Origin of the sequence: Natrinema halophilum (genome assembly GCF_013402815.2) — an archaeon.
GTDB lineage: Archaea > Halobacteriota > Halobacteria > Halobacteriales > Natrialbaceae > Natrinema > Natrinema halophilum.
In genome coordinates this window covers 230,373-344,078 of record NZ_CP058601.1, presented here as the reverse complement: position 1 = coordinate 344,078, position 113,706 = coordinate 230,373, and the positions used below count along the sequence as shown (strand labels likewise).

Sequence of the window (113,706 nt, the reverse complement as noted above, 5' to 3'; positions counted from 1 at the left end):
ATTCGCAGGCTTCCGATCCTCGTATTGACGCGATCGGCAACCGGCGAAGATGTTCGGAAATGCTACGAACTGCCGGCAAATGCCTATATAACGAAACCAACTGATCCGCTCGAATACGCCAACCTGGTGGAGGCCATCGCGGACTTCTGGTTTCGACACGTCGCACTTCCGACGAGCGCATTGTAGCCACCACAGCGCAACGAGGGCGCGCAATCTCGACGCCCCCACCTTTGATGCGAACGGACCGCGCACGTACGGTATGGCAGTGACCTCCGAGTTCGACATCGACTTCGACGGAACCGTTGCGGTGATAACCGGTGCGAGCGGCGCGCTCGGCAGCGCTGCTGTCGAACGGTTCCTCGAGACCGGTGCAACGGTCTGTGCCGTCGACGTGATCGCGCCGACCGACGAAGACAGCCTGCTCGAGTCCGAGCCGAGCGACGAGTCGGCGCTTACGTTTTACGAGGCGGATCTAACCGACGAGGACGATGTCGCGGAACTGATCGCAAGCGTCGTCGACGATCACGGCCGGATCGATCACCTGTTGAACATCGCGGGGACGTGGCGAGGCGGCGATCACATCGAGGAGACCACCCTGAAGGAGTTCGAGGCGCTCATCGACGTCAACTTGAAGACGGCCTTCCTCGCGTCGAAACACGCGCTTCCCCATCTCCAGGATGCGGGCGGTGCGATCGTTAGCATTAGCGCGCGTTCCTCGCTCGAGGGCGGCGAGGGCGACGGCCCCTACCGGATCACGAAGGCGGGAATCCGGCTGCTGACGGAGACCCTCGCCGAAGAAAACCGCGGGACCGTGCGGGCGAACTGCGTGATGCCGAGCGTAATCGACACGCCGATGAACCGCGATATGATGCCCGACGCGGATCACGATTCGTGGGTCGACCCGCTCGAAATCGCGGACGTTATGGCCTTTCTCTGTAGCGACGGTGCGGCGGTGACGAGCGGGGCCGCGGTGCCAGTCTACGGCGAAGCGTGAATCGCCTCGGGGTCAAGCCTCGGGGTATTCGCCTTGACTGCCGATAAAAGACGCTCTCACGTCCGACTAGAAATTGTCTCCGAACCAGGTTGCGAAGTCTCCGACGAGGAAGTCGTAGTATTCGATGATCCCGAGCAGGACGACGACTGCCAGGCCGATAACCGCTGGAACGCGCAGCAGCCACAGCCAGGTGGTCCCCCACGGCCCGAGGTCGCCGATACCCTTGCTGAGTTCGTCGAGCGCAAAGTCGTAAATCACCCAGCCGACGAAAACCGCGAGAATGAATCCGCCGAAGACGAGCAGGATGTTGTTGACCAGGAGGTCGTAGAGATTGAGAACCTGGATATCGTACGTCGTCGGAAGACCCACGACGAAGATGATGGCGCTGATGATCGCGGTCGCGCTCAGACGATTCATTCCGTGTTCGTCGATCAAGTACGAGACGACCACCTCGAGGATACTGATCGCACTCGAGAGAGCGGCGATGGCGACGGTGAAAAAGAACACCGCACCAAGGATTCCTCCCAGCGATAACTTGCCGAATGCAGCGGCGAGCGTCACGAAAACCGCACCAGCACCGGGTGCCCCGGGACTGACGCCCGCGCTGAAGAAAATCGGGAAGACGACGAGACCGGCGAGTAGCGCGATAGCGGTGTCGAACCCGATGATAATCAATCCGTCTTCGGCGAGGTTCCGATCCTCGCCGAGATACGAGGCGTAGGTAATCATCACGCCCATCCCCAGCGAGAGGGTAAAGAAGGCCTGACCGGCGGCTGCGGGCAGTATACTCTGCCACTCACTCGCGATATAGCCGAAATCCGGCGACAGATAGTACGCGTACGCCTCGCCTGCCCCCTCGAGGGTGAACACGTAGACTGCCATTCCGACCATGATAACGATGATGGCGGGGACCATCACTTTCACGGCGAGTTCGATACCACGCTGGATACCGAGCCCGACGATAGCGATGATAGCGAGCATAAAGAGGGCGTGGAAGAACACCGCATCCAGACCGCTGGCCACGGAGAGGAACTGCCCTTCGGCGCCCGCCACGTCGCCGACGTACTCGTTTTGCAGTCCGAGGAGAACGTATCGGACCGTCCACCCGGCGACGACGCTATAGTACGAGAGGATGAGAAAGCCAGTCGTAAAGAAGAGCCATCCGGCATATCGGAGCTTCCCCGACCCGAGCTGTTTCAACGCACCGACCGGATTCCGATCAGTACGGCGACCGATGACGAACTCCGCGAGCATCACCGGAAAACCGATGCTTGCGATAAACAGGAGGTAAATGAGTACGAATCCTGCACCTCCCTCCTGTCCGACCTGAAACGGGAACCGCCAGATGTTTCCTAACCCCACTGCACTCCCGACCGCGGCGAAAATGAATCCGGTTCGCGTCGCCCATGATTCGCGCTGTGACATACCACCGACTCAAAACGGATCGACCCATATAATTCTCCGTGTCGGTCGCGCTACATGAAAGCGGGATCAGTTATAAATCGTGATGGAGTTACGGAATCCTTTTCCAGTTGGTCCTCGCACAACGGCGTATGAATCGAGAAGGGGTGTTCCCAACATGACGATGGAAGACCGTATCGACGAACTCGAGGAACTCCGCGAAGAAGCACGAAAAGGAGGTGGTGAAACCCGAATCGAAAAGCAACACGACAAGGGGAAGATGACCGCCCGCGAGCGGATCGATTACTTCCTCGACGAGGGCACCTTCACGGAATTCGACCAGCTCCGGACGCATCAGACGAGCCAGTTCGGGATGGAGGAGAAGAAGATTCCCGGCGACGGTGTCGTTACTGGGTACGGCGAAGTCAACGGGCGGACGACCTTCGTCTTCGCCCACGACTTCACCGTCTTCGGCGGATCTCTCGGCGAGGTTTTCGCGGAGAAGGTCTGCAAGGTCATGGACATGGCCATGGAGGTTGGTGCGCCCGTTATCGGGCTCAACGACTCCGCAGGAGCCCGCATTCAGGAAGGTGTCAAGAGCCTCGCCGGCTACACCGAGATCTTCCGCCGGAACCAGGAGGCAAGCGGCGTCGTCCCGCAGATCTCCGCGACGATGGGGCCCTGTGCTGGCGGTGCCGTCTACTCACCGGCGATTACCGATTTCATCTTCATGGTCAAAGACACCAGCCACATGTACATCACCGGGCCCGGTGTCACCAAGACCGTTACCGGTGAAGAGGTCTCTCACGAGGAACTCGGCGGCGCGATGACTCACGCCGACAAAACCGGCGTCGCTCAGTTCGCCTGCGAGAGCGAAGAACAGGCGCTCGACGACATCAAGCGACTGCTCTCGTACCTCCCGCAGAACAACGTCGAGGACCCGCCCCGCGTCGATCCCTGGGACGACCCCGATCGCCGCGACGACGCGCTCACCGATATCGTCCCGCCGAGCCCACAGAAACCCTACGACATGATCAATGTCATCGACAGCGTCGTCGACGAGGGTTCGTTCTTCGAGGTCGCGGACAACTTCGCACAGAACATCGTCGTCGGCTTCGGACGACTCGACGGCCGCTCGGTCGGTCTCGTCGCTAACCAGCCGCGTGTCAACGCCGGAACCCTGACAGTCGATGCCTCGATGAAAGCGTCGCGCTTCGTCCGCTTTTGTGATTCCTTTAACATCCCGATCGTCACGTTCGTCGACGTCCCCGGATACATGCCCGGGACCGATCAGGAACATCGCGGGATCATCCGTCACGGCGCGAAATTACTCTACGCCTACGCCGAAGCGACCGTTCCGCTGCTGACCGTCATCACGCGCAAAGCGTACGGCGGAGCGTACTGCGTCATGGCCTCGAAGAACCTCGGCGCGGACGTCAACTACGCCTGGCCGACTGCCGAAATTGCCGTCATGGGACCGCAGGGTGCAGTCAACATCCTCTATCGCGAGGAACTCGAGCAATCGGACAATCCGGACGAACTCCGCGACGAACTCATCGAGGAGTATCGCGAGGAGTTCGCAAACCCCTACACGGCAACCGATAAAGGGTTCCTCGACGACGTCATCGTGCCCACCGAAACCCGCCCGCGACTGATCGACGATCTGGAAATGCTAGAGACGAAACGCGCATCGAACCCGGACAAGAAACACGGCAACATTCCGCTGTAATCAGATGAGTCAACAGCAACAGACAACCGGAGACGCAACCACCGCATCGTCGCCGTCGAAGGAGATGGCCGCGGACGGTGACCCGGCCGGGTACGGGGCGATGCTGCCCGGCGACGTCTCCCTCGAGTTGCCTGCCGACGCCGACGACGAGGAGGCCGCGGCGATCATGGCCGCGATCGGGGCTCATCTCCACGACCACGCGCTCGCGGCCGCCGCAGCGGCGGCCAGCGGCGAGGAGACGTGGGACGAAAAGCGGTGGGCCTTCGCCGGACGGGTTCGCGAACAGCAACATCGAACCGTCCGCGTTCCGCGGGAGGCGCCGACCAACGCCTGGTCGGCTGCGGGGCGGACGGACCGCTTCTGACGGTCACGACTTCGTTTTTGAGCGCTCGCGCGGTCGGTTCCGGGGCTGACCGAGTAACGCCTCGGCACGAGAAATCCCCGCCCGCGTGCATCTGATCGAAAGTAGTCTTGACAGCCATTGCACATCCCGATCGCGGATTCGCGGCCAGCGAGCGCTCGCTGGCCGCACCAGCGCAAGCAGTGGATGAATCGTTTCAACGACGACTACAGGAGACTAGCTCGATTCGGAGTCGTGTTCCATTTCGGTTCTGTCTTCAGGCTCCGACAGGCCCGACAAGTCGTCGGACCCCGCGCCTGGAGTCGACGCGACGTCCTCGCCTTCTTTGATCGCCTGCGCTTCCTGTTCCATCGCCTCGACGTCCATCTCCGCTTGTTCGTCAATCTCGCCGATGATATCGGCGATATCGTCCAGGCCAATCAACTCGCGAGTCTCCTCGTCGAACTCGAGGCTCTCGAGTTCCGCTCCGTCCGCTTTCACGTCACTGCCCGAGAGGTGTTTCCCGTAACGGCCAACCAGTGAGGACAGTTCCTGTGGGAGGAGGAACGTCGACGACTCGCCTTGCCCGATCTCGGCGAGCGTTTCCATCCCTTTGTCGATGACTGCGCGTTCGCCCATCGATTCGGCGGATCGTGCACGCAGCACGGTCGAAATCGCATCTCCCTGGGACTCGAGAATCTGGCTTTGTTTCTCACCTTGAGCGCGGATGATATTCGACTGTTTGTCACCCTCTGCCTTCTCGACGGCGCTGCGGCGTTCACCCTGGGCCTCGAGGATCATGGCTCGGCGCCGACGCTCCGCTGAGGTCTGTTCCTCCATCGCGCCTTTGACGCCCTGGGACGGAGTCACCTCGCGGACTTCGACGGACTCGACTCGAATGCCCCACTCGTCGGTCGGTTCGTCGAGTTCCTGGCGAATCCGCTCGTTTATCATCTCGCGCCGACTGAGGGTATCGTCGAGTTCCATGTCGCCGATGACAGCCCGCAGCGTCGTCTGAGCCAAGTTCGAGACCGCCCGCTGATAGTCGTCGACTTCGAGAAACGCCCGTTTGGCGTTCATGACCCGGATGTAGACGACGGCGTCGGCCGTCACCGGCGAGTTATCGCGCGTGATCGCTTCCTGAGACGGGACGTCCAACGTTTGCGTTCGCATGTCGAACGTGTATATCCGCGAGACGAACGGTGGAACGATGTTGAGCCCCGGCTCGAGGAGCTTGCGGTATTCGCCGAAGACGGTCAGTGCACCCCTGTTGTAGGCGTCGACGATCTCGACCATCTGCCAGACAGTGACGAGGGCGAGCACGAGAATGACTAGCCCGACAGCCAAGAGCGGGTCCTCGAGAACCGATTGAAGTTGAATGGGAGCGATTGTCAGTGGATACATCGTGTGGATCAGGGGATCGAGCCGGATAACGATTGTGCATGAATACCAATCATCATGGAACTGAGTAGCTCACAGGGGCGTCCACCGACACGCATTAATTGGGCCGCTCCGATGGGGTAGACCCCATTGCGCATCGGTCGGGTACTGTATCGATAGGTCGATCACTGCGCTGAGGATGAGAGTCTCGAGCGAGCAGTACGGGGTCGATTTCGAGAGAGCGCACGGTGGAGAGAGCGCACGGTGAAGAGAGCGCCCTGATGCGCTCGCGTTTTGGCCATCACTCCTATTATACAATCGTGTATATTCCGTTTATAGTTCAAAGCAAGAGATGCTACAAGCAGGTGTCATTTCATGATTCCCTGGAGTGGATTGCTATCGCTACTCGTACTCGCCACACTGTCGACGGCCCTCGCCGTTCGATTCGACTATCGGCCAGACGAAAAGCGCGTCCATCTGTACGAAACCGACGGTGAGCGGAGAAATCCCTTCCAAACGGATACTTTCAGCTCAGCGGACGCGCCCACCACGTGTCGGAGTTGCGGACGCGGACTCGAATCGTCGTCGTATCGCTACTGTGGTCGCTGTGCTACGACCGATGCCGACGATGACTGATCTGCGACCGACGCGATACTGATATCGTTCCAACGTGTTCGCTGGGGCACGTCGCCGAACCCGTTGCGAAAAAGTAAGGTAGGCCCCTCTCAACAGTTTTCACAAGAATGTTCAGGAAGGTTCTCGTGGCGAACCGCGGGGAAATAGCCGTTCGAGTCATGCGAGCATGTGAAGAGTTGAACATCGGAACCGTCGCCGTCTACTCCGAGGCCGACAAGGACTCGGGACACGTCCGATACGCCGACGAGGCGTACAACGTGGGGCCGGCACGAGCGGCCGACTCGTATCTGGATCACGAAGCCGTCATCGAGGCTGCACGCAAGGCCGACGCCGACGCCATCCACCCGGGCTATGGCTTCCTCGCCGAAAACGCCGAGTTCGCGGGTAAGGTCGAGGACGCCGACGGAATCACGTGGATCGGGCCGTCCAGCGACGCGATGGAATCGCTGGGCGAGAAAACCAAGGCCCGAACGATCATGAACGACGCCGACGTCCCAATCGTTCCCGGGACGACCGACCCCGTTACCGACCCGGCGGAAGTCAAGGAATTCGGCGAGAAACACGGCTACCCGATCGCCATCAAGGCCGAAGGTGGCGGTGGCGGCCGCGGAATGAAGGTCGTCTGGGACGAAAGCGAGGTCGAAGACCAACTCGAGAGCGCACAGCGGGAGGGCGAGGCCTACTTCGATAACGATTCGGTCTACCTCGAGCGCTACCTCGAACAGCCCCGTCACATCGAGGTTCAGATCGTCGCCGACCAGCACGGTAACGTACGCCACCTCGGCGAACGCGACTGTTCGCTCCAGCGCCGCCACCAGAAGGTCATCGAGGAAGGCCCGTCGGCGGCCCTGACCGACGAACTCCGTGAGCAGATCGGCGAGGCCGCCCGTCGGGGCGTCGCCGCCGCTGACTACACCAACGCGGGTACCGTCGAATTCCTCGTCGAAGAAGAGCCAGGCCGCGATGGACCGCTGGGCCCTGACGCGAACTTCTACTTCCTCGAGGTGAACACGCGAATCCAGGTCGAGCATACGGTCACCGAAGCGATCACCGGCATCGATATCGTCAAACGCCAGATCCGGATCGCTGCCGGCGAGGAGATTGACATCGACCAGGACGACGTCGAAATCGACGGCCACGCAATTGAGTTTCGGATCAACGCCGAGAACGCGGCGGACGACTTCGCCCCCGCGACCGGCGGAACGCTCGAGACCTACGACCCGCCGGGCGGAATCGGCGTCCGCATGGACGACGCGCTGCGACAAGGCGACGAACTCGTCACCGACTACGATTCGATGATCGCGAAGCTGGTCGTCTGGGGCGAAGACCGTGACGAATGCATCGAGCGGTCGCTGCGAGCCCTCCGCGAATACGACATCGAGGGAATCCCGACGATCATTCCGTTCCATCGCCTGATGCTCACCGACGAGGAGTTCGTCCAGAGTACCCACACCACGAAATATCTCGACGAGGAACTCGACGAAACCCGCATCGAGGAAGCACAGGAACAGTGGGGTGGTGATACCGGCGACGGCGCGAGCGAAGACGACGAGGAGACCGTCGAACGCGAGTTCACCGTCGAGGTCAACGGCAAGCGCTTCGAGGTCGAACTCGAAGAACACGGTGCACCGGCGATCCCGACAGGCGACGTCGAGGCCGCGGGTGGGCAGGCGACTCGACCGGAACCCGCCGGCGGGGAAAGCGGCGGTGACGCCGACATTCAGGGCGAAGGTGAAACGGTCGACGCGGAAATGCAGGGAACGATTCTCGACGTCGCTGTCGAGGAAGGCGACGAGGTCGCCGCCGGCGACGTGCTGGTCGTTCTCGAGGCGATGAAGATGGAAAACGACATCGTCGCCTCCCGCGGCGGCACCGTCAACCAGATCGCCGTCGAAGAAGGCGAGAGCGTCGATATGGGCGACACGTTGGTCGTCCTCGAGTGATGGACGCGGTCGGTCGGAGTTTGTAGCCAACGCAACTGCGGCCGAAACCAGAATCGGAGAACGTCCTCGGTCGTATCGCGATCGGCGCGCGGCGATCGTTTTCGATCGCTAGACTCGTGTTCCAAGAAGCGCGGATCGTTTGGCAGATAAGTGATAATATTGCCTGCCGAGCGGTCAGCTACTCTGAGGAATCAACTCGCCCGCATGGAACGCACGTCGAGCAGATTCTACCATCCTTATTCTCAACGCGAATACTGTTGCATGGATAGAACGCATTTCAATTAATACTATCTACAGAAAAATATAAGTAAGCCATGAGACAATATGGGGTGCGACCGAACACGAGACCAACGGGGCCAGAGTACATATCGGACTATGAACGAAGAATTTGTACACCGGGAGGAAGACGGGCAATTCGAGCCAAAGGACGAAACGTACGAACGAATAAGTGAGTTCACCGAGTCAGTGTTAGGAAACCAGGATCGGGTCAGAGAATACGCACTCACGAAAACGCTCTCGAAGCTTTCGATCCAGGCGTTTGCCTTGTTCTTCGCACTGGCGTTCTACGGCATGCTTCTCGAGTACGACATCGCAACGATTCCAGCGGTCATTCCAGACGTTCCGGAAACGGTCATCCTTCCGGCGGCGGCCGCCTGTGGAGCGATTGCGATCGTACTGACGCTCGTTGTTCTCGCGCTGAGCAAGAAGGCGATAGACCTCGATTTCTCGGAACGGATGCTCGCCGAGTATCACCTCGCGAAGGCAATCAACGCGTACGAAGAGGACAATCACTCGACGTCGATCACCCACCTTCGAAAGCTGGATCGATCGCTCGATAGTTCCTTTTCGCCGTATCCGTTTTCGAATCAGGCGATCATTTCTCCACACGTCACACCGGCTGTCAGTACGTACGTCGCGAATATCAGCCAATCCGAAACACCGGAGGAAAGTCTGGACCGGACCCTCATTCCGTTCGCGGTCACACTCATCGATCACCTCTCCGACCAGACGCATCAGCGGATCAATTCGCTCTCGGATGACGTCGCACAAACGACGAGTAATACCACCATCGCGAGCGTTCTCGTTTCTTCGTTCTCGTACGTCGCGTTTATCAAACCGATCGCGGTTCTCGTCACCTGGGTCACAATCGTCCTCGTCATCGGGATTCACTTCGCCCAGCGCATTGGGCCGATTCAGGGTATCGCCACCGTCGTCACTCTTCTCGGGGCGCCCCAGCTCGCAGATTATCTGTTTACGAAAGTGTTCAAACAGGTCATGCCCTACTCCCATCGTGTCGATACGGGCGAGTGATTTTGCCTCGAAAATCGCTTCCGCGGTGCTCGTATGCGATCCGATACAACGGTGACAGCGCGAACTCGTTGAATCCAGCCGTGGCAGCCAATGACCACTGAACATATGTGGGCAAACGGTGAAGAGTTCCCGTTCGAAACGGCCGGTGTACGCGGCACCGGGCGACTCGAATTTGCGATCACCGCTCGTATTACGTGCCGCGTGCACGGATCGCGATCGGACGACCTGCTCGTCCGATCGATCGGAATCCGAGCGATCGAGTCGGTCACGGATGGTGCCACATCAGTGCGGGCGTCCCGAACTGGTGGAGCCTGGTCAGCCACTCGCGTCCCGTCCGTGTCCGTCTCGTGATCGGACGCTTCTCGAGCGGATCAGCAATGTGCATGGGCCCCTCCGAGTTCGGATTGCAGTCGAACGCCGACAGAGTGCTCTCGAATGGGTTCGGAGTCTGGCTATGCATCGCTGTGTCCGGGATCAGATCGAAGAACCCCTACGGCCGGCGAACGGTTCGCACGTCGGAATTCAGCGGTCGGCGGAGAGTCGCTCACGCTCATCGCCTTCCCACGGCAGCGGCCCATCGTACCCCGCTGGAACGAACGGACAGAGCGGATCGCTCGCGAGCGGGTTGCCAGTGTGGGCGAACGCCCGCGAGCGACTTCCGCCACAGACGTGGCGGTACGGACAGGCGCCACACTTACCGGTGAGTTGATCGCGATCGCGTAGCGACCGGAACAGCGGCGATTCGCGGTAGATTTCCGTCACCGGCCGCTCGCGAACGTTGCCGGCGGCTTCGGGAAGGAAGCCGGACGGGAACACCTCGCCCGTGTGGCTGACGAACGCGAAGCCGTCGCCCGCGACGATTCCGGTGCGGCGCTCGATACCTGATCCCGGCCCGGCCGCACCGTCGTCCTCACCGTCCGCGTCTGCCCGGCGTTGCATCGCGACCCGCCGGTACTGAGGGGCTTCGGTCGTCTTGACGCCGAACGGTTCCGACTCGCTGACATCGGCCAGCCACTCCATTACCGCATCGGCCCGCTGCGGATCGACCGGTTCGAGGATCCGTCCGCGACCGACGGGAACGAGAAAGAAGACGCTCCACATGACGGCCCCGATCTCGGTCAGCAGGTCCCGGATGGCGGGCAATTCGCCGACGGTTCGACGACAGACCGTGGTGTTGACCTGGACGGGGAGCCCAACCGCTCGAGCGTCCTCGACGGCCCGAATCGTCTCTTCGAAACTGCCGTCCTCGCCACGGAAGGAATCGTGGGCGTCGGCCGACGCACCGTCGAGGCTGACGGCCATCCGTTTGAGTCCCGCATCCGCCATCGCTTCGATGCGCTCGGCGGTTAGCGACCCCGTGCCGCTCGGTGTGATCGTCATTCGCAATCCGAGGTCGTCGCCGTGATCGATTAGCTCCGGAACGTCGTCTCTAACGAGCGGATCGCCGCCGGAGAGGACGACCAGTTGGCCGTCGCCGAATTCGGCTGCCTCCTCGAGCAGCGCCTTCCCTTCAGCCGTCGAAAGTTCGTCGGGGTGGCGGCGAGGCTGGGCGTCGGCCCGACAGTGGTCACAGGCGAGCCCGCAGGCCTGGGTGAGCTCCCATATCAGGACGAACGGTCGCTCGGCCGTGTCGAGAGGTCCGGTGTGCATCGTCTAGGAGAGTGGCTCGTTCGACGGAAAACGCCACTATCGTTCCCGACGGGTGAGAAGACGGGAAGATGTTCGACGGCTCGAGCGGGTGTTCCCACGCGCTGGGAGGTGACGGAACGGTTTTCGAGTTCGTCTCGAAGAAATGGGTATGGAAGAGACGCCACGCCGATCGACGGTCCCGGGCGACGAGCGCGGGAATCCCGCACCACAGTGGGAAGTGTTCGTCCGCACCGAAGCCGGCGAACCGATGCGACACGTCGGCAGTGTCGCCGCCGCGAATGGGACGGAGGCGCACGAACACGCGTCCCGACTGTTCGGCTGGTACGCCGCAGACGTGTGGCTCTGTCCGGCTCGCGCGGTCGAACGGTATTCGACACGAGGGCTCGCGGACGCGACCGAGGAACGGACAGATGAGATCGCGGTGGCCGAACGAGGCGAACGAGGACCCGACGCGAACGGCGAGGGAGCGCCCGTCTCCGAGGAAACCGAGTGTCCGAGCGGGGCGAACGACACATGATTTCGATCAGCAAACTCCTGTGCGAACTCGACGCCGAGGGAGACGGGCTGCGCTACGACGCGGCCGCCGACTCCGACAAACCGCAGATCACCGAGGAGAAACAGCAACGGCCCGTGGTTGTCTGGAACACGACTCGCCGGTGTAACCTGTATTGCTCGCACTGCTATGCGGGTGCCGAAACCGAACCCGGCTCCGGCGAGTTCACGACGGCCGAGAGCAAGACCTTTCTCGATCAACTCGCAGAATACGGCGTTCCGGTCGTGCTGTTCTCGGGCGGCGAACCGCTCGTGCGCGACGATCTGACCGAACTCGTCGCCTATGCCGCCGAGCGAGGACTCCGTCCGGTGTTGTCCTCGAACGGGACCCTCCTGACGCAGGAGAACGCCGTCGCGCTGCGCGACGCCGGCCTCCAGTACGCCGGCATCTCGGTCGACGGGCTCCCCGAGCGGAATGATCGCTTCCGGGGAACGGACGGTGCGTTCGACGCCGCCGTCCGCGGCATCGAAAACTGTCTCGAGGCCGGACTCAAGACGGGACTTCGGTATACGATCACCGAGGCGAACGCGCCGGATCTCGAGGGAGTCGTCGACCTGCTCGTCGACAGGGGGCTCGATCGGTTCTGTTTCTACCACCTGGATTACGGCGGTCGCGGGGCTGAGATCATCGATGCCGACCTCACCCCCAGCGAGAAGCGGGCGGCGGTCGAACGCGTGGCAGATCTCACACTCGACTACCACTCGCGCGGCGAAGAGATCGAGACGCTACTCGTCGGCAACTACGCCGACGCCGCCTTCCTCGTGGAGTACGCTCGCGACGAGTTCGGCGAGGCGAAGGCGAAGGCGGTCTACGATTATCTCGAACGAAATGGCGGGGATCCGACGGGCGAACGAATCGCCGACGTCGATTATCAGGGGAACGTCCATCCGACGCAGTTCTGGCAGGGCTACAGCCTGGGTAATGTGCGGGATCGGCCGTTCGGCGAGATCTGGAACGACGAGTCGAACCCGTTGCTCGCGGCGCTTCGGACCCGGGAAGACCGGTTGACTGGAAAATGTGCGGACTGCCAGTACCGTTCGATTTGCCGGGGCGGATCGCGGCTGCGGGCGCTTGCGACGACCGGCGACCTGTTTGCACCCGACCCACAGTGCTATCTCGCTAACGAGGAAAGACGCGCCGAGGGATCGGCCGTCGGCGGCGTCGCTGATTGAGCGCTCCGCCTCGATGAAGGGACGGCGGTACTGCGGTTATCGACCGGAATCCGAGCGCTGATGGGGAACGAGTCTCGCGGGAAGTGGCTCAGTCGTGGGGAACGAGTCTCGCGGGAAGTGGCTCAGTCGTGGGGAACGAGGCCCGTGGGGAGATGGCCGAGACACCGCAGACAATACGTAAAGGCAGTCCCGTTTTCCGTCCCACAGTGGCGACACGTTACCCGGTTGTCTCCCGCAGGAGTGTCCGAACTCATCGACGGTCGTACCGGACGGGGGCAAATATCATCCGTGCTGACGCATGCAAGGAAGCCCTCGATTACGGCCGGCAGAGCCGATCAGACATCGAGGAGGTGAACGCGGGTTACGTGGCCACCACAACCGCACCGGTCGACGTACTCGAGTCGGAGGCCGTCGAAGGCGGCCTCGAGTTCGTCCCAGAGGTAGGTCTCTGGGTGGCCATGATCGCCGTGCGTGACGAGGTTGACGTGGCAGCCGGGCTCGGTAGCGTCGATGGCATCTTTCGATTGTTCGACGACTAACGCCGGATCAGCCGCGTGTTCGGGTCCCTCGAGATTCGCCGACCACGAGGTGTCGTGGTCGCGGCGCGTGACGGGTTCGACCTCGGAGACGTCTTCGGTCATCGTCGGTTCTCGGCACCCGGCGGACGTAAGACCTGAGACGAACGCATTCGGCTTCGTGGGTCGGGACTCGCTGCGATCAGTGCCGCGTCGATCGATGGCGGATCGACGTCAGCGTACAGAGGTGAGGCACGGAACCCAGCAGATCTGTGTGGGCCGATGCGCGATCAGCAACAGAACATGAACGGGTAGATGAGTGCGACGCGATCGCCATCCACGAGTTCCGTCTCGAACCCGCCGAGGTGTTCGTTGAACCGACCGTTGACGCAGACCCGAGCGTACGGTCTGGTCTGCTCGCCCGCCGGATTCTTGCGCCAGGTACCGGGCAGGTCGTCGGGCGCCGGAGCCCAGCCGCTGTGAGTCGCATCCGCTTCGGTCTCGGCGATGAGCATGGCTTCGAGGTCGTACACCTGGAAAAACGACTCGAGAAAATCTCGAAGTCGGTCGCCCTCGAACGTGAACTCGAGTTCGTGCGCACCGACGGCGGTCCGAACGTGACCGGTGCATCGGACGGTCACGGTGGTCGTCTCTCTATCCGCGTCGATCTGTGCCTCCCTGTTCGCGTCGGCCGACGTCGCGGCAGTCTCATCGGTAGTGGCTCGGTTCGGTTCCATCGGTCCATCGGTGGTACGGAACGAGCGATGAAACACTCCGTTCCGAACGTGTTCGGGACGAATCGGACGGCCGTCCGGACCGAACCACGAGTCATGAATCAGGTGCCGGGTGGACTTCGGACGGACCGACAACCACCCATGGCGATCCCGCTGGGACACTTCGTCCTCGCGCTTGGGTTCCTCGTCGTCGGAGTCGGCGGTGGGACGGTGATGGCCGTCACGACGCTCCCCGGACTGTCGGGACTGGCGCACCTGCACGTCCTGTTAGTGGGCTGGATCGCGGTCACGATACTGGGGGCCATGACCCAGTTCGTGCCCGTCTGGTCAGGCGTGACGATCCACTCGAGACGGCTGGCGCTCGCACAACTGTGGCTCGTCACCGGCGGGCTGGCCGGGTTCGCAGCGGCGTTGCTCGCCGGCGCGCTCGCGTGGCTTCCGGTCGGCGGTGTGCTCATGCTGGCGGGCATCTGGACGTTCGTCTACAACGTCGGGCGAACGATCGCACGGGCGCGACCGTACGATTTCACCGAGCGCCACTTCGTGTTTGCCCTCGCGTGTTTCGGGCTCGTTGCACCGTTAGGATTGCTCCTCGCACTCGATTTCACGACGCCCGTGTTCGGCTCGCTGGGTATCTCACGGTTCGAGGTGCACCTCTCTCACGCGACGATAGCGCTGTACGGAGCGTTACTCGCGACGGTCGTCGGTGCGCTCTTCCAGTTGACACAGATGTTCACCCAGTCGGAGCCCGATCGATTCGACGAAGCGCTGCTTCGTCTCGAGCAACTGTGTTTCCCGGGCGGAATCGCGTTGCTCGCGCTCGGACGGGGTCTGACCCTCGAGACGCTCGCCAGGGTCGGTGCGGTCGGATTGCTGCTCGGCCTCGCCGCGTTCGCGCTCGTCATCGCGCGGCTGTTGGCACGTGCGACCGTCGACCGATCTCCGATGCTCGCCAGATACCGGGTCGTCGCGGCGTCGATGCTCGCATGGGTGGCGCTCGCGGGGCCGACGTGGTGGGCGAACTCGATCGGCTACGGCTCGCTCTTCGGTCATCCCGACGGACGTGGACTGCTTCTGTTCGGCGTTTTCGGGTTCGTCGTCATCGGTTCGCTGTACCACATCGTCCCGTTTATCATCTGGATCGAGCGATACAGCGACCGGCTCGGCTTCGAGCGAGTCCCGATGATCGACGACCTCTACGACGATCGACTGGAACGGGCTGACTTCTGGGCGACGGTCGTCGGCTTCGGCGGTCTCTCGGCGGGGCCGCTGATCGGCCTTCCGACCGTCGCGATGACTGCGAGCAGCGTCGTCGCGGCGGTCGGCGTCGGCCTGTTCGTCGCGAACGTGCTCGTGACGATCCACCGCCACGGCCCGGGCGGAATCGCCGGCGTTCTCGCGACCGCACTCGAGTCGACCGATGACTCTCACGCCGCAGGTGCAAGCGACCCCGACGTCGCCCCTGATCGGTAGTGGAACCGTCGATCCGCTACTCGGCGGTCGAGACGTTGATCTGCGGTTCGGACCGCTGCGATTTGATCGTCGTCACGACCAGTTCGCCGTACTCGGCGGCGGTTAGCTCACCCGCGTTGTACGCCGCCGCCCACGGCGTCTCGACCGTGGCCGAGCCGTACGACGCCGGCGCGTCGTCGAGGATCGTGGCCTCGAGCGCAGCGGCTTCGTAGCCGCCTTCGACCAGCGCCGCGTACCCGCCCGCGAGCAGGGCCAGGTCGTGGACGGTTCCCTCCTCGCGTCGATCCGTGTTGACGTACTCGATCGTCAGGACGTCTCGTTTGCGTTCGATGGACTCGACTGCGAGTTCGTACTCCGAAAGCTTCGACGCGAGGGCGTCGGGGTCGGCTATCCTGTCGGTCGAAAGCACCGCAATTCGTTCTTCGAGAACGGCCGTTCGCTGTGCCACCGGCAGGTCGGGAACGTACTCCGAAATCGGCCACTGCTCGTTTTTCGGAAACTCCGTCCCTATCTCCTCGATACACCCTGCGGATGCGACGGCCGTCGCAACCGTGACCGTCTGCAGGAACCGCCGTCGTGTCGTTGCGCTGGTCGGGTCCGACGCCGTTCGCTTCATACTCGCGAATTGCCGTCTCCGGACAAATGGATTCGTTCTGCAAGCGCCGGCACCGAGCTAAAGGCCCAATTTCTCGTAGGAGAGACAGCCGCAGATGGCACTCGAGTTGTATACCGTTGGCCTGGTCGTGATCGGTGTCGCACTGTTTGGCGTCGCCGTGCTCCCTCGGTTCGTTTCCGACCGCGCGATTTCGATGCCGATCTTCTTCGTCCTCTACGGCATGCTCGTCTTCGGGCTGCCGATCGGTCTTCCGGCGCCGGACCCGCTCGAGCAGGGGGCGACGACGGAGCACCTCACGGAACTGGGCGTCATCGTTGCGCTCATGGGTGTGGGACTGAAGATCGATCGGGTTCCGGGATGGCGTGCGTGGGCATCGACCTGGCGGTTGCTCGCGATCACGATGCCGCTGTCGATCGGCGGAGCTGCGCTGCTCGGCCGATGGATCGGCCTCGTGGTTCCGACCGCGATCCTGCTTGGCGCGTCTATCGCACCGACCGACCCGGTACTGGCGTCCGAAGTCCAGGTCCGCGGCCCGGGGATGGGAAGCGAGGAGGAATCGCTCGACACAGCGGAAGGAAAACAAGACGAAGTTCGGTTCGCACTCACTTCCGAGGCAGGATTGAACGACGGGCTCGCATTTCCGTTTACGAATCTGGCCATCGCGATCGCTCTGGTCGGCCTCGAGCCGACAAACTGGCTCGGGGAGTGGCTCCTCGTCGACGTCGGCTATCGAATCGCCGTCGGAGTGATCGGCGGCGTCGGCCTCGGCTACCTGACCGCTCGCGCCGTCTTCGCTACGAGCCCCGAGACGCCCGTTGCCGAATCTGTCCGCGGACTCGAGGCGATAGCCGGGACCGTACTCGTTTACGGTGCGACCGAACTCGTCGGCGGCTACGGCTTCATCGCGGTGTTCGTCGCGGCGCTGATGCTCCGCGATTACGAACGGTCACACGAGTACAACCGCTCGCTACACGAAGTGAGCGAACTCGCGGAACAGGTGATGATGGGACTCATCATGATCTTCTTCGGAGGCGCGATCGTCGGGGGACTCCTCGCGCCGTTGACCCCCGAGGCCATCGTCGCGACGGTCCTTATCGTGTTCGTCGTCAGACCGCTCGCCGGCCTCGTCGGATTCGCCGGGTTCGAACGCGACGTCGCCGAGCGGGCGACGATCGCCTTCTTCGGCGTCCGCGGCATCGGTTCGTTCTACTACCTCGCTTACGGGCTGAACGGTGCTGCGTTCCAGGATGCCGATCAGCTATGGGCGATTGTCGGCGCGGTCGTCCTCGTCTCGATCGTCGTCCACGGGATTACTGCGACGCCCGCGATCCGCTGGCTCGAGGCGCGGGCGGAACGCCGCTTTGCCACCGGTGCGGAATGACTCCTCGATCCGTCTCATCCCGCTCGCTCGAGAAAGATCGTCCAGAGGACGGCGGCGTAAATTCCGGCCCCGAGAACGGAGAGCCAGCGCCCGATCCCGACCAGCGATGGTATCGACGCGAGCAGTCCGGCGACCTCGATGCCCAGCCCGGAGACGAGTACCGCGATCGATGCTCGAGCGGTCCGATCGTCGATGCCGGTTCGTGACGCAACGGCCGGCGGATAGAAGTGGTAGGTGACGCCGATGATCGTCAGGCCGACGAAGCCGCCGACGGCGAGGCGGTAGTGGGCGTCGAACGCAGTTAGCGGGACGCTCTGGGACGGTGCGAACGCGAAGATGAGGCCCAGTAGGGCGAGCGAGACGGCACAGCAGACGGCAGCGAGTATTGCGTAACGGCCGATACGGCGGCGCTCGCTTTGCCGGGCAAGATCGGCGTACGCGACTGCGAAGCCGATGAGAGCGGTGGCCTGGAGCCCCGCTCCGATACGGAACGCCGTCCCGCCGCGAAAGTCGAGCGCGAGTAGTGCGGGGCCAGCGCTGCCCGCGATCAAGACGATCGCAGCGAGTTCCGGCCGAGGCGTCGCGACCAGTAGTCGCGGTAACAGACGGAATCCGATCGCGAATACCAGCAACGCGGCCGTCCCGGCCGCGAGCATGTGCGTCGTTGCCGGTCCCGGCGCAGGGGCCGGGAAATCGAGGCCGAGTTCGGCGGCCAGCGGTAGCGATGAGGCCACGAGGAGATAGACGAGTACGACTGGAACGGCCGCGTTGGCGATCCGATCTACCCGCTCGCGGTGGGCGTCGGTCGGGCCGGTGCCGGTCGCTCGTCCCGTCGGATTATCGCGGACGGTCCAGCCGATCGCGGCGACGAAAACGAGACAGCCGACGAACCAGCTCGTCGCACCGGCGAGCGCGACGATGGGCGGTCCGATCCCGGCACCGTCTGCGAACGCTCCAGCCGTGCCGATTACCGCGAACGGGAGGTGAATCGCCGGGGCACGCGGGACTGCCAGTTGACGGGCAAAGTACGACGGCACCAGCGTGTATGCCTTTCCGAAGACGACGTGGAGAACGAACCCGGAGACGCCGAGCGGGACGGTTGCCGCTCTCGGCATGCCCGCCGCAACGGTAACTTGCCAGGCGACGAAGAAGCCGACGCCGATTGCCACGAACGCACGCGACCAGCGGGTGACGGTCGCGGTCGCGTTCCCGGCTCGTGCCATGTTGTCTCAGAACGGTGTTCGACGGGACGATTCATCACTCTCACGGCTCTCTTCGGCGCCGCTTCCCGTCCGCGATCCGATCGAGTCCTCCGGAACTGCCCCGGACCGGCGATACTGCCTTTCGAGACGCTCGAGTTCGTCGTTGAGGGCCTCGGCCTGATGATGGGTCGGTCGGACCCGAATGCACACGAGATTGTACTCGTGGCGATCGCTGAGGCCGTTCCAGGCTCGAAAGGACCCCTTTACGAGCGCGTCTGCCTGTGGACAGAACTCCGTCGTCGGGCTGAACTCCGCCCGGAGAATGGCAGGATCGTCGGCATCGATGGCGTACCGGTATCCCGCATCCGGGTGGCGTCGGTCGAGGTTGAGTCGCGTCAGATTGTACCCGAAGGTCGCGTCGTAGACGCCTCGCTCTTCGAACAGTTCCCGCGTGAGGCGATGAAACGCGGCGTGGTCCATTCCGTCGAGGACGTCATGACCGTCGAGGAACGCTCCGGGTTCCGGGACGTATTCCGGTACGAATGCACTTATATCATCGAAACTACCGTCATCCGAAAGCCCGGTCGCTCGCCCGCTCGAGAAGGGGTTCATTCTATGCATCGTTGCGCGCCGAAAGACCCAGTAAATCGCGCCGAACATGTACCGCCTGTCGACACCGAACGAAATATCCGGACTTTCGCCTTTATCCGCCGACCGTCGTTGGGTGCCACCTACACCGTTGTGGATCGTTCAACATATTTTAAGTATACTAATATCACTAATGAAAGCGCCATAAAGAAATACAACAGTGTTCGAATATGTTGCCTGATGACCAAAATTGGCATTCAAGGAAGAGCTGAGGCCAGAGGATTTATATCTGATCGAAGAAAGAATCCGGCCAATGCTACTCTCAGTCGATCGGTCGGATTCCACGGTTTCGCAATCTATCAGCTTCGAAGTAATCGCTACCGTCGCTGAACGGGAAGGAATCGACCCGACAGCTCTCGAGCCACCTGAATATCAGGCTCTCTACGAAGTTATCAATCCCGAGGCCCTCGACGCGCTCTTTGCACCCCGCGAAAATGGACGAGAGCGACCGACCGGCCGCGTCGAATTTCCGTTCTGTGGATATCACGTCGTCGTCTCGAGCGATGGAGAGGTCACCGTCTCCGAGTCCGTCGAGTAAGGCTATCTTTAAACAGCGAGAGAATTCCGCCGTTTACGGCGTTGACGTGACGCGAAGCGTCTCGTTCGCACACCAGAACGCATAGCGTTCTGGGGACGGGCGTGAATCGCGTACTCTCATTACGTTTTTATCGAATTGGAACGAAAGATACGCCACGAGGCGGTACATCCGCCCCCATGTCGGGACAATCGGACAATATCGGGATTCCGTCCGCACTCATTGGGAGTATCCTGCCAAGAGAACGAGTCGGATACCGACGGAAAACAAGCAAGATACTCCCGAATCCCGTGTGGGATAGGGATAACGGGGGCGTGGCACTCCCAGTACATCGTCGATGTACGAACCCGAGGTTCCCAAATCAACCGCGTGCGGTGCGGTGGGAAGCCCCGCCGTCGTCGGGCGACGCCCGACTGCCTGAGGGATCGACGGTCCCTCTCCGTTTACCAGTAGTTGAAAACACGCCGATTCTATTCAGCAACGCACCTCAGTAATCAGTCAGTGTCTGAGGCACTCAAACTACCCTTGAGAACATCGGAGAATAAATATCTGATTTGTGTTAATTGGGTTGAGGGCTGGACGTCGCATGGGTGTCTCAGTTGATATTGTCGGGCAGACGGTACACTCTGCTCTATCGGTTCTCAGCTAAATTTCGGAGGAGGGACTTGTCATTAAACCGTTCGCTTGTGTATATGGTCACGATATCCTTCTCCACGGCCGTTTCGAGTGCCTCTTCCCATTCTCCGTTATCACGATAATTGTCAAAGTAGAAGGCCCAGTATTCCCGTTCACTGTAACCCCATATCGGGAAACTCTTGTCGTATCCCGTCCGCCAAAGTAAGAACTCGTCAGTATTTTCTATCTCTTCCTCCTGGAGGAGTTGATACAGGTCGTAGAGTGTAATGATGACAACACGGTCATCATTAGCGAGATGCTGGTGTACTTGACCGACACCTAACTCTTGGTCCACCCGCTCGTTTCCAGAAAACAGTGTGGGTATGAACCCATCAAGGACGATTATTCCGCCGGCTTCCATACTGGGCCAGTTCTTGTTGCCAGTGAGATTATACATTAGACCAAATTCGTCGTCTAAACTCTCAAGATAGTCTTGGGCTGTATCTATCTGCTCTATCGCCTGTACGGCTTTGTCCGTAAACCGGTTTTTGACGAGCTCGATTTGATTTGGAATCTTTCGGAAAATGGGGTGCGACTTGATTTCAATTACCCAGTAAGAACTGTCGAAAAACAGGATTCCATCGGCTTCGCCGGGATTGGGATCGTGGATGAACTCGAATTCCTTGACAAAATTCCGGTTGGGCACCTGTGTTAAAAGATTCTGTGCTAATTCCTCGACAACGCCTCCCTTTCGGTGGTTTTCGATCCCTTGTACACTTTCGAACCGACTAACATATTCCTCAATTCGATACTGAGCGGTCGTCAGTAGCACTTCAGGAAACGGAACAACTATTTCTGAACTATCTCCGCCTAATTGGAACAGAGGATTTGAGAGAAAATCCATTGTAGTGGTGCTGTCTCCCGAATGAGAGAGGAATTCCAGAATCTCTCTTCCGGTCTCAATTCGCTCTTCATGTAGGTTAGGATCGAATGTCGGGTCATCTGGAAGGGTCCCCTCTACGAATTCGCGCAGAACTGCCTGTACGTCAAGTACAACCGTCTTCCGCCATTGCTGTTGGAACTGATTGCTTGGTTCGTGAATGTCCGAAAAGTCAGCGTACTCCTCCCTAGATTCGAAGCAATGCAAGTCCGACAGAAGCAGTCCAGTATCTTCCAAGACTGCGTCACGAAGCAGCGCTTCAAATGACAACAGGTCATAGATAGTGAAGTAACCTAATTCCTCCAGAGGATCATTTAAATGGCTGTATCGGAAAAGTAGATACCCCTGGAAATCTTGGGGATTAATGTCTTCTGGGAGTGTGAGTAGTATTTCCTGAAAAATCACATTAAAATCCGCATCGCTTTCCTCCGAAAGCGCTTTCTTTTGATCGCCAAACTCCCTCACATCGCTGACATCGACTTCCTTTTGACCGAGTTCCTCGCTACGTAGTTGCTGATCAAAATACTGGCGAATGACAGGACGCCGTTCAGTGTTATAGCGTCCAAGAGACGAGAGGAAGATGAGATTTTCTCGTAAACGTTCCGAAACCATTCTGTTCATACAGAATAGCAGATTCGTCATAAAAGTGGCCGGTCAAGAACTTCTATGAATTCAGTCGGTAGTAGATTTATTCAATAAGAAGAGGACGGCTAGAAGCATGTTCTGAGAATCACGTTTCGACTGCCAGAAACTTCTATAGAAGTCTCAATCAGCCAAAGTTCTTGTTCCATGCTACAGAATCCTCCGGATATGCCTGATCCACTCACCGCGTTTGCCGCTTCAACTCTCGCATCCGAGGTCGCATCCTACGCTACGTCGAAGGTGACTACCGCTGCTCGCACCAAGTACTCGGAACTTACATTCTTAGATGAGAAAATCGAAGAAGCAGCACAGGAGACTGCTGAACGCTACCCAGAGTTAGACCCTGAGACCCTGCCTGCTCTTTTTGACTCTGAAGAGATTGCAGAACGAGTTAATGATTTTCAGGATGGTGGGGATTTCCTAGAATCGGATGACGTACTTGCATCGATTGATAGTGATTTGCTGGATCCGGACCTCGACATCTCTGAGGAGGAGCTGGCCGACCAGTTTCTGAGTATACTCCAGCAGAAAATAGCCGAAGATGATGATTTGGCATTCAAACTTCTCATTGCATACAATCAGAGGATATTCGATTACGCCCTTCGACTTGGGGAAACCCAAGAAGAAATCCTATTTTCTCTTGAGAAAGTAGCGGGTAGAAATCAAAATGAGAGGTCGTATACTGCTTTCACGCCGATCGAAAAAAGATTCGGCCGTGGTACTACTGGAGGGCGGAAACATACTAGTTCATTTTATAATAGAGAGGATGAATTTGAGAAGATAACTGACTTCGTAAACTCAGAATATCAAGCACTGATTGTGGGTGGCTCATCTGGAATTGGAAAAACACGGTTAGCCTTTGAGGCGGCGTTGCGGGTACAATCCTCAAATCCGAGTTGGACTGCTTATGCGGTAAACCCATTAGCTGATATCGAACGCGGCCTATCTGAGATTGATTTTGACGAGGAAGAGAATCTTTTATTCTTACTGGATGATGCCCGGGATTCGGGAAAGATAGAGCTTCTTTGCCGTATTGTGGAGGAAAAAGAGAATGAGATCAAGCTACTCTTTACAGAACAGCCTTGGTTCGTGGCAACCAGACAGAAGGAGACTACGCGCTCCGGCTTAGCAACAGAACAGATGAACTTGGGGCCACTGAATGCGAATGCCATTCAAGATCTCCTACAAAACGAATACGGAGTTCGAAATCCCAATACTTGGCGCTGGGTCACTAGTAACAGTGAGGGAAACGTTCTACTTGTACATCAATTAGCCAAATGGCTGCTCTCTGAGGAGTCGGATAGTTCCGGTCCCTCATCGCAAGAGGATATATTTTCACTAGCCTTTGACCAAAACTTCGACGACCTAGAGCGATACGCATCGCACACCAGTCTTGATCGATCTACTCTGGAGCAGTATATCGGCTACCTTGCCGCTGTTGGACAACTCAACACAAATAATGACGACCTCATGGAAGAATTCGTTGAAGTACTGCCACTAGATGAATCCGAAGAGAAACGATATCGCCGAATTGTGAGCTCTGCCGGTATCGTTGAAGACGAGAATGGCCGCCTACAAATTCAGCCGCTTGCCCTTAGAACACATATATCCTATAAGACATTCTTTAGTGAATCCGCATTTGATTTCAAAGAGGACATCTATAATCCGTTCTCTAATTACTTTGAAAAACCGTTAGTCGATACTCTAATTCGAATAGCGGGAAGGTATGACTGTCGAGAAGCCGAACAAATTCTAGATGGAATTGTAGGGGAGTACATTGAATCTACAGATGAAATTCCAATCACGGAGAGAGCACAGATCTTAACCTACTTTGAAAATTTAGGTCACAATCAGCCCGATCTCGCTCTAGAGCTTGTCACTGCATTTTTAGAGGAAGAAGTCTCTGACGACGCAGACCAGGCAGATGGAATTTGGATGCCAGGTCTGCTCGATGACCCAACTCCTGCGGGGAATTTCCTACTTCGATGCACGAAAATACTCTGGCATACCTTATTGAGAAGGCCAGACGATAGCGTCTCGCTCCTAATGGTGATTGCCCGAGATTATCCTGGCTCAGCGGTTAGAAACAAAGTCTTCCAATATATACGACAGGAAATTGAACCAAGTAGAGAGAAACATCCTGAAGCCCAGCTTGAACTGCTCTCTGTGCTTGAAGATCATCTACAATCAGATTTGGAAATTGAACTCAAGAACGAGCTGGTTGATGTTATCGGTAACCTTTCTCGTGAGCAAACGGAGGACCATTTCCAAGATCCAGCAGAGAGAGACAAATTCTGGTTCCAGAGAGGTCCAGTACCTCTTTCCGAACAACGGAAGCAGATTCGAGTTGGAGCAGTCAAGATTTTGTTCGAACTTGTCTGGAATTCGGATTCGCAGCATCTCAGGAAGAATGCAGCTGGAAAGGTATCTCGTTTCTGCACCTCTCAAGCCCGATACAAGGGGAGAACAGGAGAGCTGATTAACCGTGACGAGTTGGTTCTTATTTACCGCTTTGCCACGGCCTATGCTTCGTTCAGTAGAGATTTAGACAGTCTCCAGCAACTCGACTCGCTAATTACTCGAAACATAGAAGACTTGGAGATCGAAGGAGGCGCGGTTGCGCTCAAAGATGCATATTTGAAAAACGAACTTTACCAGCAAATGCGACGGATGAACCCGCCAGTTCGTGGGTTAGAGGAACAAGAAGCTCGGATAACGGGTTATATTGAAACGATTGATTCGCCGTGGGATGCCGAAATTGAGCGGCTTGAGGAAGTGTTAGCCCATTCGAGTTCAACATTTAATCAGTTTTTCCGGCTGCTCGGCAAGCTGAAACCCCAAATGGGTGAGCAAATTCTTGAGAAGGATTCTGACACACTAGAGCCATGTAGAGCATCCATCATTACCGGTATGAGTATCTCTTCTCCGGATGAGGCAAAGAGAATTGCCGAAGAAGCAGCTGACAAGAGAAGTGTAGTTGAAGCGTGCGCTGCCATTCGGCAATTGTTGGTTTCTGACCGGCCATTTGCCGTTAATACATATGAAGAATTGTTGAATGATGCGGCACCGTACACAGAGGAGGAGGCCATTCAGCTCGTAAGGTGTATCCATGGTGAATGGGAAGATAATCCGGACTGGACAGAGAAGCAATTAGTGGAGGTTCTAACTGATTCAGCAGAGGTCACTCCAAAACTGCTTGAGTTTGTTCTGCGTGTACTTCCATCGCATGATGATGAAGAACTCCAGACCGTATCGGAATCCTTGTTGACTGAAATCTTGTCTGCAGCAGAGACCTTCCAAAGTTTGAATGAACCGTATGAACTGAGAATGCTTCTGTCGGAGGCATCGGAACGCAATCCAAAGGCCTTCGTTGATTTCTGCCGCGAAAGAGTTGATCGTCGAGAAAGGAGGATAGGGTTGTTCCCCCGTGATTTTTCAATCAATGCAGAACGGATGCGTGACGGCACGCAATACTCAGAGGCTGTAGACACGGTAGTTGAGCTGATTGTTGACCCAGATGAGTGGAGTGCCTATGGTGGCCTCTTCGCTGTCTTCCCGACTACAGAGGTCGTGGAACGAATCATTGAAGATATGGAGGATTTCTCTGAGGAAGAAGTAATCAGAGTTCTGCACTACTGCGATTCTGCTCCGCTTAATGATGATATTGACCGACTTCTAAGAGCGTGTATGGATAGAGGAATAGACAATATTCGGCGAAATGACCGTGCCCAGTCAGCAATACACGCCGTAATTATCAATTCGACGGGTGTTCAGGTTGGCACGACTACTGAGGAGTCATACTCACGCCAGTTTGAACTCGTTCGAGGGTGGAAAAACGACGAAAATCTTAGTCCGGGAGTCCGTCGGTTTGCCCGTAATCTAGAGGCCGATCTTTATGATATGGTCGAAGAGGACATAGATTCAATCTAAAATTCCTATCAATCGGCATCTGAGGGGGCCCAGTCAGCATCAAATATATCTCCGAATACCTGCCGAGTTTCTGGCGGTTCGGTCGGAATCTGAAGGTCGTGCGGGTCGTCCTCGATGGCCTGCATTAATTCACCAGCGGTGACTTGCTTTCCTTCGCTCAGGTCTTCGCCAGTTTCCTCAGCGCGGAGGATGTTCGCCACTGTCCAGATGTTGAAGAGATGGGCCGCGAAGTTGAAGTAGAACGACCTAAGCGCGGGATTCTTCGACCCAGACTTGGCCAAGAAGTCGTGTTTGATCTTCCGGAAGTCCGTCTCGATGCCCCACCGACGGCGGTAGGCCTCCCCCAACTCTTCTGGTGGGACTTCCTCCGGGTGGAGGTTCGTATAGAAGTACGTGTAGTCGTCCATCGGCTCATCAGCCTCTGACTTCCGTAGTCTCACCGTCTTGTCCGACTCCAGCCCAACCGCGTAGTAGCTATCCTCGTCGAGGTCGCCTACGCCGTAGGAGTAGTACGACGAACGCAGATTGGCACGCGCCATCCCGTTCAGGAAGTGTTTGACCGTCTTCCCCGACTTGCGGCCCTGCATTACCAGTTCCAAGCCCTGCTCGGTGATGGCCGAAATCGTATCCGAGTTGTAGAACTCCGTCCCGGCGTCGAGGTAGACGCGGCCAATGTTCACGTGTTGCCGGCTTAGACGGAGCATCCGGCGGATGTACTTTGGAGTCTTCGACTTGTCCTTGACCGGGAGCACGACCAGAATCAGCGGCGTGTCGCTTCCGACGAGAGCGAGCGTGATGTACTTCCAGGCCCACGAGTAGTTCCGTCCCGGCTTCGTTCCGCGAATGAACTTGTCGCTGTCTACATCGCCGTAGAACGGCCAGTCCGTGATGTCGATGGCGACCTCAGCCTCCTCGGGGAAGTAGTCGTGCCTAGAGGCGATCTCGAACAGTACCTCGTTCGCTTCCCGGAACATCCGCATGACGGACTCCCGCGAAGACTTCCGCAGGTGGTAGGTGAGGTTCTGGCCCGTCGGAATGTCGCCGTCGTCGTAGAATGGCTTGTACTTGAGGTTCTTCGCGGCGTCGTTGACGAACCCGTTCCCGTTCGCGGTGGCGATGAGCACCCGGAGCGCGGCGTCCTTCGTCACTTCCGTGCTGTCGTCGCGCTTCAGCCGGATGTACTTGAACGTCTTCGAGCGCAGCTCCCGAGCGATCACCTGGACCGGCGGAAACCCCTCTCCGTCAATGACTATCGTGTCTGGCGTGGGCGGGCGCACCCAATTCTCAAAGTAGCCACCTTCCCACTGCCGAACCAGTGTCTCAGTCTGACTCGCGTAGTAGTGCCGGCGTTCAGAGTCCATTCGCCCCGGCATTCGGTTGAGAGTCGGCTGGCTGACTGAATCGCTGATGTCGAGCGCCTCGCGGTAGCTCTTCTTTTTGACTTTCCGCGCGACCTCGGACTGATTGAGGGGAGAGAGGTCGAAAAACAGGTAGAGACGTGTCGCCTCTTTCCCATCCAGATTTTGCGTGAGGTCCTCGTTGATGCCGGGATGCCAGTAGTGGGGGTAGAGTTGAACTCGCCCAAGAGCTTCTGCGAGCAGTATTTCCGGAGGAGAATCCGACTTGCCTCTGCGATTGCGTGAGTGGCTGAGGTTGAGTGCGTTCGCTCGGATGCGTTCCCACAGCGGCGGGACGATATTATCTGCGGGGTTTCGGGCCGGGATTTCCGTGTACGCCCACGGGTCCATTCGCGGGTCGGCTGGCAACTCCTCACGGGCTTCCTTGTAGTTTCGACTGATTTCGGCCCTCTCACTCCGACGTTTGTCGATGCTCCCTTTGCCCTCAGGATCGCGCTCAGCGTCTTCGTCCTTCTCCCTCGCCATGGAGCTCCCGGTCAATCCTCTTCAACTGACCAGACCAGCGAATTCCCGACTTTCTTCTTCGAGACTCGTCCCTCATCCAGAAGACGTCGAAGGCGATAGTCAGCACTCTGTCGGGCGATGTCGAGCTCGTCAGCTACCTCTTTTGTTCCCGCGGGCTCGTGCTTGCGCACCGCTTCCAGCACCTCCTCATCGGTGTGTTCGGGCTCGAATCGCCCGCCTTCGTTCCTTTCCCGGTCTTCTCCCATTGCTCTTCAAGTCGCAAGTATCGCCCTTCAACCTTCTGTCTCTGAGCAGAAGGCTAACGTTTATTTCCATCTGCTCCATAGCAGAAGGTGCGGAGGAAGCCCGGCCCCATGGGGCGTGACCATCGTAGGAAACGCCCGGGTGTTGGAGCCACCCGGGCCGGGCTTCTGAGGCCAGAAACCCATGTCAATGAAGACATCCGCCGGACTTCAGGATTCCGGCACGGAAGCCGAATCGGACGACGAAAACATCGAAGCCGATCTTGCCCTCTCGGAGCTGATCGGCCAGCACGAGAGCACCGACTGGAGCGAGGTTCCGGGCATCAGTGCCGCTGAAGCTGGCGCGTGGACAGCTCGACTGATCGAGGCGCGGGACCGTGTCCAGGAGGGTCTGTGATGCAGCGCCGTCAGTTCCTCGCTGCCGCGGCCGCTCTCGCCGCCCTCCCGCAAACAGCCAGCGCCGACTCGCCCGCGCCGCAGGAGATCGTCGAAGACCGGAGCGTGACCGACGACGAAACGTACTCGGTCACAGACTGCGGTTCCGTCCCCGGCGGCCTCAACAACGTCCTCGTCACGGCGGACATGAACGACGGCCCGCTCGAAGTCGAAGGCGTCCACGAAGAGGGCGGCTGGAGCGGCGTCGGACTCCGGTGGACGTCCGGCCCCATCGAGGTCGGCACCGGCCTCGACCCCGACGACGCCCGCGACCTCGCTGCTCGGCTGGTGGTCGCCGCGGACGCCGCGGAGGGGAAGTTCGATGACTGACGACCAGAAGGAGGACGAGGAATCCGAGCTGGGGATGAACGAGCGCCAGCGCCAGGTCCTCGAACGTGGTGGTGACATCGAGATCAGCGAAGACACCGGGAAACGGGTAGCTGACGCTCTCGATGAGGCTGAAGAGGACGGTGATGCCGATGACTGACGACGTCGCAGTCACAATCTCCGGGACCGGCCAGGTCGCCAGCGCCGTCGGCTACGAGGTCGAACACGTCGAACTCGACGACGGCGAGACGCAACTCATTCGACTCACGTTCGACCTGTGGGAGCTGTCGGCGTCCGTGGACTTCCACATCGACCAGGCAGAGGACTTCATCGTCCGCTTCCGCGACGAGATTGTCCGCGCGAAGCAGGCCAAACTGGAGTGGGAGACCGACACCGACCCAGAGACGGGCATCGCGGAGGAGTGCGACTGATGTACGACGACGTCCGCGTGACGGCCCGCATCGTCCGCACGGAGGATGGCGAGACGTTCCACGAGTACGAAGTCGGCGACGTTTCGCACCCCTCGGCAGAGGCTCTCGAAGCGGCGCTTGAAGCACTCTAACGCCCACAAAATCATGATTGAAGACATCGAGAGGGACGTTTTCGTACGAATCCAAACCGACCTACTGGTGGTCGGCGACAGCATCATGACCGACCGGCATCACGCCAGCAACGGGAACTACGAGGACGACGACCCGCAGAACCAGATCGGCGGCATCATCCCCGCCTTCCCGCTCTCCGGGTGGCTCCGCCACGGGATGGAGGAAGTCGTCCACGAGTACGACGGCACCGCCTGCCACCCCGGAGAGGCCAACGCGAACTTCATGAAAGAGGACGTCTACGAGCGCGACCTCGACGACGGCTACCACGAGAAGGGCGCGTGCACCGAGGACCCGAAGGAAGACGACGGTTGCGTGGTCTTCGACCTCTTCGGCGGCTTCGGTGGCGTCCCCGGGAAGGTGATGCGTCGCCCGATCAAGTTCAACCCCGTCCGGTCCAGCGTGGACTACACACGTGGGCAGGCTGAGGGGCACTACCGCCGACTCAACCGGAACGTCGTCTCCCGGAATCGAGAGGACAACCGGGAACCGCTCCGGAACGCAGAGGTGGATGCCGTGGCGAATCTGGACGGCTGTTGGCACCTCTCCTTCCGGGAGACGAAGCCCGAGTTCGTCGGCTTCCTGGCCGAGGGCATCGACTTCCTCGATGCGCACAAGACCGACTTCATGCACCAGCTCGGTGGCGCGCGGAACTTCGGCGCGGGGATCGTCGATTGCCACCTCATCAACCCGCTCTACAACGAGCGCGAACTGAAGCGCGTCTTCGACCGCGGAAAAGGCAACACGAACAAGATGGACGAAAAGGACGACCAGTGGACCGAGGAGTGCCGCCCGGCGTTCGTGGAGGCGCTGGAAGAGCGCATCGCGGAGGGACCGTAGATGGCCGAGAACGCCACCCTCAGCGACTTCCAAGGCGATGGCGGCCAGGACGTGATGGTCGCCGCGTACCGCCACGACGCCCACAAAATGAACGGCCAGCCGCACGACTACGCCCCGGAAACGTTCGCGGGCGTTCCCGTGAACCAGACGGTTCCCCACGGCGCAGACGGCGATGCGTCGGCACTCAGCCGGCCCAACGGCCAGCCTGAGCAGACGATGGAGAACCACGAGACACTCTACCGGCTGTCGCTCATCGAGGGCGAGAGTCGGTACGACCCCGAGGAGTTCACGCTCAACGGCATCGAGAGCGCAGTTCGTGACCTCCTGACCGAAGACGACCCGGCGGCCATGCATCGGGCGTGGCTGGAGAGCGACGTCGTCTCGGCGTTCAACGAGAGCGTCTACTACCCGTACACGAGCCTGAAGTACCACACCCTGCTCGTGGCGGCCCTACTCGACAACTACCGCGACGGCCACGACTTCTCCGATCTCCGGCTGGTCGTGGACCGCGCCGGGGAGATCGTGCTCCACCGGACGGTCTACGCGGGTGAAGACTTCGCGCTCCGAATCGATGAGAGCGCAGGCGGGCGACCGTCGTCCCGTCTCGGGAGTTGCCCGTGGCGGTCGTGGGCTTCGACGTGGAACCGGCTGACCGCGCACCCGCTTGATGCAGCTCACGACAAGTACGACATGGTGCTCGACGCGAACCTCCGCCGGATCGACGCGTGGTCCACCGCGCTCCAGTACATCGAGGACTTCCAAGAGGCGTTCGACCGATGACGCGCATCCAGCAAGTCCAGTGGGAACTTGAGATGGACTACATCGGCCACCCGTACTACGTCTCGGGGAACGCTATCATGCACGCACTCGGTCAGCAACTCCCGCACGACGTCCACCGCCACCTGAACGCGAGTCACGGCGTCTTCGTGCCCGGTCAGTTCGGGACGTTTCCCGAGGAGCACTCGCAGAGCGGTATCCGGCCGTACCTCGGGAGCGGCCTCCCGGACGTGGAGTGCTACGATGACCTGTTCCTGATGCGGGAGGCGTCGCACTCGTGGCTCCTCGATTCCCGGCCGCGAGACGCGCTGAACACCCACGACATCCGCGTCCAGAGCGGCCACCCGGCGCTGTCCCACGAGACCATCATGGGGAAGCCCGACGACGCGCGGAAGCAACAGCAGACGACGAAGTGGTACATCAACGCGTACCTCCACGCTGACCGGGACGACGTCCTCCCGCTCGATGAGAGCGCTCTGGACGCCCTCCAGTTCGGCGGGAAGCGCAACTACGGCTACGGCATTACGGGGCTGAAAGACACGCAGGTCGTAGACCTGGAGGCACTGGACTACTCCCGTCTCGAAGACGGTGAGGCGTTCATTCTCGAACTCGTGACGCCGTTCGTGCTGGAGTCGGAGTACCCGAACGCTCACGACCAGGACGTCCCGTGGTGGTGGAAGGAAGACCGCTGCGATCTCCGTGAACGCGAGGAGAAGGTGCTGGAGCAACGCGAGGTGTACAAGCTCCAGACCGTGGACCACGGGCAGGTGGTCGCCTACGAGGGCGACCGCCCGGTGGAGACCGCGAAGAGCGGCATCCTCCGGGTCGGCAGTCACTCGAAGTACGGCTTCGGAGAGCTCCGAGTGAAGCCCGTCGAAACCCGCTCGAATCAGTGTCAGAACTCAGAGGAAAAGACGAAGGTCACCAGGTGAGATAACTCATGTGTGACGGGAGAATCGGCACGAAAAAATCACGCCGCAGACTGAATAAAGAAATCGTATTTGCAACAACTGTTACGGCGAGGAGGATGTCACCCCTGTCGATGTTCGATTCGTAAGCGCCACGACGACGGAATCGGTCGTGAACCGCCGTTTTCGGGATCGGTGTGCACCTGAACGGTTCGTGCCGTCGCCGCTTGCTCTCCGTTTGCGCGAATCTCGTACGCCATCGATAGACTCGCGGAACCGATTTCGGTGATGGTGATCGAGACGGTGACGTCGTCTTTTGCCTCGATCGAGCGTGCGTAATCGAGTTCGAGGCTCGCGAGAACGGAATCCATCTCAGACAGTGAGACACCGAGGACCTCTCTGAAGTAGTCGTTTCGTGCTTGCTCGAGATACGTCGCATACACGGCATTGTTGACGTGTCCCATGGAATCGAGGTCGCGAATTCGAACGGTAACGGATGTTTCAAACCCATCGTCAATCATGTATGAGTGATTCTGGGACGCCTCTCGTACAGATGAGTGGACATCGTCGGATTCTAGTGAGACAGAGTTCGCGGCCACGGAAACAGCGCATCCGATTCGACGTCAGTGACCGAGATCAGTCGCCGGCCCTTGCCGCTTCGAAGACGTCCTCGTGGAGGCGATTCGCAACGATTTCCATCAACGGTTCGAGATTCGCTGTGTCTGCCCGGTTGTATTCGACGAGTGTTTCGAGGGCACCGTCGTCGCCGCGTTCGTACTCGTGCCAGAGTCGGACTGCGTCGCGGCCGCTGATGTCGGGCATATCTCGATCGATCCCGAGGTCGCGTTCGATCGCCTTCAGCCCCCCGTCGAGGCCAAGTTTCTTGCAGGGGTACATGAGGTCGACGTGTGGCACGTCGATGTCGACCTCGAAACAGGTCTCGAGGAAGGGGACGTCGAACCGCTGGCCGTTAAACGTCACCAGCAGGGCTGAGTCGTCGAGTTCCCGCTCGAGGCGTCTGCTCGTCAGATCGCAGCCTTTGACGAACGTTTTCGTCTCGCCACCGCGGTGGAGGCTGACGGTCGTTACGTCGTTCGTGGCGGCACTGAGCCCTGTCGTTTCGATGTCCAGAAAGCAGGTCTCGTCGCTGACGTTCTCGTAGCACCGCCAGCGACTCGACGCGGGCAGTGCGTCGGCGAAAACGGAGACGTCTCCTCGTTCGAGGTGGGTCCATCCTTCTTCGATGAACGTCTCGATTCGGTCGGAAAGCGTCGACCCGACCACGCTACCATCGAACTCGTCCCAGTGGGTGATGCCGTTCTCCCAGAGGCGACGTTCGGTCGTTTCCCCAACGCCGCGTACTGGAATGAAACTGTTCTCGATTCGCACACCAGTGGAGGGGTGCGGCGCGGGTAAAAACGCTTGGATCGTCCGCGATCGATCGACGGTCTCAGGTGTCCGACGCTGCTAGAATCATCGTGGTGCTATCGGGACGACCGAAAAGAGGTCGTCGTCTGCGAGGACGGCACGTACTCGATCGTGCCACGCGTCAGCAAACGCATTCCGTTGGTCGTCTGTCGCGGTTCCCTCGAGTATGGCCCGCAAATTCCCGATGGCCGGACCGCCATCGGGCACGTCACCGACGTGGTACGTGACCTCGACACCGCGCTCCGTGTCCGTTCGACGGAACCGAAACGTCGGACCGATCGCATCGGTCTCGAAGGCGTCGAAGGATAGCAGGCCTTGCCGATCGCCCAGGCCACCCGCCAATCCGCCGAACCCGTCGACACCTGCGGTGCCGGTGACGACCGAGATGAGTCGCCCGGTGATACCGTAGCCGGGATCGTCACGGGGTCCGGCGGCCAGCACTTCGATCTCGCTTCGAACGGGAAGCGAATCGGGGTACAGCGCCTCGAGCCCTTTCTCCGCGATGCGGTACGCGCCGGCCGCGGTCGGGCACGAGTGACCCGCGACCGTGACGATATCCTCGTAGTCGACGAGGAACGGCTCTCCTTCCTCGAGGACGGCCAGCGCTTCGGCAACCGGATCGCGAATTCGAATCGGTTCGATGTCGTAGTGGACTGCCCAGTGCGATTCGTTCGTTCGTGCGACGTTCGAGTTCGAGTCTGATGACATGGTTCTGAATCACATGTGGCGTTGACTGTCAGTTGTTTCGTCCCGTCACGGTTCAGTGCCGGAGAAGGCGCATCCCGTTGAGGATAACCAGGAGAACGCTGCCCTCGTGGACGAGCATTCCGCCGGCGAGGTGGACGACGTTCCCGAGGACGGCCGCGAGCAGGAGTCCGACGGTCAGGACCGCAATGGCGACGTTCTCGGTGATGTTCCAGCGCGTCGCCTTGCTTAGACTGATCGCGTCGGGGATCCGCGAGAGGTCGTCGGCCATCAGCGCCATATCGGCCGTCTCTATGGCCGTGTCGGTGCCCGCCGCACCCATCGCGATGCCGACGTCCGCCGTCGCCAGCGACGGTGCATCGTTGATACCGTCGCCGACCATCGCCACCACGTGTCCCGACTTTCCGGCCGTCTCTCCGTCACGAAACGCTTCGATCGCTGCCTGCTTCTCTTCGGGAAGTAACTCGGCGCGATAGTCGTCGATACCGACGGCTCGAGCGACGGCCTCGGCCGTCCGTTCGTTGTCGCCGGTGAGCATCACCGTCCGGATGCCCGCGTCTTTTACCGACCGTACGACGTCCGGAGCGGCATCGCGCAATTCGTCCCGAAGGGCGATGATGCCGACGACGGTCCCGTTACGTACGACGTGGACTGCAGTTTCGCCGTCAGATTCGCGCTCGCGGACGTAGTCACCTACGTCGTCGGGCACTGCAATCGCCTCGGCCGCGAGGAGCGCCCGGTTTCCGACGACGATCTCGTTTCCGTCGTGGGAGGCGACGACGCCCTTGCCCGGGATGACGTCGAACTCGTCGGGATCCGGAACGGACCCGCTGCCGGCGGGCATCGGATTCGTCGCAACTGCTCCACCGTCGGACCGCATATCCGACGAGGGTCGCCTCGAACCACTCGGCTCACCGCCGTCGGCAGCGATTGAAGTCGTATCGTCGCGATCGGTTGCCGCCTCGAGAATGGCATCCCCGAGATGGTGTTCGCTCTTTTTTTCGGCGACGGCTGCGAGACGGAGCACCTGATCCGCGTCGCAATCGAACCCTGTGACGTCGACGACAGCCGTTTCGTCTTTTGTCAGCGTGCCAGTCTTGTCGAAGGCGACGAGATCGATCTTGCCGGCGGTCTCGAGATGCGCGCCGCCTTTCAACAGCACTCCATTGCGCGCGGCGTTGCCGATCGCCGAGACGATGCTGACGGGCGGACCGATGACCAACGCACCGGGGCAGCCGATCACCAGCAGGGTCAACGCCAGCATGGCGTCTCGCGTCGCCGCGAACGCACCGATCGAGAGCACGAGTATCGCCGGCGTGTAATACGATGCAAAGCGGTCGATGAGGCTTTCCGCCGGCGACTGCGCCTCCTGGGCTTCCTCGACTCGACGGATAATCCGCTGAAGGGTCGTGTCTGACCCCGTCCCGGTCGTCCGGACCTCGAGTGCGCCGTCCGTATTGATCGTCCCGGCGAAAACGTCGTCACCGGCGGTCTTGTGAACGGGGGCACTCTCACCCGTCACGGGCGCTTGATCGACCGCACTTTCGCCGTCGACCACCTCACCGTCGACGGGGATCTTCCCTCCCGGTTTGACGACCACGATCTCGCCGTCCCGAACCTCTCGAGCTGGGACTTCGACCTGCGACCCGTCCCGACGGACGATAGCCGTGTCCGGCGACAGCTCGAGCAATTCCTCGAGGGCCGATCGTGTCTTGCGCATCGTCCGCCCCTCGAGGTAACTGCCGAGGCTGAACAGGAAGACGACGGCCGCGGCTTCCCAGTAGGCGCCGATTCCGATGGCACCGACGGCGGCCACCGTCACGAGCGTCTTGATCCCGAGCGTTCGGTTCCGGAGTTCGTAGTAGCCGTGCTTCGCGATGTCGTACCCGCCGATAACGGTCGCGACGACGAGGACGCCAGCGCCCGCCAGATCGGCATCGGTGACGGCGCCGAGAGTCCAGCCACCCGCGTACAGCAATCCGGTGACGACCGTGACGATGGCCGTGCGATGTTGCGCATAGTATCGTTGCCAGTCGGACGGCAGTCGGTTCGGTAACATGGGTGAAGAGGCCGTTACGCGGGTTGTGGCGTATAACCCTGATTCTCGATCATTCGCTCGAACGCGGCCGGTTCGATCGCGTCTTCGTCGTACGTGATCTCGACGCGGCCCGTCGTGTAGTGGACAGAGATGGATTCGACGCCGTCGGTCGACTCGATCGCCCGTTCGACGTTGCTCGCACACGTCGGGCAATCGAAGTCCATGACGCGAAACTGCGTAGTTTGGGTCATCGTTCACGTCGAGAAAGGGGTCCTCCCGACAAAAGCATTTTTTATATGATATGTTTGGGTAGTTGGACCGGTCGTTTCACCGGTGAGACGGATCGTCTAGGACTTCGGCTCCGAAGTTCCCGCCGACTGAGGACGGGCCGATACCTTTGGGGTTGGCGTCCCCAGTACCTCGTATGTATCAGTCCGACCCGGATATTCAGCTTCGAGACATCGCGATTCAGGACGCCGACCTCTCGACCGCCGTCGACGAGCCCGTTCGAGCGATGATTCTCGACATGCTCGCCGACGAGCCGATGACGGCCGGCGACGTCGACGCGGAACTCACGAGTCGAGGGATCGACCGGACGGAAAATACGGTTCGCCACCACATCAATACCCTTCGAGATGCGGGGCTCGTCGAAGTCGTCCGGTACGAGGAAGGCCGCGGCGGGACGTCGAAGTACTACGGCGCAACCACGATGCTCCTCTCGTATACGCTCCCGGAAGACGCCGACGACGAAATCGACGAGTTGGTCGAAGCGGCTCGCCCCGAAGTCGAAGCGCTCCTCGAGACGCTCACGGACGAATACGCGGATACGATCGACGATATCGTCGCAGCGATGGAGCCCTGCGCTCACTGTCGGACGCAAAAATACGAGTCGTACGTCTTGCTGACGGTTCTGCGGCGAGCGTTCGCTCGAGCGCGATAACCGGGTGTACCGCCTCGCGGTCAGTAGTCCGGGGCGGCCGGGTCGGTCAGAAGGCGAAATCGATGGTTCGGTCGACACCGCGGGTGCGGAGATAGCTCGAGCAGTCGGCATCCGTGCGGACAACGTAACGACCGACGGGACCGGTATCCCGCCGCTCTCGTGAGAGCATCGCTACAGTACCGGTCGTCTTCACCGGTCACGGACGCCCGACGATTATCCGAACTATCCCGAGTACGGGCCCCGTTCGTCCGTAACGGTCTGCGATGTGGTGGCGAACGCCTACGGCGGGTTGCGGTCTGCGATGTAGTGGCGAACGCCTACGGCGGGTTGCAGTCTGCGATGTAGTGGCGAACGCCTACGGCGGAGAGAAGAACGTCGAGTCCGTCTTAACTACTGTTGTCTGAGAGATACAGCGTGCGATCGATAATGCTGACGGCCGCTTCACCCCACTGCTGGATCGCGGCCCCGTCCGAGTCGGGAATCTCGATAACGATTCGATCTCGACCGATGGATACGTCACCGTCCGGCGTCGATTCACGGTCCGCGAAGCTCCGCATCTGATACTGGAGCAACCGCTCCGTCGATCCGGTAATATCGACCGATTCGGTGTCGAATTCGACGGTCAACACCGCAGCTCCTTCGTCGGTTTCCGCCGCCGTTACGTCGAACCGGTGGCTCGAGAGTTCCGGAGCAGGTGCATCCTCGTTCATCGTATCGACGGCTTCTTCGACAGTTACGTCGTCGCCGTCGTCATCGAGCTCGCCGATGTCGTCGAACTCGAATTCGGCGAGTGCATCTTCGGACGGTGCGTCATCTTCGTCCGTTGTGTCGCTCCCATCGTCAGCAACTCGGCCGTCCTCCGTGGACCGGGTATCGGACTCGTTGGGCTGTTGGCCGGCCGCCGGATCTGGGTCGGTCGACTCCTCGGCGACGTCAGGGACGTCGGAGACGTCCGCCCTTCCATCGGCATCGCTACCGTCGTCTCGAGCGGCTTCGTCAGCGGCGACGTCGTCATCGTCGATTTCGCCACCGGCGGCCGTATCGTTCGACCGATCGACCGCCCTGTCGGATTCGGTGTTGCTCTCGGCCGGGCCGTTCGTTTCGTCGGGTACCGTCGAACCGTCCGCTGATTCGACGTCTCTCTCTTCGTCGAACGACAGCACGTCAATATCCTCGAGAGAGTCCGGTATATCGGCGTCGTCGGCCCCGCGTTCGCGATCGGCGGCCCCTTCGTCAGCCGATACCGACACGTTCGTTTCGTCAGACGATTCGGGGGAGCCTTCGGCCGGGTTCGCTCGTTCGTTCGATTCGTCGGAACGACCTTCCGATGTCTCTTCCGAGTCAACCGTCGTATCGACGTCCGAATCGGCCTCGTCTGATTCGTCTGGGGTGTCGGCTGCGACGGCGGCTTCGGGTGTGTCGACTGGCGTCGACTGATCCGAGTCGACTGGGCCGACTGCGATCACGTCAGACTCGTCGATTTCGTCGTCCGATCCCGACGGTAGTTCGCCGGCGATCGACGGCCGAGCAGCCGCGATCGCCTCACGATCCAGCGGCGTAGCGTACCACGCGGTTCGATCGGGGGATGTGATGAATCGGCCGCGGTTGCGTTCGGCGTGTGGATGCGGTGGGTCATCCGGTTCATCGTCGGGTTCCGACGCATCGGCCGGGTTCTCCGCTACGGCTTCCACCGCGTCATGACCGGAATCGGTCTCGTCCGGGTCGACCGCTTCGTGGTCGGTCTCGGCGGTTTGCCCCTCCGGGCGTGTAGCTTCGTTCGGTTCGGGGTCGGTTTCCCGGCCCTCTTCGGGCGACTCCGCCTCCTGCTCGGCCGCCCGTGTCTCCTGTTCGCGGTGATTCGGCTGTGGGCCGGGCTGCGGACCGGTGGCTCCCTGCGGACCGTCGGCCCCCTGTGGACCGGCGGCTCCCTGCGGCCCTGGCTGGTTGGCAGCGGCTTGCTGACCGGCAGCGGCCTGCTGACCGGCAGCGGCCTGCTGACCGGCAGCGGCCTGCTGACCGGGAGCGGCCTGCTGGGTTGCACCTCCTGCCTGGTTGGCTGACTGTGGCGCTTGCTGGGGCTGGGTTGCACCCTGACCAGAACTGATCGTTCCACCGCTCAAATGCAGTTGCGTTCCTCCGCCACCGCGACCGGCCGACATCCCATCTAAACTGTGTGAGATGTCCGTTAGATCGTCGTCGATGTTGTCCTCGAGCTTATCGATTTTGTCGCCGACGCTTCGCAGGGCAAGCGCCACGTCCCACAGGACGACAACGCCGAAAAACAAGAGTGCGATGAAAACGGTAACAGCCATTCCAGCGAGAAGCTCAGTAGTGGCTTCGACCATATATGCTACTCTGTGAACGGATAGGTCGTTCGATATATAGACCTTGTGCCGTAACACCGATATCACTGGAGCAACATCGCCCATAGACCGGAGAATGCTCGGTTCTGTTCGCAATCCTCGAACGGAGATTACCGTCAGGATCGCGTATCTGTTTGCGTTCGATCAGGTTGTGCACCGAGTGACGGTCTAGAGTTCGAGCCAGTCGGTGGTCGTCTCCGTCTCTCGAAGGAACCATTGATGCTCGCTACGGTCGTCGCGAGAACGGACCGTCACGATCGCGTCGAACATCGGTTCGAACAGATTCACCGCGTCGTGGTCCACCGGGATCGGTAAGTGATAGTGGCCCATTCCTCGAGCCTTGTCGGTACGTGAAGTTGTCACGTGGAGCAAGCGAAACATGGTCTCCGCGTCGTGTTCTTGCAAAAGCGGCACCAGTGAGTCGACGCAAACGCGTAGTTCCGCAGGGTCGAATCCTTCGGCCGTCTCTGCGAGTTCGTCTATCGCCTCGATGATCGCGACGCCGATCGTTCCCGGCGACGGTAGGCCGCCGTCGGCTGCTGACTCTTCCTCCCCCGTTCCATCAGGATCGAGTCTCGTATTCGAATAATCGATCGTGCGGACCCGTTCGTCAGACGCACCGTCCGTTCTCCCGCAGGAAACGCGGGTTTCACCGCCGGTTACGAACAGTCGGTACCGAGAGTCTCGGTCCGTCGCCCCGAGCAAACGCTGACAGGCCATTTGGTGTGCTTCGGGCGCATCGGCACCGACGAGCAGTATGTTGCTCCCCTCTTGCTTGAGCGTGTCGAGCGTCCGTGCGAACGTCGCATTATCCGATACGAGCCCCCCTCGCTCGTCTTCCATTCTGTTCATAAGAACACACGATAGCGCATAAAAATTGTGGCCTACTCGGCGATCCGAAACAACTCTCGCCGACGTCATCCCGCTTCTGCGGGCGGATTCTCTGACCGTCCGGCTTTTCATATGGGCGGCCGTATGTCGCGTATGGCCGACCACGACGACGAACTCGTCGACGCAGTTCGAGAACTCACGCGAACGATCGACGCGCTTCGGACGGAACTCGAGGAGTCGAGCGCTCGCCGACGGCCACCGCTTCGACCACCGACGCCCGGCGAGGTGCTTCGATTTACCGACGAAATCGCGCTTCCCGCAGTCATTGCGGTCCTCGAAACCAGCGTTCGTGCGCTCGAGGCGTTCCAGCGAAGCCTGAAACTCGTCCAGGGAGGACGAGAAGCGCGAAATCGAACGTCGGCGGCCGCCGAGGCGACGAGCGATCGGACGAGCGAACTCCGCCGCACCACGCTCTCGCAACTCGACACCGTGCTGTCTGAGCTACAACGGGCCGCCTCGACCGGTGGGCTGCCGGCTGACGAACAGGCTCGCGACCTGCTCGCGGAGGCGCGGGAACTCCGCGACGACGTCGATCGTCGCCTTCGGGACGTCGCCGAAGGCGAGACGGAAGCGGTTGATAGCACACCCTCAGCGTCCGATCGCGGCGTCGAAATCGACATCGAGAACGGACCGCTTGCCGACGTCGGGACGAACGCGGATTCGGAGAACGCGGAGACGGAACGCACGTCAGACGATCGCGACTCGGCCGTCGACGTCGATGCGGAACTCGAGACCCTGCGGGATCGGTACGGCTCCGACGAAGATGCGACGGCGGACTCGAACGAGAGCGACGAAGACGAACGCAATGTCGATGACAGCGATCCGAAAGTTGATCGTACCGAATCCGAGGGAGCCGACACTGACGACGAAGCTTACGGGGGCGAAAATAGCGGCGACGAACCCGACCGCTAGCTCTCTACCGGTTCGAACCGATAGCCGTCCCAGGGCTGACTCTCCGGTTCTCTGATGCCCGCACCGGGTTCGCGCAGTTCGTCGACGTGGACCGGTCGGACCTCGTCGCCCGTTTCGACGTCGCTGGTGGTCAACTGACCGATCGCACGGACCGATTCGCCGTCGATATCGAACTCGACGATTGCGAGATGATTCGGTTCGCGGACGCCCGGCGGCGTTGCCGTGCTGGTCGTCCAGGTTACGACCTCCGCGGTGTACTCGCTTATGTCGACCGTTTCTACCGGTTTCGCACCGTCGGGTCCGCGCGGGTGACCGGGGTAGCTGATCGAGCCGTCGTCGTAGCGCGTCGCTTCCATCGTCATCGTGCTGCCTCCATGATCGTGGTGATAACGCAGTTGCCGAAGCCGCCGACGTTACAGCACAGGCCCGCGTCCGCATCGACCTGTCGTGGCCCGGCCTCGCCGACGAGTTGTTCGTAGATCTCGACGCCCTGAGCGACGCCGCTGGCACCGAGTGGGTGGCCCTTCGACTTCAACCCGCCAGAGGTATTGATCGGTAATTCGCCGGTATCGCGTTCCGTATAGCCCTCGTCAACGAGTTGCCAGGCTTCGCCCTGGTCTGCAAAGCCGAGCCCTTCCATCTGCAGGAATTCGAGGATGGTGAACATGTCGTGGAGTTCCGCAACGTCGATATCGTCGGGCTCGAGACCGCTCATCTCGTACGCTCCCCGTCCGCTGTCGACGACGCCGCCCATTACGGTCGGATCGTCTCGCTCGTGGACGACGTGGGTGTCCGTCGCACCGTCGATACCGGTCACGAGCGCGTAGTCGTCCGTGTATTCCTGCGCGACGGACTCTGGACAGAACATAAGCGCCGCCGATCCATCCGTGATCGGACAGAAATCGTACAGCCGGAGCGGATCGGCGACGATCGGTGATTCGAGGACCGTCTCGAGATCGATTTCCTTCTGGAACTGTGCGTGGGGGTTATCGACGCCGTTTCTGTGGTTTTTGACGGCGACCTTCGCGAGGCTCTCGCGAGGTGCGTCGAACTGCTCGAGATAGCGGCGGGCCGTCAGTCCGGCAAACGACGGCAACGTCACGCCGTGTTTGTATTCTACGGGGTGGGTCAGCGAAGCGATGACGTCCGTGGCTTCTCCAGTCGTTCGATGGGTCATTTTTTCCCCGCCGACGAGCAGGGTCATATCGCTCGCCCCGCTGGCGATCGATTGCCAGGCAGCGTACATCCCGGCGCCGCCGCTGGAACTCGTCTGATCGACGCGTTGGGTGTAGGCCGGCATCGCGTCTATGTCGTGGGCCAGCGCGTTCGGGACGCCGGTCTGTCCCTCGAACTCCCCGCTTGCCATGTTCGAGACGTAGAGATGGTCGACCTCGTCGGCATCGACACCTGCATCCTCCAGACACTCGATTCCGGCTTCTGCGAGGAGATCGAGGACCCACTCGCCCTCGCGTTGTCCGAACTGCGTCATCGAGGCGCCGATGATTGCAACACGGTCCATATGTTAGCGGACTTGAGTCAGTGATTTATAACATGTGGTTCGGAGAAACTGGGTCATCTCCGGCGTTCGCTGGACCGATCGGCATTTGCATCTTCCGCCGATTCGGTCACTGGGGTTGCGTGTTCCGTCTAACCGTTTACCCGACCCACCCTCGAACGGCGTATATGGTCGAGCACACCCGAACGCTCGGTTTCTGGGTTGCATTCGCGCTGGGGTTGGGGACCTCGATCGTCCGGTCCGTGTCACGCTGCTGGCGCTGTTGCCGGTCGTCGGAATCGGGGCTAATCTGGCGCTCATCACGAGCCTGCCGATCATCGGCGTTATCACCGGTTCGGTGCTCGTCACCGCGTTGCTCGCGGCGTATCTGATCTGGGGCGCCACCCAGAAGACCGAAGAACTGTTCGAGCAGGTCGTTTCGCCGTACTCGCCGAACGAGGCGGCAGCTGGATCGGTCGGCGGCGGCGGTTCGGCGGTCGAAACGTCCTCGGTCGAATCGAGAGGCGAAGACGAGGCCGTCGCGGACGAGGAGCGCTATCAAATTCTCGTTCCGATTCGACGACCCGACCGCGCGCCGACCCACGTTCGACTGGCGGATATGGTCGGAAACCTGTATGCGTCCGACACGATAATTCGGGTCGGTAACGTCACTTCATACCGGACCAGACTCCGATCGAAATGGTCGTCGACACTGCGGAGGATCACGCATCCCGGATCGGAGACGTCATCGCCGACGCCGACCTCGACGCGGAGTATACCGTCGAGGGACACATCTCGCGCGACGTCGGCTTCAGCATCGGCCAGACGGCCAGAGATCGATCGGTCGATCTGATCCTCATGGGATTTCCCGAGGAGAGTCCCGAGATCACCCAGCGCGTCGAGTTCGACGCGCCCTGTGACGTACTCTTCTCGAAAGGGTTCGAGGGGCTGGTACCGGAGATTCCGGCCACCGTCAACGTCGGTGCGGGCGGCGGCCCGCACCACGAGGCGCTCTTGTCGCTCGTCAACGAACTCGCTGCCGGCGGCTCCGAGGTGTACGTCATCAACGTTAGCCCCACGGGCGGTGCCGGCACGGCCGAGGACCCCGAAAGTACACTGAACGCGCTTCCGGAGGCAGAATCCGTCCAGGTTCAAAGCGTTACCGCTCCCTCGGTCGCGGACGGACTCGTGACGACCGCCGCCGAAAACGGGGGGATACTCGTCATCGGCGCGTCACGAACGCGACGCCTCCGGCAGTGAATCCTCGGAAGCACTCCGGATCGCGTCGTCGACCGCGCAGAAGCCGCTGACGTTCCCGTGATCGTCTACGCGGGCGAGACGAAAGTGAGAGGGCTGGCCGAGGAGTTCGTTTTCCCCCTTGTACCGGCACTTCGCAACACTCCGTGTGCGGGACCACACGCCCGTGGAGCCAGCCCAATCCGATACCGTGGACAGGAGATTCCCGCGGTCGGTGTTCATGCGACCGTTCGCTACGCCGATTCCGCTGCAGCCGTCCGTAACTCGCTCGCGCGTGAGCGTGCTTGGGAGACCACCGCGGGACGGGCTTCGAACGAAACGACCACGTCCTCGTCGCCGTAGTTTACGTCTTCGACGTGGGCGTTGTCGTGAAGCCAGGAGACGACGCTCATTGTATCGTCAGTCATCGGTAACAGTAGCCGCTCGCACTTCCAGTCCGGAAGTTCGTCGTCGATTCGCTCGAGCAGGCCGTCGACGTTCAGCCCCTCCTTGGCACTGACGGGAACCGGGTTCGGGGCGAGCGACGAAAGAGCCGCTCGTTTCTCCGCGAGTTCGTCGTCGCTGACCTGATCGATCTTATTTAGCACCGTCACGATCGGGGCCTCGTTGCGCTCGTAGAGGGTGTCGTGAGAGGTAACCAGCTTCTCGTGGATTTCGTCGACGGGCTCGCTGACGTCGACGACGAGCAAGACAAGATCCGCACGGTAGACCGAGTCGAGCGTTGATTTGAACGATTCGACCAGCCAGTGGGGGAGGTCGCTGATGAACCCGACAGTGTCGGTCACCAGGACGTCCCGCGGCTCGAGGTCGGCGCGTCGAGTCGTCGTCCCGAGCGTCGTAAACAGCTTGTCCTGGGACTCGGCCGTCGCATCTAGATCCGGGTGGAGATCCTCGTTTTCCGAAACCTCGAGATCGGACGCGAGCCGGCGCAAGAGGGTCGACTTTCCGGCGTTCGTATACCCCGCCAGCGCGACGAGATCGAACCCCGAATCGCGCCGACGCTCCCGCCGGTGTTGTTCGGTTTGTTCGATTCGCTCGAGTTCGTCCTTGATCCGGCTGATCTGGTCTTTGATGTCCCGTTCGCGGCTCTCGTCGTACTCACCCAGCCCCATGAACCCGGGGTGTTCCTCGCGTTTCGCGAGGCTCGTCTTCGCCTCCGCACGCGGGAGTTCGTATCGAAGTTCGGCCAGTTCGACCTGTAACTGTGCTTTGCGGGTCTGGGCACGCTGACCGAAAATCTCGAGGATTAGTGTAAACCGGTCGATGACCTCCACACCGTCCGGAAGAAGCTGTCCGAGGTTGTACGTCTGATAGGGGCCTAGCCTGTTGTCGAAAATAACGGTCGTGGCGTCAGTTTCTGCTGCGATATCGGCCAGTTCCTCGGCTTTCCCCTCGCCGATCTGGAGTGCTGGATCTGCTCGTCGCGATTGCGTAATCTCACCGACGACGGTGTATCCCGCCGCTCGGGCCAGATCGCGAATCTCGCTCGTGTTTGCCGTGCCTGAATCGACGCGTTTTGCAATGATCGTGTTCATGCAGGTAGCTCAGTCTCTGTCGTACGTGGTCGGTCGCGCGCGTTTGCGTGCTGTCGCCTGTCGCTGGTCGATCAGATGATTCGACCGTCGTCCGCGCCGCTCGCGGCGACCAGGTCCAGGTGGACACCGCCACGCAACCTCGAAGACGTCAACGATGCCGGTCGAACACCTCCGTTGAACGCGCGTAGCTCATAGCTGGCCGTACGCGGCCAACCGTCTTGAATCCCGTGCTCGTTAGCCCTTCCTGACTCTCTTGGCCGACGACTCGAAACGCCACTCGGTCGAACAACTCGCCGCGTTCGTGGCTCTCGATGGGTGGCCGTACTCGAGTGATACAGAGGTCGATTGCATACGATATCGAGGGCGCGATTGCGTACTCGCGTCTTTATGCGGGGGAAGCGGTCAACACAACAGTCATAGGTATCGACTCGAATGGGAATGAATAATGATAGACGTCGATCCGGCGGCACTCGGTATCGAATTCGGGGGCGGTGCAGCTATCGGCGGACTCATGGGGTTCGCCGCGAAGAAGATCGCGAAACTGGTGGCAGTCATCGTCGGCGTCCAGTTGATGGTCTTTCGCTACCTCGAGTCGCAGGGAATCCTCATCGTCGACTGGAACCGTCTCTCTGCGGGTCTTCTCGAGACGCAAGCTCGTGCACAGGACGTCGACGTACACTGGATCCAGTCGATCCTTTCGACGCTATCGATTGGCGCGGGTTTTACCGGCGGCTTACTGATCGGCTTCAAACGCGGATAAGCGGCACACGCGGTACGCAACCGCGGCCGTTGCGAGGCGCTATCGCGTCTTCAGATCGTCCTTGTCCTTGATTATCTCCGTCTCAGCTTCGCCGCTTGTGTGTTCGTTGACCACGTCGTAGAACTCGTTTTGCAATCCCGCGGGGAACGTGAGAACGCCGATCCACGAGCCGTCGTTCTGCCACTCTTCGCGCTCTAGATCGCCGAACTGGCGGATCTGGGCCTGTGCGCTGCCGGCGTGTTCGGCCGGCACCTGGACGGCGACGGTAACTTCCTCGAACCTGATCGGAATCACCGGGCGAAGTGCATCCAGGGCGTCGTCGACCTGCTGCTGGACCGGCTCCATCGGATCGACGGTAAAGCCGGCTTCCTCGAGTGCGTTCTCGATCCGTTCCGGTGGATGGGGCGCGTTATCCATTTGCGGATTGACCGCGTTGCGCGTGATGGTGTCGATCAGCTGCTTGCGCTTCTGTTCTTGCATCTCGCGGCGCTGGTCGGCCGTGATCTGGATCTCGCCCTGCTTGATGACCGCCGGAATGATCTCGAGCGGGTCCGTCGTCTCAAAGACTTTCTCGAGGTCGTCTTCCGCCGGCCGGTCGCCCCGGGAGGCGTCCTCGAAGACGTCCTCTGCGGCGATCACGTCCTCGAGGTTGCCCTCGAACTCGTTGCGTTTGATCGCGAGCGCTGCGTCAGGATCGACAAGCACCTCGAAGCGCGCCCCGTGTGATTCGAGTCGCGCCGTCACCGCCTCGTCGAGCGAAATCATACCAAACGGTTTCCCCGCCAATTTAAAGAGTGTTTCCCGACGAGCCACCGAATACACCGTCACGATCGATCCTGTTCAGGGAGAGACTCGTCACGAATCGACCATCGGCAGACGCCGTCTGCTACCACTAGCTGATAGCAAGTGCCGTCTGACGGTGTGGGAGTCCACCGAGCGGTCCGCACTCTTACAGTGGCCCCTAAGAAAACGCGAATCGTACGCTGCGGTCCGCACTCTCACAGTGGAACCGTAAAAACGCGACTCGTAAGCTGCGGTCCGCTGTGTCTCGATTACTCGTCGGGTTCGTCGTCTTCGCCCGTATCGAGGAGGTCGTTCTCCTCGAGGTGGTCTGCAATTCGGTCGCGTTCGAACATCTCGAAGGACTCGGTTTCGACGTCGACGGTCGCCAGCCCGACTTCGCTGGGAAGCAACGAGCCGTCGTTGACCGATGCGAGCGCATCGAGTGCGAGCCGGATACCGCCATCGAGGTCGGCCTCGTCGTCGTAGTTCTCCTCGAGGTAATTCTGGAGTTCTCCGCGGTCGGCGCCGACGGCCAGTGCCTTCCACTCGTAGGGCGTTCCCGACGGATCCGTCTCGAAGAGACGGGGTTCGCCGTTATCGATGCCGCCGACGATCAACGCGACGCCGAACGGTCGGGCGCCGCCGACCTGGGTGTACTGCTGAATGTGGTCGGTGACTTCCTTGGTTAGCGTTTCGACGCCGATCGGCTCGCCGTAGCGCAGTTGGTTGACCTGCGTCTGGCGGCGCGCGAAGTCGATAAGCTGGCGGGCGTCGGCGACGTGGCCCGCGCTCGCGATGCCGACGTGATCGTCGGCCTTGTGAATCTTCTCGACGCTCGAGTCCTCAAGCAGCGGGGACGGGACTCGTTTGTCGACGGCGAGAACGACGCCGTCGTTGGTTCGCACACCGATGCTAGCTGTTCCTCGCTTGACCGCCTCGCGAGCGTACTCGACCTGATAGAGTCGGCCGTCGGGCGAGAAGATCGTGATGCCACGGTCGTACGCCTGCTGTTGGGCTTGTCCCTGCATAGTATCACGCTAAATCGCAATCGAGGTCTGTCGCACCCGTGAACGCCTCATCGAGCCGCCAATCCCCAACGCAATCCCGAAGGACGGCGACTCGCTCCTCGTTCCCGAACACGACGTTTCTCTCTTCCGAATCTTGCCCGCGGCGTCCTAAATAGTTTTCTTACCACGATGGCGGTGGCGGCGCCGGAACGGGACCAAACGAACGGCCCGTTCGTGATCAGTCCTGGAATTTGTCGTCGGCGGCGCGAATCGTGCCACTACTGCCGCGGACGCATACTCCTATGGACGCACCGTCGACTTCGTCGATGCAGGCCAGTGCCGCACGAGCGGGGTCGGTCTCGCCGCGGCGGGCTCTGACGATCGCCCGTCCGCTTCCGTCCCCGAACGCAAACCGAACGACGGTCAGATCTGCGTCGGCACTGCCCGGATCGCCCAGTAGATTCTGCCCTGCGTACCATACTTCTCGCTGGAACGACCGTCTATCGATCCGGTCGCCTGATCGGGTCTCGAGGGAAACGGCGAGATACCGCCAGCGCGGCCGGAGATGTTTCGGGAGGTGTTTCATACCCGACTCTCCTACTCCGCACCACGTTGTGCTGCAGTGTGACTACGCTCTGCCACCAACACGCCGACCTGATCGTGAACGCGCTCGACGGCCGTCAGTGAGAAACCCGCGTCGGTAAAGGCATCCGCCAGCAGCCCGACGGTCGCCGGATCGTCGACGTCGGGAGAATAAAACGGCACGTCTGGATTCGGCTCCCCGAAGAACATCACGTCCCCGAGGATGAATTTCCGGGGTTCGAACCCTGCGATGACCGCAATCGCCTCGCGTTTTTCCGCGTCAGAGAGGTGATGAAGAGCGAAGTTCGAGGTAACCGTGTCGACCGGCCCATCGTAGTTCGGTTCCCGGAACGTCCCGGAGCCGAATGTGAGATTTTCGAGGCCGCGTTTGTTGGCCTTCCGCGCTGCTTCCTCGAGCATCCCCTCGCTAATGTCGCGGCCGACGACCCTGGCAGCGTCTGGTGCGACTCCCAGGGCGATCGCTCCCGTACCGGTGCCGAGGTCCAGAACGACGTCATCGGCTTCTGGTGCAGCGTATTCCACGACGGCATTTGCACAGGCGCGGTACTCGTCCGATTGCGATTCGTCGTACTCCCCAGCTTTGTCGTCGAACCGGGCCGCGTGATCCTCACGACTCTTCTTCATACCTGCCTCGTTGGACCCCCGGCTCAATGAACGACTCGGACTGGACGTGTCGGTTGTGCTCGGCGAGACGACCCCACTCAGCGAGACCCGCTTCGATGAACGCCTCGGAGAAGCCGATTTGTTCGCCGACCGCTTTCAGTTCGCGAGGTGCACGTAACTCGAGGTGTGACTTTGGATCCGCGCTGACGACGTAGGGAGCATCGTAGTGGTCGACGATCTCCCGCAATTTTCGCAACGACTGGATAATTCGGACTCGACGGCCCCCGCTCTTTCGGAGGACGCCGCCGAGGGCGAATTCGATCCGCACGCCGTTTTCGATGGCGGCTTTTACCAGCACGTGGTTAACGTCGCCATCGTCGGCCATCGGATGAGCGAGCACGTCGACTTTCGACTGTTCGGCGGCGAACCGATTCAGAACGTTCCCACCGCCGTGAATCGCGACGATAGTTTCGGACGTCCGGTAGTTCCCGACCGAACCACTTGCCTGCTGTCGATTGTCTGCGCGAATCTCGACGCCCTCGACGACGTCGATTCCGTATTCGTCGCGGATCCGTGTGGCGTCGTAGTCCGCTCGGGCGTCCGAATGATTACGGACCACCACGCCCTCGAACCCGTAATCGGCCGCTGTTTGCGCAAATCTGGCGACCGTGCTCCGACCATCGGGTCGGGCGTGGACGGCCTCGTACATACTCGAGTCGTCTCGCGGCGGTGACTTGGGGTTTGCGCCATCCGGTGAGTCGTTAGCTGCGGAAGCGTCACACGGCCAGGATACGCCCGAACGAGCCTCTGGCTATCCGACCGACGGTCGGCACGATCCTCGATGTCTTCGCTTTAGTTTCCGTTGCCCGGTGAGATGTCGGGACAGCGTATTCTCGTGGAATCGCGAAGAAGCAAGTAGCAGAGCGATACAGACGGCGAGTAGCGGCGCTCGTTAACCGACGACCTAGCCGTACCGAAGTGAACCAGAGAGCCCATAGCGTTCGCTTTTGAGAATGAAATCTGCAGTCGCGACGGAAATGCGTCGCGATAGGCCGTGATTCGAGGCGGAACCGGCGTTCCGTCACCGATCGAACCTACGGTTTCGTTCCAGGGATATCCCCTTCAGTATTTCTTGCAGTCTGCATTTTCTCCATCGTCGGAGAAAACGGAGTCAGTTGAGGATGCTCTGTGCAACAGTCGCGAGTTGCCCGTTGTCCGCTTCACTCAATCTATCGTCGCCGATTTTCAGTCGCAGCCGCGGGCGGCCAACGTCGATCGGGACTTTCTCGGTGTCGATCAACCCCATATCCTCGAGTTTCGTCTTCGTCCGCGAGAATGTCGCTTTCGAGGCGATTCCGACGTCCTCCCCCCACTTGCTGATATCGTACAGCAGTGCCTGATTCTTGGCTGCAACGAGCAACGAAATCGTGACTTCGTCGAGTCCATCGCCGTCGCCCCGCGCGGTTTCGAGGGAGTTCAGAATCGCGGTGAAGTCCTCCTCGGCCGACGGACTGATTTCGTCGGACAGCGTTTCGCGAACGTTCGTGATCGGAGGGGTCCGGAGGTTGAAGTCGCTCGCGTCCTCCCAGCGTGCTGCGTACGTATCATAGGTGTCCTCGACGAAACTATCGTCGTCCGTGATGAGTCCGCCGACACGGTCGCCGGCGTGAACGACTGCGACGATCCGATCCTCGGTAATCAGGAGCGAATTCTCGGGCGCCTCGGAAAGGGTTCGTAACACGAGAACGTCCTCGCTGATGAGGTCGGCCGCGTTCGAAGCGACGATGAAGTCGTCCATAACCTCTTTGAGGGTTCGTTCGTCGGCGAGCATGTGTACGGACGGCAACTCGCCGTCGAACGCTGTCGCGACCGAAATGAACTCTTCGATCGCATCTCGGGAGGGGTTGACCATGTATACGTCGCCGGTTGCATCCTCGAGAACTGCCTCGAGTATATCGTCAATCTGGTGGTTGAGTAAATTCGAAGCCATGCGTATACAGAAGTAATCGAGGGCATTATACTTATTTTTGGTGGCCGTTTGCACACCAGAACTTCTCGTCCAGCAGTCGAACCGGTAATTTTTGTCCCCAATCTCGTTAGTTCGCCGACGAAATGCCGTCATCACTGACACCTGCAGCCGTGAAATGCCCGCGATACCGAATGCCGTCGTGGGAATTAACCGTCGGCGTGTTTACTAGCGTACAAAACTTCGTATCAACAATACCTATATACTGGAAACGTGTTATTATAGTATCGTATGGGTGTACGACACATTCGACTACGACGGGAAGTTCGAAACAGAGCTTCCAGAACGCGAAATGGGGCGGCAGTCGTTCGTCTGCTGGGGCGGTTGACTGTGCGAGCAAAACGGGTAAGTACCTACGGCGGTCCCTAAAATCGAGCATCCGAACGGGACGATCGGTTAGCGATCGAACCGGGACCACAGCTCTTTCGACCAGTAGAGATCGCCATCGTAGATCACCGACGCTTCCGTTTCTTTGAGCATGGTCGCCAGTTCCGTCTCCGACAGCGTAAAACTCGACTCGTTCCCACAGAGGTAGGCGTACTCGTTGGTCTCGGTATGTGGAAAGTAATACGATCCGGTTACGCGCGTCGAATAACAGTCGAATGTGAGCAGGTACTGTCGCTCGTCTCCGTCTCCATCGAGTTCTTCGAGCGTCGCAGTCGTCGGCAGTCGACTTTTGCCCTGCGTAAGGGAGTGGGTCCCGTCGCCGACGACTGCGTAGTCTTTTCCCATCATGATACGCCTGCGCGCGAGGCCCATCGCGCGTTCGATGCTGAATCCGTGGACGAGTAGTTTGGCGAACGTCGAGCCGACCTTGATGGCGTGGTCGTTCAGGACCTTGGTGAACGTCACCGCGCCAGCGACGCTCCCCTTCTCGATCAGTTTTTTCCCCTCGTAGAAGGAGCCACAGGCGTTCAAAAAAAACGTCTGTACGTTGCAGTGGTCGAGACTCGAAGCCGAGAGCGTTCCGTCGGGACAGCACAGTCCGTCGGTCTCGCAGTGACCGATGTAGTGAACGAAGTCGTGGTCAGATTCGAAGACGCGAGCGAGCGCTGCCGTTTCGAGCGACTCCTCGACGGTAACGTCGATCGAGACCTCTTCTGACCGTTGGCGGTAAATATCCGCGACGTGGTCGTGTTCGCCCGCCATCTCCGGATCGTTCAGCACGACGCAGATCGACGTCGAGTCGCTGGCCCGCTCGAGAAAGTCGAGGCGGTTGTGGTAGGCTTCGGGGGCGGATTTGAAGACGTCTATCGGAACGTCCTCTGCGAGCCAGCCGTGGGTGCGACCGGTTCGGAGTTCTGGTTTGACGATGTCGACGGAGGCGACCTGACCGGTGGCTCTCCCCGAGTTGGACAGCGGATCAGTTTCGTCCGGGGAATCGGAACCGGGACCTCGATAGAAATCTTCGAGCGACCGTTCGACCAGTTCCCGTCCTTCGAGTTTGGAAGTTCGTGGCGTATAGATCATGCTCATTCGGTCGAGCAGGAACGGGAGCGTTTCGATGCTGTCGTACGTCGGCTTGACGTACGTCGAAAGGTGCCAGTCGGGGAGCCGATGTTTGATGGCCGCGAAGGGAACGTCGAGGTACGTCGCGAGTCGGTCCTGCGGAGTAGCGTTGTACAGCGTTTCGGCGTCGAGATCGAGGGCTTTGAGAAGGCTGAGTTCCGAGAGGTTCGTCCCGTACGGGCCGGCGTTGCGAACGAGGCAATCGAGGAACAACGTCTTTCGAAGCAGTCGTTCGACGTCGCGCTCCAGGTCAGGCATCGTTGAGAGCGGTTCGTCGATCCCACGATCGGGGAGTCGAAGTCGCGGCCCATCGGGCGCGGAACCGGGACGATTGCCGAGTTCGTCGTCGGTCGTCCGCACCGTCGTCTGGAGGTAGTACGCGAGGGGGGCCGTAACGAACAGTGATTCGTAGTCCGGCGGGACGATTAGTTCGGGCCCGTTGTCGGGGACGTCGGCACTGATGCAGTCGGGAATGTCGAGTACGTCGCCGTGTTCGAGTAGCGACGGATGGCCCCGTAGCGTGGGATATGAGCGGTCGGGCCCGTTGGTCTTGTGGGACGCGGTCATGTGTGTAATGGCGTCAGCCATCGCAGACGGGCGATCGGGAACGGTAATGGTTCCGGCGGGGAACTCGTGACGACATCGGACGCCGAGGACGACGCGAGTCCTGGTCGGAAAGGAGACGATGATCTCCTCGTAATCGTCGGTCTTCTCGATCGTCGCCCCACCCGAAAACCGGAGATAGGCTTTGATATCCGTGTCGACGTCGACGACGTACTCACCGGGCGATAACGAGAGTGGCTCCCCGCTGGGGTCGAGTTCGTACTGGTCTTCGAGACCGAGCGAGAACGCATAAACGACCGCGTGGGGAAATCGAAGTTCGTTCGTCGTGACGACGAGTGTGTCGTCGACTGCGCGCGGAATATCGACGTCACTGTCTTCGATATCGAATTCGTCACCCTCGACCGCCAACTCGGCGTTGTCGGCGTCGGTGACGTAGAGAGTATCGCCCTCTACCACCCACTCTATCATTCAGTTGGTTGAATGTCACTCCGACAAGTTAGTTGTATCGGGCCGTGATCGGATGGTGTTCGAAGTCGCCGAGTGGCGACGGGCCCGCTTCACGACCCTCGATAGTGGCTCGACTTGCCGGGGAAGGGTACACTTATACAGTCGCCAGTCCGCACATCGGATATGGACCACGACCAGGTTCGCGAGGTCGATCCCGCCGTCGCCGACGCACTCGAGGGCGAAGTAGACCGTCAGCGAGAGACGCTGCAGATGATCGCCAGTGAAAACCACGTGAGCGAGGCCGTCCTCGACGCACAGGGGAGCGCCCTCACGAACAAGTACGCGGAAGGATATCCCGGCGAGCGCTACTACGGCGGCTGTGAGTACGCCGACGAAGTCGAGCAACTCGCGATCGACCGTGCGACAGAGCTGTTCGGTGCCGAACACATCAACGTCCAGCCCCACTCGGGCACGCAGGCGAATCAGGCCGTCTACTTCGCGATGCTCGAGCCGGGCGATAAGGTCCTCTCGCTCGACCTCACCCACGGTGGTCACCTGAGCCATGGCCATCCAGCTAACTTTACCGGGCAGCTCTACGAAGTCGAGCAGTACGAAGTCGACCCCGAGACAGGATACGTCGACTACGAGGCACTGGCCGATCACGCCGCCGAGTTCGACCCCGACATCATCGTCTCGGGTTACTCGGCGTACCCCCGCGAAATCGAGTGGGAGCGCATACAGACGGTCGCGAACGACGTCGATGCATTCCACCTGGCGGACATCGCCCACATCACTGGGCTCGTCGCCGCGGACGTCCACCCGTCACCGGTCGGCGTCGCCGACTTCGTTACCGGTTCGACCCACAAGACCATCCGCTCGGGTCGCGGTGGTATCGTCATGACGAGCGAGGAGCACGCCGATGACATCGACGCCGCCGTTTTCCCCGGCGGACAGGGCGGTCCCCTCATGCACAACATCGCCGGAAAGGCCGTCGGCTTCAAGGAAGCCCTCGAGCCGGCGTTCGAAGACTACGCCGAACAGGTCGTCGCAAACGCGAAAGCGCTGGGCGAGTCCCTTATCGAGAACGGGTTTTCGCTCGTCTCCGGCGGGACGGACAACCACCTCGTCCTCGTCGACCTCCGCGACAGCCATCCGGATACGACCGGCGGCGACGCCGAGGAAGCCCTCGAGGACGCCGGTATCGTTCTCAACGGGAACACTGTACCCGGCGAAACGCGCTCGGCGTTCAATCCCAGCGGCATTCGGGCCGGCACTCCGGGACTGACCACGCGCGGCTTCGACGAGGACGACTGCCGCAGAGTCGGTGATCTAATCGCTCGCGTCGTCGACAGCCCCGACGACGAGGCCGTCATCGGAGACGTCCGCGAGGAAGTCGCGGTCCTGTGCGAAGAAAACCCACTCTACGAGTAGCGACTCGGGATGCTCCGCGTTGACAGCGATCAGCCCCCATCTCTCCTCGAGTTCTCACCGGGTGTTATCGCTCGATAGCGATCCGACGGGGATCGAACCCTGTCACTCGCCGGCACGCGCCTTTTGCCCGACCTGACCGTATCGTCGCTAATGTCTACACGCCCGACCGGAACCGTTCTGGACGACGACCGGCTGCTCGCGCTCCGCGGGATCGATGCGACCGCAGCCTCGAAGTTGGGTATCGAGGTGACGCCGGTGGCCGAAGACGTGGGAGCCTCGGCCGGGGATCACATCGACTGGGACGTCGACCGACACGAAGAGCAACCAATGCTCGTTTTCAGCGGGATCGAGGAAACTGCCACCGCCGACGCGCCGTATCCACGGAAACTTCGCGAGGAGAACGGTGACATCGTGGCTCCCGTCCCAGATCCCCTGATACGCGCCGAGCCTCCGGAGGGAATGGGGATCGACATCGATACCTACGATACGGAGCGCCCGCTGCTGTTCGATGCTATCACCACCGGCGAGACGATCGGACTGATACCGATTCGATTCGACGATGGGGAGAGCTACCGGCCGGAACCGCTTCCCGAAACTGGGGGAGACAGCGATCCGGTCGCGGCGGAGATCATCGACCACGAGAACCGCGGCGATCCGATGCCCCGGGCCGAAACGATGGATGCGCCGATCGATCCGCAAATCTTCGAGTCGACCCTCGCCGAATGCGACGCCACAACGTCTGACACGATGGGAATCCTCCAGGCAATCGAGACACACGACCTCGTCGGGACGGGTGATCACGTCGCCGGGGTTCCGCCTCTGGCGGCCGACGACCGAGTCGTCTGCATGTTGCCCGAAGGCGTCTGGTCGGAACGGTTCGGTCCCAGACTCGAGGGCGAGGGGATAGCCGTAGACGAAGATTCGTTGGCAGCCGGACGGGTAATTCACGAACGCCAGGGTCGAGCACTGATCGACGCAGCCGAGACGACCAAATACGAGGGAATCGACGACGAGTACGCACTCGTCGTGACCGAAGCGCGAGATACCGCCGAATGGGACGACACCGCAACCGACGCGAGCCGGTGACCCCGTCACAGCATTCGAGCGACCGGCTCTGACCGGCCGTTCGGCGAACAGGACTCTAAACGCTTCCGGATTGCGTAAATTTTTCAATATGTTTATCGAAGTCGACTCATATGGCACCACAGACGACGTCGGAGATGTACCGGGTTCGAACCGACGCACTGACGACCGACGTCGGCGAGGGGAACCCGATCGTCTTCGCCCACGGGACGCTAATGGACCGGACGATGTTCGCGCCACAGCTCGAATCTCTCCAGGACGACTACCGAGCCGTCGCCTACGATCTCAGGGCACGTACGGACCGATACGCCCCTGGATACGACCTGCGAGAGCTGGCCGACGACTGTGCGGCGCTACTGGACGGAATCGGCGAAGACAGTGCCGTCATCGCCGGCATGTCGATGGGCGGGTTCATGGCGCTGCGGTTTGCACTCGAGTACCCCGAACGAGTCGACGGACTCGTTCTGATCGATTCGATGGCCGCCCCGCACACGCCCGAAGAACAGGAACTCTATGGGGACCTCGTCGCGCCGCTCGAAGGATCTCACGAATCGAATCCCCGAGAGTTAGCCGAAAGCGTAACTGGCTATCTCTTCGGCGAAACGACCCGAGAAGAAAACGCCGAGCTCGTCGAAGCGTGGGTCGATCGCTGGGCGACGTACCCCGGCGCGGCGGTTTTCCACGAAGTCCACTCGTGGCTCGACCGGCCGGACGTCAGCGACCGACTCTCCGAAATCGACGTTCCCGTCCTGATCGTCCACGGCGAAGAAGATCCCTCGATCGATCCCTCGCGGGCGGAGCCGATGCTCGACGAATTGCCCGACGCCGAGATGGAGATAATTCCGAAAGCGGGGCATACCTCCACCCTGGAGCGACCGGACCCGGTCACCGACGCAATCGAGTCGTTCCTCGAGAATCGATTCTGACTGCGTTGTACACGTATTTGAATATTTGCGGACGGAACGGCGCGTTTCTGCACACGAATCCGGAGATTAATGGGCCTCGCGGTCGCCTACTCGAGTAATGACCGAGATCATCGACGGTAACGCTGTTGCGCAGGACATCCGAGACGAGTTGACGGATTCGATCGAGACCCTCGCCGACGACGGTGCACGACCGGGGCTGGCGACCGTCCTCATGGGCGACGACCCGGCGAGCCAGACCTACGTGAACATGAAGCAACGCGATTGCGAGGAGGTCGGCATCGAGAGCCACCACGTCGACGTCGACGGCGATGCCCCGCCCCAGGTTCTGTTCGATACCATCGCCGACCTGAACGACGACCCCGAAATTCACGGCTACATCGTTCAGGCACCCGTCCCGGACCACGTCGATTACCGGGACGTGATCCGACGCGTCGATCCGACCAAGGACGTCGACGGCTTCCACCCCGAAAACGTCGGCCGACTCGTCGCCGGAGATGCCAGATTCCGTCCGTGTACCCCCCACGGCGTCCAGAAACTGCTCGAGTCGATCGACGTCGACACCGAGGGAAAGGACGTCACGATCGTCGGTCGATCCGACATCGTCGGCAAACCGCTCGCGAATCTGCTACTTCAGAAAGCGGACGACGGCAACGCGACGGTGACGGTCTGTCACTCGCGGACCAACGACCTCGGCGCAAAGACCCGCAACGCGGATATCGTCGTCGCAGCGGTCGGCGTTCCCGAACTCGTCGACGGCTCGATGCTCACGGCGGGAACTGTCGTGATCGACGTCGGCGTCAACCGGGTCGACGCCGACACCGACAAGGGATACGAACTCGTCGGCGACGTCGAGTTCGAGAGTGCAAAAGAGAAGGCGAGCGCGATCACGCCCGTCCCCGGCGGAGTCGGGCCGATGACCCGTGCGATGCTGCTTTACAACACCGTCAAAGCCGCGAGCATGCAGGAGGACGTCGCCGTCGACCTCCCCTGAGACACTCGCTGAGTATTTCGCATTCTTACTCGGAGTCAAATCACATGCTCACTCGCTGTCGAATCGAATCAGGTCGCGTTCCTCGAGTTGCATGAGGAAGTACGCGAGCGTCTCCTCGACGGGTTCGACGCGTTCGGCGTCGTACGTGCCGGCGAGGATCGATGCGATCTCACTGGCGGTGTGGGTCCCGTCGCATTGGCGCCAGACTGTGGACCCGACGGCGTCGAGGGTGAGTTCGTGCTCCCGGTTCGTTCCGAAGAGGGTGAACAGGAACCGATCGAGCCGGTTCCGCGGAGATTTCGTCCAGGTGATCATGACTCGCAGTTCGCCGTCGACGGAAATCTCCGTCCACTCGCTTACGGTTCGCTTCGGGACAGCAGTCGGCGCGTGAACGCTCATGGTTCGGCGGTCTCGGCCGAGTCAGCCGTCTCCGGCATGTTCCGAAGGATGCTGGCCGTAACGAAACTGAGGAGTGCGACGACCGCGACGACGCCAAGTATCGCCCGCGTCTCGCCGCTGATTCCGACCGGAAACGGGGGACCGGTGGGTGCTCCGATCTCGAGGATGTACAATGCGCCGACGACGATTCCCATGACCGCTTCGCCGGTAATCAACCCGGCCGCGATGATCCGCCCGCGATAGGTAGTGTATTCCTCGCGCGTCCCGTCCCCATCGTCGTTTCTGGCTGTGTACGAATCGATCCCGCCGCGCAGCAGACCGCCGAGGAAGATCGGTGTCGCGAGCGTGATTGGCAGGTAGATGCCGACTGCGAAGGGTAATACGGGGACGTTCATGAGGATGAGAACGGCGGCGAAAACGGCTCCGATGAGGATCATCCCCCACTGGGCGGTCCCGGTGAGGACCCCTTCGGAGATGAGTGCCATCATTCCGGCTTGCGGCGCGGGAATCGTTTCGCCACCGATACCGTATGCCTGGTGGAAGAAAGACAGGACCCAGCCCGCAAAGAGAGCGGAAAGCGCGATCCCGATACCCTGTGCGATCTGTTGCTTGCGGGGCGTCGCTCCGAGGAGGTAGCCGGTCTTGAGATCCTGTGACGTGTCGCCCGCGACCGCCGCGGCGATCGCGACGATCGAGGCAGTCACCAGCACAACGACTGGATCGGTCACGCCGTTCGATTTCAACAGGAGTGCAGCGATCAGAACCGTCGCAACGGCCATCCCTGAGACGGGGTTCGACGAACTCCCGACGACGCCGACCAGATACGCAGAGACGGCAACGAAGAGGAACGCGGCGACGACGGCGACGAACCCACCCACCAATCCGACCTGAACCTGGGGGAGCGCCACCAGTGAGAATCCGATCAGAACGGCACCGATGACGACGAGTTTCATCGAGAGATCACGCTGCGTACGCCTACGTTTGTCGGTCGCAGCCGCCGCGGAGCTGCGGAGTTCGTCGACGGCGGTCCCCAGAGCATCCACGATCGTCTCGCGCATCGAGAGGATGGCGTAGAACCCGCCGACGATCATCGAACCCGCACCGACGTAGCGGATGTACTGGTCCCAGACCGCGTCCGCTTGCGCCATAAGGGGCGCGCCGGCGGCTGATTCGGGGACGAATCCGCCCGTGATGAGCAGCGGGATCAACATCATCCAGGCGAGTAGCCCTCCTCCAAACACGTAGCCGGCGATCCTGGGACCGATGATGTAGCCGACGCCGACGAGCGCAGGGGTGAAGTCGCCCCCGATCGCAAATCCGCGCGTTTCGCCGGCCGAGAATGCCGTCTGGATCGTCGTCGTGAAGACGGCCATCCCGTTTGCCAGCCACATGTAAAGGCTGCTCACGACGAACCCGAGCGAGATGAGTTTGACCCCCTCCGCGCCGCGGTCTCCGGCCTCGAGAACGTCCGCACACGCGGTCCCCTCTGGGTACGGGAGTTCCTCGTGTTTGTCGACGATGAGGTAGCGTCGCATGGGTATCATAAACAAGATACCGAGAAAGCCACCCAGCGCTGCGACTGCTGCAGTTCCCGCGATATCGATCTGTTGGTCGAGGAACGTGACGCCGGCGATCGTAAAGATCACGCCGGCTGCCAGCGCTTCGCCGGCGGAGGTCATCGTCTGAACGATGTTGTTCTCGAGGATCGTCCCGCCGACGGAAACGCGGCGAAGCCCGTAGAACAGACCCATGCTGAGGACGGCGGCCGGAATAGAGGCGCTGATCGTCATCCCGGAGCGCATCCCGAGGTACATGTTCGCAGTCAATAGCACTACGTTGAGCCCGAGTCCGGTCACGACTGCCTTGATCGTAAGCTCCGCGACGCTTCTTCCAGCGGGGACGTACGGAGCGGGTCCGTCGCGCGATACTTGCTCACTCACTCTGCGACTGCCGGTAGGTTCCGTCTCCGTTTCCGATGAGTCGTGTGACATAGTCCACGTGGGTAATTTGTTACCGACTAGTCGAACGCGGTGACCGTCGCGACCACCTCGTCCGTCCTCTCGAGCGTGCCAGTCGGAGGGCTCACCTGCGGCGCGGGGTCGGTCAGGGAGCGCCACGTTGGCAGCGGCAATTGCCACACACAACAACAGATATCGTGAAAGGTGTGTCGAAGTGAATGTATACACACGAGCCGACCGAGTAGAACACGAACGAGGATTTACCGTCACGAACGTACAACTACCGACAGCGACCGCAGCGCTTCGGTCCTCGCAAATTCGGACTAGTACAACGACGTGATTTGTGAGTCGAACGGGGCGGATGCTGCAACGACGTGACTGAATCCGTCGACAAAGCAGAATCGAATCAGTGCCGGCGTCCGTTCACAGACGGATCACGGACGCTACTCGAGGCCGTCTAGTCGCTGCTGTGCCTGCGTAAACGCGAATTCGTCGCCGCGCAGGCCGTTGGCCAGATCGCGAGTCGCTTCGACGAGTCGTTCGGCGGTTTCCGGATCGACGTCACCGTCGAGCAATCGGATACGTTTGACGTGTTCGCCGAGCGTCTCGAGGGCACGCCGTTCGCTCGCGGTCAGGTCGCGGTCCTCGGCCCAGGTGCGGACGTCTCGTCGATACTCGCGGACCGCATTCGCGTAGCCGAGCCCACGTGCAGACCGCAGCGTCTGCGGGATGTCCTCGACGGGCGGGCGGTCTCCCCGATCGGCACCGCGCAGCAAAGCCAGGAAATAGAGTTCCTCACGGTCCTCGAGCCGGATATCGCGGACGACGATATCGGCGACGTGCAGAAGTTCGATCGCACCGAGGTAGGTGTCGTCCAGGTCGCGGAGTGAACCGGAATTGACGAAGCCGCGTCGGCGAACGTACTCGCGACAGCGATCCCGGGCACGTTCAGCGATATCGTCCGTCGCGACGTCGTCTATCGCACTCCGTACGGGGGTGAGATCGAACGAGGCCTGCAGGTCCGTGTGTTCGGTTCGCTCATCTACACCCACGCTGCGAAGACTTCCACACGCCGGACAGCCGACGCTGCCCGTCTCGTAGTACGACCAGCGTGTTCCACACTCTCTGCACTCGCGTTCACCCCGAATCTTCATACAGGGTGGTACGGTGGGGATGCAAAAAGGCCCACCGAACCGTCGGGTTCGAAACACGATGCGGAACGTCGTCGGATTCCTTAGTCGTTGAAACGGTTCACCCGCCGTTCGCACCGCTGCGGCCAGCGAGCACTCGCTGGCCGCGAACCGCAAGCGGGGAGTGTAATGACTCCTGTAGTTGCGGCTGAATTCGTGGTGTCGAGGGGGCGATGTGCAAGGAAGCATCTCGTCGTTTGCGGCTATACCGTCGTGTACGGGGTGCCAAACGAATACTACTAGTGCGCGTATCGTTCGATTTTGCACCGGAAAAATGTGGTAACCGACACATTCCTCGGTCGTTCGTCGTCCGTATCGGTCCCAGAGAGTCGCTCGTCACCGTTTCACGCCGGAAACGCCGTTTTTCCCGGACGAAAGACTGCAGAACCGAACCGGCTGCTCGCGTTCCGTGCTGACTCCGCGCCTCGGTGCGGCGACTTTTATGCCTCCCAATGAATACTAGCGGCTATGCGCGACGAAGAAGAAATTCGAGAGCAGTACGAGTTCCTCAAGGAGAATCTCGAAAGCGACGAAATGCGCCACGACGGCGTCGAGCAAATGTTTACGTACTACAAACGTGCACTCGGCTGGGTACTCGAGGAAGAACATATCTGATCGCACGAGGCGCATCGAGTACCGGCTATCGAATCTCCGCGTGGCAGATGTTGTCGTTACATTTAAGTCATCCCAGCAGAATCATCCACGTGACGCTTCGCTTGGAGGGCCGAAGCGTCAGCGGGGACCAATTCAGGGCGGCAAGCGATCGCGTGACGTTTTCCGTCACGCGATCTGCTTCCTGTTTCGACCTACTTATTCATCAGTAACAACTGTCTCAATACTCGCCGATCAGAGTAACCGATTATCAACGAACAGTCAATGTAATTGTACCGAAACAAAATACATGCACTGTAAACATGAACCACGCATTATGTGTGGTACATCGGTCGATCCATCACGGACATTATGGATTCTTCGAGTTCGAAATGAGTCGTCTCGATGGTAATACCTCTGTTTCGATCGAAACAACCCGATAGCCTTATTAAAATTCGACAGTAAGTGAGACTGGTACTTTCCCAATGTACGACCTGACAGGATTCCAGCGTGACTTGCTCTACGTTATCGCTGGCGAGGAGGAGCCTCACGGACTGGCGATCAAAGAGGAACTCGAACAGTACTACGAGAAAGAGATTCACCACGGGCGTCTGTATCCCAATCTCGATACACTTGTCGACAAGGGACTGGTCGAAAAAGGCCGACGTGACCGACGAACGAACTTTTATACGCTCACCCGCCGTGGTCGGCGCGAACTCGAGGCGCGTCGAGAGTGGGAAGCGCAGTACGTCGACCTATGATATCCTCCGCGCCGTAAACGGCGGCGGTTTCCTCCGTGGGAGTCCCAGCCGGTCTACGATCCCCCGAAAGCAACATTCCCGTCACGGTGGACGGTACTCGGATCTGTGCGCTGTTCTTTGGGACGTTCGTGAGGGTGTGGTATCCCCGACCAGCCGTGGTCATCCCACTCGAATCGTGCTCGAAAACGCGCAGCGTTTTCGGCATTGCGGGATCGAAGATCCCGCTTGCAGTCAGAAATCGACTGATTTCTGACGACATCCCGGAACTCTTTGATTTCCGAGGACAGGGGCCGTGCCATCGGCCTAACTGCCTGTTCTGTCTGTCGCTCTAGGAATGTCTCTGACGCTGTGAGGTCAGCGTGGCCTTCGAATCCATACGGACCACCAGGAACACCTTTGTACTAGCCTCCGAGGCTGCCGGTGTCGGCGTCCCACACATCGCCCTCAACGCCGTCCTCGTCGTTGTCAAGCAAATCGTAGATTTGCGAACATTGCGGAGCGTTGCTTCGCTCAGTACTGCATGAGGCGCTGATAGTTGACCTCGTTCCAGAGAGCGGCGGAAGCGTCCAACAAGTCCCGTCGCAGTTGCTCTCCACTGTCGGAGAGCGGTCGCACGGCGAACGTGTTGGTCCGGTTCATCTGCCAACTGCTGGGAGGAGCAGTAGGAACGCAAATGTCAGTCAAACAGATAGAATGTGAAACTGTCGGCGACTGTTGGCGACTCGCGATCAGCTGTAACATGGCGGTTCCTCACAAGAGTTTACGCGATTCACACCTGGTGAGCAAACCGATGGATGCGATGCCCATCAGAACGCGAAGCGTTCTGAGGACGGCGTGAACGGAGAGGGTTCGAAAATCCCGCAGGCAGTCGGGCATAGCCCGACGACGGCGGGATTCTCGCTGTCGAAAGGAAGTCGTTGAAAGTCAATGCACTTCCCGCTCGCGAATTTGCGGCCAGCCAGTCTTCCCTGGCCGCAACAGTGCGAACGGTGGGGACATCGTTTCAACGACTACTATATTCACGCCCGTCGCTATCGATTCGTCGACCGATGAGGTCGCGACCGAAGCCGGTGCCGTTGGGGTGACAGTCGTCGCCGCCAGCAGGTCGCTTATGTGCGGGCGCGGCGAACCTTCGGAAGTGAACGGGGTTGCGCTGCAGGTCGCCGATGCGCCGCTCGAAGAGACGGTCGTCCGTATGGCTCTGGCCGGTGCACTGGGGATGTTCCTCGGACTCGAACGCGAATGGTCACAGAAGTCCGCCGGTATCAGGACGTTCTCGCTCATCAGCCTGCTGGCGTCCGTCTTTACCGTGTTGGTCACCGAATCGGAGACCGCAATCGGCGAAAGTCTGCTCGTTCTCGGCGGCGTCCTCGTCATCGTTCAGGGCGTATTACTCGCGGTGCAGGGCCTCATGAGCGAGGACGACGCCGGACTCTCGCTGACGACTTCCGTCTCGATGCTCGTCGCGTACGGAGTCGGCATTCTGGTCACCATCGGCTTCATTCTCGAGGGGGTGACTGTCGCCGTTCTCTCGTCGCTGTTGCTCGTCTTAAAGCGCGAACTGCACGAGTTCGCCTGGGGTCTCACCCACGAGGAAATGCGATCGACGTCAGAGTTCGCCATCCTCGCGTTCGTCATTTTTCCGCTGTTACCGGCCGAAACGACCGTCGAGTTCGCTGGACTAGCGATTCCACTCGAGCCGAAAGTGATCTGGCTGATGGTCGTCGCCGTGGCGGGTATTGGAATCGCGAATTACGCAATCGTCTCGACCTACGGCGGTCGCGGTATCGCGATCACTGGCTTCTTCGGCGGCCTCGCCTCATCGACGGCGGTCGTCGGGACGATGCTCGATCACGTGGATCAGCGACCGGAAGCCGCTTCTTACGCCGTCGCCGCGATCCTGCTCGCGAACGCTGCGATGGCCGCCCGGAACCTCGCTATCGCGGTCGGCTTTACGGCCGGCAGTAATTCCGACATCCTCGTCGAGGCGATCGTCCCGCTCGGTGCCGTCATCGTCATCGCCTTCGTCGTCGCCGCCCTCACCGCTGACTGGACCGAATCCGGCCCGATGGAACTCGAAAGCCCGTTCTCGCTGAAAAACGCGCTCGCGTTCGGAGCAGTCTTCTTCGTCGTCCTCGTCTTCGGATCGCTGGCCGAAACGTGGTTCGGGACGCTCGGGTTCTACGCGACGGCCGTCGCCAGCGGCTTCGTCTCGAGCGCCGGGGCGACCACGTCGGCGGTCGTCCTTTACCGGGGCGGCCAACTCGGGCCGGCGGAGGCGACGATCGCTATTCTCCTCGCGACAGTCTCGAGCATCGTCGTCAAGGCCCTGCTGGCTGCAACATCGGCCGACGACAGGTTTCGGAATCGAGTTGCAGCCTACAGTGCGATTCTTCTGATTGGCGGGACTCTGGCATCGATATTCGTGGTTGTATAGCGAACGGTAATTTTACGTGACGGCCATCGAAAACGATGTATGGACCGTGCAACGGTAACTCCCGCCGTGGACTCGCTCCCCGGCGACCGTGCCCGCGAATGGGTCGACTACCACCATCAGTTCGCGGCTCCAAGTACGTACGTCTACGAGTTCGTGTGGGATGCGAGCGGCGAGGCCGTCGGCCCGTTCTGTACCGACGTCGACGGTAACGTGTTACTCGATTTTACGAGTCACGTCGCCGCCGCCCCGTTGGGCTACAACAACCCCGCCGTACTCGAGCGACTCGAAGCGTTCGGTGCCGTCGATCCGCTGAAAATCGCGGGGCAGGACTTCTACGTTAGCGGAGGTGGTCCACCTGAAGGACCCGATTTTCCCGGCCCGACGCAGTTGATGGATCGATTGGCCGCGATGACCGATCACTACGACATGGATCGAGTCTTCCTCTCGAATTCGGGGGCCGAAGCCGTCGAGAACGCGATCAAAATCTGCTATGCTTCGGGGGGCCACCGCGCGTTCACGTTCGACGGCGCGTTCCACGGTCGGACCCTGGGTGCGCTCTCGCTCAATCGCTCGAAGACCGTTCATCGGAGCGGATTTCCGGAGATACCGGGCGTCGTCAACGTTCCCTATCCATCCACCGACGCGGAATACGAGGCTCGCTGGTTGACAGACGGTCCAGGCGGCAACGTCGTCGCCGACGCACTCCACCCCGACCGCGGGGTGATCGATCCCCGGGACGTCGCCTACCTGATCCTCGAGCCGATTCAGGGGGAGGGCGGATATCGCGTTGCTCACCCCGAGTTCGCTCGCGATATCGAGGCGCTGCGCGACAGTCACGATCTCACCGTGATCGCCGACGAAATCCAATCCGGGTTGGGTCGCACGGGCGAGCTGTGGGCCGTCGATCACCTCGATCTCACACCGGACGTCATCGCAAGCGGAAAGGGGCTTCGCGTCGGCGCGACGATTTCGCGTTCCGACGTCTTCCCGACCGAGCGGGGACGACTCTCCTCGACGTGGGGTGCCGGCGATCTCATCGCTGCAATGGGTGGCGTTCTCACGGTCGACGTCATCTACGAGAACGACCTGCTCGCGAACGTCCGAGAGCGAGGCGAGCAATTTCGAGCGCGACTCGAGGACGCCGTCGAAGACGATGACGCTCCCGGCGTGATCGACGTCCGAGGTCGCGGGCTCATGCTCGGCATCGAATTCGACACCAGACCGCGTCGAGATGCGGTTCTCGAGTCCGCGTTCCGGCGCGGTCTGTTGACTCTCGGATGCGGTTACAAGACGCTTCGGTTGTTGCCACCGCTCGACGTGACCGAACGGGAGATCGATCTGGGTCTCGGGTTGTTACTCGAGACGATCCGTGACGTTGCGGAGGTGGAGTAAACGCGATCGAGCGTGTGTCGACCAGCGTCCCCGAGCAACGTGTGTCCAGCCACAGGAAACGCGACAGTTGGGTGCGTCGAGAATCCGACGGAGTCAGTGGCTCGACCCTGCGAGAACTGCCTGGAAAAATGGGGCATCGGCCCGGCGGCCGCGATCGTAGTCGGCGTCGTACTCGATCGGCTCGATTCGGACTCGATCGCCGATCGACAGCTCTCCGTACTCCGCAGCGAAAGGTGCGAGTAAACGTGGGCCAGCGTCGAGATCGACGATTCCCATCACGATGGGGGACTCGAATGCCGGTGCCGTGCGGTGCTGGCGTGTAAAGGAGTGTATCGTACCAACCGGATCGATATCGGTCCACGTGAAATCGTCGCATCCGCAATCGGTACAGATGAGGCCGGGCGGAAACGCAACCGTTCCACAGTCTGTACACTTCGGAAGTCGGACGACGTCATCGGCTAGACCGTCCCAGAACCGCTCTGCGGTATCCGAGACGTCAGTCATCGTCCACCTCGAAACGAGGACCGACGCGGTACTACCGACTTTCGCCGCGAATGTCGTTTACGTGATCGATGCGCCGCTGAACTAGATCTGCTTTGCCGATGTCGTGGCGGACATGCAGTCCCTCTTCCCCGGCGGCAGCGAGCGCATCTTCTGCGATCGTTTCGGCCTCCGAGATCGAATCGGCGATGCCGACCAGCGCGAACGAACGCGAGGTCGTGGTATAGATTCCGTCCTCCCGTTCGTCTACGCTCGCGTAGTACAGTTGTGCGTCACCCGCACTCTCCTCGTCGACCCGAACTTTGGCACCGGCTTCGGGCTCCGTCGGGTAGCCTGCAGGGACGACGTACTTGCACACTGTAGCCTGCTCGGCGAAATCGAGGGCAGGCAGTGCATCACCATCGCGAGCGGCGGTCAAAACGTCGAGAAAGTCCGTCTCGAGGACAGGAAGCGTGTTCATCGCTTCTGGGTCCCCAAAGCGTGCATTGAATTCGACGACCATCGGGCCCTCGGCGGTGAGCATGAACTGACCGTAGAGGATACCCCGATAATCCTCGAGGGCGTCCACGGTGGCCTCGATGATCGAAACTGCGTCGTCGTAGTCCTCGTCGGTCATGAACGGAAGTTGGTTCGTCGCGGCGGAGTAGCTGCCCATTCCCCCGGTGTTGGGGCCGTCGTCTCCCTCGTAAGCGCGCTTATGATCCTGTACCGCTGGCGCGGTTCGGAACTCGCCGTTCGCCACGAACGCCTGGACGGTAAACTCCTCGCCGATCAGCCGTTCTTCCAGGACGATCCGGTCGTAGTCGGACTCTCGGATGTAGTCCTTGCCTTCCTCGGCAGTGACCTGATCGCCGATTACTTTGACGCCCTTGCCACCGGTGAGACCGGTGGGCTTGATTACGAGGTCGCCGTCGTAGTCGTCGATATAATCGCATGCAGCATCCATGTCGTCGAACGTCTCGAAATCCGGGCAGCCCGGAACCTCGTTTTCCTGCATAAACCGTCGCTGGAAGGCCTTGTCAGTCTCGATCCGTGCGTCGTCTTTGTTCGGCCCGAAGGCGAAGATGCCCGCGTTCTCGAGTGCGTCCGAGACTCCCGCCTCGAGGGGCGCTTCGGGCCCCACGACGGCAATCGTCGCATCGACCGATTCGGCATAATCGACGACCGCCTCAGGACCTGTCGTTTCGAGGGTTTCGAACTCGGTCGCGATACGAGCGATGCCGGGGTTCTTGTTCCCGGCACAGGCGTAGAGCTCTGCTTCGCTATCTTCGAGCGCGCGAGCGATGGCGTGTTCTCGACCGCCGCCCCCGATCAGCAGGACGTGTTCTCGCATAGTCGATAGCGGAACGCACGAACCTGTAAGCGTTGCTCTTTCCTCGAGCGGAAATATCCATGTTTGTGGGGATTCATTGATCCGATTGACGCCGATTTCGGCCGTATGTGGCCGTCTGCCGTGACGTACTCGACGCGGGCGGCGACCAGTCCAGTTCTCCGAGATACTCATCGCCGACGGGGAAATCCCGCCGTCGCCGAGGCGAACTCGGCAGCCAACAGGACGCCCGCTGGATCTAGTTTTCGGGTCCGGAGCGAAGCCGCTGTCTAAAGAACCCCACGAGCCCGCTTACGTAATCGGTTCCCCAGATGGCCACTATCACCGCTCCGACCGCGTTGAACACGAAATCCGTCACGATGTCGTCAATCCCGTAGACGGTGACTGCAACGCCGCCGAGGGCGAATTCCAGAACCTCCCAGAAGACGCCGGTCGCGAGGACGAAGACCACGATGAACATGGATCGGAACGTCGACGGGACGGCCATCTCGTCGGAGTGAATTTCGAACGCTCGGAAGGCCGCATATCCCAACCCGGCGATGACCGACGCCGAAACAGTGTGGGCGATCTCGTCGTACCACTGGTACGTCTCGTACATCCAGAGTGAGCCGATCGTATGGAGAATCACTGCGACGGTAATCCACAGGACGAGGCCTGCGTCCATCGAGTACCCGTATTCACGGTGTAGCCACGCCGGCAGAAATGTTATCCCGAGTGCTACCCCCGCCGTACCGGCGACGCCGAATTGGAGCGTCGTCACTCCGTACCCGAGGAGAAAGAAAAGCGCGAGTTGGAGGCTGCGAACGATGTAGCGCTCCTGTGAGTCCGACAGTCCCAGCGTGTCGCCGAGCGTCATGACGATCCCGTGCCGTCCGTAATCCGAGTTGCGCCGTCAGCCGGTTTGAATCGCGTAACGTACCACTGGAAGAGGCCGCCGAGTACCAGTCCCACGGCGGTGACGAGGACGAAATCCCACTGGAGTTCGGTCTGGGACCGAAGATAGTCAGTCCCCAGCCACCGGTCCGAGTAAAACTGCACGATGGTCCAGAGCGCCTGAAGAGCCATCGTCGTCAGGACGGCGAACGCGACGGCGAACCGTCGACTCAGTTCGACCGTCGTGAACGTCTCGAGTTCGACGACGACCGCGAGCGCGAGCGTCGCGATGACGACGTACACTGTCGTTTCAAACGGAGCGCCGATCGTGACTGCGATCACGGCGAGCGCAGCGACTGATAGCAGCGGCCATGGAACCATCGCCGTCCAGTCACGCGTCGTCAGCGCCGGGATCGAGGCGACAACCGCGATGACCAGTTCGAAACCGGCCCACAGCGGAGCGCCCCGCAGAAACGTGCTGACCCCATCGAGCGCCACGATAGCCACCAGTAGCCACCCGACGGCGGCATTCGTCCGCTCGTCGTGGACCAAGCGCTCGAGCACACCTGGCTAGGTCGTTCCGGTTACACTAAAACCCGCAGTCCGTTTGCAGCGGGCAAGAGACGACGGTGTGATGGCCCACCACGGTCGGTTCGAGTGCGAAACTATAGTAGTCGTTGAAACGATTTACCCACCGCTTGCACTGCTGCGGCCAGCGAGTATTCGCTGGCCGCGAACTCGCGAGCGGGGTGTGCAATGACTTTCAACGACTACTATACCTCCAATTGCTCTCGGGACCGATACCGATAAATTCGCACAGTCTGAACGCACTCCCAATGCGACAGTACCTCGAGCTCGTCGACGCGGTCCTCACGAGCGGGACCCACAAGCCGAACCGGACCGGCGTCGACACGATTTCGTCGTTCAGCGAACACTACGAGGTTGACCTGCGGGAGGGATATCCGCTGCTTACGACGAAAGAGATGGACGGCTACCGCTGGAACTCGATGCTCCACGAGGTCTGCTGGTACCTCTCCGGTGAGGAACACGTTCGGAACCTCCGCGAGGAAACCAAAATCTGGGATGCGTGGGCCGACGATGACGGCCGATTGGATACGGCTTACGGCCGCTTCTGGCGACGCTTTCCGGTTCCGGCGGAAAGCGCACAACTCGAGGGGGAATCGTGGCCCGACGAAAGCCATCGGTGGATCACGGAGGAACCCGACGGTCGCCGGACGTTCGACCAGTTGCAGTACGTAATCGACACGCTGTCCGATACGCCCAATTCACGGCGGCTCGTCGTCAACGCCTGGCATCCAGCGAACGCGGCCGTCTCGACGCTTCCCCCGTGTCACTACACGTTCGTCTTCAACGTACAGGGCGATCGACTGAACTGCCACCTGACCCAACGGTCGGGGGACACCGCCCTCGGGGTTCCGTTCAACCTCGCAGCCTATTCACTGCTGACCAAGGTTATCGCCCAGCAAACCGGCTTCGAACCCGGTACCTTCGCTCACACCGTCGTCGACGCGCACGTCTACTGCGGTCGCGGCGCACGCGGTGACTGGTACGCGGACAATCTCGACGCGCTACAGTCTCGACTGGCCACCGTCGACGAGCGAGAGGAGTATCGCGACGTAAGAGCGTGGCTCGAGTCCGAAGCACCGGCCGAAGCGGCGGGCGACGAGCGACTCGATCACGTCCCCGGCCTGCTCGAGCAACTCTCCCGGGAGCCACGTTCACGCCCGACGCTCGAGGTGGCCGACGTATCGATCGACGAATTAGCCTACGAGGACGTCGAACTTCGGGACTACGAGTCACACGAGGGCATCGAGTTTTCGGTGGCCGAATGAGCGACGACGACCGATCGGTCCCCGACACTACCCGGGAACTCGTCGGTATCGTCGCCCTCGCGGACAACCAGGTCATCGGCGTAGACGGTGAGATGCCCTGGCACATCCCCGCAGATCTCGAGCACTTCAAAGAAACCACCGACGATCACCCGGTCATCATGGGGCGGGTGACCTACGAAGGGATTATCGAGACGCTCGGCGAGCCCTTACCAGGGCGAACGACGGTCGTATTGACGAGTCGCGACCTCGAGACGCCCGACGGCGCTGTAGTCGCTCGTACTATCGAGGACGCCCTCGAGGCGGCCGACACGGCCGCACGAGACCGTCACGGCGGTACCGACCGAATCTTCGTTGCCGGCGGGGCGACCGTGTACGAGCAGTTCTTGCCCGCCATCGACCGCTTGATCGTCACGGAAGTCCACGACGACCCAGAGGGCGATACGCACTTTCCGGAGTGGGATCGGAGTCGGTGGGAGGAGACGTCTCGAGACGAGCGCGACGGTTTTGCGTTCGTGGAGTACGTTCGCACTCGCTGATCACGAAGGAACGAAATTACCGGTCGGATCTCTCTTGTCACGTCCGCTGACGATCGCCACCCGAGACCTGTTTCCTTCGGCTCGTCGTCGCCGGACTGGTCGAAGAAATCACCTGTTTTTGAGACAGGAACGACCGGTCTGTAAGCAGTCTCGGGTCGAAATCGCCCGGTAGACGCGCTTGAGAGCCGTATTCCCGGTCGAATACGAGTGTGTGTCGAGCCCGCTCGATAGATCAGTCGATATCCGTTATTTTCTGCGCCCGCACTCGTCAAAATGAATCGATACCCGATTCCGGGGCGTCGTTTCGTCCGATAAATTGTCGCTTCTGACAGTGGGCGAAACAGCGGGTTGACAGCCACGATTTCGCCAGTGTATCGTCTGAAACCGGGTATTTATGGCGGATTGCTCACCGTAGATGGTGAAACGATCGCGGTCACTTTTACAACAATTCGGCCAACGGTCATGTGCCCCGAAGAGGGGATACTGAGTGAGAGACATGACAGACGAAAGCTACGAGATCGAACGATCAGGCGATTCGAGACGCTCGTTTATGAAAAAAGGAGCTGCTACCGCAAGCGCGGTCGCGCTCGGCACAGCCGCTACCGCTGGAACAGCCACCGCACAGGAGACGGTTGCCGCTCTGGTGTTCTCCTACGACTACTTCCCGGGATCGGACTTCACGGTCGTCTCCCCTCTCCAGCAGAGTACGACCGTCGACGTGCTACAGGTCGACGGAGAAACGGTCGACGAGATCACCCAACCCGACGAATACGACGGGCACGTGATCCGGTACGACGACGGTGGAGAAAATGCGGGTGTGACGACGTTCCTCTTCACGCAGGACGGCCTGAGTTCCGGTGATAGCGGAACGATGGGCCAAGACGCCCAGATGTTCAGTTCCGATCTGAACTTACTCGAGACGTCTATCAACGGTGGCAACGGTGGCGATGGCGGCGACGGTGGCGATGGCGGTGGCGACACCGCGGGCAACGAAACCGGCGGCGGTGGCGGCGGCAACTGAGCCACCGGCAAACTGCTGACTCTTCCGGCCGCCGAAAACGGTTTATTCTTCCTTTTCTCGCTCGCCGAGCAGTCCGCCCGATCGATTCCGCGAGACACAGGTCGTCGGTCAAATCGAGCGACCACTGCGATCGGTGTAGTACGTCACGCCAGTCTCAACCGTTGGTTCGACTGCGGCGCTCGTTGGCCTTTGCTGGTCGCCACCTTTCGTAACCCGCCTCGCGCACCGTTCAAAAGTTGGATTACCGCCGGTCACCGTTTCGTTCCTTCGGGAAGATGGGCATAACGAGATGGAACGATCGCGTTTGCTTATGGAGGTGAAACATCTACGCACCATCGCCCAAAGCGGGGGCACAGTGAGAGCCATGACGGAGACAAATCACGATAGCGAACACGATGGTACAGAACGGTCGTTCGTCAAAAAGAAGACGATAGCTGCAGGCACCGCTGGAACCGCTGCGATCGGTGCAACGGCCGCCGCACAGGAAACCAACGCCGACGAAGTGCTGGTGTTCTCCTACGATTACTTCCCAGGCGGCAGTTTCGAGGTCATTTCTGAACTCCAACAGAATACGGTCGTCGACATGCTGGTGGTCGGCGGCGAAACGGTCGACGAGATCTCCCAGCCTGACGAATGGTCCGGGTATGTCATCCGCTACGACATGGAAAACGACGAAGCCGCAGGTGTCACGACGTTCCTCTTTACGAGAAGCGAAGACCTGAGCGTAGACGACTCCGAATCGCTCGGAGAGGATGCACAGATGTTTAGTCCGGCACTCAATCTTCTCGCCGCGGACCTGGATTAACTACCCCTCATTGAGATTTTATCCGAAACCCGGTTCATCCGGGCAATGCGTCGACGACAGCTGCCTCTTGTCGGAACCGGTTGCAAACCTATCCGCCTGATAGTGGGATAAACTCCACCGAATCGCACATGGTGTGGCTCGTGAACTCGAACGAACGCGAAAACCGGACGACGGACTGCAACGGTGCAGACGTACGACACCAGTGGAAAGCGGCTCCCAGCCCGCCAACGAATGCGATCGCGATCGAATCGGCGCCCGGGTACGGACTCGGGTTCGAGCCGGTCGCAGAACGTGAAATCGGTTCGCGAAACCCAGCGGCGCAATCGCCACAGCGAATCGACGAATCCGTTCTCGTTGCGGTGCAAAATTACCGAGCCGGAATGCGCTTTCGGGTGGTTGGCCAGCTACCTCGGCTACTAACCATTCGATTACTCAGGCTCCCCACGGGCGAAACGACGTCGGTTCTTACCCGGCCCGACGAATACCGCGGATACGTTACGCGCTCGGTGGCCGATGGGAGGGTGGTCGACGCGTCAACGCTCGTTTTCACCAGGGGGGTGCTCGAGTCCGGTGTGGAATACGAGTTCGAAGCGGATGCACAGATGTTCAGCAACCAGCTGAATCTCTTTCAGTCATCCGTCCAACGCGTCGGTTCCGAGTCGGACACGCCATAGTCCCACGACGGGTTCGGCTGGTTCCCCACCGGGCTTGGCACTGAGCGGTGAAGAATCGACGAACCGTGACCGCGACGGCGAGTACACGCCGTTAGCTCGAGCCGACAGCCCTCCTGAATTCGGGTAGTGCGTTCGTCGGCACAGTCTCCGTGCGCAGAACAGTCGGTAGAACGCCATGAGAGGCCATATCCGACAAATAAAGGGTATTGGTGGGCTCTATGCCCTGTTCTCGACGGTTTCAAATCCCCCGGGTCCCAAGTCGGGATATGGCAACTGACGACTACTCGGATGCGATCCGGGAGTTCGAACACGGCGGCGAGACGTATAAGATGGCAGACCTGACGGTTCTCGAGGACGAAGGACTCTGTGACCTCAATTCGCTGCCGGTGAGCATCCGGATTCTGCTCGAGTCGGTTCTGCGCAACGCCGACGGCGAGACGATCGACGCTGACGCCGTCCGCGCGGCGGCCTCGTGGGAACCCGACGTGCCAGACGCCGAGGTGCCGTTTACGGTTTCGCGGGTCGTCTTGCAGGACCTGACGGGCGTGCCGGCGGTCGTCGACCTCGCGGCGCTGCGATCGGCGGCCGACCGCAAGGGTGTCGACCCGACTGTCGTCGAACCCGAAGTCCCCTGTGACCTCGTGATCGACCACAGCGTTCAGGTCGACCACTTCGGCAGCGAGGATGCCTACGAGAAAAACGTCGAGATCGAATACGAGCGCAACGAAGAGCGCTACCGCGCGATCAAGTGGGCCCAGCAGGCGTTCGACGAGTTCAACGTCGTCCCGCCGGGAACGGGCATCGTCCACCAGGTCAACTTGGAGCACCTCGGTCGCGTCGTCCACGAGCGCGAGGTCGACGGCGAGCAGTGGCTCGTCCCCGACACGCTCGTCGGCACCGACAGTCACACGCCGATGATCGGCGGCATCGGCGCCGTCGGCTGGGGCGTCGGCGGCATCGAGGCCGAGGCCGCGCTGCTCGGCCAGCCGATCAATATGAGTCTGCCGGAAGTGGTCGGCGTTCGCCTCTCGGGCGAACTCCCCGACGGTGCGACCGCGACCGACCTCGTACTCCACATCACCGAGAAGCTCCGCCAGGTCGGCGTCGTCGACAAGTTCGTCGAGTTCTTCGGCCCCGGCGTCTCCGAACTTTCCGTCGCCGACCGCGCGACCATCTCGAACATGGCCCCAGAGCAGGGATCGACGATCAGCATGTTCCCGGTCGACGAGAAGACCCTCGAATACCTCGAGCTGACGGGGCGCGAGCCTGACCACATCGAACTCGTCCGCGAATACCTCGAGGCCCAGGGCCTGTTCGGCGAGCAGGACCCCGAGTTCACCGATGTCGTCGAGTTCGACCTCGGCGACGTCGAACCCAGCCTCGCGGGACACAAGAAGCCCCACGCCCGCATCCCGATGGGCGATCTGGACGAGCACTTCCCGACCTTGCTCGAAGAAGAGGGCGTCATCCCCTCGGGTGCCGCCGAGAGTGACGGCGGACTCGTCGCGGAGAACACGCCCCGACTCGACGAGAAGGTCCCGGTCGAACTCGACGACGGTACCGAAGTCGAAATCGGCCACGGCGACATCCTCGTCAGCGCGATCACGTCCTGTACGAACACCTCGAACCCATCGGTGATGGTGGCGGCCGGCCTGCTAGCGCGGAACGCAGCCGAGCAGGGACTCGAGGTGCCCGAATACGTCAAGACCAGCCTCGCACCCGGGAGCCGGGTCGTCACGGAGTACTTGAAGCGTGCGGACCTGCTCGACGACTTAGAGGAACTCGGCTACCACGTCGTCGGCTACGGCTGTACGACCTGTATCGGCAACGCCGGCCCGCTGCCGGAGCCCGTCGAAGAAGCCATCGACGAGTACGACCTCTGGACGACGAGCGTCCTCTCGGGCAACCGTAACTTCGAGGCCCGCATCCACCCGAAGATCAAGGCCAACTACCTCGCCAGTCCACCCCTGGTCGTCGCCTACGGCCTCGCGGGTCGGATGGACATCGACCTCGAGAACGACCCGATCGGCACCAACGACGACGGCGAGGAGGTCTACCTCGAGGATGTCTGGCCGGATACCGAGGAGGTCCGCGAGACGATCCACGACAACATCTCTCCCGAGATGTTCGAGGAGAAGTACGCGAGCATCTACGAGGGCGACGAGCGCTGGGAGGCCCTCGACGCCCCGACCGGCGAGGTCTACGACTGGGACCCCGAGTCGACCTACATCCGCGAGCCGCCGTTCTTCCAGGACTTCCCGCTCGAGGAGCCCGGCGTCGACAACGTCGAGGACGCCCGCGCGCTGCTCACGCTCGGTGACACCGTCACGACCGACCACATCAGCCCCGCCGGGCCGTTCAGCGAGGACCTGCCCGCCGGCCAGTGGCTCAAAGAACGCGGCGTCGAGCCCTACGAGTTCAACACATACGGGTCGCGCCGCGGCAATCACGAGGTCATGATGCGCGGCACCTTCGCGAACGTCCGCATCGAGAATCAGCTGCTCGACGGTAAGGAGGGCGGCTACACCATCCACCACCCGACCGGCGACGAGACGACCGTCTTCGAGGCCTCCGAGCGCTACCGCGAGGACGACACCCCGCTCATCGTCATGGCCGGCGAGGAACTGGGAACCGGCTCGAGCCGCGACTGGGCCGCCAAGGGGACCGACCTGCTCGGCATCCGCGCGACCATCGGCAAGAGCTACGAGCGCATTTACCGCGACAACCTCATCGGCATGGGGGTCCTGCCCCTGCAGTTCGCTGAGGGAGAGGGCTGGGAGGAACTCGGCCTCGACGGCACCGAGTACTACCAGATCGAGGGCCTCGAGGACGGCCTCGAGCCCAACGCAGAGCTAACCGTCACCGCCGAGGATGACGACGGCGAGGTCACCGAGTTCGACGTGACCGCACAGGTCGACACGCCGATGGCGGTCGAGTACGTCGAGAACGGCGGCGTCCTCCACCTCGTGCTGCGACGACTGCTCACCGAGGAACTCTAACGGGGACAGGCGGACTCGAAAGACGCGATTTGTTTTTTCCGGACTCGAGCGCCACGACGGTAGCCGATGGAGTATACCGATACCCTGGTCGCCGCTTCGCAGTCCTGACAGTCGATAAGAAACGTCACGTCCGGGTATTTTGTGTATCGTCCTCGACGCGCTCGCGAATCCGCCGGTTCCGCATCTCTTTCGAGTTTCGGCGCGCCTCGCGAACGCTGTCGGCCTCCTCGTTCGACCACCGACCGAACCCATCGTCGAAGGCACCGGCAGTCTTCTCTTCGAGCAGTCGTTCGATCGCATCGTCGTAGCTCTCACCGTCCCGCCGGTATCGGTCGAGCTTCCGCGTTACCGACTCGCTGACTCGGATCGTTTCGTCCACGGATTTTCTCTGCGTGTCTTTCGCGGTGCCGGTACGTTTGCCTTTGGTTCAGAGGTACCGACTGGCCCTCGTGATCACCCGTATCGAGACGGTCGATCAGCTCTGAAAGCTGACCGACAATCGCGAATCGATTATCGGACGTCCTCCGGCGAAACTGCGCTCGAATCGAGTTGCTCGTACGCCTCGAGCGTTTCCTCGATGTTTCGAATCGCCGGCTCGAGCGACAGCGGTTCGATGAGGGGGCCGTCGGTCGTCCGAACGGCGGCGAGGAGTTCCTCGAGACGAATGCGTGTATGATCGTCTGCGTCCGTCGTCACGCTTGATCGATCTCCGTGTGGCTCGAGTTGTCGGTCGTCTGTGCGTCCGAAACCGTTTCGGAAGCGCGTTGTCGAACACTCATTGTCCTGACCGAGGACACAGGTCGGGTATCCTACCACCCGGCCGAGAGTCGACTCGAACGATACACCTGTGCCTCTACTTCGAAGTACACGTAATTGTTCTTAATATTCTCTAATAGCGCTAGAAAAACTCTCGGATAGAATTTTCTAATACTACTATTGATAACACACTTGGTAATGTGATGAGTATCCCTTCACATCTGGCGATGAACGAAGAGTACGAACTGACAACGAACGAAGACGATGTTCTCGAGGTTCTCGAGGGGGGCGCGCAACGCCGAAGTAACTCAAAGAACGGACGAATCTCAACGATCAACAGATCAACTACGCACTCAACCAATTGATCGCCGCTGGATGGGTGAATAAAGTCACAACCGGTCTGTACGAACTCGAGGGCGACCCACGAAACGAGTAAGCAGAGCGTTTTTCCGAGGAATTTCCGCTGTTTGTACCCTTTCCGTTCGAGTTTTTCATAGCGTAGCCGATGAGATCCTAGTATTCACATCGGTTGAATACGAAACGCCCGGACATGCCAACGGGCGATATTCGCCGACCGAAAAGGACGAGCAAATCCTCGAGGCGCTGAAAGACGGCCGCGATCGTGGCGATCCGTGGGCCGTGCAAATCCGCGGTGATTGATGGACGAAACCGGCCTCTCGAAAAGCAATGTCGAGTTCTGCCTGCCAAGCCTCTGAGACGCCAGATGGATTCACCGTCCCTCGAGGGGACTCTACGAACTCGTCGAAGACCCGAGAGAGGAAAATTCGAACGAATAGTGGTAATCGGACGGTGTAATTTCTGCGTCGAAGCATTTGGCTCAAAACTGTTGCAGGATACGGATGTGCAATTGGCAATCGCCATTCATCTATTGAAACCCGAGAAGAAGAACGATCGAATTCGTGGGTTACGATGATCTATGTGAGACTGACCGAGCGATTCTCGAGGGCTGCGCGAACCCACCGCTTATCTCCGAGCGAGCTACTCCGAGCAGTACGACGGCGGGCGTCAAAAACAGGACGACCTCGTCGAGTCGGGTAGCCGTGGCATCGCCGAAATAAACGATAGCACGGTGCCGAAGCGGCGAATCGATGACTATAGTGGCCGTCTACCCGACTTTGCTCCTCCTCACGACGAGTGTGACATCCTCGAGCAACGCCCACGGAAATAACACTCGAGGCGTTCCCCAGCCACCTATCGCGGCCACTCGGAGGCGGTGTCTTACCAGTCCGGTGTCTCTCTCGAAAAGAGCACAATCGCGAACGGTGGAGATGACTCGGTGCCCCCTCACGAGGATGTATTGAACACGACGGTACATCATCGCAGACGGTGTCAGCGACCACTCCGCGAGACCAGGGACTACACGATGTCGTGAAACTGTGGATACATCGGAAGTCTTTCGCCATCGTCCCGTAGCGGACACTATTATCCCGATACAGCCGAGATAGTGGATGAATATCTACTGCAATACTATATTCCAGACCTTTCTGATCTTTATTAGCGGAGTTCGAAAACAAATACGGAATACTTAACCGTGTAGTCACACTCTGAAGTAGTGTAATGGCAAACGGTAAGGTTGATTTCTTCAACGACACAGGCGGCTACGGTTTCATTTCGACGGACGACGCAGACGATGACGTATTCTTCCACATGGAAGACGTTGGCGGCCCGGACCTCGAAGAAGGCACAGACATCGAGTTCGATATCGAACAGGCCCCCAAGGGTCCTCGCGCGACGAACGTCGTCCGCAACTAATTTCGATTTCATTGTCGCCTCGGCGACCGTGAACGACGAATTCATTTTTCGAATCGTGCGACCTGATCAGTGGTCTTCGTGATCGCTTCGCACTCTGTAGGTATCGCTCAGTGTGAGCATCACGGTCGGGTTTGCAAGCAGTTCGACGGCACCTCGCCATAGCTCGGACCGAATTGCGAATCGCTCACTTCGATCGACCGTCGCTGTTGGCCGAACGGGCACAGACATCGCTCTTTTACAACCACCGCCCGTACGTGCGTTCATGACCGACCCCACGTCACGAAATCGCCTCGAGGAGGAGGAAAGTCCCTACCTGCGCCAGCACGCGGACAACCCGGTCAACTGGCAGCCGTGGGACGAGCGGGCCCTCGAGGCCGCGAGGGAACGGGACGTGCCGATATTCCTCTCCATCGGCTACTCGGCGTGTCACTGGTGTCACGTCATGGAAGAGGAAAGCTTCGCCGACGAAGCGGTCGCCGAGGTACTAAACGAGAACTTCGTCCCGATCAAAGTCGACCGCGAGGAGCGCCCGGACGTCGACAGCATCTACATGACTGTCTGCCAGCTCGTCCGCGGGCAGGGAGGTTGGCCGCTCTCGGCGTGGCTCACCCCCGAAGGGAAGCCGTTTTTCATCGGCACGTACTTCCCGAAAGAGGGCCAACGTGGCCAGCCCGGTTTTCGCGATTTGCTCGATCGGATTAGCGACTCCTGGACGAACGGGGACGACCGCGAGGAGATGGAACACCGCGCCGAGCAGTGGACCGATGCGGCGAAAGATCGGCTCGAGGAGACAGCCGACGCCACGGGAACCGACGCCGGCGCGAGCGCCGAGCCGCCATCAAGTGACATCCTCGAAACGGCTGCAGACGCGATCGTTCGGAACGCCGACCGGGAGTTCGGCGGCTTCGGCTCCGGCCAGAAATTCCCCCAGCCGACGCGTCTCCGGGTGCTGGCCCGGGCGTACGACCGAACCGGAGACGAGGATTACCTCGACGTACTCGAGCAGACCCTGGGCGCGATGGCGTCGGGCGGGCTCTACGACCACGTCGGCGGTGGCTTCCACCGCTACTGCGTCGACCGGGACTGGACGGTGCCTCACTTCGAGAAAATGCTTTACGACAACGCAGAGATTCCACGCGCGTTCCTCGCCGGGTACCAGATAACCGGCAAGGGACGATACGCAGAGGTCGTCGACGAAACGCTCGCGTTCGTCGACCGGGAGCTGACCCACGACGAGGGCGGCTTTTTCAGCACACTCGACGCCCAGAGCGAGTCCCTCGAGACCGGCGAGCGCGAGGAAGGTGCGTTCTACGTCTGGACGCCCGACGAGGTCGAGGACGTCCTCGAGGACGAGGCGGATGCGGCGCTGTTTTGCAAGCGGTATGACATCTCCCGGTCGGGTAATTTCGAGGGGCAAAACCAGCCGAACCGCGTGACTCCGGTGTCGGAACTCGCCGTCGGCTTCGATCTCGAGGAAAGCGAGATCCTGAAGCGACTCGAGTCGGCCCGACAGCGGTTGTTCGAGGCCCGAGAAGAGCGCCCGCGGCCCGACCGCGACGAGAAAGTACTCGCGAGCTGGAACGGATTGATGATTTCGACGTTCGCCGAGGCGGCGCTGGTGCTCGGGGAAGACGACCACGCCGACACCGCCGTCGACGCCCTCGAGTTCGTCCGGGATCGACTCTGGGACGAGGACGAACAGCGACTCTCGCGGCGATACAAGGATGGGGACGTCGCGATCGACGGCTACCTCGAGGACTACGCCTTCCTCGCACGGGGGGCGTTGGACTGTTACCAGGCCACCGGCGACGTCGACCACCTCGCCTTCGCGCTCGAGTTGGCTCGCATCATCGAGGTCGAGTTCTGGGATGCGGAACGGGGCACGCTTTACTTTACCCCGGAGAGCGGCGAATCGCTCGTTACGCGGCCCCAGGAGCTCGGCGATCAGTCGACGCCCTCCGCGGCCGGCGTCGCGGTCGAAACGCTGCTCGCGCTCGATGAGTTCGCGACCAGCGAGGGATCGACGGTCCCCCGAGCAGACGGCGAAGCCGTCGACGAGGATTTCGAAGGCGTAGCCGCCACCGTCCTCGAAACTCACGCGAACCGAATCGAGGCGAACACGCTCGAACACGCGACGCTGTGTCTCGCCGCCGACCGTCTCCGGTCGGGGCTTCTCGAGGTGACGGTAGCCGCCGACGAGTTCCCCGAAGCGTGGCGCGAACAGTTCGCGTCGCGATATTTCCCGGACCGGCTCTTTGCGCTGCGGCCGCCGACCGAAGAGGGACTCGAGGAATGGCTCGATATGCTCGGATTCGCTGAGGCTCCCCCGATCTGGGCGCACCGCGAGGCTCGTGACGGTGAGGCGACGCTGTACGTCTGCCGGGACCGGACGTGCTCGCCGCCGACTCACGACGTGACGGACGCGCTCGAGTGGCTCGGGGATGCAGACGAGGGTTCGGGGGCGGGCGACGTAGCCGACGCCCCGTTTTGAGAATACCGTCGGGCCTTATTCGAACGGATTCGACGCATCGTGCGGGTTGCGATCCGACCACTCGGCGAGTGTCGTCCCATGACGAAGGGAACGCTCTCGTTCGTATCCGCTTCGTGCATAAACAATGGTAGCGGTCCGAGCGCACTTCGCACAAAATGTTACCGCTTCTCGGCATTTCTTGTACACTGTTGCCAAACCTCACGAGAGATCATGACCACCACGCTCGACGAACGCGGACGAGAACTGGGATCGGGTGCGGTCGGAGAACTCTGTATCAGGCCGAACCAGCCCCGAATACTCCTCGATCACAACCACGCCAAACCCGAGCGGATGCTAGAGGCTACCGGCAACCTCTGGTTTCACACCGGCGACGCCGCCTACCGCGACGAGGACGGGAACGTGTACTTCGACCGATTGGGCGACGTGAGTCGCCGCCGAGGGGAAAACATCTCCTCGATGCAGATCCAGGACGCGGTCTCGAGCCACGATGCCGTCGACGCCGCGGCCGCGTTCCCGATCCCCGCGCCGGAGGGCGGCGAGGATCAGATCGGCCTTGCCGTCGAACCGCGCCAGGACGCCGACGTGACGTCCGCAGCGATCGACGACCACCTGGACGGGCGACTCCCCGAGTTCATGCAGCCAGACGAGACGTTCGTCGTCGACGAGATTCCGACGACGGAGACGAACAAGCTGCGGAAGTTCGAACTCCGGGAGGAACTCCTCGAATGACCGACGATCCGTTCGAAACGATCGCCGAAGCGAAACGAGCGCTTTCCGACGATGCGCGCGAGGAGGCCGTTGCGCGCCAGCACGAACTCGGCAAATTGACCGCCCGTGAGCGCGTCGACTACCTGCTCGACGATGGGACGTTCGAGGAAATTGGCCGCCTCGCGTCACCGATGCCGACGACGCCCGAGACGACCGACTGGGAGCGCGAGGACGCCCCGACCGACGGCGTCGTCACGGGCTACGGAGAGATCGATAGCCGCTCCGTCGCGCTCTTCGCCACCGACTTCACTGTCAAGGGCGGCTCGATCGGACACGCAGGCGGTCGCAAGATGGCCCGCGTCGCAGAGCGGGCCCTCGACCGCGGATTGCCGCTGCTCATGCTGCACGACGGCGGTGGCCACCGCATTCAGGAAGGGCTCGACGCCGCGCCGTTCGCCCGCGGCGACAACGGGTTCTCGAAACTCCAGACCGCCCTCTCCGGCTGGGTTCCCGTCGTCTCGGCGATGATGGGGCCGGCATTCGCGGCACCGACGAACTTCGCGGCACTATCGGACTTCGTCCCGATCGTCGAAGGGACAGGCACGATGGGCGTGGCCGGCCCGTCGCTCGTCGAGGCCGCACTCGGCGTCGACGGGACAAAAGCGGAACTCGGCAGCGCGCGGTTTCAGACGACGGAAACCGGCATGGCCGACCTTGCGTGCGATGACGACGAAGCCTGCCTCGACGCGATCCGGACGTTTCTCTCGTATTTGCCGCGAAATTCCCGTCGAGAGCCGCCAACGACCGACTCCCGACCGCCGGCCGTCGACGGCGAGCGGTTGCGTGAAATCGTCCCCTCGAGCCCGCGAAAGGGGTACGACATCGACGAGATAATCGAGGGAATCGTCGACCGGGACTCAGTGTTCGAACTCAAACCGACCTACGCCCGGAACATCGTCACCGCCTTCGCCCGTCTCGAGGGCGAGCCGGTCGGCATCATTGCCAACAACCCCCGGATCAAGGCGGGGGCCATCGATACGGGTGCCTCGGAAAAAGCAGCCCACTTCGCGGCCGTTTGCGACGCGTACGGGCTTCCGATCGTCACACTGACCGACGTGCCCGGAATTCTGCCGGGGCCCGATTCAGAGCGCGAGGGGATTGCCCGACATTCCGCAAAACTTCCGTACGAACTCGCTCGCGCGACGGTCCCGATTGCCAACGTCGTTCTCCGGCGCGGCTACGGGTTCGGCTACGTGGCCATGGGCGGCGGCCGATCGATCGACTCGGAGCTGACGGTGCTGTGGCCGACGGCCGAAGTCGCGGCCATGGGTATCGAGGGAGCCGTCGACATCGCCTACCGCCGTGAGATCGAATCAGCTGACGATTCCGATGCCCGACGCGAGGAACTGATCGAGAAGTTCAAAGACAGAACCGACGCCGTCCGTGCGTCCTCTCGTGTCGGAACCGACGGCGTCGTCCAGCCCGAAGACACTCGCAAGCGAATCCTGCAGGCGTTCGCTCGAGCTGACGAACCGCGGGAGAACGACTGGCCGCCCAAGAAGCGGCCGATCGATCCGATCTGAGGCCGGCGGGCCTTGCCGGCCTTCGTCGTTCGATTGACGAGCTATGCCGCCTCGACCGCGGTCTCGATCTCGTCGGCGAGCCAGACGGCCGGTGGCACGTCTTCTTCCTCGACGAACCGGGTGATTTCCTCTTCATCGTCGTTTTCCACGACGATCGTCGGGATGAGTTCGATGTCGTACTCTTCGACCCCCGGACCCTCCTTGTCCTGGTCAAGGGCGAATTCCTCGATGCGCTCGCCGGGAACCTCGGCGGCTTCGAGCGCCGCGCCGAAGTCGGGCAACAGGGCGCGACAGTCCTTGCACCAGTCGCCGCCCCAGATCTTGTAGGTCAGTTCGTCGCTGTGCGCCGCGAGCGTCTCGACCGCCTCATCGTAGCTGGCCGCGTCCCACGTCGGATTCGGCCGCATCGTCTCGAGACTCATACGAACGGATTGCGGCTCCGTCGGCTTAACCGCGGTGTTTCTGGCGGGGTGATCGCTCGAGGCACCGCTGGGGATCGCAATGAGTGACCAACCGGCGAAGGGGAGGACGTTCTGGACACTCCGGCTCCGTGGGGTACCGTTGTGCGAGGGGAGGCGACCAGCAACGAGCCGGCACGTCCTGCCTCGGTCCAGCATGCGTTTACGTCTGGGCTCCCAATCCAGGAACAATGAAAGGGAGCATTCTGGACACCATTGGCTCGCCGCTCGTCCAGGTCGATTCGCCCGATGGCGTGACGGTCGCTGCCAAGATCGAATCGTTCAACCCCGGCGGCTCGGCCAAGGATCGACCGGCCCGCGAGATGATCCGGGCTGCCGAACGCGAGGGACTGATCGAACCAGGCGACCGCCTGGTCGAACCGACGAGCGGGAACACCGGTATCGGCCTCGCGCTGGTCGCGGCTGCACGCGACTACGACCTGACGATCGTCATGCCGGCCTCGAAGTCCAAGGAGCGCCGGCAGATCATGGCCGCCTACGGGGCCGACCTCGAGTTGGTCGACGGAGAGATGGCAGACGCCCGCGAACGAGCGGACGAGCTCGAGGCCGAGGGGGCGATCCAGCTCGGGCAGTTCGAGAACCCCGCAAATCCCGAGGCCCACTACAGGACGACGGGCGAGGAAATCGTCGAGCAGGTCGGCGACCGTGAGATCGACGCGTTCGTGGCCGGCGTCGGGACCGGGGGAACGCTCTCGGGAACCGGTCGACGGCTTCGCGAGGAGTTCCCCGAAATGGACATCGTTGCGGTCGAACCGGACAGAAACGCCGTTCTCTCGACCGGCGAGGCGGGACAGGACGAGTTCCAAGGGATGGGACCTGGATTCGTCAGCGATAACCTCGACGTCGATCTGATCGACCGGGTCGAGACGGTAAAACTCGAGAACGCCGAGGAGGAGTGCCGACGTCTCGCCCGCGATGAAGGCGTCCTCGTCGGCCAATCGAGCGGTGCCACGAGTCTTGCTTCCCAGCGAATCGCCCGGCAGATCGCCGATCCCGATGTCGACTGTCCGGACGTGCCGACCGCCTTCGACGGCGGTGGACGACCCGCGTCGTCGGAAACCGATGGCGGGCGGACACCAGACGACTGCCCGCTCGTCGTCACCGTCTTCTGGGACAGCGGCGAACGGTACCTCTCGACCGGACTCTTCGACTGAGCAACCACTGACGGCCCCCGGCTCCGGACCGCCGTTGGCACAAAAAGTTCTTTTACCTAGCCGAATCCCCTTAACCCAGACCTTCGTAGGATCGGATACGATGACACGCCCCTCCAGACGGAGTCTGCTGTGTGGTACCGCCTCGATGATCGCGCTCTCTGCCGGCTGTGTCGCCGACGATCCCGGAAACGCGTCGAACGGCGACGGTGGCGGTGATGGTGGCGGTGATGGTGGCGGTGATGGTGACGGTGGAAACGAAACGGACGACGGCGACGGGGCTCCGGAGACTGACCCCGACGACGAGATCGGCGACCTGCCCGACGGTCTGGCCGACTGCGAAACGCAGCCGTACTACTACCCAGAGCCTGTCGAGTCGCCCGACGCCGGTCTAATTCTCGATCAAAACGATGCGAACGATTGGTTCGCCGACCGGGGGACTCAGTCGGACGCGGTCACCCAGTTCGTCGACGAGACAGACTTCGAGACGTCGATTATCGTCGCACTCGAGGCGACCGGACCGAATCTTTGCTACGAGATGACGCTCGAGGAGATCGATATCGACGAGGGTGATTCGGAGACGGAAGACGACGACGAACTCGCCCTCGACGCCGCAGTTCGGGAAGTCCCCGACGGGAACGATATGTGCGGTCAACAGGTACGAACCGTCGGACGACTCGTCCGGGCAACGTTCGAGGCGGAGCCGCTGACACGGATCTCCGCCACGATCGTCGACAAGGACGGTCAGGAACATGGGATCGGTATCGCAAGCGAGAGTTCCTCCGCGAGCGCGAGCAAGGAATCGTCGTACGGCAGCGGAAGCGACAGTCAGTCGGTCGATTCCTGACGCGTTTCCGACCGCTGAACCGTCTCTGGTTCACCGACAACAGCGCGGCGGCGCGCACGACATCCCGAGAGTGCGGAATCGAGTGAGCGGCGATCAGGGAGTGTATTCGGCTTCGGTCAGACGAACGACGAGGACGTCCTCGACGTCCCGGAGGTCGTATTCGGGCAGTTCGTCGTCGGTTCGGCGGACGTACAATGGTTCGACGAGCCGATAGGTCGGTCCGGTGGTCTCCGCCCGGTCGGCGTCGCTCGAGTCCTCCGTCCGCGCCGGTGATGTGTTCTCGTCGTTGCTCGTCGCGTCGGAAGCGGCAGTTGAACCTCTCTGCGCGTTTGAACTCGAGTCGGTGTCCCCAGAACCGTCGTCGACGGGCGATTCAACGGCCGTTTCGACTCGCTCGAGGCCGTAGATCTTGCAGTACTCGGCCGTCTCTGCAGAGTCGACCGTACCGTTTCGGAGTTGTCGGGCTAACGGTCGTGAGAGCCACTCCGCTTCGCTGACGCTCGGTTCCTGAACGAGTGCCTCGTCGACGAACCGGGTTAGATACCAATCGAGGTCGTTCAACAGCGAGACGGCAGCGCCGACGCTCACCGTCCGGACCGCGAGAGAGTTTTCGAAGGGGCGCTCGAGGTCGTACGTCGAAAGGGCATCACGAGCCGTTTCCCGGGAGAGCAACTCGTACCGGAGGGTGCTCTCGTCTTCGCCGATGAGACAGACGCGGGTCACTACGCTGTGGTGGGTGCGGTTGGGTAATGTCGGTTTCGGCTTCGTCGTTCGGTTTACGGTTCGACGAGTTTCGCATGCTTCGCGGCTTCCTCGGCCCGCTCGAGCAGACCGTCAGGTTCGGCCTCGAGAAGCGGTTCGAGGCGAGCGTTCGTTTCGACGCGATCGGGGGTGACGCGGTTGCACCCGGCGTCGATCGTCGAGCCGGTAAAGGTGCCGATTTCGCGGGCGGTCGCGACGATGTCTTGCTTGTCTCGGGTCAAAAGCGGACGATGGATCGGGAGGCGAGTTGCGCGGCTGGTGACGCCGAGGTTTCGGACGGTTTGACTGGACTTCTGTCCCGCCGCCTCGCCAGTGACGATTCCGTTTGCGTCGACACGCTCCGCGAGCGTCTCGGCGGCGCGATAGAAAAACCGTCGCAGGGAGAGCATTCTGCCCTGTTCCATCTCCCCAACCAGCAGGTCCACCGTCTCGCCGCCGGGAATCTTGTACGCCTGCATGTCGAAGTTCGGTGCGTATTCCGAGAGAACTCGGACGGTCTCCATCGCGCGCGCCTCGTGGTCGATCCCGCCGTAATCGCCGAGGTCGACGTAGGCCGGCACGATCGGAGTGCCGCGTGTCATCATCTCGTAGGCCGCGACCGGCGAGTCGATTCCGCCGCTGACCAGCGCGATCACCGACTCCTGAGAACCGAGGGGCAGCCCACCCGGACCGGGGACCGTCTCGAGGTAGATGAACGCCAGATCCTCGCGCACTTCGACGCCGAACGTGAGATCGGGGTCGTCGAGGTTGACTTCCGGTTCGAACTCGTCCTCGACGCTCTCCCAGATGGCAGTGCCGCCCTCGCGAGCAAGTTCTTCGCTCCCGTAGGGGAGGGTCTTGTCCGCCCGACGCGCGTCGACTGCGAACGTCCCGCCGTCATAGCACGCATTGGCAGTCTCCGCCAGCGCATCCAGAATCCGACCTTTCTCGGTGCTGACGGTCAGTGCGGGGCTCGCCGAGACGACGCCGAACGTATCGGTCGCTGTCGCGGTCGCGTCCGCCACTGCATCCTCCTTCGTGTGGATCAACGGCCGATTCCACCGGCGTTCGACCGTCCCGGGAATCGACCGGTCTGCGAGAAGGGCCTCGATATTTTCGACGAGGAGACCCTCCATGTGCCGCTTGACGGTGTTACTCTTCGTGTTGAGGTCCCCGTGACGAACGAGGACGGTATCCGCTCCCGGAGGGTGCATAGCATGTGATAGTCGGCCGTAGCTATAAGGGGATTGCGAGGTCGGTGTCGGTCTCGAGCATCCGCGGATGGCCATTTCAAATGATCGATGCTCCGATCGCGGGGGGCCAACTCAGACGGTCGACTCTTCGATTGCCGGACTCAGGCTTCCGGTATGAGTGTAGATTCCAGCGACGAGGACGGCACCGGCCAATAGCGGAATAACAGCACTGAGTGCGTACAATACGTCATACCCGACCGCGTTGGCGAACGGCAGCGAGATCAGCGGGCCGAGTGCGCCGCCGACGTCACCGAAAACGTTGTTCGTTCCCATCGCCCTTCCCATTCGCTCTTCGGGCGTGAGATCCGCGAGCAAGGCAGTCAACGGGCCGCCGACGCCGCCCTGTCCGGCCCCGATCAGAGCACACCCGAAGACGATGGTGCCGAGCGACGGAGCGAGGGTGAGGACTGCAAACCCGCTACAACTCGTCACGAGAAAGACGAGCAAAACGGGAACGCGAGCGCCGACGCTATCGCTGATCTTACCGCCGAATATCGTAAATATCGCTCCAGAAAATGCCGAAATCGCCATCAGGAGTCCGGATGTACCCTGTTCGGCGTAGTCGATACCGACTCCTGCTAGCTCGAGCGCGAGCCCCATCGATTCGACCTCGAGGTATAACACGAGCGTCGAGAAGAGGACGCCGAAGTATGCGAAGTAGAGCCCGAAGTTTACGAAACCGATGGTCACCGCCGGGAGGGTGATCTCGAGGTCCCACGATCCGATCGAAGAATCCGAGGTGTCGACGTGCGTCTCCGGGACGATGAAGTACGCGATCACGCTCGCAAAACCGGCGAACGAAGCCGCGAGGACGAACGCGGCGACGTTGCTGTAGACTTCGCTTACGATTCCGCCGAGAACCATCCCGGCGGGAAATCCGAACGTGATTCCCGCTCGGACGATACCCATGCTCGTTCCCCGCGAGTCGGCCTCGCTGACGTCGGCGGTGATCGTGTACGCCGTCGCAAACACGAGCGCACTACCGACGCCCCACGTGATCCGCGCGAGGACGAACCAGAACGCCGGTACCGGAGACCGGATCGCGATTACGTAGCCGAAGGTTGCGAATCCCTCGATCGCTAGCCCCGCGACGAAGGGGGTGCGAGTGCCGATTCGATCGACCAACATCCCCGCCGGCGCGTTCGCGAACAGTCGCGTCCAGCGATTCGCCGAGAGGATGATGCCGACGACGAACGCCGAAATCCCGACTACTTCGCCGAGATTTGGGAGAATCGGAAACACGACTCCACCGCCGAAGCCGACGAAGAAGGTGCTCGCGACGACGGCGTACACGACCGTGCGAGACGTCGATCGAGAACTCGAGTCGGACACTGGTGGTCACTACGTATTTCGATCCGGGACGGTGTGTTTGGATTCGAGACGGCGTATTTCGGTCCGGGACGGGGTACACGGGGCCGGATCTAAATGATTCCGACACCGTACGCACCTGCCGGTTTTCGCGCCAGAGGCGGTGTAAAACCGATCGGCAGCGATCACCACTGTCGAGAACCCTCGAACAGAGCCGAACCGGCCTCGTTGACGGGGGCGCTCCTTAGAACGTCGAGAGGTCGCCGTCGATCACGCGACGGGTGATTTCGGTAACGTCGCCGAGTTCCCGGTCGACGATCGGCCTGACCTCTTGTTCGACGTCCGAGACCGCGATGCCGTCGTCGGTGACGACCTGCACGTCAGCGACGTGGGGCTGGTCTATGGGGCGGCCGATCTGGGAGAGAAGGCGGACACGCAGATCGCGGATACCGTCGACCTCGGCGACGACCTCCTCGGCGATCTCGGTCGAGAGGAGATTGTAGATTTTGCCGATGTGGTTGACCGGATTTTTCCCGCTGGTGGCTTCCATCGACATCGAGCGGTTGGGCGTGATGAGCCCGTTCGCGCGGTTGCCTCGCCCGACGGAGCCGTCGTCGCCCTGCTCGGCTGAAGTTCCGGTGACGGTCAGATAGATCGAGCCCTCCTCGTAATCGTCGGCCGTGTTGACGTGGACGTCGACCTCGCGAGCCGTGTGATCGCGCGCGACGTCGGCGACGAACTCGCGGACGGACTCGACCGCGTCGATGTACGCGTCCAGATCCGCAATGTGTTCGTCGACCATCGCCGCTGCGACGGTAACGTCGATCTTCTCGCCCTCTCGTTTACCCATGATCTTCACGTCCGGCCCGAGTTCCGGATTCGAAGCCGCGTAGTCTCCGTTCAGACGGCGTTCGGTTTCGATAACAATTTGCTCGGTTTCGGTCAGCGGGGCATGTCCGACGCCAAAGCTCGTGTCGTTGGCCATCGGGACGCCCACCGATCCCGCCGCCTCATCGTCTTCGTCGAAAACCTCCTGGAGGTCGCCGCTTCCTTCGCCGAGTTTGACGTCGACGACGATGTCCTCACCGACGGTCAGTTGTGGGATTTCGGATTCGAGATACTCCCGTGCGGCCCGCAGCGCGATGGTTTCGGCGGGGATGGTCCGGCCCTCGTAGTGTTTGGTCGCGCGGCCGACAATCAACAGGTAGATCGGATCGATGACCTCGCCGCCGCCGAAGGCTGGTGCGGCTTCGCCCGCGACGAGTTGGGTCTCGTCGGTGTTGAAGTGTAGCACCTCACCGACACGATCGAGGTACTCTCTCGCGAGCGCCCCGGCAACGCTCTCGGCGATTCCGTCGCAAATGGAGTCTGGATGGCCGATCCCCTTTCGCTCGACGATCTCGACGTCTTGATCCTCGACTGCCTGTCGATCGATAGAGCCGATTCGAATGTTCCGCTCGCTCATTGCCGGCCCTTAACAGAGCGTGGTCGTATAACTTGCGGATATGACTGAGGAGTTGCATCATAACTGCCGTGAGTTATCCGTCTCAAAGCTACTGTCTTCTCTGACCTGGACGCGGGGCGAGAGTGGTCACGAGTCGAGCAGTAATCCGAGGTACGAGGTTCTGATCTGATCGGTTGGATCGAGACCCAGGCGCTCGAGAACGTCGTACGCACCCTCTCTGGCGTCTTCGAGTTCGGCCTCGCACTGGACGTCCGTTTCGACTTCTACGTACTCGCCCACGCCGTCGACCTCGTCGAGGGTAATCGTGTACCCGTCGAACTCGAAGCAGTCCCGTTCCTTTCGGACGGTCGCGGCAGGTTCGAACCCGAGTTTCGCCAGGAGCTCGTTTAGTTCGTCGGCGTCGTCAACGAGGGTTTCGACCTCTTCGCGGGTCTTGGATTCGTCGTCGACGAGCGGTCCCTTGTAGGTAAGTCGCGTCTCCTCGGATCCGTCGGCGGGTCGTTCTTCGCGGATCCGAAGTGCTTCATCGGTCTCGGGAAACGATCGGTGAGGCGCGTCGTAGTAGGTGTCGATCTGAACGACCACGCCTCGGGGCATCGCCTCGAGCTCAGCGAGGCGATTTCGAACGGCCTCGAGATCGGCTGGGACCTTCACCTCCACCTCGTACATGCTCGAGGTAACGAAAAGCGGTCGTAAGTATCGGTCGCTCTCGCACGAAAACGCGGTACTTAAATGTAGACGGACGGACGTACCACGTATGACCGAGGAACAAGAGGCCGAACTCGACGAGCAGGCCGATGACGTCGACGAAGAAGTAGCAGACGAAGACACCGAGGAAGCCGAAGGACTGCAGGAAGGTGACTTCATCGAGATCGAATACACCGCCTACACAGTCGAAGACGAACAGCTGGTCGATACGACCGACCCCGACGTCGCCGAGGAGGAGGGTGTCGACGACCAGGGTCAGGAGTTCAAGCCGCGAACGATCGTCCTGGGTGAGGGTCACATTTTCGAGGGCGTCGAAGACGCCATCACCGGCTCCGAAGTCGGCGACTCTGGCTCGGTGACGATCTCAGCTGAGGACGCCTTCGGTGAGTACGATCCCGATGACGTCCAGACCGTCAGTGCCGAGAAGATAGACGAAGACGACCGGTACCCCGGCGCGAACGTCCAGATCGACGGCCAGCAGGGCTACATCAGTACGATTATCGGTGGGCGCGCCCGCGTCGACTTCAACCACCCGCTCGCGGGCGACGACGTCGAGTACGAGTACACGGTGCTCGACGAGGTCGATGACCGCGAACAACAGGCGGCCGGCCTGTTCGAGATGTATCTCGGGATGGAACCGGACCTCTGGATCGAGACTGACGAAGTCGAGGAGGAGGTTCCCGTCGAACCCGACGAAGACGAGGAAAGCGAAGATGACGAACCCGCAGAACCCGAGTTCGAGACGGAGACCGTCGAAAAGGAGACGCTCTACCTCGAGGCCACGCCCCAGATGACGATGAACCAGCAGTGGATGATGGGCAAACAGCAGATCGGTCAGGACATCATCGACAAGGTCGGCGTCGACCGCGTCATCGTCCAGGAAGTCATCGACGGCATGGGCGGCATGGGAATGGGCGGCATGATGGGCGGCATGGGCGGTATGGGCGGCGGCGACATCGAGGAGGCCCTCGAGGACGCCGACGTCGATGCCGACGAGATCGTCGAAGAACTCGAAGGCGCAGAAGAGTAAGGACCGCGACACCGCGCTTGAGTGCGTTTGGTTGTCTGCGACAGAAATCGATGGTTCGGTGATCGGGATTGGGTTTACGGTTGCGGGTCTCTCCGTGGCGACCACACGATAGTGCGTGGATCAATTTTTGTGCAGCGAGAGGTATCCAGGCGCCGCAGTTACTGGTCAGCTCGAGGAATGACCATGCCGAGTCGGAGTCGAAACGGCTGATCGCAGCGATCGAGCAGTGGTTCCTGCTGACCGGGAACCGGTTTGCGATCGCGATCGGCGTCGCGATATCGTTTAGACTGGTGTTTCCGGCTCTCGTGATGGGAGCGTCACACCGCACCCAGACGTACAGGGGGTACAAAATCGGTACATTCGGTCAGGCGATGTCTCGGCTCGTGTCGATCGCGACTTCCTCCGTCAACTCGAGTTTGATCGCGTCAGTTGGCTGGCTGCCGCCGCGGAACTTCGGGATGGTCAAGTGGTTCTCGAGTTCCGTCCCGGCGATCTCCGTTCGAAGGTCGAAGACGGCGTCGGCCGCGTGGTAAGTCCGCGATCGGTTTGCGGGCTCGTCCCCCTTCAGACAGTGTAGGACGGCGATGCTCCCGGTCTCGAGCATCTGTGATTTGAGCTCATTGAGAAACGCGATATAGTCTTCCGTGTTACATCGCTCGAGGACGTCCATCGTATCGACGATGAGGTTGGCCCCGTCGGGTAAGGCACCGATGAGCCGCGTTGCCTCCTCGATCGGGGATTCGCTGGCGACGTGTCTGATCGTTGGACTGCCGACGGCCGACGGGGAGGTTTCGATGGCGTGTCGCACGGCGTCGTCCGAACGTTCCGTCGAGAGATAAAGCGTTCCGCGAGCGGCCGTTAGTTCGTAGAGGAGGAGCTCCGATTGGCTGGCCGGCTCGGCGGTGAACGCGACGATACAACCCGGTGGGAGGCCACCATCGAGCTTTCGATCGAGCACGTTGATTCCGGTATCCAACCGACCGACCATACAAGTACCACCAATTATCGTAGAACCTGTATAACTCTTTGCCCTAGGATAACGTGTCTGACCGCGAATCCGGGAGATTGCCACCCAGTCGACCACCACGGCAACCGGGTCGCGAATGCCACCGTCGAATGGAGAGATTCAAGGGGCACGCACAAGCCTACACGAACGAATGCGCCACGATCACCTCATCACGAGCAAACAACTCTCGCGGGCAGACATCGAGACCGTCCTCGACCATGCAGCCGATATCGCCGCCGACCCGTCGGCCGTCGCCGACCGACACGCCGGAACCTTGCTCGGCCTGCTATTTTTCGAACCGAGTACGCGGACGAAGATGAGCTTCGAAACCGCCATGAAACGGCTCGGCGGTGACGTCGTCGACATGGGATCGATCGAATCCTCGAGCGTGAAGAAAGGAGAAACGCTTGCCGATACCGTCCGTGTCATCGAGGGGTATGCGGATGCAATCGTCCTCCGGCATCCAAAGCAGGGATCGGCGACGATGGCCAGCGAGTTCGTCGACGTCCCGTTGCTGAACGCGGGCGATGGGGCCGGCCATCACCCAACACAGACGTTACTGGACCTCTATACGATCCGCGAGAACGCCGGATTGGACGATCTGACGATCGGTATCATGGGCGACCTGAAATACGGTCGGACCGTCCACTCACTGGCCCACGCGTTGACCAACTTCGACACTCGTCAGCACTTCGTCAGCCCCGAGAGCTTACGACTACCCCGCGAGGTGGTCTACGACCTCCATCAGCAACAGGACGGAACGGGAATCCGCGAACACGAATCCCTGGAGGACATCCTGCCGTCACTGGACGTCCTCTACGTCACGCGAATCCAGCGCGAGCGATTCCCCGACGAAAACGAGTACCAGACGGTCGCCGGTGAGTACCAGATCGACGTCGAGACGCTCGAGGCGGCGAGCGACGACCTGACGGTGATGCATCCGCTGCCGAGGGTAGACGAGATTGCCCCCGAAATCGACCAAACCGACCACGCGGCCTACTTCGAGCAAGCGCACAACGGAGTTCCGGTTCGAATGGCGCTTCTGGACCTCCTGTTGAGTGATGACGGAACCGCCGGGCCCGATGGAACCGACGACACCAGTGGAGGTGATCTCGATGAGTAACGAGGGCGACAACGAGGACGTCGACCACGAACTGCGAGTCAGCAAGATTCGCGACGGGACCGTCATCGATCACGTCCGCGGCGGACAGGCACTGAACGTCCTCGCGATTCTGGGTATCGACGGGAGCAAAGGTGAGGAGCTATCGATCGGGATGAACGTCCCATCCGATCGGCTCGCGCGCAAGGACATCGTCAAGGTCGAGGGTCGCGAACTCAGTCAAGACGAGGTTGACGTCCTCTCGTTGATTGCGCCAGACGCGACGATCAATATCGTTCGGGACTATGACGTCGAAGAGAAACACCGCGTCGAACGTCCAGACGTCGTCGAGGGTGTCCTCTCCTGTCCCAACGCCGCCTGTATCACGACCGGCAACGAACCCGTCACGTCACGATTTACGGTCCTGGAAGACGGCGTTCGCTGTTCGTACTGCGAAACGATCGTCCGCGAAGAGATCGCATCCCTGATCGATACCTGAGCAGTCTGCAGATCGAGATAGTTTCTCACCGAAGTGACCATCCAGAATACCTAAGTGATTCCCAACCGAACCCCTAGATGTACATGTCACGTACCGTCAAAATTGTACTCGCCCTGTTCGCCATCGCCGTCCTGTGGAAAGTCGCCTTTAGCGGTTCGTCGGACGTCGAAGTCGACTACGAACCAACCGAAGCGTAACGTACAAATCCGAACGGCTTACGGGGATGGCGACGTATCAGGAGGTATGTACGGCGTCGTTACCCGTAACGCCGATGAAGTACGGTGGCCGGAGTTCGACCGCGGCTTCTACGAGGTTAAAGACGTGACCGGCCGGTCCGCCGACCCGATCGCTGACGGGGTAAACATGGTCTCTTGCTTCGGCGACAACGCTGCCGCCGACGCCGACCCGTCGCTGGTCCCCGTCGACGACATGGGCCGACCGGCCGACCGTGAACGTTCGTACTTCGACTGGGCGTACGTCTGCCCCTCCCGCGAAGACTATCGAGAGGGTCTGTTCGAAATCATCGACGACTGCATCGCCGAAAACGAGGACGTCCGCCTCGACGACATCGGCTTTCCCCGTGCGGAATACTGTCGCTGTGGCGTCTGCGAAACGTCGTTCGCGGAGAGCGAGTACGACGACCGAATGGCCTGGCGGGCAAACGTCATCACCGAGTTCGTCGACGCGGCCGCCGATCGCATTCCGGGAACGGTCTACATGACGCTCTATCCGGACCCGTATCCCGGTCACCTCTACGAACGCGCCGGCATCGACCTCGAGGCTATCGAGGAGTACATCGACGAATTCGTCGTCCCACTGTACGATACGGCCTACGGGACGACCTACTGGCTCGAGACGATCGCGAAGGGATTCGAAAGCGCGCTCGAAACGCCGTTCAACATCGAGTTGTACGCGATAAATATCGACGTGGACGACCTCATTCACGCGACAGAAGTCGCTGAGGAATACGCCAACGACGTCTTTTTCGGGTACGAGGCGAGCAACGCACGCGCAGCTTTGCGACGGATGCAAGCGGACGAGCGAAATGGGGTAACCCACGGCAAACCGGGCTCTGAAACCGAATCCTGAGCGCAGCGCAGAGACCTGCGCCGCGTTTCGAACGACCGTTTCAGCTTCCAAGCCGTGATTACGACGAAGTACGAGACGATTAGTCGTCTGTATCCGCGAGACGGCGTGCGGCCACGTCGTGTGCCGAGCGATCCTGTCCTTCGTCGGTTATGATCGGTTGTATCTGCGCTTCCGTACGGAACTGACGTCGCCCTTTATTTGCGTCTCGGTCGCGCGCAATCGTGAACCGGGGATCGGACGACGGTGACACACGGTCCCCAGGTGACTCTCATGAGACAGAATCAATCCCAGCAACCCATGGACACGCAGCAAATGACAGAATCGACGATGAACCAGGGCCAGCAGGCGATGGAACAGCTGATCGATCTCCAGCGGGATATGGTTCGAATGTCACTGAGCGCGCTCAAATGGCAGGAAAGCGCCCAGAAACAGGGCCTCGAGATGACGAAATCGATGCTCGAAAACGCACCGAGCCAGCAACTCACGGAGTCGATGATGCAGAGCTACGTGCAGGGAGTCGAAGCCATGTTGCCGGAGATGGAACAGGTGATGGAACAGGGCTTCGAAGCTGCTGCTCAGCCGCAAATGAACCAGATGGAGCAGATGGGTGGCCAGATGGAACAAATGGGACGTCAGCTATCGGAGAGCGGGCAACGAAGCCACCAGGAACCAACCCAACGCGGAAGCCGCGGCCAAATGGACACTCGAGTTCCGGGAACGGAACGCAAGCCGTCCGGAAGCCGACAACCGGACTATTCGACGAGCGAACGGGGTGCGACGTCATCACAGGGGCTCGGACAGCAAACCGGAACGCCGACCGGACAACGGACGGGATCGGAGACTGGCGAATGGATCACCCCTGGCGAGTACGGCGGCGAATCGGCCGGCGCATCTGGCGCCCAGCAAGAGCCGATGTCGGCGGCGCCTGGCGGGCAGTTCGAACAGGAGCAACAGCAGAGCCCTCACACCCAACCTCGGGGTCCACAGCAAACCCAGTACGGCGGTCCAGCGACGAGCGAGACCCAGAGGCGCCGCGAGCAGGAAGCCGAGCAGTCAGCCCAACGCGGAGGGGCAACTCAGCCCCAAACCGGCCAGGGGGCCCCGCCGGAACGGTATTCTCAACGCATCGAGGGCGGTCGACGCGAACGCGGACGAACGAGCCGAAAGGCCCCACAGAGCCAGCAGGGACCCGCAGAACAATCGGACGTGCGTAGCCCCGAGGAAGAACGCCCCGAGGACCGGGTTCGCGGAGAGACGCAACGTCGCAACGAACACAATCGCGGAGAGACCCAACGGTCCCGGGAAACGAGTGCTGGAGAGGAACAGTCGTCGAACCGGTCCCAGCAGCAGCCACGGAACGGGCGCGACGACGAGAAACGCAAACCAAAGCGGAGATGACTCCCTCGAGTTCCGACACGCAGCTACGTCGTCGATAGCTGGCAACGAACTCCCGATAGAATCCAGCGCAAATCCGCGACTAGAAGGGGCGCGCATCCGCGACTAGAACGCGCGAGAAAAACGGAAATGTAACCGATACCGTTCGGCACAGCGTCGCGTCAACCGTACCGTAAGCCGTGTTATCGACGGCGGTCGTCGGTATCGTCTCCGAGAAGCGACTCGTCGTCGTCGTCAGTGCCACTGATATCGTTCTCGTCCCGATCGATACCGCGGTCGCGATTCGTTCCTGTCGTCCCGGACGTCTCGGCGTCGGTCATTCCACCGGTCGTGCCAGATCCGGATAGGTCGCTTTGGAGGCGGACTTCGTCGTCCGTTACTCGAGCGACTGACTCTTCCTGAAGTGGATAGGTGTCTTCACCGGTATCGCCCCAGCCGAGCTTTGCCTTGATCGTATCCGTAATTCCGGGATCTGGTTCGACGTGGGCCGTTCCGTGATCGACGTCGGCGACGATCCCGATCTTATCGCCGTCGGCGTTGACGACGCGCTTGCCGGTATCATCGTCGGAAAACTGTGGAGACATTGCATTCGGAGTGACAACGGAGTCATGCAAGGTCGTAGTGCTTGCGACCCCATGCGCGCCGAACGACGGATTCAAACGCGTCTTCGGATCGCCTTACTCGAACTCCGGTGTGCGATCTTCGAGGAAGGCGGAGACTCCCTCCTCGTGGGCCTGTGACGTACGGGCCTGTGCCTGAAGCAGGTTTTCGTAGTCGAGCGCGTCGTCCCAGGAACGGCCCAGATTCTCGTGCATAGCCTGTTTCATCATCCCGATCGTCGCAGTGGGACCGTTCGCAAGCCGTTCGACGGTCTCTGCGACCCGGTCGTCGAGTTCGTCGGCGGGAACCGCTTCGTTGAGCAACTCGAGGTCGGCCGCCCGATCGGTGCCGAAAAACTCACCGGTGAATGCAAGTTGCTTTGCGGCCCGCAGTCCGACGATGTGAGGGAGCATGAACGTGCCGCCGGTGTCGGGGACCAACCCGACTCTGACGAAAGCACAGGAGAACGTCGCATCGGCAGCGGCGTACGCGATGTCCGAGAGTGCAACGATCGAAAGGCCGGCGCCGATCGCGTCGCCGTTGACTTTCGCGACTATCGGAACGGGACACTCGAGCATCGCTTCGACGACGCGGCCGAACGTTTCGGAGATGCGTTCGTACTCCTCCTGCGACGAGTCGGGGGTGTGCGCCAGCATCTCGAGGTCGCCACCGGCGCTGAACGCGTCGCCCGTGCCGGTGATAACGATCACATCGTACTCGTCGGTGGTGGCGTCGCCGATCGCATCGGCCAGTTCGTCCGCCGTCTCCATCGTAAGCGCGTTGAGCGAATCCGGTCGATTGAACGTCAGTCGCAAAACGCCATCATCGGTATCGATCTTCATGCCCTGAGCCTCGTGGCCCTGACTCTTAACCGTAATCGTTAGCGACCGAGCCGGTCCTCGCGTCAACGAAGTCCGGTGGTCGCTGTCTCGAAGAAGAAACTCGTCTCGTAAAGCGTTCTGACGGCGTTGTCAACCGGCCGGTCACTCCCTCCGTTTGTCCGGCATGGTCGAAAACCGCGCGAGCCCGCGCATATCTGCTCGTTTCGACGGTGACGGTGCGATCGTGGAGTGGTGAGACCCCCTGGCGGATGCAACGCCACGGTCCCGACCACTCTCGAGTTCGGGACTCGGGACAGCGTCTTCCGTTTTCTCCTCCGAACCGCCCTCCGCTGAACCGGCTTTCTCGTCGGACTCTGAATCGGTGCTCGCCGTCTCGAGTTGGTCCCGCAGCTGCTGGATCTCGTCGCCGAAAGCAGAAAACGACGATTGCAAGGCCGATCGGAGTCGTTCTTCGGGTTCGTCGGTCGCTTCGGTCGCGTCGCCACGCTCGGTTTCGGTCGCGTCGCCACGCTCGGTTTCGGTCGCGTCGCTCCGATCGGATATCGATTCGTCGTCGGATTCGACGCCGTTAGCAGCGCCCGGTTCGGATTCCGCGGCCGATTCGCCCGTTTCGCTGACCGTCTTCCGGAGATCATCGACGGCACCGTCGATTGTTCCTCCATCGTATCGGTCAGCGAGTTTCGCGAGACTGAGGAGTCGCTGGAGCGCTTCGAGCCGTTCCGGCTCTGCCCGAGCAACGGCAGCGGGAATCGAGCCCGGTTCAGAGCCGTCCGGAAGCGTATCCAGTCCGAGCGCCTCGAGCAATGTAGACGGATCCGTCGTCTCCAGAATATCGCTCGCTTCCTCTGCCGTCTCGAGCAACTCCGTCCTGGCTGTCTCCTGGTCGCCGTCTGAATCGGTACTCGAGACGATCGCACCGCTGGAGGCATCCGCCTCGTGCAGTACGTCCTGGATTCGATCGCGCAGTTGATCGTGTGGGCTCATCTGAGAGTCAGTCATCCCGCGGTCGCATCGAAATCGGTTGGTTCCATTGCTGTCCCCCACCCCAGGTCAGAGCGGCTCTGACAGCGGATTCGATTGGACTACTTACTCGGCTTCCGCCTCCGAGCCAGCGCCCGTCTCGTCGTTCGTGACGGTCTCGATTATCCGATCGGTCATCTCTTCGCGACTGAGGTTTGCCTTTACATCGACATCCTTGGCAATCGACTGCAGGTCGTTGTAGGACATGACGCCGAGGAAGTCCTCGAGGGTCTCTTTCCGCAGGTCTTCGAGATCGTCAACCGACTGGTCCGCTTTTTCGAGTGCGAGGCTCGATTCCTCGTCGGCCCGAGTCTCTCCGTTCTCGGATCTTTCGTCCGTTTTCTCGCTTCCCGACTCGTCACCTTCGGCGTCGTCCGTATCTTCGCCTTCGCCAGCCCGTTTCTCGCTCTCCGCGTCGGCCTCTGACCCCGCTTGCGACTCGGTCTCCGATGCCGGCGCTTCGGCGTCGTCACCGCCAATTCCCGCTGCCAGTCCCTTGAGGCTGCCCCCCTCGCTTGCGCCCCTGGCCATCGATGCGAGCGAATCGCTTTCGTTGACGGACTCGAGCGATTCGCGGACCGTGCTCTGTACTCCCCTGGCGAGGTCTGATTTGATCTCGCCGAGTTTCTTTCCGTCCTCGATTCCGTCGGCGATCGACTCGTGAACCTCGAGGCCAATCGAGGCACCGAGTTCGCGTCCGATGCGCTCCCCGAACTGACGACCGACGGCCGCGCCAACCTCGCTGCCGTCGACGCTGTCCTCGATCGCTCCGTCTCCGAGCATATCGCCGATGGCAACCTGCTTGCTGACCTCTTCGGCGACGATCTCTTTCAATCCGAGTCCGTTACTCATCGCGATCATCTCGAACTGATTCGTGATCGATAGGCTGGCCCTGTATCACGGTCTTACTCCTCGTCTGTTTCCGTTTCGGCTTCCGATTCCGCTTCATCCGATTGGTCGGATGAGTCGGTTGCCGTTTCCTCGGCATCCGCGTCATCGTCGTCGGCACCCGCGTCATCGTCGTCGGCACCCGCGTCATCGCTTTCGCCCACCGCCGGTTCGTCCTCTCGATTGTCTTCACCCTCGTCGGTCTCTTCCTCGACGCTCTCTTCGGCCTCTCGACCTTCTTCGCCCTCGTCGGTCCCTTCCTCGACGCTCTCTTCGCTTTCTTCTGTCGATTCTTCGCCGTCACCCTGCTCTGTTTCGCTGGAACTGAGCAGTTCGTCGACGACCATGTTGCCGATCGTTCGACCGAGTGATTCCCCGACCGCTCGTCCGACGACCGCACCGATCTGTCCGCCGAGGGCCTCTCCGAGCGGTTTCTCCTCGTCGATCTCGTCTTCCCACTGGGTGCCTTCGACCAGATTGTTCACGTCGACGTTGTCGGTGATCTTTTCTGTGTCTAGTCGCTGTGTCAGTGAATCGTCGCTCATGAAGTCGCCTCCGCCTGTGACTGTGATTCGGGTTGTCCGCCGGATTCCTCGTCTCGGTCCGGTTCGAGCCGTTCGACCAGCTGTTCGAGCACTTCTCTGACGATGATCGCCACAATCTCCTCGGTGGGGACGCTTGGGACGAGACTGGCCAACTTCTTTTTGAGCCAGCCGATCGCCGACGCGATCCGGCCGGGTGACTCGTCTTCACCTTCGTCAGCCACATCCTCATCCGCCGTTGGCTCCTCGTCCCTTTCGCCATCACCACTGAATAGCCCCTCGAGCCACTCACCGGGTTTGCTCATCAGGTTGCTGAGAAACTCCACCGGCTTGCTCAGCAGGGACTTCGCTTTATCCATCATGGCGTCGGTACCGTCCATCAGCCCCGCGACGGCGGACAGAAGATTTCCGAGAAGGTTACCCTCCCCTGGTCGCGCCGAAACGTCCAGCGTGACCGAGTTCAGGTTGACCTCGAGCCCGAGGAGGTCGAGGAACAACCCGTCGAGATCGAGGTGAAGGACGCCCGATGCCTCGTCGCTCTGGTAGACGTCGTCGGCGTCTTCGACATGATACTCGTCCTCTTCGGCTTCTTCCTCTTCAGCCTCTTCCGCCTCCTCTTCGGCTTCTTCCTCTTCAGCCTCTTCCGCCTCTTCTTCGGCCTCTTCAGATTCAGCTTCTTCCGCCTCTTCTTCGACCTCTTCAGATTCAGCTTCTTCCGCCTCTTCTTCGGCCTCTTCAGATTCAGCTTCTTCCGCCTCTTCTTCGGCCTCTTCAGATTCAGCTTCTTCCGCCTCTCCTTCGGCCTCTTCAGATTCAGCCTCTTCGCCCTCTCCAGATTCAGTCTCTTCAGCTTCCGCCTCCGTCGTCTCCTCTGGCGACTCATCGCTCGAGTCTCCGTCGTCAGCGTCGTCCATCTCCGCTTGCCCGCCGTCTGTCATCACAGGGCGCGAGGGGATGCCCCGCCGGTCGCTCTCGTCGTGACGGGTCGAGGCGAACCCGGTCACCACGGGTTTTACGAACACCTCGTTGCCGTCGTATTCTGGACCCTCAGTCATTGTACGGGAAAACAGATGGTCCTCTGCGTTGTGGGGGTTGGCCTTGCGTGTGCGACGATCCAACACAACGAAGTCGATTGCGTTTCGCAGCGACCGACCGAGCGTGTTATTCGAGCGAGCCGACGCGAAGCGCGTATTCGCCGCGCAACTCGCCGTCGTCGTGATACTCGACGGGTTCCTCGATGGCTGCGACGGTCCCGCCCTCGACGGCGGCAGCCGTGGCGATCCCCCCGAGGCGCTCGCTGTCGCCATCACCGGACGTGAGATCGAACCAGCGGATACGGTGGGTTGTCGGATCGCGGACTCGGAAATTCTGGGCGCAGGGGACGACGAGACGCCCGCCGGCTGTGGCGAGACCGTGGACGAAGCCGCGAACGTCGTCGGCCCAGACGAGGTCGCCGTCGGCGTCGAACGCGGCGATCCGGTGTTCGTTCGGATGCCGATTGCCGGTCTCGCGTCCCGCTTGTGCGTAGGTGTTGCCTGTCACGAACGCGATCCGGCCGTTATGAGCGAAGACGTGATTCGGATAGGCATACAGCGTCTCACCGTCGATTTCGGTTTCGACAGCGAGGTCGACGCTCCAGCGCTCGGCACCACCGGAACCCAATAGATAGCCACGCTTATCGCCGTGACTCGAGACGGCGATCGATTCCCCGTCGATGGAAACGTCGCCGACGCGGCGGTCGCCCTCGGTTCCGGGGTCCCAGGTCCACGCGAGGTCACCGGAATCGGTCTCGAGGACGACGAGTCCGGTATCGTGGTCGCCCATACACCGATTATAACCGACCGCCAAACGGTCGCCGTCGGCGTCAAGGTCGAGTGCAATCGGCGAGGCGTCGGTTTCGTACGTCCACCGAACTGTCCCGTCGGGATCGAACGCGTAGACCGTGCTATACCACCGACGGGCCTCGCCGTCACGTTCGTAGCGCCGAGCCGCGGCGTACAATCCGGTTCTATCAGTCTCGAGGGCGACGACGTAGGGGCGGTAGAAAACGGTGTCTTTGACCGCTTCGCCGACGTCGTCAGCGGTGTCGTATCGCCAGCGCCGATCGCCCGATTCGGCGTCGTAGGCGGCGATCGTCCCCGTTTTGCCCCGCCCGCCGACGACGATCGTTTCGGCTCTCCCATCCTGCTCGTCGCTATCCATCCCGGACCCGCTGGCCTCGAGCGATGCGATCCCAACGGCGTGGCCCGGATGATCGGCCGTCCAGCGCGATTCGAGCGTGTCGGCGTCGCGGCCGGTGACGGTTCCATCCCACTCGCCGGTAACGACGAGGGCTTCGGTCTCGGGTAGGTGGACCGCGGATCGGGTCCACATATGCCGGCTACGGGCAGGTTCGATCTTTCCGAGCGATACCGATCGGAATTCGGCGCGATCGTTTTTAGGTGCGCTCTCACTCATCGTTATTCTTCGACCGGGAACGTCTCGTGGAGGGTATCGTGCGCATCGCCGAGGCCGTCGACGATACTCTCTCCCTGAGCGCTCAGTCGCTGGACCGCTCGTTCGGCGTCACGAACCGCCAGCAGTCGACCCCGGGTATAATCGAACTCGGGGTCGTCGCGATCCATCGTTGCGACCACCTCTTCGAGATCGACCAGCGCCGCATCGAGATGCCGCTGGATCTCCGTGAGGGTGTCGGCCTCCGCGAGGCCTTCGATAGGGCCATCTCGATGGCCCTCGAGTTCGTTCGCCGCGTGGTTGCGGGCACTCTCGTCCCCGACATCGAGGACATTCATCAGTCCGAGTCGCAATGCTTCGATTTCGTAACAGCTCATAGGTTCGTCGTTAGGTTCGATTTGTTTCCGCAGGTAGTTCGCGTGCTATTCCGACTGGATTCCGCATCGGTACGACCGACTACAGCGTCTGATCGACGAGGTCGCTGACGATGCGGTTTCGCTCCAGGTGGTTGGCGACGATCCGTTCGGCATCCCCGCTGGCGACGTCGCCGTACCAGATCCCGTCCGGGTACACCGCAACCATAGGACCGTCGCCGCAGCGTCCCAGACAGGACGATCGCGTAATGCGGGCGTCGCAGTAATCGGAATCCCGGGTCGCTTGCCGCAAGCGCTCGAGAACAGCGGGTGACCCCATCTCGGCACAAGTTCGATTCGTACACACTGCGACGTGTTTTCCGGGCGCATCGTGGCTGTGCGGTTCGTCGTCGACGTCCGCTCGATCAGCGTGAGCCTCCTGGTGAGCGAGCGCCCGGAGCATGGCTCGCGCGCCGCCGACGTCCTCCTCGTAGCCTTCGAGGTCGACCTTGTACTTGCACGTATCACAGGACATTTCGACGCTCTTGGTGCGGGCTTCCTGCCAGCGGTCGGCGAAGACGTCCAGTAACCGAGAATCGGTCCCAAGCGGACCACCGGCTGACGCATCCACGTATGGGTAGTCCGCGTCGAACTCCGCCGTCCGATCGCGGACTCGCTGCGTGAGGACGCCGTCGCCGAGCATATAGGGGAGGACGACGACCGCGTCCGGACGGTGCTTCGAAAGTCCGTGAAGCGTATCCTCGAGCGTCGGCTCCGTGACCCCGATGAACGTCGCCTCGACGCGGTCGAACGCCCGGCCTTCGAATAGCAGTCGGGCGAGTTTGTGAACGTCTCCGTTCGCGTCCGGATCGCTCGAGCCCCGCCCACAGAGGACGACGGCAACGTCGTCGTTCTCGCGGTCGACACTCAGGTCGTGTTCGACCGCGGCCGCCCGATCGTCCATCAGATCGAGGATCGCGGGATGAACCCCCAAGTGGGCACCGGTGTCGATCTCGAGGTCGTGTTCTGCACGGGCCTGCTCGATCGCCATCGGCACGTCGTTTTTCACGTGGCTCGCGGCGAACAACGAGCAGTGGACGACGATTACCCGCGACGTGACGGGTGCGAGTCCGGCTATGGCGTCGTCGATAGCGGGCTCTGCGAGTTCGAGGAACGCGGCGTCGACCGGAATCTCGAGTCGCGACTCGAGGTTGGCGGCCAGTTCGCGGACCTGTTCGTTGGATTTCTCGCGTCGGGAGCCGTGTCCTACCAGGAGAACGGCCTCGTCGTCGAATTCGGTCGCCGCGGGCATGGGTTCGTCGTGTGTGCTCATCGGTCGGAGTGCGCTATGCCTCGTCGCCGCCGTACGCCGACGCCTGCTCGAGACTCTTCTCGAGTTTCCGACGACGACTCGGCGCGAACAGTCCCGTTTCCTCGCAGTTCTCGTAGAGCCACGTTCCGAATGCCGGTGCGGCGCCGTCGTCGACGCTGAACCAGTAGCCGCCCGAGGAGGCTTCGGACAGGTCGCCGACGGGGGTCTCGATCGGACACTCGGCGATCAGGTTCCGTGCAAGCTCGAGCAGTTCGCGGTCGTCGTGGACGAAGGAGATGCCCACGGTGCCGCTCTTCGATTTGAAGCAGATCGTGCCACAGCCCTCGAGCAGTCCCCGGAGCAGTTCCCGGTCGTAATTCGAGAACGCGCCGAAGCGGTAGTTGCCGCGGCTGTCGACGGGGAGGCCGAGCGCGCCGCTGCGACCGAGCAGATCGCCATCCTCTTTTTCGCCGCTTTCGCCCCCGTCACAGCCGATCGAGAGCGTATACTCGTCTTCGGTTCGCGTAATGGACGTGTCGTGGGCGTAGTCGCGAGTGGTTGTGTCGTGCTCGAGATTGCCCCCGGCGATCGAGGCGAGCACGTGCGCCGACTCCTCGTCGTTGGTGACGACCTCGATGCTGTCGTCAGTCACGTCGCCGCTCCCGGCGACGTGGCCCCAGAAGTACGCCGTCGCAGCGTGGCCGGCGAGCGGATCGGATGGAACCTCGAACCCGGTTGCGGATTCCGCGTCGCTCATTCGCGCACCTCCTCGACGACGATCGCGTCCGTCGGGCACGCCGCGGCGGCCTGCTGGGCTTCTTCTATGCGGTCGTCGTCGAACGTCGCGACGACGCGGTCCTCGTCATCGGTGACCTCGCCCTCGCAATCGTACACCGGGTCCGCGCCGGGGTCGATCGTCGCGAGGCCGTCCTCGCCCTCGACGAACCGCGGATCGCGGGTCAGACAGGCGAAGATGCCGTCGCAGGCTCCTTTCTCGATGGTGACTTCGTATCGTGGCATACTGGATGTGTTCGAGTGCGCTCAGTAGTCGTACTTCGTCTCGTAGCCCCGCGGCGTCACCATCCGGTCGTCCCAGACGTAGGTGTCCTCGGTGCCGATGACGATGGTCGTCGTCATGTCGATGATCTCGCTTTCCCCCAGTCCCTCGAGTTCGCTCAGTTCGGTTATCATCACCTGCTCGTCCTCGCGGCCGGCGCCGTGGACGATGCCGACCGGCGTATCGGGGCCGCGATGTGCGAGGAGGATCTCACAGCACTTCTCGAAATTCTCCCGACGCTTACGGCTCCACGGGTTGTAGATCGTGATCGTGAAGTTCTCGCTGGCCACGGAGTGCAGCCGCGATTCGATCTCTGGCATCGGCACGAGGTGGTCCGACAGCGAGACCGAGACGGTGTCGTTGACGAGCGGTGCACCCAGTCGGGCCGCACAGGACTGGGCCGCCGGAACGCCGGGGACGACGTCGAAGTCGACCATCGACGCCGTCGCACCTTTGGACTCCAGTATCTCGAGTGCCAGCCCTGCGAGGGCGTAGACGTTGGGATCGCCGCTGCCGACGATCGCGACGTCGTTGCCCGCGAGCGCGCGGTCGATCGACTCTTCGGTCCGGGAAACTTCGCCGCACATCGGCGTGTCGTAGATCTCGTCCGCTTGCTCCGTGATCTCGTCCGGAATCAGCTCGATGTACGTCGTGTAGCCGACGATGTGATCCGCCTCGAGCAATGCGGTCTTCGCGCGGTCGGTCATTCCCTCCGGATGGCCGGGTCCGAGGCCGACGGCGATCAACTCGCCCGGCTCCGAGTCGAAGTCGTCGACCGTCGCGCCGACTTCCTGTTCGTTCGAACTGTCGCCGGAACTCGAGGCCCCGCACTGTGACCCGCTCGAGGACGAGGAACTCGAACTCGAGGAGGCTCCGCACGCGGAGCTACTCGAATCGTCCGTACTCGAGGCTCCGCAGTTCGAACTCGAGCTATCGGTGCTGGCCTCGTTGCTCTCGCCGCCCCAGGAGGCACCGCATTTTGAAGTCGATTCCGCGTCTGCGTTGGTATCAGTACTCATTGTAGTGTTGGCAGTTGCGCTAGAAGTCGTCGATGTCACGCCCGCCGCGCGGGGTGACGAGGTACGTTCGGTCGTCGCTGCGCCAGGTCTCCGTTTCGTGATTGCCGATGATCAGCGAGGTGCCCATCCCGGACACCTTGTCGTCGTGGTCGGCGGCCTCGCCGAGCGTCGTAATGTAGTGGCTCTCGCCGTTGCGGCCGGCGTCTTCCCGACCGGCGTCGTTGACGATAGCTACGTAGGCGTCGTCGATCCGCTCCTCGCGGACGATATCGACGGCTTGCTCGTAATTACGCCAGCAGTTGTAGAGGACGATCACGAAGCCCGAAATCGCAGCCGCCCGAAGCTTTTCCTCGATTTCATCCCAGCCGCGCCACTTGTCCGACAGCGAGACCGTACAGAAATCGTTGCAAAGCGGTGCGCCGACGTTCGCCGATCCGCCCAGTGCTGCCGTCAGACCGGGAACGATCTCAATCGAGACGTCCGTGGCGTCGTCTTCCTCGGCCATCCTGAAAATGAGGTCCGACTTGCCGTAGACCGACGGATCGCCCCCGGAGACGTGGGCCACGTCCTTGCCCTCGCGGACGTAGTCGAACGCCGCGCGTGCGAGTTCGACCTGTCGCCCCATCGTCGAGCGAACGATTTCCTGTTCGAACCCGTCCTCCCGGGTGGCGATTCCGTCTTCGTCCGTGCGCTCCGCCGCGGGGATCGTTCCGTCGGCGCGCAGGAACTCCTGATACAGACTCGAGGCGATGATCACGTCGGCGGATTCGATGACCTCCGTTGCCCGCTTCGTCATGTGGTCCGGGAGGCCGGGCCCGATGCCGACGACGTAAAGTGTTCCGTCGGCCTCCCTATCGGCCTGGTTCTCGGTGGGGCCCGTCACGGTTCGAACTCCGTCCGGCGGTGCAGCGTCCCTCGTCGATCGTCCATCCGATTCATATATCTCACGGGGACGTAACGGAGACACATAACAATTTATATTGCGTTAGAACAACTGTGGTTTATCGTGGCGTATCGCGCCCCGAGAGTGACGATACCCTGTCGTCTCGATCACCGAACGTCGGTCGTACTCGACGACCCTGAGCAGGATCAGTGCGGCGTGATCGGTGCAGTATTTCCCGAGTGACGAGCCCGTGGCCGTCGCGAACGAGGCAACGGTCGCTCGTGACGCACCGCTGAGTCGTTCGGCGGATCGACGCAGAAGAGCCAGTATCACCGGGACTTCTGTCCCTCGGATACGGATTTGAAAAGGTCGTCGAACGTTTCGCCGCGGAACGTAAACTGCGCCCCTCCGGTCGAACTCGTTTCTATCTCGACGATCCAGCCGTGTGCCTCCGCGATTTGCGAGACGATCGACAGGCCAAACCCCGTCCCCATCTCGCCGGTCGTATACCCTGGTTCGAGCGCGTCATCCCGGTTCTCCTCGGGTATCCCAGGCCCGTCGTCTGCGACGAAAAAGGACTGATCGTCCACGCCAACCGTGACAGTCACGTCGGTGCCCGCGTGTTCGACCGCGTTCCGGAAACAGTTTTCGAGCAACTGGAGCAGCCGATCGCGATCGGCCGTGATCGTGACGCTCGAGTCGACGATCAGGTCGGCGTCGTTCGTCTGTACGTGCTCCCATGCGTCCCTGGCGGCCGACGCGAGATCGACGTGCTCGGTTTCGCCGATCGATTTGCCCTGCTGTGCGAGCGTCAGCACGTCTTCGATGATCGTCTCCATCCGTTCATGGGACTGCTCGATCGTCTCGAGGGACTCCGTGTCACCGGTCTCCTGGTACAGACGGAGGTGCCCCTGAGCGACGGTGAGCGGATTTCGGAGGTCGTGTGAGACGATGTTCGCGAATTGTTCGAGTTGTTCGTTGGTGCGTCGTAGTTCGCGCTCGCGTTCCTTCCGTGCCGTGATGTCCCGTGCGTTGACGACGATACCCTCGACGTACGGGTTTCCGAGGAGATTGCGAGCGACGCCTTCCATCGTGTGCCATGAGCCGTCGATATGGCGCAGCCGATACTCGAATCGAACGTTCTGATCCGGGTCCGCCAGAATCTCCTCGAATCGCTCGGTCAGCGTTTCGGCGTCGTCAGGATGAACGAGGTCCAGGGTCTTCCGTCCGATAATCGTCTCCGCAGAGACGCCGGTTATCGATTTTGCTGATGGACTCGCATAGATGATGGTTCCCTCTTCGTCGAGGACGACGGTGAGGTCGGACGAGTGTTCGATAAGCGCCTGATATCGCTTCTGGACGCGTCGACGGTTAGTGATGTCCCGGAGGATCACCAACTGGCCGAGCGGACGATCACGGTCGGGCTTCGTGAGATCGGAGCAGTGTGCGACGAGAAACCGCTGGTCACCGCAGGCCGTTTCGACGGCCAGTTCGCGCTCGATCCGAGCCTCGTTAGTGCGTTCGTCGAGCATTTCGTCCTCGCTCGGGAGAAGGGTCGCGAGTTCGTCTCCGATCACGTCGCCGTCGGTCCGGTCGAGGAGTTCCTGTCCCGCGTCGTTGATGTCCACGATTCGGCCGCTGGGATCGACCACGAGATAGCCGTCTCGCATGTTGTCGATGACCGTGTCCCGGGCGACGGGAGCGATGTCGAGGAACCGAAACCGGAAGATCGCGTACCCGTACAGCACCCCGCTGATCGAAAACGCGAGCGGTGTCGATGGAATGTTAAATTCGACCGGCGATCCGACGGCGAGCCACACCACCGTAATGCCGACGGCGACGAGCGTCCCGCTGGCCACCGCTATCGCCTGTCGGCGGTACAGTTGTTGCGAGGTGAGCGCCTGCTTCAGCAAAACACCGCTCCCGAGCAGTCCGAGGACGGTCCCGTACAAGACCGTCACGTTGAACAGCGAGGTGAATTCCCGTTGTAAGAACATCGCGCCGTTATGTTCGACAAGTGGTTGCACGCTCCACATGAGCCCGTGATACCAGTTCGTTACCGCGAGAACGGTACCGACGGCTGGCACGATCGACAAGGCGACGACGTACCGGGGAGAGAAGAACCGATCACGACCAACAAACGCGAGCGCAAACAGCAAGAAAAAGACCGGAACGAACGCCCCGGAATACCGGATGGCGCTGATCGCGAGTTTGAGCCAGCGATCGGTAACCGAAAAATCGAGTGCAACGCAGAACACCCAAAACAGGGCCATCACCTGCATCGCAACGAAGGACCGTACGGTCCGATCGAACCCGTGTTTCCGCCCCTGCTGAACCGCGTACGCTGCGACGATGACCGAACAGACACTCGAGAGATAGTACGGAAGTGAATACAGGGTGAATTGAACGGACATCGTCTGTTGTCTGTACTCGTCGTTACATATATCAATCCGGCAATAAAGATGGCGGCCTCGAATACCCGTTCAGATGCGCAGAACAGCGAACCGGCGATCGAAATCAACTCGGGGCGCCCCTTCGGAGCCGCTCGAACGAACCCGATCGCTGCCCTCCGGTACTGTTGGATTCGCGGCTCTGACTACCGACCGATCGCCACCGTAACCTCGTTTTCGTAGCTCAGTTTCCGGAGAATCAGTTCCTGGTTGCGCCCGCCGGCAATCGACGACGCTTCGGAGATGCCCGGCCAGCCGATCAATTCTTTCGATTTAGAGGGGGAGGGCCCCTCATGCTCGAGCAACGTCTCTTTCTCGAATGCGACCACACCGAGGTCGAGTTCCTGGGCGGCCGCGAGCAACCCTTCTTCGTCTTCCTTCCGGGTCGCGGTGGCGACGAACTCGACGTCTTCGAATCCATAGTCGGTCTGTGCGAGCGCTTCCTCCCAGGCGGCGAGGAACGACGCTTTGCTCGCGCCGGAGACGCTACCTGTGCCGAGGACGACTCCGTCGTCTTCGTTTCGCTTCAGTACCGTCACGTCGTCACCGACCAGTACCGCACGCGGCCCGTCGAGTCGAGCGACGGGACCGAGGTCGTCGTCGAGGACGGCAAGATTCGTTTTGACCGTCGAGTCGCCGTTAACGACGTGGGCGTCCATCGCTTTCGCTCGGGATTCGACGCCCTGCTTGCCGGCCGCCTCACTCGCGGTGGTCATGGCCGGGACGGCACCCATCGTTGCGAGATCCTGTGCGACCTGATTCGCACCGTGGTGACCGCCGGTGATCGGGATCGTCCACGTTAATTCCTCGTCGACGACGCAGATCGCCGGGTCCTCCCACTTGTCATCGAGCAAGTGGGCCGTCTTTCGCATCGCGATCCCGGAGGCCATCAGGCCGATGAAACAATCGTACTCGCCCCAGTGCTCCTCGAAGACGT

The 113,706-nt window shown here is 61.0% G+C and carries 111 protein-coding genes and 2 pseudogenes (2 of these 113 running past the window's edge); 51 read left to right on the top strand and 62 right to left on the bottom strand.

What is annotated here, in order from left to right:
* Both HYG82_RS22420 and HYG82_RS22415 read left to right on the top strand, forming a co-directional pair.
* A protein-coding gene (locus HYG82_RS22420; protein ID WP_179259369.1) for a response regulator crosses the window boundary here: on the top strand, positions 1-186 show its 3' end. 261 nt of this gene lie to the left of the window's left edge; the window shows 186 of its 447 coding nt (coding positions 262-447); its start codon lies beyond the left edge, outside the window; it ends in the stop codon at positions 184-186.
* A 73-nt stretch (positions 187-259) separates the two neighbouring features.
* Positions 260-994: an SDR family oxidoreductase gene (locus HYG82_RS22415; RefSeq protein WP_179259368.1), complete on the top strand. Its 735-nt coding sequence runs from the start codon at positions 260-262 to the stop codon at positions 992-994.
* Between the two features lie 66 nt (positions 995-1,060).
* Here HYG82_RS22415 and HYG82_RS22410 read toward each other — a convergent pair whose 3' ends face one another.
* Positions 1,061-2,419 (bottom strand): sodium-dependent transporter, encoded by a 1,359-nt coding sequence (locus HYG82_RS22410; protein WP_179259367.1) that lies wholly within the window; start codon positions 2,417-2,419, stop codon positions 1,061-1,063.
* 160 nt (positions 2,420-2,579) lie between these two features.
* Between HYG82_RS22410 and HYG82_RS22405 the strand changes: the two genes are divergently transcribed.
* A complete protein-coding gene (locus HYG82_RS22405) occupies positions 2,580-4,124 on the top strand; it encodes an acyl-CoA carboxylase subunit beta (RefSeq protein ID WP_179264315.1) in 1,545 nt (514 codons plus the stop codon).
* Positions 4,125-4,188: 64 nt separating this feature from the next.
* Positions 4,189-4,488: a DUF8022 family protein gene (locus tag HYG82_RS22400; RefSeq protein WP_284145039.1), complete on the top strand. Its 300-nt coding sequence runs from the start codon at positions 4,189-4,191 to the stop codon at positions 4,486-4,488.
* Positions 4,489-4,701: 213 nt separating this feature from the next.
* Here the strand turns inward: HYG82_RS22400 and HYG82_RS22395 are convergent, their stop codons facing one another.
* The gene (locus HYG82_RS22395; protein WP_179259366.1) at positions 4,702-5,868 is read right to left on the bottom strand and encodes an SPFH domain-containing protein; all 1,167 of its coding nucleotides are present in this window, start codon (positions 5,866-5,868) and stop codon (positions 4,702-4,704) included.
* A 719-nt stretch (positions 5,869-6,587) separates the two neighbouring features.
* Here HYG82_RS22395 and HYG82_RS22390 point away from each other — a divergent pair.
* The 3 genes from HYG82_RS22390 (at position 6,588) to HYG82_RS22380 (ending at position 10,085) form a co-directional block, all read left to right on the top strand.
* Entirely contained in the window at positions 6,588-8,423 is a 1,836-nt protein-coding gene (locus tag HYG82_RS22390; protein WP_179259365.1) for an acetyl-CoA carboxylase biotin carboxylase subunit, read from the top strand.
* Between the two features lie 375 nt (positions 8,424-8,798).
* On the top strand, positions 8,799-9,734 hold the full coding sequence (locus HYG82_RS22385) for a hypothetical protein (protein WP_179259364.1): 936 nt from the start codon (positions 8,799-8,801) through the stop codon (positions 9,732-9,734).
* Positions 9,735-9,824: 90 nt separating this feature from the next.
* Positions 9,825-10,085: a hypothetical protein gene (locus HYG82_RS22380; protein ID WP_179259363.1), complete on the top strand. Its 261-nt coding sequence runs from the start codon at positions 9,825-9,827 to the stop codon at positions 10,083-10,085.
* Between the two features lie 171 nt (positions 10,086-10,256).
* On the opposite strand, the gene HYG82_RS22375 is transcribed toward HYG82_RS22380, so the two are convergent.
* A complete protein-coding gene (locus HYG82_RS22375) occupies positions 10,257-11,384 on the bottom strand; it encodes a TIGR04053 family radical SAM/SPASM domain-containing protein (RefSeq protein ID WP_179259362.1) in 1,128 nt (375 codons plus the stop codon).
* Positions 11,385-11,532: 148 nt separating this feature from the next.
* On the opposite strand from HYG82_RS22375, the gene HYG82_RS22370 reads away from it, so the two are divergent.
* A complete protein-coding gene (locus HYG82_RS22370) occupies positions 11,533-11,901 on the top strand; it encodes an Htur_1727 family rSAM-partnered candidate RiPP (protein WP_179259361.1) in 369 nt (122 codons plus the stop codon).
* Positions 11,898-13,109, top strand: coding sequence for a TIGR04347 family pseudo-SAM/SPASM protein (locus HYG82_RS22365; protein WP_179259360.1), 1,212 nt, complete (start codon positions 11,898-11,900; stop codon positions 13,107-13,109). The genes HYG82_RS22370 and HYG82_RS22365 overlap by 4 nt, the downstream gene beginning before the upstream one ends.
* 122 nt (positions 13,110-13,231) lie before the next feature.
* Here the strand turns inward: HYG82_RS22365 and HYG82_RS44235 are convergent, their stop codons facing one another.
* The 3 genes from HYG82_RS44235 to HYG82_RS22355 all read right to left on the bottom strand — a co-directional run bounded on the left by HYG82_RS44235 (position 13,232) and on the right by HYG82_RS22355 (position 14,361).
* Entirely contained in the window at positions 13,232-13,363 is a 132-nt protein-coding gene (locus tag HYG82_RS44235; RefSeq protein ID WP_284145020.1) for a DUF7577 domain-containing protein, read from the bottom strand.
* Between the two features lie 81 nt (positions 13,364-13,444).
* Positions 13,445-13,750 (bottom strand): CGCGG family putative rSAM-modified RiPP protein, encoded by a 306-nt coding sequence (locus HYG82_RS22360; protein WP_179259359.1) that lies wholly within the window; start codon positions 13,748-13,750, stop codon positions 13,445-13,447.
* 164 nt (positions 13,751-13,914) lie between these two features.
* Positions 13,915-14,361, bottom strand: coding sequence for a MoaD/ThiS family protein (locus tag HYG82_RS22355; RefSeq protein WP_179259358.1), 447 nt, complete (start codon positions 14,359-14,361; stop codon positions 13,915-13,917).
* A 138-nt stretch (positions 14,362-14,499) separates the two neighbouring features.
* On the opposite strand from HYG82_RS22355, the gene HYG82_RS22350 reads away from it, so the two are divergent.
* Positions 14,500-15,831 (top strand): hypothetical protein, encoded by a 1,332-nt coding sequence (locus HYG82_RS22350; protein ID WP_179264311.1) that lies wholly within the window; start codon positions 14,500-14,502, stop codon positions 15,829-15,831.
* A gap of 16 nt (positions 15,832-15,847) precedes the next feature.
* On the opposite strand, the gene HYG82_RS22345 is transcribed toward HYG82_RS22350, so the two are convergent.
* Positions 15,848-16,447 (bottom strand): DUF8159 domain-containing protein, encoded by a 600-nt coding sequence (locus HYG82_RS22345; RefSeq protein ID WP_179259357.1) that lies wholly within the window; start codon positions 16,445-16,447, stop codon positions 15,848-15,850.
* Between the two features lie 94 nt (positions 16,448-16,541).
* On the opposite strand from HYG82_RS22345, the gene HYG82_RS22340 reads away from it, so the two are divergent.
* Positions 16,542-17,828 (top strand): cation:proton antiporter, encoded by a 1,287-nt coding sequence (locus HYG82_RS22340; protein WP_179259356.1) that lies wholly within the window; start codon positions 16,542-16,544, stop codon positions 17,826-17,828.
* A gap of 14 nt (positions 17,829-17,842) precedes the next feature.
* On the opposite strand, the gene HYG82_RS22335 is transcribed toward HYG82_RS22340, so the two are convergent.
* Both HYG82_RS22335 and HYG82_RS22330 read right to left on the bottom strand, forming a co-directional pair.
* On the bottom strand, positions 17,843-19,051 hold the full coding sequence (locus tag HYG82_RS22335; protein WP_179259355.1) for a hypothetical protein: 1,209 nt from the start codon (positions 19,049-19,051) through the stop codon (positions 17,843-17,845).
* A 6-nt stretch (positions 19,052-19,057) separates the two neighbouring features.
* The gene (locus HYG82_RS22330; protein WP_179259354.1) at positions 19,058-19,690 is read right to left on the bottom strand and encodes a DUF7998 family protein; all 633 of its coding nucleotides are present in this window, start codon (positions 19,688-19,690) and stop codon (positions 19,058-19,060) included.
* A gap of 241 nt (positions 19,691-19,931) precedes the next feature.
* Between HYG82_RS22330 and ddfA the strand changes: the two genes are divergently transcribed.
* Positions 19,932-20,216, top strand: coding sequence for a DdfA family disk-determining factor (gene ddfA / locus HYG82_RS22325; RefSeq protein WP_179259353.1), 285 nt, complete (start codon positions 19,932-19,934; stop codon positions 20,214-20,216).
* 628 nt (positions 20,217-20,844) lie between these two features.
* Here the strand turns inward: ddfA and HYG82_RS22320 are convergent.
* Positions 20,845-22,380, bottom strand: coding sequence for a hypothetical protein (locus HYG82_RS22320; protein WP_179259352.1), 1,536 nt, complete (start codon positions 22,378-22,380; stop codon positions 20,845-20,847).
* A gap of 198 nt (positions 22,381-22,578) precedes the next feature.
* On the opposite strand from HYG82_RS22320, the gene HYG82_RS22315 reads away from it, so the two are divergent.
* Positions 22,579-26,340 carry a hypothetical protein gene (locus tag HYG82_RS22315; RefSeq protein ID WP_218834199.1) on the top strand — a complete coding sequence of 1,254 codons (3,762 nt, stop codon included), beginning with the start codon at positions 22,579-22,581 and terminating at the stop codon, positions 26,338-26,340.
* An 8-nt stretch (positions 26,341-26,348) separates the two neighbouring features.
* On the opposite strand, the gene HYG82_RS22310 is transcribed toward HYG82_RS22315, so the two are convergent.
* Positions 26,349-28,223, bottom strand: a complete 1,875-nt coding sequence (locus HYG82_RS22310; RefSeq protein WP_179264307.1) for a transposase — start codon at positions 28,221-28,223, stop codon at positions 26,349-26,351.
* Between the two features lie 11 nt (positions 28,224-28,234).
* Entirely contained in the window at positions 28,235-28,468 is a 234-nt protein-coding gene (locus tag HYG82_RS22305) for a winged helix-turn-helix transcriptional regulator (protein ID WP_179259351.1), read from the bottom strand.
* A gap of 181 nt (positions 28,469-28,649) precedes the next feature.
* On the opposite strand from HYG82_RS22305, the gene HYG82_RS22300 reads away from it, so the two are divergent.
* From HYG82_RS22300 to HYG82_RS22270, 8 genes are read left to right on the top strand one after another with little or no spacing between them, the layout of a single operon-like run.
* A complete protein-coding gene (locus HYG82_RS22300; RefSeq protein WP_235217793.1) occupies positions 28,650-28,862 on the top strand; it encodes a hypothetical protein in 213 nt (70 codons plus the stop codon).
* On the top strand, positions 28,862-29,230 hold the full coding sequence (locus HYG82_RS22295) for a hypothetical protein (protein ID WP_179259350.1): 369 nt from the start codon (positions 28,862-28,864) through the stop codon (positions 29,228-29,230). The genes HYG82_RS22300 and HYG82_RS22295 overlap by 1 nt, the downstream gene beginning before the upstream one ends.
* Positions 29,223-29,387, top strand: a complete 165-nt coding sequence (locus HYG82_RS22290; RefSeq protein WP_179259349.1) for a hypothetical protein — start codon at positions 29,223-29,225, stop codon at positions 29,385-29,387. The genes HYG82_RS22295 and HYG82_RS22290 overlap by 8 nt, the downstream gene beginning before the upstream one ends.
* On the top strand, positions 29,380-29,658 hold the full coding sequence (locus HYG82_RS22285) for a hypothetical protein (RefSeq protein WP_179259069.1): 279 nt from the start codon (positions 29,380-29,382) through the stop codon (positions 29,656-29,658). The genes HYG82_RS22290 and HYG82_RS22285 overlap by 8 nt, the downstream gene beginning before the upstream one ends.
* The gene (locus HYG82_RS44230) at positions 29,658-29,789 is read left to right on the top strand and encodes a hypothetical protein (protein ID WP_284145019.1); all 132 of its coding nucleotides are present in this window, start codon (positions 29,658-29,660) and stop codon (positions 29,787-29,789) included. Before HYG82_RS22285 ends, HYG82_RS44230 begins: the two co-directional genes overlap by 1 nt.
* Positions 29,790-29,802: 13 nt before the next feature.
* The gene (locus HYG82_RS22280; protein ID WP_179259348.1) at positions 29,803-30,666 is read left to right on the top strand and encodes a hypothetical protein; all 864 of its coding nucleotides are present in this window, start codon (positions 29,803-29,805) and stop codon (positions 30,664-30,666) included.
* The gene (locus tag HYG82_RS22275) at positions 30,667-31,446 is read left to right on the top strand and encodes a DUF8168 family protein (protein ID WP_179259347.1); all 780 of its coding nucleotides are present in this window, start codon (positions 30,667-30,669) and stop codon (positions 31,444-31,446) included.
* Positions 31,443-32,375 carry a hypothetical protein gene (locus HYG82_RS22270; RefSeq protein ID WP_179259346.1) on the top strand — a complete coding sequence of 311 codons (933 nt, stop codon included), beginning with the start codon at positions 31,443-31,445 and terminating at the stop codon, positions 32,373-32,375. Before HYG82_RS22275 ends, HYG82_RS22270 begins: the two co-directional genes overlap by 4 nt.
* 98 nt (positions 32,376-32,473) lie before the next feature.
* Here the strand turns inward: HYG82_RS22270 and HYG82_RS22265 are convergent, their stop codons facing one another.
* The 5 genes from HYG82_RS22265 to HYG82_RS22245 form a co-directional block, all read right to left on the bottom strand.
* Positions 32,474-32,872 carry an acyl-CoA thioesterase gene (locus HYG82_RS22265; RefSeq protein ID WP_235217792.1) on the bottom strand — a complete coding sequence of 133 codons (399 nt, stop codon included), beginning with the start codon at positions 32,870-32,872 and terminating at the stop codon, positions 32,474-32,476.
* A 115-nt stretch (positions 32,873-32,987) separates the two neighbouring features.
* On the bottom strand, positions 32,988-33,740 hold the full coding sequence (locus HYG82_RS22260) for a ribonuclease H-like domain-containing protein (RefSeq protein ID WP_179259344.1): 753 nt from the start codon (positions 33,738-33,740) through the stop codon (positions 32,988-32,990).
* Between the two features lie 84 nt (positions 33,741-33,824).
* Positions 33,825-34,487, bottom strand: a complete 663-nt coding sequence (locus tag HYG82_RS22255; RefSeq protein WP_179259343.1) for a hypothetical protein — start codon at positions 34,485-34,487, stop codon at positions 33,825-33,827.
* A 52-nt stretch (positions 34,488-34,539) separates the two neighbouring features.
* Complete coding sequence (locus tag HYG82_RS22250) at positions 34,540-36,543, bottom strand: heavy metal translocating P-type ATPase (protein ID WP_179259342.1); 2,004 nt, start codon at positions 36,541-36,543, stop codon at positions 34,540-34,542.
* A gap of 14 nt (positions 36,544-36,557) precedes the next feature.
* Positions 36,558-36,773, bottom strand: a complete 216-nt coding sequence (locus HYG82_RS22245; RefSeq protein WP_179259341.1) for a heavy-metal-associated domain-containing protein — start codon at positions 36,771-36,773, stop codon at positions 36,558-36,560.
* Positions 36,774-36,946: 173 nt separating this feature from the next.
* Here HYG82_RS22245 and HYG82_RS22240 point away from each other — a divergent pair, with 173 nt between their 5' ends.
* Positions 36,947-37,462, top strand: coding sequence for an ArsR/SmtB family transcription factor (locus tag HYG82_RS22240; RefSeq protein WP_179259340.1), 516 nt, complete (start codon positions 36,947-36,949; stop codon positions 37,460-37,462).
* Positions 37,463-37,466: 4 nt separating this feature from the next.
* Positions 37,467-37,625: a hypothetical protein gene (locus HYG82_RS22235; protein WP_235217791.1), complete on the top strand. Its 159-nt coding sequence runs from the start codon at positions 37,467-37,469 to the stop codon at positions 37,623-37,625.
* 223 nt (positions 37,626-37,848) lie between these two features.
* Here the strand turns inward: HYG82_RS22235 and HYG82_RS22230 are convergent, their stop codons facing one another.
* Positions 37,849-39,807: an AAA family ATPase gene (locus HYG82_RS22230; RefSeq protein ID WP_179259339.1), complete on the bottom strand. Its 1,959-nt coding sequence runs from the start codon at positions 39,805-39,807 to the stop codon at positions 37,849-37,851.
* 186 nt (positions 39,808-39,993) lie between these two features.
* Positions 39,994-40,668 (bottom strand): DUF7504 family protein, encoded by a 675-nt coding sequence (locus HYG82_RS22225; RefSeq protein WP_179259338.1) that lies wholly within the window; start codon positions 40,666-40,668, stop codon positions 39,994-39,996.
* Positions 40,669-40,809: 141 nt separating this feature from the next.
* Here HYG82_RS22225 and HYG82_RS22220 point away from each other — a divergent pair, with 141 nt between their 5' ends.
* Positions 40,810-41,628: a DUF7547 family protein gene (locus HYG82_RS22220; protein WP_179259337.1), complete on the top strand. Its 819-nt coding sequence runs from the start codon at positions 40,810-40,812 to the stop codon at positions 41,626-41,628.
* Here the strand turns inward: HYG82_RS22220 and HYG82_RS22215 are convergent.
* From HYG82_RS22215 to HYG82_RS22205, 3 genes are all read right to left on the bottom strand, one after another.
* Positions 41,625-41,990 (bottom strand): PhlB family protein, encoded by a 366-nt coding sequence (locus tag HYG82_RS22215; protein WP_179259336.1) that lies wholly within the window; start codon positions 41,988-41,990, stop codon positions 41,625-41,627. The two genes, HYG82_RS22220 and HYG82_RS22215, sit on opposite strands and share 4 nt — an antisense overlap.
* Positions 41,987-43,147 (bottom strand): thiolase family protein, encoded by a 1,161-nt coding sequence (locus tag HYG82_RS22210; protein WP_179259335.1) that lies wholly within the window; start codon positions 43,145-43,147, stop codon positions 41,987-41,989. Before HYG82_RS22210 ends, HYG82_RS22215 begins: the two co-directional genes overlap by 4 nt.
* 136 nt (positions 43,148-43,283) lie before the next feature.
* Positions 43,284-43,727 carry a hypothetical protein gene (locus HYG82_RS22205; RefSeq protein WP_179259334.1) on the bottom strand — a complete coding sequence of 148 codons (444 nt, stop codon included), beginning with the start codon at positions 43,725-43,727 and terminating at the stop codon, positions 43,284-43,286.
* A gap of 95 nt (positions 43,728-43,822) precedes the next feature.
* Between HYG82_RS22205 and HYG82_RS22200 the strand changes: the two genes are divergently transcribed.
* Positions 43,823-44,383 (top strand): hypothetical protein, encoded by a 561-nt coding sequence (locus HYG82_RS22200; RefSeq protein WP_179259333.1) that lies wholly within the window; start codon positions 43,823-43,825, stop codon positions 44,381-44,383.
* 230 nt (positions 44,384-44,613) lie between these two features.
* Here HYG82_RS22200 and hflX read toward each other — a convergent pair whose 3' ends face one another.
* Positions 44,614-45,915 carry a GTPase HflX gene (gene hflX, locus HYG82_RS22195; RefSeq protein WP_179259332.1) on the bottom strand — a complete coding sequence of 434 codons (1,302 nt, stop codon included), beginning with the start codon at positions 45,913-45,915 and terminating at the stop codon, positions 44,614-44,616.
* A gap of 445 nt (positions 45,916-46,360) precedes the next feature.
* Between hflX and HYG82_RS22190 the strand changes: the two genes are divergently transcribed.
* On the top strand, positions 46,361-46,675 hold the full coding sequence (locus HYG82_RS22190; protein ID WP_179259331.1) for an FUN14 domain-containing protein: 315 nt from the start codon (positions 46,361-46,363) through the stop codon (positions 46,673-46,675).
* 39 nt (positions 46,676-46,714) lie between these two features.
* Here HYG82_RS22190 and HYG82_RS22185 read toward each other — a convergent pair whose 3' ends face one another.
* The 7 genes and pseudogenes from HYG82_RS22185 to HYG82_RS22155 all read right to left on the bottom strand — a co-directional run bounded on the left by HYG82_RS22185 (position 46,715) and on the right by HYG82_RS22155 (position 54,238).
* Positions 46,715-47,440 (bottom strand): ribosome assembly factor SBDS, encoded by a 726-nt coding sequence (locus HYG82_RS22185; RefSeq protein ID WP_179259330.1) that lies wholly within the window; start codon positions 47,438-47,440, stop codon positions 46,715-46,717.
* Positions 47,441-47,727: 287 nt separating this feature from the next.
* On the bottom strand, positions 47,728-48,486 hold the full coding sequence (gene psmA / locus HYG82_RS22180) for an archaeal proteasome endopeptidase complex subunit alpha (protein WP_179259329.1): 759 nt from the start codon (positions 48,484-48,486) through the stop codon (positions 47,728-47,730).
* A 4-nt stretch (positions 48,487-48,490) separates the two neighbouring features.
* A pseudogene (locus HYG82_RS22175) lies at positions 48,491-49,051 on the bottom strand (Rpp14/Pop5 family protein).
* An 11-nt stretch (positions 49,052-49,062) separates the two neighbouring features.
* On the bottom strand, positions 49,063-49,692 hold the full coding sequence (locus tag HYG82_RS22170) for a class I SAM-dependent methyltransferase (protein ID WP_179259328.1): 630 nt from the start codon (positions 49,690-49,692) through the stop codon (positions 49,063-49,065).
* Positions 49,676-50,380, bottom strand: a complete 705-nt coding sequence (locus HYG82_RS22165; RefSeq protein ID WP_179259327.1) for an RNase P subunit p30 family protein — start codon at positions 50,378-50,380, stop codon at positions 49,676-49,678. Before HYG82_RS22165 ends, HYG82_RS22170 begins: the two co-directional genes overlap by 17 nt.
* A 462-nt stretch (positions 50,381-50,842) precedes the next feature.
* Positions 50,843-51,661, bottom strand: a complete 819-nt coding sequence (gene tbsP, locus HYG82_RS22160; protein WP_179259326.1) for a transcriptional regulator TbsP — start codon at positions 51,659-51,661, stop codon at positions 50,843-50,845.
* Between the two features lie 432 nt (positions 51,662-52,093).
* Positions 52,094-54,238 carry a hypothetical protein gene (locus HYG82_RS22155; RefSeq protein ID WP_179259325.1) on the bottom strand — a complete coding sequence of 715 codons (2,145 nt, stop codon included), beginning with the start codon at positions 54,236-54,238 and terminating at the stop codon, positions 52,094-52,096.
* A 162-nt stretch (positions 54,239-54,400) separates the two neighbouring features.
* On the opposite strand from HYG82_RS22155, the gene glyA reads away from it, so the two are divergent.
* The 4 genes from glyA (at position 54,401) to HYG82_RS22135 (ending at position 58,648) form a co-directional block, all read left to right on the top strand.
* Positions 54,401-55,648 (top strand): serine hydroxymethyltransferase, encoded by a 1,248-nt coding sequence (glyA, locus tag HYG82_RS22150; RefSeq protein ID WP_179259324.1) that lies wholly within the window; start codon positions 54,401-54,403, stop codon positions 55,646-55,648.
* A gap of 150 nt (positions 55,649-55,798) precedes the next feature.
* A complete protein-coding gene (locus tag HYG82_RS22145) occupies positions 55,799-56,734 on the top strand; it encodes a hypothetical protein (RefSeq protein ID WP_179259323.1) in 936 nt (311 codons plus the stop codon).
* 110 nt (positions 56,735-56,844) lie between these two features.
* The gene (locus HYG82_RS22140) at positions 56,845-57,657 is read left to right on the top strand and encodes an alpha/beta fold hydrolase (RefSeq protein ID WP_179259322.1); all 813 of its coding nucleotides are present in this window, start codon (positions 56,845-56,847) and stop codon (positions 57,655-57,657) included.
* A 97-nt stretch (positions 57,658-57,754) separates the two neighbouring features.
* Positions 57,755-58,648, top strand: coding sequence for a bifunctional methylenetetrahydrofolate dehydrogenase/methenyltetrahydrofolate cyclohydrolase (locus HYG82_RS22135; RefSeq protein WP_179259321.1), 894 nt, complete (start codon positions 57,755-57,757; stop codon positions 58,646-58,648).
* 48 nt (positions 58,649-58,696) lie between these two features.
* On the opposite strand, the gene HYG82_RS22130 is transcribed toward HYG82_RS22135, so the two are convergent.
* From HYG82_RS22130 to HYG82_RS22120, 3 genes are all read right to left on the bottom strand, one after another.
* Positions 58,697-59,047 carry a PqqD family protein gene (locus HYG82_RS22130; RefSeq protein ID WP_179259320.1) on the bottom strand — a complete coding sequence of 117 codons (351 nt, stop codon included), beginning with the start codon at positions 59,045-59,047 and terminating at the stop codon, positions 58,697-58,699.
* Positions 59,044-61,038: an OPT family oligopeptide transporter gene (locus tag HYG82_RS22125; protein ID WP_179259319.1), complete on the bottom strand. Its 1,995-nt coding sequence runs from the start codon at positions 61,036-61,038 to the stop codon at positions 59,044-59,046. The genes HYG82_RS22130 and HYG82_RS22125 overlap by 4 nt, the downstream gene beginning before the upstream one ends.
* A 410-nt stretch (positions 61,039-61,448) precedes the next feature.
* On the bottom strand, positions 61,449-62,159 hold the full coding sequence (locus HYG82_RS22120; protein WP_179259318.1) for a DUF7117 family protein: 711 nt from the start codon (positions 62,157-62,159) through the stop codon (positions 61,449-61,451).
* Between the two features lie 504 nt (positions 62,160-62,663).
* On the opposite strand from HYG82_RS22120, the gene HYG82_RS22115 reads away from it, so the two are divergent.
* Positions 62,664-62,810 carry a hypothetical protein gene (locus HYG82_RS22115; RefSeq protein WP_179259317.1) on the top strand — a complete coding sequence of 49 codons (147 nt, stop codon included), beginning with the start codon at positions 62,664-62,666 and terminating at the stop codon, positions 62,808-62,810.
* 461 nt (positions 62,811-63,271) lie between these two features.
* A complete protein-coding gene (locus tag HYG82_RS22110; RefSeq protein WP_008164003.1) occupies positions 63,272-63,547 on the top strand; it encodes a PadR family transcriptional regulator in 276 nt (91 codons plus the stop codon).
* Positions 63,548-63,951: 404 nt separating this feature from the next.
* Here HYG82_RS22110 and HYG82_RS44545 read toward each other — a convergent pair.
* Positions 63,952-64,186 (bottom strand): annotated as a pseudogene (locus tag HYG82_RS44545) (hypothetical protein); the annotation flags it as partial.
* Positions 64,187-64,685: 499 nt separating this feature from the next.
* On the opposite strand from HYG82_RS44545, the gene HYG82_RS22105 reads away from it, so the two are divergent.
* Both HYG82_RS22105 and HYG82_RS22100 read left to right on the top strand, forming a co-directional pair.
* Positions 64,686-65,984: an MgtC/SapB family protein gene (locus HYG82_RS22105; RefSeq protein WP_179259316.1), complete on the top strand. Its 1,299-nt coding sequence runs from the start codon at positions 64,686-64,688 to the stop codon at positions 65,982-65,984.
* A gap of 39 nt (positions 65,985-66,023) precedes the next feature.
* A complete protein-coding gene (locus HYG82_RS22100; RefSeq protein WP_179259315.1) occupies positions 66,024-67,376 on the top strand; it encodes an aminotransferase class III-fold pyridoxal phosphate-dependent enzyme in 1,353 nt (450 codons plus the stop codon).
* Positions 67,377-67,469: 93 nt separating this feature from the next.
* Here HYG82_RS22100 and HYG82_RS22095 read toward each other — a convergent pair whose 3' ends face one another.
* The 4 genes from HYG82_RS22095 to HYG82_RS22080 all read right to left on the bottom strand — a co-directional run bounded on the left by HYG82_RS22095 (position 67,470) and on the right by HYG82_RS22080 (position 70,644).
* The gene (locus tag HYG82_RS22095) at positions 67,470-67,880 is read right to left on the bottom strand and encodes a Zn-ribbon domain-containing OB-fold protein (protein ID WP_179259314.1); all 411 of its coding nucleotides are present in this window, start codon (positions 67,878-67,880) and stop codon (positions 67,470-67,472) included.
* A gap of 31 nt (positions 67,881-67,911) precedes the next feature.
* Entirely contained in the window at positions 67,912-69,210 is a 1,299-nt protein-coding gene (gene purD, locus HYG82_RS22090) for a phosphoribosylamine--glycine ligase (protein ID WP_179259313.1), read from the bottom strand.
* A gap of 235 nt (positions 69,211-69,445) precedes the next feature.
* Positions 69,446-70,063, bottom strand: coding sequence for a DUF2238 domain-containing protein (locus HYG82_RS22085; RefSeq protein ID WP_179259312.1), 618 nt, complete (start codon positions 70,061-70,063; stop codon positions 69,446-69,448).
* The gene (locus HYG82_RS22080) at positions 70,060-70,644 is read right to left on the bottom strand and encodes a hypothetical protein (protein WP_179259311.1); all 585 of its coding nucleotides are present in this window, start codon (positions 70,642-70,644) and stop codon (positions 70,060-70,062) included. Before HYG82_RS22080 ends, HYG82_RS22085 begins: the two co-directional genes overlap by 4 nt.
* 272 nt (positions 70,645-70,916) lie before the next feature.
* Between HYG82_RS22080 and thyA the strand changes: the two genes are divergently transcribed.
* The 6 genes from thyA to acnA all read left to right on the top strand — a co-directional run bounded on the left by thyA (position 70,917) and on the right by acnA (position 77,968).
* Positions 70,917-71,933 carry a thymidylate synthase gene (thyA, locus tag HYG82_RS22075; protein ID WP_179259310.1) on the top strand — a complete coding sequence of 339 codons (1,017 nt, stop codon included), beginning with the start codon at positions 70,917-70,919 and terminating at the stop codon, positions 71,931-71,933.
* Positions 71,930-72,469, top strand: a complete 540-nt coding sequence (locus HYG82_RS22070) for a dihydrofolate reductase (protein WP_179259309.1) — start codon at positions 71,930-71,932, stop codon at positions 72,467-72,469. The genes thyA and HYG82_RS22070 overlap by 4 nt, the downstream gene beginning before the upstream one ends.
* A gap of 550 nt (positions 72,470-73,019) precedes the next feature.
* A complete protein-coding gene (locus tag HYG82_RS22065) occupies positions 73,020-73,490 on the top strand; it encodes a calcium-binding protein (RefSeq protein WP_179259308.1) in 471 nt (156 codons plus the stop codon).
* Positions 73,491-73,854: 364 nt separating this feature from the next.
* Positions 73,855-74,295: a calcium-binding protein gene (locus HYG82_RS22060; RefSeq protein ID WP_235217790.1), complete on the top strand. Its 441-nt coding sequence runs from the start codon at positions 73,855-73,857 to the stop codon at positions 74,293-74,295.
* 140 nt (positions 74,296-74,435) lie between these two features.
* Entirely contained in the window at positions 74,436-74,969 is a 534-nt protein-coding gene (locus HYG82_RS22055) for a hypothetical protein (RefSeq protein ID WP_179259307.1), read from the top strand.
* A gap of 266 nt (positions 74,970-75,235) precedes the next feature.
* Positions 75,236-77,968, top strand: a complete 2,733-nt coding sequence (gene acnA, locus HYG82_RS22050) for an aconitate hydratase AcnA (RefSeq protein ID WP_179259306.1) — start codon at positions 75,236-75,238, stop codon at positions 77,966-77,968.
* A 124-nt stretch (positions 77,969-78,092) separates the two neighbouring features.
* Here acnA and HYG82_RS22045 read toward each other — a convergent pair whose 3' ends face one another.
* Both HYG82_RS22045 and HYG82_RS22040 read right to left on the bottom strand, forming a co-directional pair.
* The gene (locus HYG82_RS22045; RefSeq protein ID WP_179259305.1) at positions 78,093-78,347 is read right to left on the bottom strand and encodes an antitoxin VapB family protein; all 255 of its coding nucleotides are present in this window, start codon (positions 78,345-78,347) and stop codon (positions 78,093-78,095) included.
* Positions 78,348-78,478: 131 nt separating this feature from the next.
* Positions 78,479-78,664: a hypothetical protein gene (locus HYG82_RS22040; protein ID WP_179259304.1), complete on the bottom strand. Its 186-nt coding sequence runs from the start codon at positions 78,662-78,664 to the stop codon at positions 78,479-78,481.
* Between the two features lie 1,638 nt (positions 78,665-80,302).
* Here HYG82_RS22040 and HYG82_RS22035 point away from each other — a divergent pair.
* The 4 genes from HYG82_RS22035 to HYG82_RS22020 all read left to right on the top strand — a co-directional run bounded on the left by HYG82_RS22035 (position 80,303) and on the right by HYG82_RS22020 (position 85,279).
* Entirely contained in the window at positions 80,303-80,497 is a 195-nt protein-coding gene (locus HYG82_RS22035; RefSeq protein ID WP_179259303.1) for a cold-shock protein, read from the top strand.
* Positions 80,498-80,759: 262 nt separating this feature from the next.
* The gene (locus HYG82_RS22030; RefSeq protein WP_179259302.1) at positions 80,760-82,988 is read left to right on the top strand and encodes a thioredoxin domain-containing protein; all 2,229 of its coding nucleotides are present in this window, start codon (positions 80,760-80,762) and stop codon (positions 82,986-82,988) included.
* 210 nt (positions 82,989-83,198) lie between these two features.
* Complete coding sequence (locus HYG82_RS22025; RefSeq protein ID WP_235217789.1) at positions 83,199-83,717, top strand: AMP-binding enzyme; 519 nt, start codon at positions 83,199-83,201, stop codon at positions 83,715-83,717.
* Complete coding sequence (locus HYG82_RS22020) at positions 83,714-85,279, top strand: acyl-CoA carboxylase subunit beta (protein WP_179259300.1); 1,566 nt, start codon at positions 83,714-83,716, stop codon at positions 85,277-85,279. Before HYG82_RS22025 ends, HYG82_RS22020 begins: the two co-directional genes overlap by 4 nt.
* A 41-nt stretch (positions 85,280-85,320) precedes the next feature.
* On the opposite strand, the gene HYG82_RS22015 is transcribed toward HYG82_RS22020, so the two are convergent.
* The gene (locus HYG82_RS22015; protein ID WP_179259299.1) at positions 85,321-85,701 is read right to left on the bottom strand and encodes a TlpA family protein disulfide reductase; all 381 of its coding nucleotides are present in this window, start codon (positions 85,699-85,701) and stop codon (positions 85,321-85,323) included.
* A 227-nt stretch (positions 85,702-85,928) separates the two neighbouring features.
* Here HYG82_RS22015 and HYG82_RS22010 point away from each other — a divergent pair, with 227 nt between their 5' ends.
* Both HYG82_RS22010 and HYG82_RS22005 read left to right on the top strand, forming a co-directional pair.
* Positions 85,929-86,912, top strand: coding sequence for a PLP-dependent cysteine synthase family protein (locus tag HYG82_RS22010; protein WP_179259298.1), 984 nt, complete (start codon positions 85,929-85,931; stop codon positions 86,910-86,912).
* Positions 86,913-87,012: 100 nt separating this feature from the next.
* Complete coding sequence (locus tag HYG82_RS22005; RefSeq protein WP_179259297.1) at positions 87,013-87,756, top strand: hypothetical protein; 744 nt, start codon at positions 87,013-87,015, stop codon at positions 87,754-87,756.
* 93 nt (positions 87,757-87,849) lie between these two features.
* Here the strand turns inward: HYG82_RS22005 and HYG82_RS22000 are convergent, their stop codons facing one another.
* The 5 genes from HYG82_RS22000 to cyaB form a co-directional block, all read right to left on the bottom strand.
* A complete protein-coding gene (locus HYG82_RS22000) occupies positions 87,850-88,479 on the bottom strand; it encodes a DUF5804 family protein (RefSeq protein WP_179259296.1) in 630 nt (209 codons plus the stop codon).
* 53 nt (positions 88,480-88,532) lie between these two features.
* On the bottom strand, positions 88,533-89,711 hold the full coding sequence (locus tag HYG82_RS21995; RefSeq protein WP_179259295.1) for a tRNA sulfurtransferase: 1,179 nt from the start codon (positions 89,709-89,711) through the stop codon (positions 88,533-88,535).
* A 111-nt stretch (positions 89,712-89,822) separates the two neighbouring features.
* Positions 89,823-91,082 (bottom strand): MFS transporter, encoded by a 1,260-nt coding sequence (locus tag HYG82_RS21990; RefSeq protein WP_179259294.1) that lies wholly within the window; start codon positions 91,080-91,082, stop codon positions 89,823-89,825.
* 220 nt (positions 91,083-91,302) lie between these two features.
* Positions 91,303-92,523 (bottom strand): methionine adenosyltransferase, encoded by a 1,221-nt coding sequence (locus HYG82_RS21985; protein ID WP_179259293.1) that lies wholly within the window; start codon positions 92,521-92,523, stop codon positions 91,303-91,305.
* Between the two features lie 126 nt (positions 92,524-92,649).
* A complete protein-coding gene (cyaB, locus tag HYG82_RS21980; protein WP_179259292.1) occupies positions 92,650-93,192 on the bottom strand; it encodes a class IV adenylate cyclase in 543 nt (180 codons plus the stop codon).
* A gap of 88 nt (positions 93,193-93,280) precedes the next feature.
* Here cyaB and HYG82_RS21975 point away from each other — a divergent pair, with 88 nt between their 5' ends.
* Positions 93,281-94,261, top strand: coding sequence for an FKBP-type peptidyl-prolyl cis-trans isomerase (locus HYG82_RS21975; protein ID WP_179259291.1), 981 nt, complete (start codon positions 93,281-93,283; stop codon positions 94,259-94,261).
* A 364-nt stretch (positions 94,262-94,625) separates the two neighbouring features.
* Here the strand turns inward: HYG82_RS21975 and HYG82_RS21970 are convergent, their stop codons facing one another.
* Positions 94,626-95,249, bottom strand: a complete 624-nt coding sequence (locus HYG82_RS21970) for an RAD55 family ATPase (RefSeq protein ID WP_179259290.1) — start codon at positions 95,247-95,249, stop codon at positions 94,626-94,628.
* Between the two features lie 169 nt (positions 95,250-95,418).
* On the opposite strand from HYG82_RS21970, the gene pyrB reads away from it, so the two are divergent.
* The 4 genes from pyrB (at position 95,419) to HYG82_RS21950 (ending at position 99,352) form a co-directional block, all read left to right on the top strand.
* Complete coding sequence (gene pyrB / locus HYG82_RS21965) at positions 95,419-96,390, top strand: aspartate carbamoyltransferase (RefSeq protein ID WP_179259289.1); 972 nt, start codon at positions 95,419-95,421, stop codon at positions 96,388-96,390.
* Positions 96,383-96,865, top strand: a complete 483-nt coding sequence (gene pyrI, locus HYG82_RS21960) for an aspartate carbamoyltransferase regulatory subunit (protein ID WP_179259288.1) — start codon at positions 96,383-96,385, stop codon at positions 96,863-96,865. Before pyrB ends, pyrI begins: the two co-directional genes overlap by 8 nt.
* Before the next feature lie 243 nt (positions 96,866-97,108).
* Entirely contained in the window at positions 97,109-97,954 is an 846-nt protein-coding gene (locus HYG82_RS21955; protein ID WP_179259287.1) for a hypothetical protein, read from the top strand.
* A 297-nt stretch (positions 97,955-98,251) separates the two neighbouring features.
* Positions 98,252-99,352: a hypothetical protein gene (locus HYG82_RS21950; RefSeq protein WP_235217788.1), complete on the top strand. Its 1,101-nt coding sequence runs from the start codon at positions 98,252-98,254 to the stop codon at positions 99,350-99,352.
* Positions 99,353-99,531: 179 nt separating this feature from the next.
* Here HYG82_RS21950 and HYG82_RS21945 read toward each other — a convergent pair whose 3' ends face one another.
* The 15 genes from HYG82_RS21945 to cbiG all read right to left on the bottom strand — a co-directional run.
* Positions 99,532-99,933 (bottom strand): hypothetical protein, encoded by a 402-nt coding sequence (locus HYG82_RS21945; protein WP_179259286.1) that lies wholly within the window; start codon positions 99,931-99,933, stop codon positions 99,532-99,534.
* A gap of 93 nt (positions 99,934-100,026) precedes the next feature.
* A complete protein-coding gene (locus tag HYG82_RS21940) occupies positions 100,027-100,791 on the bottom strand; it encodes an enoyl-CoA hydratase/isomerase family protein (RefSeq protein ID WP_179259285.1) in 765 nt (254 codons plus the stop codon).
* Between the two features lie 141 nt (positions 100,792-100,932).
* Entirely contained in the window at positions 100,933-101,775 is an 843-nt protein-coding gene (locus tag HYG82_RS21935; protein ID WP_235217787.1) for a hypothetical protein, read from the bottom strand.
* 102 nt (positions 101,776-101,877) lie between these two features.
* A complete protein-coding gene (locus tag HYG82_RS21930) occupies positions 101,878-102,663 on the bottom strand; it encodes a putative sodium/potassium/calcium exchanger (protein WP_343233086.1) in 786 nt (261 codons plus the stop codon).
* Positions 102,664-102,716: 53 nt separating this feature from the next.
* Positions 102,717-103,244: a hypothetical protein gene (locus tag HYG82_RS21925; protein ID WP_179259282.1), complete on the bottom strand. Its 528-nt coding sequence runs from the start codon at positions 103,242-103,244 to the stop codon at positions 102,717-102,719.
* Entirely contained in the window at positions 103,241-104,296 is a 1,056-nt protein-coding gene (locus HYG82_RS21920) for a hypothetical protein (protein ID WP_235217786.1), read from the bottom strand. Before HYG82_RS21920 ends, HYG82_RS21925 begins: the two co-directional genes overlap by 4 nt.
* Before the next feature lie 106 nt (positions 104,297-104,402).
* Positions 104,403-105,698, bottom strand: coding sequence for an outer membrane protein assembly factor BamB family protein (locus HYG82_RS21915; protein WP_179259281.1), 1,296 nt, complete (start codon positions 105,696-105,698; stop codon positions 104,403-104,405).
* 2 nt (positions 105,699-105,700) lie between these two features.
* Positions 105,701-106,072: a DUF3209 family protein gene (locus tag HYG82_RS21910; protein WP_179259280.1), complete on the bottom strand. Its 372-nt coding sequence runs from the start codon at positions 106,070-106,072 to the stop codon at positions 105,701-105,703.
* 79 nt (positions 106,073-106,151) lie between these two features.
* Complete coding sequence (locus HYG82_RS21905) at positions 106,152-107,381, bottom strand: CbiX/SirB N-terminal domain-containing protein (protein ID WP_179259279.1); 1,230 nt, start codon at positions 107,379-107,381, stop codon at positions 106,152-106,154.
* Between the two features lie 13 nt (positions 107,382-107,394).
* Positions 107,395-108,117, bottom strand: a complete 723-nt coding sequence (locus tag HYG82_RS21900; protein WP_179259278.1) for a cobalamin biosynthesis protein — start codon at positions 108,115-108,117, stop codon at positions 107,395-107,397.
* Positions 108,114-108,380: a ferredoxin gene (locus tag HYG82_RS21895; protein WP_179259277.1), complete on the bottom strand. Its 267-nt coding sequence runs from the start codon at positions 108,378-108,380 to the stop codon at positions 108,114-108,116. Before HYG82_RS21895 ends, HYG82_RS21900 begins: the two co-directional genes overlap by 4 nt.
* A 21-nt stretch (positions 108,381-108,401) precedes the next feature.
* A complete protein-coding gene (gene cobJ / locus HYG82_RS21890; protein WP_179259276.1) occupies positions 108,402-109,436 on the bottom strand; it encodes a precorrin-3B C(17)-methyltransferase in 1,035 nt (344 codons plus the stop codon).
* A gap of 19 nt (positions 109,437-109,455) precedes the next feature.
* Complete coding sequence (locus HYG82_RS21885; protein WP_179259275.1) at positions 109,456-110,319, bottom strand: precorrin-3B C(17)-methyltransferase; 864 nt, start codon at positions 110,317-110,319, stop codon at positions 109,456-109,458.
* Between the two features lie 329 nt (positions 110,320-110,648).
* A complete protein-coding gene (locus tag HYG82_RS21880; protein ID WP_179259274.1) occupies positions 110,649-112,733 on the bottom strand; it encodes a histidine kinase N-terminal 7TM domain-containing protein in 2,085 nt (694 codons plus the stop codon).
* Between the two features lie 182 nt (positions 112,734-112,915).
* Positions 112,916-113,706 carry the 3' portion of a cobalt-precorrin 5A hydrolase gene (gene cbiG / locus HYG82_RS21875; protein ID WP_179259273.1) on the bottom strand. The gene runs 205 nt beyond the window's last position, so the window shows 791 of its 996 coding nt (coding positions 206-996); its start codon lies off the right edge, out of view — the gene reads right to left on this strand; it ends in the stop codon at positions 112,916-112,918.

Excerpts from the sequence above, each read along its gene's own strand:
- HYG82_RS22125 (WP_179259319.1), bottom strand. The coding sequence starts at position 61,038 with ATGTCACACGACTCATCGGAAACGGAGACGGAACCTACCGGCAGTCGC.
- acnA (WP_179259306.1), top strand. The coding sequence starts at position 75,236 with ATGGCAACTGACGACTACTCGGATGCGATCCGGGAGTTCGAACACGGC.
- HYG82_RS22005 (WP_179259297.1), top strand. The coding sequence starts at position 87,013 with ATGACACGCCCCTCCAGACGGAGTCTGCTGTGTGGTACCGCCTCGATG.
- HYG82_RS22335 (WP_179259355.1), bottom strand. The coding sequence starts at position 19,051 with ATGGCACGAGCCGGGAACGCGACCGCGACCGTCACCCGCTGGTCGCGT.
- HYG82_RS22020 (WP_179259300.1), top strand. The coding sequence starts at position 83,714 with ATGACCGACGATCCGTTCGAAACGATCGCCGAAGCGAAACGAGCGCTT.
- HYG82_RS22365 (WP_179259360.1), top strand. The coding sequence starts at position 11,898 with ATGATTTCGATCAGCAAACTCCTGTGCGAACTCGACGCCGAGGGAGAC.
- HYG82_RS21935 (WP_235217787.1), bottom strand. The coding sequence starts at position 101,775 with ATGAGCCCACACGATCAACTGCGCGATCGAATCCAGGACGTACTGCAC.
- HYG82_RS21970 (WP_179259290.1), bottom strand. The coding sequence starts at position 95,249 with ATGGTCGGTCGGTTGGATACCGGAATCAACGTGCTCGATCGAAAGCTC.
- HYG82_RS22240 (WP_179259340.1), top strand. The coding sequence starts at position 36,947 with ATGTATCAGTCCGACCCGGATATTCAGCTTCGAGACATCGCGATTCAG.
- HYG82_RS22025 (WP_235217789.1), top strand. The coding sequence starts at position 83,199 with ATGACCACCACGCTCGACGAACGCGGACGAGAACTGGGATCGGGTGCG.
- HYG82_RS22295 (WP_179259350.1), top strand. The coding sequence starts at position 28,862 with ATGCAGCGCCGTCAGTTCCTCGCTGCCGCGGCCGCTCTCGCCGCCCTC.
- glyA (WP_179259324.1), top strand. The coding sequence starts at position 54,401 with ATGGACCACGACCAGGTTCGCGAGGTCGATCCCGCCGTCGCCGACGCA.
- HYG82_RS22130 (WP_179259320.1), bottom strand. The coding sequence starts at position 59,047 with ATGAGCGTTCACGCGCCGACTGCTGTCCCGAAGCGAACCGTAAGCGAG.
- HYG82_RS22390 (WP_179259365.1), top strand. The coding sequence starts at position 6,588 with ATGTTCAGGAAGGTTCTCGTGGCGAACCGCGGGGAAATAGCCGTTCGA.
- HYG82_RS22140 (WP_179259322.1), top strand. The coding sequence starts at position 56,845 with ATGGCACCACAGACGACGTCGGAGATGTACCGGGTTCGAACCGACGCA.
- HYG82_RS22220 (WP_179259337.1), top strand. The coding sequence starts at position 40,810 with ATGGCCGACCACGACGACGAACTCGTCGACGCAGTTCGAGAACTCACG.
- HYG82_RS22245 (WP_179259341.1), bottom strand. The coding sequence starts at position 36,773 with ATGACCCAAACTACGCAGTTTCGCGTCATGGACTTCGATTGCCCGACG.
- HYG82_RS22400 (WP_284145039.1), top strand. The coding sequence starts at position 4,189 with ATGGCCGCGGACGGTGACCCGGCCGGGTACGGGGCGATGCTGCCCGGC.
- HYG82_RS22230 (WP_179259339.1), bottom strand. The coding sequence starts at position 39,807 with ATGGTCGAAGCCACTACTGAGCTTCTCGCTGGAATGGCTGTTACCGTT.
- HYG82_RS22285 (WP_179259069.1), top strand. The coding sequence starts at position 29,380 with ATGACTGACGACGTCGCAGTCACAATCTCCGGGACCGGCCAGGTCGCC.
- HYG82_RS22100 (WP_179259315.1), top strand. The coding sequence starts at position 66,024 with ATGGACCGTGCAACGGTAACTCCCGCCGTGGACTCGCTCCCCGGCGAC.
- HYG82_RS22330 (WP_179259354.1), bottom strand. The coding sequence starts at position 19,690 with ATGTTCGGCGCGATTTACTGGGTCTTTCGGCGCGCAACGATGCATAGA.
- HYG82_RS22380 (WP_179259363.1), top strand. The coding sequence starts at position 9,825 with ATGACCACTGAACATATGTGGGCAAACGGTGAAGAGTTCCCGTTCGAA.
- HYG82_RS21995 (WP_179259295.1), bottom strand. The coding sequence starts at position 89,711 with ATGCACCCTCCGGGAGCGGATACCGTCCTCGTTCGTCACGGGGACCTC.
- HYG82_RS22265 (WP_235217792.1), bottom strand. The coding sequence starts at position 32,872 with ATGATTGACGATGGGTTTGAAACATCCGTTACCGTTCGAATTCGCGAC.
- pyrB (WP_179259289.1), top strand. The coding sequence starts at position 95,419 with ATGCGCCACGATCACCTCATCACGAGCAAACAACTCTCGCGGGCAGAC.
- HYG82_RS22015 (WP_179259299.1), bottom strand. The coding sequence starts at position 85,701 with ATGAGTCTCGAGACGATGCGGCCGAATCCGACGTGGGACGCGGCCAGC.
- HYG82_RS21905 (WP_179259279.1), bottom strand. The coding sequence starts at position 107,381 with ATGAGCACACACGACGAACCCATGCCCGCGGCGACCGAATTCGACGAC.
- HYG82_RS22135 (WP_179259321.1), top strand. The coding sequence starts at position 57,755 with ATGACCGAGATCATCGACGGTAACGCTGTTGCGCAGGACATCCGAGAC.
- HYG82_RS44230 (WP_284145019.1), top strand. The coding sequence starts at position 29,658 with ATGTACGACGACGTCCGCGTGACGGCCCGCATCGTCCGCACGGAGGAT.
- HYG82_RS22120 (WP_179259318.1), bottom strand. The coding sequence starts at position 62,159 with ATGAAGATTCGGGGTGAACGCGAGTGCAGAGAGTGTGGAACACGCTGG.
- HYG82_RS22405 (WP_179264315.1), top strand. The coding sequence starts at position 2,580 with ATGGAAGACCGTATCGACGAACTCGAGGAACTCCGCGAAGAAGCACGA.
- psmA (WP_179259329.1), bottom strand. The coding sequence starts at position 48,486 with ATGCAGGGACAAGCCCAACAGCAGGCGTACGACCGTGGCATCACGATC.
- hflX (WP_179259332.1), bottom strand. The coding sequence starts at position 45,915 with ATGAACACGATCATTGCAAAACGCGTCGATTCAGGCACGGCAAACACG.
- HYG82_RS22255 (WP_179259343.1), bottom strand. The coding sequence starts at position 34,487 with ATGTCATCAGACTCGAACTCGAACGTCGCACGAACGAACGAATCGCAC.
- HYG82_RS22200 (WP_179259333.1), top strand. The coding sequence starts at position 43,823 with ATGGTCGTCGACACTGCGGAGGATCACGCATCCCGGATCGGAGACGTC.
- HYG82_RS22170 (WP_179259328.1), bottom strand. The coding sequence starts at position 49,692 with ATGAAGAAGAGTCGTGAGGATCACGCGGCCCGGTTCGACGACAAAGCT.
- HYG82_RS22070 (WP_179259309.1), top strand. The coding sequence starts at position 71,930 with ATGAGCGACGACGACCGATCGGTCCCCGACACTACCCGGGAACTCGTC.
- HYG82_RS22355 (WP_179259358.1), bottom strand. The coding sequence starts at position 14,361 with ATGGAACCGAACCGAGCCACTACCGATGAGACTGCCGCGACGTCGGCC.
- HYG82_RS22385 (WP_179259364.1), top strand. The coding sequence starts at position 8,799 with ATGAACGAAGAATTTGTACACCGGGAGGAAGACGGGCAATTCGAGCCA.
- HYG82_RS22110 (WP_008164003.1), top strand. The coding sequence starts at position 63,272 with ATGTACGACCTGACAGGATTCCAGCGTGACTTGCTCTACGTTATCGCT.
- HYG82_RS21975 (WP_179259291.1), top strand. The coding sequence starts at position 93,281 with ATGACCGAGGAACAAGAGGCCGAACTCGACGAGCAGGCCGATGACGTC.
- HYG82_RS22375 (WP_179259362.1), bottom strand. The coding sequence starts at position 11,384 with ATGCACACCGGACCTCTCGACACGGCCGAGCGACCGTTCGTCCTGATA.
- HYG82_RS22095 (WP_179259314.1), bottom strand. The coding sequence starts at position 67,880 with ATGACTGACGTCTCGGATACCGCAGAGCGGTTCTGGGACGGTCTAGCC.
- HYG82_RS22210 (WP_179259335.1), bottom strand. The coding sequence starts at position 43,147 with ATGGACCGTGTTGCAATCATCGGCGCCTCGATGACGCAGTTCGGACAA.
- HYG82_RS22225 (WP_179259338.1), bottom strand. The coding sequence starts at position 40,668 with ATGGAAGACGAGCGAGGGGGGCTCGTATCGGATAATGCGACGTTCGCA.
- HYG82_RS22035 (WP_179259303.1), top strand. The coding sequence starts at position 80,303 with ATGGCAAACGGTAAGGTTGATTTCTTCAACGACACAGGCGGCTACGGT.
- HYG82_RS21930 (WP_343233086.1), bottom strand. The coding sequence starts at position 102,663 with ATGAGTAACGGACTCGGATTGAAAGAGATCGTCGCCGAAGAGGTCAGC.
- HYG82_RS22115 (WP_179259317.1), top strand. The coding sequence starts at position 62,664 with ATGCGCGACGAAGAAGAAATTCGAGAGCAGTACGAGTTCCTCAAGGAG.
- cyaB (WP_179259292.1), bottom strand. The coding sequence starts at position 93,192 with ATGTACGAGGTGGAGGTGAAGGTCCCAGCCGATCTCGAGGCCGTTCGA.
- HYG82_RS44235 (WP_284145020.1), bottom strand. The coding sequence starts at position 13,363 with ATGAGTTCGGACACTCCTGCGGGAGACAACCGGGTAACGTGTCGCCAC.
- HYG82_RS22305 (WP_179259351.1), bottom strand. The coding sequence starts at position 28,468 with ATGGGAGAAGACCGGGAAAGGAACGAAGGCGGGCGATTCGAGCCCGAA.
- HYG82_RS22290 (WP_179259349.1), top strand. The coding sequence starts at position 29,223 with ATGACTGACGACCAGAAGGAGGACGAGGAATCCGAGCTGGGGATGAAC.
- HYG82_RS22300 (WP_235217793.1), top strand. The coding sequence starts at position 28,650 with ATGTCAATGAAGACATCCGCCGGACTTCAGGATTCCGGCACGGAAGCC.
- HYG82_RS22410 (WP_179259367.1), bottom strand. The coding sequence starts at position 2,419 with ATGTCACAGCGCGAATCATGGGCGACGCGAACCGGATTCATTTTCGCC.
- HYG82_RS22165 (WP_179259327.1), bottom strand. The coding sequence starts at position 50,380 with ATGTACGAGGCCGTCCACGCCCGACCCGATGGTCGGAGCACGGTCGCC.
- HYG82_RS22360 (WP_179259359.1), bottom strand. The coding sequence starts at position 13,750 with ATGACCGAAGACGTCTCCGAGGTCGAACCCGTCACGCGCCGCGACCAC.
- HYG82_RS22215 (WP_179259336.1), bottom strand. The coding sequence starts at position 41,990 with ATGACGATGGAAGCGACGCGCTACGACGACGGCTCGATCAGCTACCCC.
- HYG82_RS22270 (WP_179259346.1), top strand. The coding sequence starts at position 31,443 with ATGACGCGCATCCAGCAAGTCCAGTGGGAACTTGAGATGGACTACATC.
- HYG82_RS22340 (WP_179259356.1), top strand. The coding sequence starts at position 16,542 with ATGGCACTCGAGTTGTATACCGTTGGCCTGGTCGTGATCGGTGTCGCA.
- HYG82_RS22310 (WP_179264307.1), bottom strand. The coding sequence starts at position 28,223 with ATGGCGAGGGAGAAGGACGAAGACGCTGAGCGCGATCCTGAGGGCAAA.
- HYG82_RS22065 (WP_179259308.1), top strand. The coding sequence starts at position 73,020 with ATGAAAAAAGGAGCTGCTACCGCAAGCGCGGTCGCGCTCGGCACAGCC.
- thyA (WP_179259310.1), top strand. The coding sequence starts at position 70,917 with ATGCGACAGTACCTCGAGCTCGTCGACGCGGTCCTCACGAGCGGGACC.
- HYG82_RS22350 (WP_179264311.1), top strand. The coding sequence starts at position 14,500 with ATGGCGATCCCGCTGGGACACTTCGTCCTCGCGCTTGGGTTCCTCGTC.
- HYG82_RS22085 (WP_179259312.1), bottom strand. The coding sequence starts at position 70,063 with ATGACGCTCGGCGACACGCTGGGACTGTCGGACTCACAGGAGCGCTAC.
- HYG82_RS22345 (WP_179259357.1), bottom strand. The coding sequence starts at position 16,447 with ATGAAGCGAACGGCGTCGGACCCGACCAGCGCAACGACACGACGGCGG.
- ddfA (WP_179259353.1), top strand. The coding sequence starts at position 19,932 with ATGCTACTCTCAGTCGATCGGTCGGATTCCACGGTTTCGCAATCTATC.
- HYG82_RS21940 (WP_179259285.1), bottom strand. The coding sequence starts at position 100,791 with ATGAAGATCGATACCGATGATGGCGTTTTGCGACTGACGTTCAATCGA.
- HYG82_RS22010 (WP_179259298.1), top strand. The coding sequence starts at position 85,929 with ATGAAAGGGAGCATTCTGGACACCATTGGCTCGCCGCTCGTCCAGGTC.
- HYG82_RS21985 (WP_179259293.1), bottom strand. The coding sequence starts at position 92,523 with ATGAGCGAGCGGAACATTCGAATCGGCTCTATCGATCGACAGGCAGTC.
- HYG82_RS21955 (WP_179259287.1), top strand. The coding sequence starts at position 97,109 with ATGTACGGCGTCGTTACCCGTAACGCCGATGAAGTACGGTGGCCGGAG.
- HYG82_RS22155 (WP_179259325.1), bottom strand. The coding sequence starts at position 54,238 with ATGATAGAGTGGGTGGTAGAGGGCGATACTCTCTACGTCACCGACGCC.
- HYG82_RS21945 (WP_179259286.1), bottom strand. The coding sequence starts at position 99,933 with ATGTCTCCACAGTTTTCCGACGATGATACCGGCAAGCGCGTCGTCAAC.
- HYG82_RS22060 (WP_235217790.1), top strand. The coding sequence starts at position 73,855 with ATGACGGAGACAAATCACGATAGCGAACACGATGGTACAGAACGGTCG.
- HYG82_RS22145 (WP_179259323.1), top strand. The coding sequence starts at position 55,799 with ATGTCTACACGCCCGACCGGAACCGTTCTGGACGACGACCGGCTGCTC.
- HYG82_RS22030 (WP_179259302.1), top strand. The coding sequence starts at position 80,760 with ATGACCGACCCCACGTCACGAAATCGCCTCGAGGAGGAGGAAAGTCCC.
- HYG82_RS21925 (WP_179259282.1), bottom strand. The coding sequence starts at position 103,244 with ATGAGCGACGATTCACTGACACAGCGACTAGACACAGAAAAGATCACC.
- HYG82_RS21900 (WP_179259278.1), bottom strand. The coding sequence starts at position 108,117 with ATGAGCGACGCGGAATCCGCAACCGGGTTCGAGGTTCCATCCGATCCG.
- HYG82_RS22415 (WP_179259368.1), top strand. The coding sequence starts at position 260 with ATGGCAGTGACCTCCGAGTTCGACATCGACTTCGACGGAACCGTTGCG.
- HYG82_RS22280 (WP_179259348.1), top strand. The coding sequence starts at position 29,803 with ATGATTGAAGACATCGAGAGGGACGTTTTCGTACGAATCCAAACCGAC.
- HYG82_RS21880 (WP_179259274.1), bottom strand. The coding sequence starts at position 112,733 with ATGTCCGTTCAATTCACCCTGTATTCACTTCCGTACTATCTCTCGAGT.
- HYG82_RS22320 (WP_179259352.1), bottom strand. The coding sequence starts at position 22,380 with ATGGTTTCGGAACGTTTACGAGAAAATCTCATCTTCCTCTCGTCTCTT.
- purD (WP_179259313.1), bottom strand. The coding sequence starts at position 69,210 with ATGCGAGAACACGTCCTGCTGATCGGGGGCGGCGGTCGAGAACACGCC.
- HYG82_RS21920 (WP_235217786.1), bottom strand. The coding sequence starts at position 104,296 with ATGACTGAGGGTCCAGAATACGACGGCAACGAGGTGTTCGTAAAACCC.
- HYG82_RS21910 (WP_179259280.1), bottom strand. The coding sequence starts at position 106,072 with ATGAGCTGTTACGAAATCGAAGCATTGCGACTCGGACTGATGAATGTC.
- HYG82_RS22275 (WP_179259347.1), top strand. The coding sequence starts at position 30,667 with ATGGCCGAGAACGCCACCCTCAGCGACTTCCAAGGCGATGGCGGCCAG.
- pyrI (WP_179259288.1), top strand. The coding sequence starts at position 96,383 with ATGAGTAACGAGGGCGACAACGAGGACGTCGACCACGAACTGCGAGTC.
- HYG82_RS22395 (WP_179259366.1), bottom strand. The coding sequence starts at position 5,868 with ATGTATCCACTGACAATCGCTCCCATTCAACTTCAATCGGTTCTCGAG.
- HYG82_RS22190 (WP_179259331.1), top strand. The coding sequence starts at position 46,361 with ATGATAGACGTCGATCCGGCGGCACTCGGTATCGAATTCGGGGGCGGT.
- tbsP (WP_179259326.1), bottom strand. The coding sequence starts at position 51,661 with ATGGCTTCGAATTTACTCAACCACCAGATTGACGATATACTCGAGGCA.
- HYG82_RS22250 (WP_179259342.1), bottom strand. The coding sequence starts at position 36,543 with ATGTTACCGAACCGACTGCCGTCCGACTGGCAACGATACTATGCGCAA.
- HYG82_RS22315 (WP_218834199.1), top strand. The coding sequence starts at position 22,579 with ATGCCTGATCCACTCACCGCGTTTGCCGCTTCAACTCTCGCATCCGAG.
- cobJ (WP_179259276.1), bottom strand. The coding sequence starts at position 109,436 with ATGAGTACTGATACCAACGCAGACGCGGAATCGACTTCAAAATGCGGT.
- HYG82_RS21950 (WP_235217788.1), top strand. The coding sequence starts at position 98,252 with ATGGACACGCAGCAAATGACAGAATCGACGATGAACCAGGGCCAGCAG.
- HYG82_RS22370 (WP_179259361.1), top strand. The coding sequence starts at position 11,533 with ATGGAAGAGACGCCACGCCGATCGACGGTCCCGGGCGACGAGCGCGGG.
- HYG82_RS21915 (WP_179259281.1), bottom strand. The coding sequence starts at position 105,698 with ATGAGTGAGAGCGCACCTAAAAACGATCGCGCCGAATTCCGATCGGTA.
- HYG82_RS21895 (WP_179259277.1), bottom strand. The coding sequence starts at position 108,380 with ATGCCACGATACGAAGTCACCATCGAGAAAGGAGCCTGCGACGGCATC.
- HYG82_RS22185 (WP_179259330.1), bottom strand. The coding sequence starts at position 47,440 with ATGATTTCGCTCGACGAGGCGGTGACGGCGCGACTCGAATCACACGGG.